This is a genomic window from Micromonospora sp. WMMD734, from assembly GCF_049178975.1.
GTDB lineage: Bacteria > Actinomycetota > Actinomycetes > Mycobacteriales > Micromonosporaceae > Micromonospora > Micromonospora wenchangensis.
In genome coordinates, this window is the sequence record NZ_JBMHMK010000001.1 from 4892716 (window position 1) to 5005916 (window position 113201).

Annotated in this window: 112 protein-coding genes and 1 tRNA gene (1 of these 113 running past the window's edge); 48 read left to right on the forward strand and 65 right to left on the reverse strand. The window is 70.9% G+C overall.

Features of this window, described 5'->3' with window-relative positions:
* Nucleotides 1–197: 197 nt before the first annotated feature.
* From ACN267_RS20875 to ACN267_RS20920, 10 genes are all read right to left on the reverse strand, one after another.
* Nucleotides 198–746, reverse strand: coding sequence for a phage tail protein (locus ACN267_RS20875; RefSeq protein WP_421489412.1), 549 nt, complete (start codon nucleotides 744–746; stop codon nucleotides 198–200).
* Nucleotides 746–2686, reverse strand: a complete 1941-nt coding sequence (locus ACN267_RS20880) for a putative baseplate assembly protein (RefSeq protein WP_421489413.1) — start codon at nucleotides 2684–2686, stop codon at nucleotides 746–748. The genes ACN267_RS20875 and ACN267_RS20880 overlap by 1 nt, the downstream gene beginning before the upstream one ends.
* The gene (locus ACN267_RS20885) at nucleotides 2686–3114 is read right to left on the reverse strand and encodes a GPW/gp25 family protein (protein ID WP_204962066.1); all 429 of its coding nucleotides are present in this window, start codon (nucleotides 3112–3114) and stop codon (nucleotides 2686–2688) included. The genes ACN267_RS20880 and ACN267_RS20885 overlap by 1 nt, the downstream gene beginning before the upstream one ends.
* 8 nt (nucleotides 3115–3122) lie before the next feature.
* Nucleotides 3123–5048: a phage baseplate assembly protein V gene (locus ACN267_RS20890; protein WP_421489414.1), complete on the reverse strand. Its 1926-nt coding sequence runs from the start codon at nucleotides 5046–5048 to the stop codon at nucleotides 3123–3125.
* A 13-nt stretch (nucleotides 5049–5061) separates the two neighbouring features.
* Nucleotides 5062–6192 carry a phage tail protein gene (locus ACN267_RS20895; protein WP_421489415.1) on the reverse strand — a complete coding sequence of 377 codons (1131 nt, stop codon included), beginning with the start codon at nucleotides 6190–6192 and terminating at the stop codon, nucleotides 5062–5064.
* Complete coding sequence (locus ACN267_RS20900; RefSeq protein WP_088643770.1) at nucleotides 6192–6677, reverse strand: phage tail protein; 486 nt, start codon at nucleotides 6675–6677, stop codon at nucleotides 6192–6194. The genes ACN267_RS20895 and ACN267_RS20900 overlap by 1 nt, the downstream gene beginning before the upstream one ends.
* Before the next feature lie 101 nt (nucleotides 6678–6778).
* On the reverse strand, nucleotides 6779–9310 hold the full coding sequence (locus tag ACN267_RS20905) for an eCIS core domain-containing protein (protein ID WP_421489416.1): 2532 nt from the start codon (nucleotides 9308–9310) through the stop codon (nucleotides 6779–6781).
* 1020 nt (nucleotides 9311–10330) lie between these two features.
* Nucleotides 10331–10747, reverse strand: a complete 417-nt coding sequence (locus ACN267_RS20910) for a hypothetical protein (RefSeq protein WP_281900789.1) — start codon at nucleotides 10745–10747, stop codon at nucleotides 10331–10333.
* Nucleotides 10734–11216 (reverse strand): phage tail protein, encoded by a 483-nt coding sequence (locus ACN267_RS20915; RefSeq protein ID WP_088643766.1) that lies wholly within the window; start codon nucleotides 11214–11216, stop codon nucleotides 10734–10736. The genes ACN267_RS20910 and ACN267_RS20915 overlap by 14 nt, the downstream gene beginning before the upstream one ends.
* A 56-nt stretch (nucleotides 11217–11272) precedes the next feature.
* A complete protein-coding gene (locus ACN267_RS20920) occupies nucleotides 11273–12838 on the reverse strand; it encodes a phage tail sheath family protein (protein WP_421489417.1) in 1566 nt (521 codons plus the stop codon).
* A 179-nt stretch (nucleotides 12839–13017) separates the two neighbouring features.
* Here ACN267_RS20920 and ACN267_RS20925 point away from each other — a divergent pair, with 179 nt between their 5' ends.
* The 4 genes from ACN267_RS20925 (at nucleotide 13018) to ACN267_RS20940 (ending at nucleotide 16296) form a co-directional block, all read left to right on the forward strand.
* Nucleotides 13018–13638, forward strand: a complete 621-nt coding sequence (locus ACN267_RS20925) for a Pvc16 family protein (protein ID WP_204962072.1) — start codon at nucleotides 13018–13020, stop codon at nucleotides 13636–13638.
* Between the two features lie 112 nt (nucleotides 13639–13750).
* Nucleotides 13751–15103: a hypothetical protein gene (locus ACN267_RS20930; protein ID WP_204962073.1), complete on the forward strand. Its 1353-nt coding sequence runs from the start codon at nucleotides 13751–13753 to the stop codon at nucleotides 15101–15103.
* Nucleotides 15100–15870 (forward strand): helix-turn-helix transcriptional regulator, encoded by a 771-nt coding sequence (locus tag ACN267_RS20935; protein ID WP_421489418.1) that lies wholly within the window; start codon nucleotides 15100–15102, stop codon nucleotides 15868–15870. Before ACN267_RS20930 ends, ACN267_RS20935 begins: the two co-directional genes overlap by 4 nt.
* Nucleotides 15871–15903: 33 nt before the next feature.
* Nucleotides 15904–16296 (forward strand): PAAR domain-containing protein, encoded by a 393-nt coding sequence (locus ACN267_RS20940; RefSeq protein WP_204962075.1) that lies wholly within the window; start codon nucleotides 15904–15906, stop codon nucleotides 16294–16296.
* 122 nt (nucleotides 16297–16418) lie between these two features.
* Here ACN267_RS20940 and ACN267_RS20945 read toward each other — a convergent pair whose 3' ends face one another.
* The 3 genes from ACN267_RS20945 to ACN267_RS20955 form a co-directional block, all read right to left on the reverse strand.
* Nucleotides 16419–18110, reverse strand: coding sequence for a choice-of-anchor D domain-containing protein (locus ACN267_RS20945; protein ID WP_421489419.1), 1692 nt, complete (start codon nucleotides 18108–18110; stop codon nucleotides 16419–16421).
* 112 nt (nucleotides 18111–18222) lie between these two features.
* Nucleotides 18223–19458, reverse strand: a complete 1236-nt coding sequence (locus tag ACN267_RS20950) for a hypothetical protein (RefSeq protein WP_204962077.1) — start codon at nucleotides 19456–19458, stop codon at nucleotides 18223–18225.
* A 154-nt stretch (nucleotides 19459–19612) separates the two neighbouring features.
* On the reverse strand, nucleotides 19613–20911 hold the full coding sequence (locus ACN267_RS20955) for a hypothetical protein (RefSeq protein ID WP_421489420.1): 1299 nt from the start codon (nucleotides 20909–20911) through the stop codon (nucleotides 19613–19615).
* 179 nt (nucleotides 20912–21090) lie between these two features.
* Between ACN267_RS20955 and ACN267_RS20960 the strand changes: the two genes are divergently transcribed.
* From ACN267_RS20960 to ACN267_RS20970, 3 genes are all read left to right on the forward strand, one after another.
* The gene (locus tag ACN267_RS20960; RefSeq protein WP_421489421.1) at nucleotides 21091–21624 is read left to right on the forward strand and encodes a hypothetical protein; all 534 of its coding nucleotides are present in this window, start codon (nucleotides 21091–21093) and stop codon (nucleotides 21622–21624) included.
* A 912-nt stretch (nucleotides 21625–22536) separates the two neighbouring features.
* A complete protein-coding gene (locus tag ACN267_RS20965) occupies nucleotides 22537–23679 on the forward strand; it encodes an ImmA/IrrE family metallo-endopeptidase (protein ID WP_421489422.1) in 1143 nt (380 codons plus the stop codon).
* Nucleotides 23679–24179, forward strand: coding sequence for a hypothetical protein (locus ACN267_RS20970; protein WP_421489423.1), 501 nt, complete (start codon nucleotides 23679–23681; stop codon nucleotides 24177–24179). Before ACN267_RS20965 ends, ACN267_RS20970 begins: the two co-directional genes overlap by 1 nt.
* Here ACN267_RS20970 and ACN267_RS20975 read toward each other — a convergent pair.
* The 12 genes from ACN267_RS20975 to ACN267_RS21030 form a co-directional block, all read right to left on the reverse strand.
* A complete protein-coding gene (locus ACN267_RS20975) occupies nucleotides 24171–25043 on the reverse strand; it encodes a DUF6602 domain-containing protein (protein WP_421489424.1) in 873 nt (290 codons plus the stop codon). The two genes, ACN267_RS20970 and ACN267_RS20975, sit on opposite strands and share 9 nt — an antisense overlap.
* 716 nt (nucleotides 25044–25759) lie before the next feature.
* On the reverse strand, nucleotides 25760–27199 hold the full coding sequence (locus tag ACN267_RS20980) for a pentapeptide repeat-containing protein (RefSeq protein ID WP_421489425.1): 1440 nt from the start codon (nucleotides 27197–27199) through the stop codon (nucleotides 25760–25762).
* Between the two features lie 412 nt (nucleotides 27200–27611).
* On the reverse strand, nucleotides 27612–27980 hold the full coding sequence (locus ACN267_RS20985) for a hypothetical protein (protein WP_421489426.1): 369 nt from the start codon (nucleotides 27978–27980) through the stop codon (nucleotides 27612–27614).
* 52 nt (nucleotides 27981–28032) lie between these two features.
* On the reverse strand, nucleotides 28033–28578 hold the full coding sequence (locus ACN267_RS20990; protein ID WP_421489427.1) for a GNAT family N-acetyltransferase: 546 nt from the start codon (nucleotides 28576–28578) through the stop codon (nucleotides 28033–28035).
* 14 nt (nucleotides 28579–28592) lie between these two features.
* Nucleotides 28593–29018 carry a hypothetical protein gene (locus ACN267_RS20995; RefSeq protein WP_421489428.1) on the reverse strand — a complete coding sequence of 142 codons (426 nt, stop codon included), beginning with the start codon at nucleotides 29016–29018 and terminating at the stop codon, nucleotides 28593–28595.
* Nucleotides 29019–29082: 64 nt separating this feature from the next.
* A tRNA-Arg gene (locus ACN267_RS21000) sits at nucleotides 29083–29155 on the reverse strand.
* 240 nt (nucleotides 29156–29395) lie between these two features.
* The gene (locus tag ACN267_RS21005; protein ID WP_421489429.1) at nucleotides 29396–30130 is read right to left on the reverse strand and encodes a serine/threonine protein kinase; all 735 of its coding nucleotides are present in this window, start codon (nucleotides 30128–30130) and stop codon (nucleotides 29396–29398) included.
* Between the two features lie 23 nt (nucleotides 30131–30153).
* Nucleotides 30154–30678, reverse strand: a complete 525-nt coding sequence (locus ACN267_RS21010) for a hypothetical protein (RefSeq protein ID WP_421489430.1) — start codon at nucleotides 30676–30678, stop codon at nucleotides 30154–30156.
* A 421-nt stretch (nucleotides 30679–31099) separates the two neighbouring features.
* Entirely contained in the window at nucleotides 31100–31432 is a 333-nt protein-coding gene (locus ACN267_RS21015) for a hypothetical protein (protein ID WP_152748165.1), read from the reverse strand.
* 162 nt (nucleotides 31433–31594) lie between these two features.
* Nucleotides 31595–32044 carry a SitI3 family protein gene (locus ACN267_RS21020; RefSeq protein WP_421489431.1) on the reverse strand — a complete coding sequence of 150 codons (450 nt, stop codon included), beginning with the start codon at nucleotides 32042–32044 and terminating at the stop codon, nucleotides 31595–31597.
* Between the two features lie 13 nt (nucleotides 32045–32057).
* The gene (locus tag ACN267_RS21025; protein ID WP_421490464.1) at nucleotides 32058–32444 is read right to left on the reverse strand and encodes a hypothetical protein; all 387 of its coding nucleotides are present in this window, start codon (nucleotides 32442–32444) and stop codon (nucleotides 32058–32060) included.
* A 209-nt stretch (nucleotides 32445–32653) separates the two neighbouring features.
* Entirely contained in the window at nucleotides 32654–33181 is a 528-nt protein-coding gene (locus tag ACN267_RS21030) for a DUF6244 family protein (RefSeq protein ID WP_421489432.1), read from the reverse strand.
* 383 nt (nucleotides 33182–33564) lie between these two features.
* On the opposite strand from ACN267_RS21030, the gene ACN267_RS21035 reads away from it, so the two are divergent.
* Nucleotides 33565–33948 carry a GNAT family N-acetyltransferase gene (locus tag ACN267_RS21035; RefSeq protein ID WP_421489433.1) on the forward strand — a complete coding sequence of 128 codons (384 nt, stop codon included), beginning with the start codon at nucleotides 33565–33567 and terminating at the stop codon, nucleotides 33946–33948.
* Between the two features lie 52 nt (nucleotides 33949–34000).
* Here ACN267_RS21035 and ACN267_RS21040 read toward each other — a convergent pair whose 3' ends face one another.
* Nucleotides 34001–34471 (reverse strand): NUDIX hydrolase, encoded by a 471-nt coding sequence (locus ACN267_RS21040; RefSeq protein WP_387257115.1) that lies wholly within the window; start codon nucleotides 34469–34471, stop codon nucleotides 34001–34003.
* 94 nt (nucleotides 34472–34565) lie between these two features.
* Between ACN267_RS21040 and cutA the strand changes: the two genes are divergently transcribed.
* On the forward strand, nucleotides 34566–34898 hold the full coding sequence (gene cutA / locus ACN267_RS21045) for a divalent-cation tolerance protein CutA (RefSeq protein WP_421489434.1): 333 nt from the start codon (nucleotides 34566–34568) through the stop codon (nucleotides 34896–34898).
* 88 nt (nucleotides 34899–34986) lie between these two features.
* On the opposite strand, the gene ACN267_RS21050 is transcribed toward cutA, so the two are convergent.
* From ACN267_RS21050 to ACN267_RS21075, 6 genes are all read right to left on the reverse strand, one after another.
* Nucleotides 34987–35889 (reverse strand): PfkB family carbohydrate kinase, encoded by a 903-nt coding sequence (locus ACN267_RS21050; RefSeq protein WP_421489435.1) that lies wholly within the window; start codon nucleotides 35887–35889, stop codon nucleotides 34987–34989.
* Entirely contained in the window at nucleotides 35886–37265 is a 1380-nt protein-coding gene (locus ACN267_RS21055) for a helix-turn-helix domain-containing protein (protein ID WP_421489436.1), read from the reverse strand. The genes ACN267_RS21050 and ACN267_RS21055 overlap by 4 nt, the downstream gene beginning before the upstream one ends.
* A gap of 272 nt (nucleotides 37266–37537) precedes the next feature.
* Nucleotides 37538–37897 carry a hypothetical protein gene (locus ACN267_RS21060; RefSeq protein WP_421489437.1) on the reverse strand — a complete coding sequence of 120 codons (360 nt, stop codon included), beginning with the start codon at nucleotides 37895–37897 and terminating at the stop codon, nucleotides 37538–37540.
* Nucleotides 37898–37994: 97 nt separating this feature from the next.
* Nucleotides 37995–38612, reverse strand: coding sequence for an AAA family ATPase (locus ACN267_RS21065; protein WP_421489438.1), 618 nt, complete (start codon nucleotides 38610–38612; stop codon nucleotides 37995–37997).
* 11 nt (nucleotides 38613–38623) lie between these two features.
* Nucleotides 38624–40597, reverse strand: coding sequence for an ABC transporter ATP-binding protein (locus ACN267_RS21070; protein ID WP_421489439.1), 1974 nt, complete (start codon nucleotides 40595–40597; stop codon nucleotides 38624–38626).
* 140 nt (nucleotides 40598–40737) lie between these two features.
* A complete protein-coding gene (locus tag ACN267_RS21075; RefSeq protein ID WP_421489440.1) occupies nucleotides 40738–41220 on the reverse strand; it encodes an NUDIX domain-containing protein in 483 nt (160 codons plus the stop codon).
* Between the two features lie 254 nt (nucleotides 41221–41474).
* On the opposite strand from ACN267_RS21075, the gene ACN267_RS21080 reads away from it, so the two are divergent.
* From ACN267_RS21080 to ACN267_RS21090, 3 genes are read left to right on the forward strand one after another with little or no spacing between them, the layout of a single operon-like run.
* On the forward strand, nucleotides 41475–42785 hold the full coding sequence (locus tag ACN267_RS21080; protein ID WP_421489441.1) for a helix-turn-helix domain-containing protein: 1311 nt from the start codon (nucleotides 41475–41477) through the stop codon (nucleotides 42783–42785).
* Nucleotides 42782–43492: a 2'-5' RNA ligase family protein gene (locus ACN267_RS21085; RefSeq protein WP_421489442.1), complete on the forward strand. Its 711-nt coding sequence runs from the start codon at nucleotides 42782–42784 to the stop codon at nucleotides 43490–43492. The genes ACN267_RS21080 and ACN267_RS21085 overlap by 4 nt, the downstream gene beginning before the upstream one ends.
* Nucleotides 43458–44030 carry an NUDIX hydrolase gene (locus tag ACN267_RS21090; RefSeq protein ID WP_421489443.1) on the forward strand — a complete coding sequence of 191 codons (573 nt, stop codon included), beginning with the start codon at nucleotides 43458–43460 and terminating at the stop codon, nucleotides 44028–44030. The genes ACN267_RS21085 and ACN267_RS21090 overlap by 35 nt, the downstream gene beginning before the upstream one ends.
* A 131-nt stretch (nucleotides 44031–44161) precedes the next feature.
* Here ACN267_RS21090 and ACN267_RS21095 read toward each other — a convergent pair whose 3' ends face one another.
* From ACN267_RS21095 to ACN267_RS21115, 5 genes are all read right to left on the reverse strand, one after another.
* Nucleotides 44162–45553, reverse strand: a complete 1392-nt coding sequence (locus ACN267_RS21095) for a UDP-glucose dehydrogenase family protein (protein ID WP_421490465.1) — start codon at nucleotides 45551–45553, stop codon at nucleotides 44162–44164.
* A 202-nt stretch (nucleotides 45554–45755) separates the two neighbouring features.
* Nucleotides 45756–46370: a GTP cyclohydrolase II gene (locus ACN267_RS21100; protein ID WP_421489444.1), complete on the reverse strand. Its 615-nt coding sequence runs from the start codon at nucleotides 46368–46370 to the stop codon at nucleotides 45756–45758.
* Nucleotides 46367–47224, reverse strand: coding sequence for a class I SAM-dependent methyltransferase (locus tag ACN267_RS21105; RefSeq protein ID WP_421489445.1), 858 nt, complete (start codon nucleotides 47222–47224; stop codon nucleotides 46367–46369). Before ACN267_RS21105 ends, ACN267_RS21100 begins: the two co-directional genes overlap by 4 nt.
* A gap of 17 nt (nucleotides 47225–47241) precedes the next feature.
* A complete protein-coding gene (locus ACN267_RS21110) occupies nucleotides 47242–48531 on the reverse strand; it encodes a hypothetical protein (protein WP_421489446.1) in 1290 nt (429 codons plus the stop codon).
* Entirely contained in the window at nucleotides 48528–49976 is a 1449-nt protein-coding gene (locus ACN267_RS21115; protein WP_421489447.1) for an FAD-dependent oxidoreductase, read from the reverse strand. Before ACN267_RS21115 ends, ACN267_RS21110 begins: the two co-directional genes overlap by 4 nt.
* Nucleotides 49977–50345: 369 nt before the next feature.
* On the opposite strand from ACN267_RS21115, the gene ACN267_RS21120 reads away from it, so the two are divergent.
* The gene (locus tag ACN267_RS21120) at nucleotides 50346–51080 is read left to right on the forward strand and encodes an HAD family hydrolase (RefSeq protein WP_421489448.1); all 735 of its coding nucleotides are present in this window, start codon (nucleotides 50346–50348) and stop codon (nucleotides 51078–51080) included.
* Here the strand turns inward: ACN267_RS21120 and ACN267_RS21125 are convergent.
* On the reverse strand, nucleotides 51077–52345 hold the full coding sequence (locus tag ACN267_RS21125; protein ID WP_421489449.1) for a helix-turn-helix domain-containing protein: 1269 nt from the start codon (nucleotides 52343–52345) through the stop codon (nucleotides 51077–51079). The two genes, ACN267_RS21120 and ACN267_RS21125, sit on opposite strands and share 4 nt — an antisense overlap.
* Nucleotides 52346–52533: 188 nt before the next feature.
* Here ACN267_RS21125 and ACN267_RS21130 point away from each other — a divergent pair, with 188 nt between their 5' ends.
* Nucleotides 52534–53163: a class IV adenylate cyclase gene (locus tag ACN267_RS21130; protein WP_421489450.1), complete on the forward strand. Its 630-nt coding sequence runs from the start codon at nucleotides 52534–52536 to the stop codon at nucleotides 53161–53163.
* A 35-nt stretch (nucleotides 53164–53198) separates the two neighbouring features.
* Here ACN267_RS21130 and ACN267_RS21135 read toward each other — a convergent pair whose 3' ends face one another.
* The 7 genes from ACN267_RS21135 to ACN267_RS21165 form a co-directional block, all read right to left on the reverse strand.
* A complete protein-coding gene (locus ACN267_RS21135; protein ID WP_421489451.1) occupies nucleotides 53199–53657 on the reverse strand; it encodes a PPC domain-containing DNA-binding protein in 459 nt (152 codons plus the stop codon).
* Nucleotides 53658–53740: 83 nt separating this feature from the next.
* Nucleotides 53741–54448 carry a creatininase family protein gene (locus ACN267_RS21140; RefSeq protein ID WP_327023067.1) on the reverse strand — a complete coding sequence of 236 codons (708 nt, stop codon included), beginning with the start codon at nucleotides 54446–54448 and terminating at the stop codon, nucleotides 53741–53743.
* 4 nt (nucleotides 54449–54452) lie between these two features.
* Nucleotides 54453–55277: an endonuclease/exonuclease/phosphatase family protein gene (locus ACN267_RS21145; protein ID WP_421489452.1), complete on the reverse strand. Its 825-nt coding sequence runs from the start codon at nucleotides 55275–55277 to the stop codon at nucleotides 54453–54455.
* A 15-nt stretch (nucleotides 55278–55292) separates the two neighbouring features.
* A complete protein-coding gene (gene tmk / locus ACN267_RS21150; protein ID WP_421489453.1) occupies nucleotides 55293–55892 on the reverse strand; it encodes a dTMP kinase in 600 nt (199 codons plus the stop codon).
* The gene (locus tag ACN267_RS21155; RefSeq protein ID WP_421489454.1) at nucleotides 55889–56992 is read right to left on the reverse strand and encodes a radical SAM protein; all 1104 of its coding nucleotides are present in this window, start codon (nucleotides 56990–56992) and stop codon (nucleotides 55889–55891) included. The genes tmk and ACN267_RS21155 overlap by 4 nt, the downstream gene beginning before the upstream one ends.
* Nucleotides 56989–57960 (reverse strand): aminoglycoside phosphotransferase, encoded by a 972-nt coding sequence (locus ACN267_RS21160; protein WP_421489455.1) that lies wholly within the window; start codon nucleotides 57958–57960, stop codon nucleotides 56989–56991. The genes ACN267_RS21155 and ACN267_RS21160 overlap by 4 nt, the downstream gene beginning before the upstream one ends.
* Nucleotides 57957–58466: a metal-dependent phosphohydrolase gene (locus ACN267_RS21165; protein WP_421489456.1), complete on the reverse strand. Its 510-nt coding sequence runs from the start codon at nucleotides 58464–58466 to the stop codon at nucleotides 57957–57959. Before ACN267_RS21165 ends, ACN267_RS21160 begins: the two co-directional genes overlap by 4 nt.
* A 114-nt stretch (nucleotides 58467–58580) precedes the next feature.
* On the opposite strand from ACN267_RS21165, the gene ACN267_RS21170 reads away from it, so the two are divergent.
* Entirely contained in the window at nucleotides 58581–59027 is a 447-nt protein-coding gene (locus ACN267_RS21170; protein ID WP_421489457.1) for a hypothetical protein, read from the forward strand.
* Here ACN267_RS21170 and ACN267_RS21175 read toward each other — a convergent pair.
* Nucleotides 59017–59628, reverse strand: coding sequence for a hypothetical protein (locus tag ACN267_RS21175; RefSeq protein WP_421489458.1), 612 nt, complete (start codon nucleotides 59626–59628; stop codon nucleotides 59017–59019). The genes ACN267_RS21170 and ACN267_RS21175 overlap by 11 nt on opposite strands.
* 468 nt (nucleotides 59629–60096) lie before the next feature.
* On the opposite strand from ACN267_RS21175, the gene ACN267_RS21180 reads away from it, so the two are divergent.
* The 5 genes from ACN267_RS21180 (at nucleotide 60097) to ACN267_RS21200 (ending at nucleotide 65329) form a co-directional block, all read left to right on the forward strand.
* On the forward strand, nucleotides 60097–61503 hold the full coding sequence (locus ACN267_RS21180; RefSeq protein WP_421489459.1) for an APC family permease: 1407 nt from the start codon (nucleotides 60097–60099) through the stop codon (nucleotides 61501–61503).
* Nucleotides 61500–62513, forward strand: coding sequence for an acetamidase/formamidase family protein (locus ACN267_RS21185; RefSeq protein WP_421489460.1), 1014 nt, complete (start codon nucleotides 61500–61502; stop codon nucleotides 62511–62513). The genes ACN267_RS21180 and ACN267_RS21185 overlap by 4 nt, the downstream gene beginning before the upstream one ends.
* Before the next feature lie 14 nt (nucleotides 62514–62527).
* On the forward strand, nucleotides 62528–63211 hold the full coding sequence (locus tag ACN267_RS21190) for a GOLPH3/VPS74 family protein (RefSeq protein WP_421489461.1): 684 nt from the start codon (nucleotides 62528–62530) through the stop codon (nucleotides 63209–63211).
* 46 nt (nucleotides 63212–63257) lie between these two features.
* Nucleotides 63258–63926: a GNAT family N-acetyltransferase gene (locus ACN267_RS21195; protein ID WP_421489462.1), complete on the forward strand. Its 669-nt coding sequence runs from the start codon at nucleotides 63258–63260 to the stop codon at nucleotides 63924–63926.
* Between the two features lie 287 nt (nucleotides 63927–64213).
* A complete protein-coding gene (locus tag ACN267_RS21200; RefSeq protein WP_421489463.1) occupies nucleotides 64214–65329 on the forward strand; it encodes a tetratricopeptide repeat protein in 1116 nt (371 codons plus the stop codon).
* 257 nt (nucleotides 65330–65586) lie between these two features.
* Here the strand turns inward: ACN267_RS21200 and ACN267_RS21205 are convergent, their stop codons facing one another.
* Together ACN267_RS21205 and ACN267_RS21210 are read right to left on the reverse strand one after the other, a co-directional pair.
* Nucleotides 65587–66411, reverse strand: a complete 825-nt coding sequence (locus tag ACN267_RS21205; protein ID WP_387257067.1) for a class I SAM-dependent methyltransferase — start codon at nucleotides 66409–66411, stop codon at nucleotides 65587–65589.
* Between the two features lie 81 nt (nucleotides 66412–66492).
* The gene (locus ACN267_RS21210) at nucleotides 66493–67953 is read right to left on the reverse strand and encodes a site-specific integrase (RefSeq protein ID WP_421490466.1); all 1461 of its coding nucleotides are present in this window, start codon (nucleotides 67951–67953) and stop codon (nucleotides 66493–66495) included.
* Between the two features lie 274 nt (nucleotides 67954–68227).
* Here ACN267_RS21210 and ACN267_RS21215 point away from each other — a divergent pair, with 274 nt between their 5' ends.
* Nucleotides 68228–69556, forward strand: coding sequence for a hypothetical protein (locus ACN267_RS21215; protein WP_421489464.1), 1329 nt, complete (start codon nucleotides 68228–68230; stop codon nucleotides 69554–69556).
* 106 nt (nucleotides 69557–69662) lie between these two features.
* Here the strand turns inward: ACN267_RS21215 and ACN267_RS21220 are convergent, their stop codons facing one another.
* The 5 genes from ACN267_RS21220 to ACN267_RS21240 form a co-directional block, all read right to left on the reverse strand.
* Nucleotides 69663–69986, reverse strand: coding sequence for a DNA-binding protein (locus ACN267_RS21220; RefSeq protein ID WP_421489465.1), 324 nt, complete (start codon nucleotides 69984–69986; stop codon nucleotides 69663–69665).
* Between the two features lie 237 nt (nucleotides 69987–70223).
* On the reverse strand, nucleotides 70224–70616 hold the full coding sequence (locus ACN267_RS21225; protein WP_421489466.1) for a hypothetical protein: 393 nt from the start codon (nucleotides 70614–70616) through the stop codon (nucleotides 70224–70226).
* Nucleotides 70617–70932: 316 nt separating this feature from the next.
* On the reverse strand, nucleotides 70933–71514 hold the full coding sequence (locus ACN267_RS21230; RefSeq protein WP_421490467.1) for a DNA cytosine methyltransferase: 582 nt from the start codon (nucleotides 71512–71514) through the stop codon (nucleotides 70933–70935).
* Nucleotides 71515–71589: 75 nt separating this feature from the next.
* On the reverse strand, nucleotides 71590–72594 hold the full coding sequence (locus ACN267_RS21235; protein WP_018792206.1) for a DNA methyltransferase: 1005 nt from the start codon (nucleotides 72592–72594) through the stop codon (nucleotides 71590–71592).
* A complete protein-coding gene (locus ACN267_RS21240; RefSeq protein WP_421489467.1) occupies nucleotides 72578–73498 on the reverse strand; it encodes a hypothetical protein in 921 nt (306 codons plus the stop codon). The genes ACN267_RS21235 and ACN267_RS21240 overlap by 17 nt, the downstream gene beginning before the upstream one ends.
* A gap of 859 nt (nucleotides 73499–74357) precedes the next feature.
* On the opposite strand from ACN267_RS21240, the gene ACN267_RS21245 reads away from it, so the two are divergent.
* From ACN267_RS21245 to ACN267_RS21375, 27 genes are all read left to right on the forward strand, one after another.
* Nucleotides 74358–75242, forward strand: a complete 885-nt coding sequence (locus tag ACN267_RS21245; RefSeq protein ID WP_421489468.1) for a hypothetical protein — start codon at nucleotides 74358–74360, stop codon at nucleotides 75240–75242.
* Nucleotides 75243–75948: 706 nt separating this feature from the next.
* Nucleotides 75949–76305 carry a pilin gene (locus tag ACN267_RS21250; RefSeq protein ID WP_377522555.1) on the forward strand — a complete coding sequence of 119 codons (357 nt, stop codon included), beginning with the start codon at nucleotides 75949–75951 and terminating at the stop codon, nucleotides 76303–76305.
* A gap of 2 nt (nucleotides 76306–76307) precedes the next feature.
* Nucleotides 76308–77222 carry a conjugal transfer protein TrbL family protein gene (locus ACN267_RS21255; RefSeq protein WP_421489469.1) on the forward strand — a complete coding sequence of 305 codons (915 nt, stop codon included), beginning with the start codon at nucleotides 76308–76310 and terminating at the stop codon, nucleotides 77220–77222.
* The gene (locus ACN267_RS21260; protein WP_421489470.1) at nucleotides 77219–78184 is read left to right on the forward strand and encodes a PrgI family protein; all 966 of its coding nucleotides are present in this window, start codon (nucleotides 77219–77221) and stop codon (nucleotides 78182–78184) included. The genes ACN267_RS21255 and ACN267_RS21260 overlap by 4 nt, the downstream gene beginning before the upstream one ends.
* An 8-nt stretch (nucleotides 78185–78192) precedes the next feature.
* Nucleotides 78193–80022: a VirB4 family type IV secretion system protein gene (locus ACN267_RS21265; RefSeq protein WP_421490468.1), complete on the forward strand. Its 1830-nt coding sequence runs from the start codon at nucleotides 78193–78195 to the stop codon at nucleotides 80020–80022.
* Entirely contained in the window at nucleotides 80019–82529 is a 2511-nt protein-coding gene (locus tag ACN267_RS21270; RefSeq protein ID WP_421489471.1) for a type IV secretory system conjugative DNA transfer family protein, read from the forward strand. The genes ACN267_RS21265 and ACN267_RS21270 overlap by 4 nt, the downstream gene beginning before the upstream one ends.
* Nucleotides 82530–82850: 321 nt before the next feature.
* Nucleotides 82851–83735: a replication-relaxation family protein gene (locus ACN267_RS21275; RefSeq protein WP_421490469.1), complete on the forward strand. Its 885-nt coding sequence runs from the start codon at nucleotides 82851–82853 to the stop codon at nucleotides 83733–83735.
* 496 nt (nucleotides 83736–84231) lie between these two features.
* Complete coding sequence (locus ACN267_RS21280; protein ID WP_421489472.1) at nucleotides 84232–85044, forward strand: hypothetical protein; 813 nt, start codon at nucleotides 84232–84234, stop codon at nucleotides 85042–85044.
* Nucleotides 85045–85464: 420 nt separating this feature from the next.
* Entirely contained in the window at nucleotides 85465–86310 is an 846-nt protein-coding gene (locus ACN267_RS21285; protein ID WP_421489473.1) for a hypothetical protein, read from the forward strand.
* The gene (locus ACN267_RS21290) at nucleotides 86307–86624 is read left to right on the forward strand and encodes a hypothetical protein (RefSeq protein ID WP_421489474.1); all 318 of its coding nucleotides are present in this window, start codon (nucleotides 86307–86309) and stop codon (nucleotides 86622–86624) included. The genes ACN267_RS21285 and ACN267_RS21290 overlap by 4 nt, the downstream gene beginning before the upstream one ends.
* A gap of 262 nt (nucleotides 86625–86886) precedes the next feature.
* On the forward strand, nucleotides 86887–88011 hold the full coding sequence (locus ACN267_RS21295; protein ID WP_421489475.1) for an FAD-dependent monooxygenase: 1125 nt from the start codon (nucleotides 86887–86889) through the stop codon (nucleotides 88009–88011).
* Between the two features lie 43 nt (nucleotides 88012–88054).
* On the forward strand, nucleotides 88055–88405 hold the full coding sequence (locus ACN267_RS21300; RefSeq protein WP_421489476.1) for a histone-like nucleoid-structuring protein Lsr2: 351 nt from the start codon (nucleotides 88055–88057) through the stop codon (nucleotides 88403–88405).
* An 84-nt stretch (nucleotides 88406–88489) separates the two neighbouring features.
* Nucleotides 88490–89581, forward strand: a complete 1092-nt coding sequence (locus ACN267_RS21305; RefSeq protein WP_421489477.1) for a MarR family transcriptional regulator — start codon at nucleotides 88490–88492, stop codon at nucleotides 89579–89581.
* 95 nt (nucleotides 89582–89676) lie between these two features.
* Nucleotides 89677–90324 (forward strand): diguanylate cyclase domain-containing protein, encoded by a 648-nt coding sequence (locus ACN267_RS21310; RefSeq protein WP_421489478.1) that lies wholly within the window; start codon nucleotides 89677–89679, stop codon nucleotides 90322–90324.
* A gap of 139 nt (nucleotides 90325–90463) precedes the next feature.
* Nucleotides 90464–90910, forward strand: coding sequence for a hypothetical protein (locus tag ACN267_RS21315; RefSeq protein WP_421489479.1), 447 nt, complete (start codon nucleotides 90464–90466; stop codon nucleotides 90908–90910).
* A gap of 195 nt (nucleotides 90911–91105) precedes the next feature.
* Nucleotides 91106–91558, forward strand: a complete 453-nt coding sequence (locus ACN267_RS21320) for a hypothetical protein (RefSeq protein ID WP_421489480.1) — start codon at nucleotides 91106–91108, stop codon at nucleotides 91556–91558.
* A 22-nt stretch (nucleotides 91559–91580) separates the two neighbouring features.
* Nucleotides 91581–92618, forward strand: a complete 1038-nt coding sequence (locus tag ACN267_RS21325) for a hypothetical protein (protein WP_421489481.1) — start codon at nucleotides 91581–91583, stop codon at nucleotides 92616–92618.
* Between the two features lie 103 nt (nucleotides 92619–92721).
* A complete protein-coding gene (locus ACN267_RS21330; RefSeq protein WP_421489482.1) occupies nucleotides 92722–93831 on the forward strand; it encodes a peptidoglycan DD-metalloendopeptidase family protein in 1110 nt (369 codons plus the stop codon).
* Between the two features lie 81 nt (nucleotides 93832–93912).
* Entirely contained in the window at nucleotides 93913–94584 is a 672-nt protein-coding gene (locus ACN267_RS21335; RefSeq protein ID WP_421489483.1) for a hypothetical protein, read from the forward strand.
* A 74-nt stretch (nucleotides 94585–94658) separates the two neighbouring features.
* Nucleotides 94659–95750 (forward strand): DUF4314 domain-containing protein, encoded by a 1092-nt coding sequence (locus ACN267_RS21340; RefSeq protein ID WP_421489484.1) that lies wholly within the window; start codon nucleotides 94659–94661, stop codon nucleotides 95748–95750.
* A 101-nt stretch (nucleotides 95751–95851) separates the two neighbouring features.
* Nucleotides 95852–96325: a hypothetical protein gene (locus ACN267_RS21345; protein WP_421489485.1), complete on the forward strand. Its 474-nt coding sequence runs from the start codon at nucleotides 95852–95854 to the stop codon at nucleotides 96323–96325.
* Between the two features lie 348 nt (nucleotides 96326–96673).
* Nucleotides 96674–97834 (forward strand): AAA family ATPase, encoded by a 1161-nt coding sequence (locus tag ACN267_RS21350; RefSeq protein ID WP_421489486.1) that lies wholly within the window; start codon nucleotides 96674–96676, stop codon nucleotides 97832–97834.
* A 37-nt stretch (nucleotides 97835–97871) separates the two neighbouring features.
* A complete protein-coding gene (locus ACN267_RS21355; RefSeq protein ID WP_421489487.1) occupies nucleotides 97872–99509 on the forward strand; it encodes a VWA domain-containing protein in 1638 nt (545 codons plus the stop codon).
* Between the two features lie 290 nt (nucleotides 99510–99799).
* Nucleotides 99800–100411 carry a hypothetical protein gene (locus ACN267_RS21360; RefSeq protein WP_421489488.1) on the forward strand — a complete coding sequence of 204 codons (612 nt, stop codon included), beginning with the start codon at nucleotides 99800–99802 and terminating at the stop codon, nucleotides 100409–100411.
* Nucleotides 100408–100950, forward strand: coding sequence for a hypothetical protein (locus ACN267_RS21365; protein ID WP_421489489.1), 543 nt, complete (start codon nucleotides 100408–100410; stop codon nucleotides 100948–100950). Before ACN267_RS21360 ends, ACN267_RS21365 begins: the two co-directional genes overlap by 4 nt.
* 106 nt (nucleotides 100951–101056) lie before the next feature.
* The gene (locus ACN267_RS21370) at nucleotides 101057–101449 is read left to right on the forward strand and encodes a hypothetical protein (RefSeq protein WP_421489490.1); all 393 of its coding nucleotides are present in this window, start codon (nucleotides 101057–101059) and stop codon (nucleotides 101447–101449) included.
* A complete protein-coding gene (locus tag ACN267_RS21375) occupies nucleotides 101442–101903 on the forward strand; it encodes a DUF4262 domain-containing protein (RefSeq protein WP_421489491.1) in 462 nt (153 codons plus the stop codon). The genes ACN267_RS21370 and ACN267_RS21375 overlap by 8 nt, the downstream gene beginning before the upstream one ends.
* 372 nt (nucleotides 101904–102275) lie before the next feature.
* Here the strand turns inward: ACN267_RS21375 and ACN267_RS21380 are convergent, their stop codons facing one another.
* From ACN267_RS21380 to ACN267_RS21435, 12 genes are all read right to left on the reverse strand, one after another.
* A complete protein-coding gene (locus ACN267_RS21380; protein WP_421489492.1) occupies nucleotides 102276–102845 on the reverse strand; it encodes a hypothetical protein in 570 nt (189 codons plus the stop codon).
* Between the two features lie 283 nt (nucleotides 102846–103128).
* The gene (locus ACN267_RS21385) at nucleotides 103129–104325 is read right to left on the reverse strand and encodes a DUF2637 domain-containing protein (protein ID WP_421489493.1); all 1197 of its coding nucleotides are present in this window, start codon (nucleotides 104323–104325) and stop codon (nucleotides 103129–103131) included.
* Entirely contained in the window at nucleotides 104322–107681 is a 3360-nt protein-coding gene (locus ACN267_RS21390) for a BTAD domain-containing putative transcriptional regulator (protein ID WP_421489494.1), read from the reverse strand. The genes ACN267_RS21385 and ACN267_RS21390 overlap by 4 nt, the downstream gene beginning before the upstream one ends.
* Before the next feature lie 33 nt (nucleotides 107682–107714).
* Entirely contained in the window at nucleotides 107715–108161 is a 447-nt protein-coding gene (locus ACN267_RS21395) for a pilus assembly protein TadG-related protein (protein ID WP_421489495.1), read from the reverse strand.
* Nucleotides 108158–108541 (reverse strand): TadE family protein, encoded by a 384-nt coding sequence (locus ACN267_RS21400; RefSeq protein WP_421490470.1) that lies wholly within the window; start codon nucleotides 108539–108541, stop codon nucleotides 108158–108160. The genes ACN267_RS21395 and ACN267_RS21400 overlap by 4 nt, the downstream gene beginning before the upstream one ends.
* Nucleotides 108542–108621: 80 nt before the next feature.
* Entirely contained in the window at nucleotides 108622–109074 is a 453-nt protein-coding gene (locus ACN267_RS21405; RefSeq protein ID WP_421489496.1) for a TadE/TadG family type IV pilus assembly protein, read from the reverse strand.
* Between the two features lie 2 nt (nucleotides 109075–109076).
* Nucleotides 109077–109265, reverse strand: a complete 189-nt coding sequence (locus ACN267_RS21410) for a hypothetical protein (protein ID WP_421490471.1) — start codon at nucleotides 109263–109265, stop codon at nucleotides 109077–109079.
* Nucleotides 109266–109310: 45 nt separating this feature from the next.
* Nucleotides 109311–110183: a type II secretion system F family protein gene (locus tag ACN267_RS21415; RefSeq protein ID WP_421489497.1), complete on the reverse strand. Its 873-nt coding sequence runs from the start codon at nucleotides 110181–110183 to the stop codon at nucleotides 109311–109313.
* The gene (locus ACN267_RS21420) at nucleotides 110183–111031 is read right to left on the reverse strand and encodes a type II secretion system F family protein (protein ID WP_421490472.1); all 849 of its coding nucleotides are present in this window, start codon (nucleotides 111029–111031) and stop codon (nucleotides 110183–110185) included. Before ACN267_RS21420 ends, ACN267_RS21415 begins: the two co-directional genes overlap by 1 nt.
* A gap of 2 nt (nucleotides 111032–111033) precedes the next feature.
* Nucleotides 111034–112344: a CpaF family protein gene (locus ACN267_RS21425; protein ID WP_421489498.1), complete on the reverse strand. Its 1311-nt coding sequence runs from the start codon at nucleotides 112342–112344 to the stop codon at nucleotides 111034–111036.
* Nucleotides 112341–113075, reverse strand: coding sequence for a MinD/ParA family ATP-binding protein (locus ACN267_RS21430; protein ID WP_421490473.1), 735 nt, complete (start codon nucleotides 113073–113075; stop codon nucleotides 112341–112343). The genes ACN267_RS21425 and ACN267_RS21430 overlap by 4 nt, the downstream gene beginning before the upstream one ends.
* Nucleotides 113076–113095: 20 nt before the next feature.
* A protein-coding gene (locus ACN267_RS21435; protein ID WP_421490474.1) for an SAF domain-containing protein crosses the window boundary here: on the reverse strand, nucleotides 113096–113201 show its 3' end. 470 nt of this gene lie beyond the right edge of the window; only the last 106 of its 576 coding nucleotides appear in the window; its start codon lies off the right edge, out of view; it ends in the stop codon at nucleotides 113096–113098.

The window sequence follows — 113201 nt, forward strand, 5'->3', positions numbered from 1 at the left end:
CGACAGGCGAGCCGCCAGGCGCGGGCGCGATCACCCCGGCGATACGTTGCAGCAGCGTGGGCTTCTGCCGGAGCTCCTGCTCCGCCTCCTGGACCGTCTCGACCGGGATCTTCGGCACGGTCTTCTCGCCGGTCCACTCCAGGAAGCTGCCGCAGGACCCGCAGAAGGTGTCCGCGTCACCGTTGTGGTTGCCGCACTCACGACAGATGATCACGGTCGAGCACCTCCAGGGTCGTCGTCACGTGCGCCGGTACGACCGCGCGGCACAGCTCGTCGAGGGCGTGCCGGGCCACCGTCGCCGGCTCGTCCACCCGCACCCGCACGTGCACCCGGGGCGGTGGCAGGACGGCCGGCAGCGGCTCCGGCCGGGTCGACCAGGACACCCCGGTCGAGTCGAGGACCTCCACCTCGCCCCCGGTGGCCAGCTCCAGGGCCATCCGCAGCCCGGCGACCGTCCCGCGCAGCCGGTGCGCGGCGACCGCGCCGGCCACCATCGCGCGCTGCCGCTCGACCGGCCAGTTCTCGTCGAGCTGCGCACCGACCCAGTGGCCCAGCCAGAGCAGGAAGTCCGGCGGGGTCAGTGCCGGGTCCAGGTACGCGTCGAGACAGTCGAGGGTTGACACCACCGGCGCGAGCACCTCGTCCAGCCCCTCGGTCCAGCGCACCAGCAGGTCGTCCTCCTGCAACAGGGCGGGCAGGAAACCGGCGATCGGGTACGGCATCGCCACGTCGACCAGGCCCCGCATCAGTGCTCCTCCACCCGGAGCTGGTGGTCGAAGGAGAAGACCAGGCTGTCCGGTTCCAGGTCGATCCGGCCGGCCTCGGTGCCCCGCTCGCCGGTCACCGGGTTGGCGGTGAACAGCCGCAGGTCCTCCACCAGCTCCACCCCGCGTACCCGCTGCAATACGGCGAAGAGTTCCCCGGCCTGCACCGGACGCCCGAACGGCCAGCCCCGACCGTCCGGGCCACCGCCGGTCAGCGGGCTGAGGAAGCCGTACAGGGCGGCCAGGCCCTCCTCGCAGACCCGCTCGACGACGACCCGGGGCCGGGCGACGACCCGGGCCACCACGGTCACCCCCCGGTAGCGGGGCGGCTCGACGATCACCCGGGTGCCGATCAGCCGGGTGGCGTCCAGCCGGGCGGCTACCCGGGCGAGGCTCGACTCGGCCGGGATCAGGTCCTCCAGCCGCAGCCGGCCGTCCTCGGCGGGGGCCGCCGGCACCACCAGCAGCCGCGCCACCGGCGGACCGTCGCCGTTGCTCGGCACGCAGCGGACCCGGGCCAGTTCCGGGGCGGCCTCCCGGGCCAGCACCTCGTGGTCCTCGGCGGTCACCGCGCGACTGCGGCTGCGCAGGGTCAGCGGGCCCCGGCGGCGGGCCTCGTCAAGCGTCTCGCCGTCCACCCCGCCGCTGGCCGGGTGCCGGTTCTCCACCCCGGCGACGTACGGGATCGAGGTCCGCAGCGCGGTGACCGCGCCGACGCCGACGTTGCCCCGGCTGCCGCCGCCGACCGCGTACCGGCGTAGCCGCAACCGACCGCCCCGGGGCGGCACCGCGCCGTAGCGGCGCAACGTACCGTCGGGTTGCCGGACCGCCGGGCCGAGGACCACCTCGCCGGCCACCCCGTCGAGCAGGAAGTGCCGGTCCTCGGGGCCGCTGCCGGCGAAGTGCTCGACCGGCGACCACCGCTGCCAGCCGTCGTCGGAACTGACCTCCAGCACCGGGTCACCGAAGCCGGCCAGCACCGGCCGGCGGGTCAGCGTGAACCGCTGACCGGGCACCCCCTCGGAGTCGCCGAGTTCCTCGTCGTCCACCAGGTCGGCGTGCACCGCGTCGGTGGTGCCGCCGACGGTGTTGGCGGCCAGCCCGAGGACCACCGGCGAGGCGCTGTAGCCGGGCTGCCCCTCCTGCGGGGTCACCACCCGGGCCCGCAGCCAGCCGGCCAGCACCCCGTCGACCAGGCTGGCCTGGTGCCCGGCGGGCACGTGCAGCAGGATCGCGCCGGGACGGTTCAACGCGCCGGTCTCGTCCAGCCCGACCTCGCAGTCGAGCCAGCCGTCGGCACCGCGCGCCTCCCAGCGCAGCGGCGGGTGCAGCGGGTTGACCCCGACGCCGTCGACGCGTCCCTCGAACTCCAGCCGCACCGCGCAGCCGCCGACCGCCCGGTCCAGCCCGATCAGCAGCTCGTCGCCGGGCTGCGGCACCGGGGAGAACGCGGCCACCGGGCCGCCCAGTTCCAGGGCGCCGGTCTGGTCGGTGATCCCGTCGGCGGTCCGGACCCGGAGCTGGGTCAACGCGCAGGGCGGCACGGCGAGGTCGGCGAGGGTGGCGAAGACCAGCGGGTCCCCGCCGTCGCCGACGGTCACCGCCCGCGTCCCCGCCGGCACGACCTGGGTGGCGCGGGCCGGGGTGGACAGCCAGAAGGTCAGCGTGGTCCGGGCGGCCGTCGGCGGCACCAGGCGTACCCCGATCAGTTCCAGGAACTTCACGTAGAGCCGGTCGGGCACCCGGTTGAGCCGGTAGATGAGCTGGTCGGTCAGGGAGGCGAACGTCTCGATCAGGGTGATTCCCGGGTCGGCCGGGTGCAGGTCCGTCCACTCCGGGCAGCGGTCGGCGATCAACCGGCGGGCGTCACCGACCAGGTCGTCGAAGCCCCGGTCGTCGAGGTCGGGGGCGGGCAGCGCCATCAGCCGAGCACCCCCGTACCGGTCAGTTCCCGGTCGCCGGGCAGGGTCCGCAGGTTGAGCCCGAGGGTGCCGGGCTCGTCGGTGTCGCGTACCCGGTAACGGATCTCGATGTGCAGCAGCCCGTCGCCGCCGGCCGGGTCCTCGGTGACGGCGACGTCGTCGATCTCGGCCCGGGTCTCCCAGCGTTCCAGCGCGGCGCGCACCTCCACCGCCACCGCCCGCCGGGTCTGCCCGGTGACCGGCTCGAAGACGAAGTCCCGCAGCCGGGAGCCGAACTCCGGCCGCATCGGGCGCTCGCCCGGGTAGGTCGCCAGGATCACGCACATCGCCTGCTCCAGCAGGGCGGTGCCGCTGATCGTGGCGAGCCGGCCGTTGGGCTGGACCCGCAGCGGAAAGGCACACCCGGTGCCGATGACGTCGGCCTGCATGGCACTCCTCAGTTGAGCTGGATGGGTTTGCCCTTGATGGCGGTCGACGCGGTGCCGCTGATGTTGACCTGCGTACCGCTGATGTCGACCGTCTTGCCCTTGAGCTTCAGGCTGGTGCCGCCGTCGAGGGTGAGGCTGCCGCTCGGCCCCGCCTTGATCTCGACGGCGGTCTGTCCGGTGCACTCGATCAGCAACTTGCCGGGTTTGTCGGGGGCGCAGCGCAGGGTCACCGTGCCGGCCACCTGGTCCATCGCCAGCGACAACTTGTCGCCCCTGGTACCGAGGACCACGTCGGCGGCGGTCGGCTGCCCCTTGCCACCGGGCGGCACCTCGTCGTGGAAGACCAACCGGCTGCCCGACGGCGACAGCAGGCCGCGCCGGATCACCGAACTGGTCTGCCCCACCGACTTCACCCCGCTCGCCCCCGGCTTCGTCGACGACGACTGGCCGCCGTCCAGGCCGTAGCCGGTGTGCCGGCTGGGCAGGCTGCCGAGCACGTACGGGCGGCGGACGTCGCCGAACTCGAACGCGACGAGCACCTGGTCACCCGGCTCCGGCACGAAGAACGCGCCACCGGTCGGGCCGGCGAAGAGCTGCCCGACCGGTGCCCAGTCGGTTTCGTGGTCGGGCGACAGCCAGGGCAGCGCCAGGGTGACCCGGCCCAGGTTCTGCGGGTCCTTGACGTTGCTGACCACCCCGCAGACCACCCCGTCGATCCGGGCCGGACCGCCCGGGTCACCGCCGCCGGTGTTCGCCAGTCCGAGTAGCGACCGGTCCTGCGTCCCGCCGATGGTGAACTCGGTGCGGTAGCCCTCCTCGGCCTCGTCGAAGACGTGCCGGGCGGCGCTGAGCGTCCAGGTGCCGGCGAACGGTGCCGGCACCCCGTCGACCTTGACCGCCTTCCCGGCGACCAGCCGGGCGTCGCCCAGCGCCTCCCCCTCCGCCTCGGCGAACCCGCCACCGACGCTGGCGGCGAGCCCCTTCGCGGCCTGGGTGACCGCGCCGTCGGCCCGACCGGGCACGGGCAGCCCCCGGCCGACCAGGACGTGCGCGCGGGGTCCGGGGGCCGGGCCGACGTCACCGACCGCGCTGTTGCCGGCCCGGGGTGGTGCCGGCGCACCCCGGGGGACGAAGGTGTCGGCGGCGGCGGTCGGCGTCCGGCCGGCCAGGCTCACCCCGTCGGCGGTGGTCGCGGTACGGCTCGCCACGACCGTCGCGGCGACCGGGTCCCAGGCGCGCACCTCGACCTCGGGGGCGAGGTTGCCGGCGCTGACCCGGGGCAGGAAGCGGCGCAGGTTGCCCCGGAAGGTCAACGGCACCGGGCTGCCGGCCCGCCGGGCGGTGGCCGCCCGCCGGAAGTGGAACCGGTCCCCGTCGGCGCCGATCTCGTAGCCGATCTCCCGGGCGCGGGCGCTGAGGAACTCCCAGTCGGTCTGGGCGACCTGGGACAGGTGGGCCAGCCGGCCGGTGGTGGCGTCGATCGTGCCGACAGTCAGTTTCGCGGCGGTCGCCACCTGCCGGGCGACGTCGGCGTCCGACTGGTTGAGGAAGGTACGGGTCCGCCGTACCCGGTGCAGCCGGTGGTCGTGGGTGTAGCCGCGCACCACCACGTGCGCGCTGACGTCCACGAAGTGCCCCTCCACGGCGGTCACCTCGCCGCTGATCAGCCGGTGCTCGGCCGAGCCGTCCCCGGTCGGCCCGAAGACCTGCACGGCGGTGCCCAGCTCCAGCCCGGCCGTACGTAGCACGCTGCCGTCCAGGTCGGCGAAGGTCAGCTCGAACATGTCCGGCAGGGCGGCCTGGGTGTCCACCACCACCCGTACCAGTTGGTCGGCGGCGGCGGCCGGCAGCGCCCGGCCGGCGGTGCCGACGGTGACCCGGGGGCGCAGGGTCGCCGTACCCCAGAGCAGGCCGTGCCGGTCGATCGCGGTCATCGTCGCGCCCCCACTACCGCCGCGCCCCGACGGACGCGCCCCTGGCCTGCGCCCGCATCGGGTCGTCCAGGCCGCTGGCCAGCGCCCGCTGCCGCCACTGCGCCGGGTCGGTCCGCACCGACCGGGTCGGCACCGGGCCGCCGCGCTTGGGGAAGATCTCCCCCTCGATGACGATCAGGTCCAGGGTGGCCTGGGCCCGCACCGGCTGCCCCTCCCCGTCGAACCGGGTCAGGTTGACGTTCAGCGTGCTCAGGTTGACCGCCATCGACAGCTTTCCCCAGGTGAACGTCAACCGGGGCAGCTCGATGCTGGCCGCGCTGCGGCTCTGTTCGTCGACGCTCGGCGGGCCGGAGAACGCGATCAGCTTCTGCACGTCCTGGGCCACCCCGGCACCGACCAGCAGCACCTCGCCGGCCATCACCCGCAGGGCGGTGTCCGAGGTGAGTTCCACGCCCCGGCCCCGGCCGACGAGCTGGGAGGCCCGGGAGGAACGGGTGATGCCCATCTTGGCCGGGTTGTAGGAGAACGCGACCCGGCCGAGCGTCGGCGACGACAGGGTGGCCGTCTCCGCCTTGGCCTGTAGGTCGGGGAAGAACCCCTCGTGCACCAGCTCCAGCCGCTCCACCGCGACCTGGTTGCTGTCCGAGGAGAGGTCCGGGCCCGTCCACGACGACGGCCGTACGCCGTAGAGCAGCCAACTGGTGACCGGTTCGCCGTCGGCGTCGAGCAGGGTGATCCGGGCGGTGGTCCGGGTGTCGTCGCCGGTGCCGTCCTGCCACGAGCGCAGCACCCCGACCAGCCACTGTTGCAGTTGCGCCGAACTCTCCCGGTGCACCGCCCGTTCCAGCACGACCGGGGCGTAACTGACCTCGCCGGGCAGGTGGTACTGGCCGACGTAGTCGCCGGTCACCCGGACCACCTCGGGCCGGAAGTCGGCCCGCAGGCCCCGGCAGGAACGCCACAGCCCGATCTGGACGTCACCGATGGTCACCTGGAACCGCATCGCCAGGCCGAGCTTGAGGGTCCGCTTGACCCCCGGTCCGTCGCGGAACATCTGGAGCAGGCCGCCTGCGGCGAGCCCCTGCGCGGTCTGGCTCGGGTCGCCCAGCATCCCGCCGAGCTGACCTGCGGAGATCGCGGCCATCAGAGCGAGAACTTCACGTCGTCGTGCAGGAAGCCGGTGTGCGCCAGTTCCAGGGTCTCGACCGCCACCCCGCTGTGGCTCGGGTCGAGTTCCGACACCGACCAGCCGACCGGGAAGAAGTGCTTCAGGTCCCAGCCGACGATCTTCAGGCCGACGCTGTCGACGAGTTGGATCGTTCCGCTGAGCGGGCGGTACCGGTTGGCCTGCTGGCAGAGCCACTCCTGGACGACCTGCGAGTCGAAGCACACCGCCCGGCTGAGCCGGATCCGGCTGTAGGTCGGCTCCCCCACGTACGTGAAGACGTCGTTGCTGTCCCCGGCCCGGTACTCGCAGACCTGCCAGGTCACCCCCAGCCCGGAGACCCGGGACCAGGAGCCGAGGTTGTACCGCTCGTCGTCGATGACCACGAGGTACCTGTGGTTGACGCCGGTGACCTCGAAGAAGCCGCCCATCAAGCGGGCCGCGGTGGAAAGACCGCCTGCCATCGTTTCGCCCTCCTCGTCGCCTCGTCCTGGCCCGCATCCGTGCGGTCGTGCCACCTGCCGTGCGTCGTGCCGCCTGCCGTGCGTCGTGCCGCCTGCCGTGCTCAGCGGAACTGGGTCAGCCGTCCGCTGCGTTCCCGGTCGACCAGCAGTTCCTGCCGCAGCCGTCCGCGTAACCGTCCGTAGAGCCGGCCGGCCAGTTCTTCCAGGTCGTCGGGGTTCTCCAGGTCGACCGGCCGGCCCGGTGACCGGTCCGGCACCCGGTCGGCGTCCCGGTCCAGCCGGGCCGCCGTGGCCCGCCCCCGGTCGGCCACCGTGCGCAGCTCCGCCCGTAGCCGCTCCACCGCGTCGCGTACCTCGGCGATCCGGCCCGCGCTACGGTCGATCGCGGGTGCCGCCGTCGCGGCTGCCACCTCGGCCCGCAGGGCGTCCGGCGGTGGCCCGGCCGGCGGGTCGGCGGCCTGGTCCTGCTGCTGGTCGAGTTCGCCACGTACCAGCGCCCGCAGGTCGTCGAGGGTGGCCGCCGGGGTGTCCATCGACGCCCGCTGGAGCGGGTGGGCGGCGGCCGGCGGACCGGTCGGCGGGGCCGGGGGTACGCCGCCCGCACCGGGGTTCGCCTGCCAGGTCAGCCCGCCGCCGGGGGTGGTCCCCCAGGTGCCGACGGTGCCCGGGGGTGTCGGTGCGGCACCCCCGCCGGCCGGTGGCGCGACGGGTGGCAGCGGACCGCCCACGCCCGGCCCGCCGCCGAAGGCGTGCTCGGCGGCGAGCGCCCGCGCCTCCAGGTCCCGGCCCGCACCTGTCGACTCGGCCGGCGGAGCCGCCCCGAACGCCCGCTGCTGCACCACGTGGGCCAACTCGTGGGCGAGCAGCGCGCGGGCCGGCGGCGCGTCCAGTGGCCCCGCCGAGGCCGGCAGCAGCACCTCACCGCCCCGGGTCGCCGCCCGCGCACCGGCCTGCTGCACCACCTCGGTGGCCGCCGCGCCCCGCCACACCGGCACCGCCGCGACATCCACGCCGTACTGTTGCCGGAAGCCGTCCACCAGCGCGGCCGGCACCTGCTCCGGCAGCTCGCCGACGCCCACCGGCGCGGTCGGCGGGGCCGCCCGGTGCGCCGCCGGCACGGTCCCCTCCACCGTGGCCGGTGTCGGGCCGGGCCGTCCGTCCGCCACCACCGGCGCGGCGGTCACACCCCCCACCGGGTACGCCGGGACGTGCGCGTCGGTGGGCACGGCCGTCGTCCGCGGCTGCGGCCGGTCGACCCACCCGGTCTGCTCCGCCGACGGTACGGGCGGGTGCGGGGCCACTTCCGCGTGTCCCCGGCCCGGCGGTCCCTGACCGGCCCGGCCGTGCTCCCGGTCCACTCCCGACGGCGGCCCGGCCGGCGGCGGCTGCTCCGGACGACGGGTGAGGAAGAAGGACGACGGCGGGGGCACCGGCCCGGGGCGGTACGTGTCGCGCCCCGCCGCCGGACCCGGCAGGTCGTCCCCGGTGTCGCGGCTCCCCGCCGAACCCGGCAGATCGTCCACCCACGCCGCCGAACCCGGCAGGTCGTCCACCCACGCCGCCGAACCCGGCAGGTCGTCTCCGCTGTCGCCCCGCGCCGCCGAACCCGGCAGGTCGTCCGTGCTGCCGGGTCCCGCCGGGCCTGGTCGGCTCTCCGGGGTCGGTCGGTCGACGCGGTCCGTGACCGGCCGACTCTCCGGGGTCGGCTGCCCGACGAGGTCCGCGACCAGGGTCGGTGCCGTGGCATCCGTGACCGGCGAGGACACGCCGCCCGGGGTCGACCCGGCCGGCTGCGTCAGATGTCCGGGGGCCGATCCGGCCACGGCCCCGTCGGGCCGGTGGTCCGTCGGCCCGGTCGCCTGCGGGCGGTCGTCCACCGGCCGGGACGGCCCGACGGGCGTCGGGCCGTCCCGCCGACTGTCGGCGGGGACACCCCGGTCGCCGCCGGTGGCATCCTGCGGGCCGACCCGGCTACCCGGGCCGACCTGGTCCTGGGCGGCGGACCCGGCTTCCGGGCCGGCGGCCCCGGTGAGCTGTCCCATGGCAGCGGCGGTGGTGCCATCCGGTCCCTGGTCGGCCGGGGACGTCGGCTCCGGGCCCGGTCGGGCGGTCGCCGGCCGGGTGGCGCGACCCCGGCGTCCGGCGAAGGCCACCTCGACGGGACGCACCTCGACGGCCGACGGCGGGGTCCCCTCCGGGTCGTTCCGACCGTCGTGACCCGCCGCCATGGCGACCGCGCCCCGACCGGTGCCGGTGTCCGGCTGCGCCGACCGGGTACGCCCGCCGCCGCCCGACGCCCGGGCCTCCTCGGCGGCCCGGGTGGCCTCCGCCGCCAGGTAGGCGACCTCGAATCCCGGTGGTGGCCAGACCTGTGCGGTGGGCAGGCCGGCGGCGGCGAACTGCGCTGCGGTCCGGGCCGTTGCGGCATCCGCCCCGGCACCGTCGGGTCGCCCGGTGGACGTTCGTCCCTGTGGCTCCCACGGTCCACCCGTCGGAGCCGCGCCCTCTCCCCGGGGCCCGCCCGCCGCCCCGATCGGGCCACGCTCCACGGTCGGGCCCTGGTCGGGAGCACCGGCGACGTTCGGAGCCGCGCCCAGCGCCGGGCCGCCGTCCCCGGCCGACCCCGGAAGCACCCCCCGCACCAGCGCCGGCCCGTGGCCGGAAGTCGGGCCGTGGCCGGAAGTCGGGCCGTGGCCGGAAGTCGGGCCGTGGCCGGAAGTCGGGCCGTGGCCGGAAGTCGGGCCGTGGCCGGAAGTCGGGCCGTGGCCGGGGGCAGGGCCCGGCCCGGGAGCCAGGTGGAGGCCGGGGGGCGAACCGTGGCCGGGGGTCAGGCCATGATCGATGGCCGGGCCCGGGCCGGGAGTAGGACCGTGGTCGGACGTCAGCCCGTGGTTCGGTGCCGGACCCTGCACCCCGGTCGGGCCGTAGGTGTCGGTCGGGGCCGGGAACGCGGTCGGCTCCGGTGCCCGGGGCCCGACGTGCGCTGGGGTGAGCTCGACCGCCCCCGGCGGCGGGCCACCCCACCAGGTCGGATCGTTTGGCGACGACGTCCCGGTCGCCGACTGCGGGACGCCCGGAAGGTGGCCGCCCGCCCGGGGAAACCGCGACACGTCGTCCCCGCTCGGCGGTACCCGGTACGCCACCGGACCGACCGGCCACGGGTCATCCGACCCGGTCACCACCGGCAGGACCGAACCGGTGGGCGTCCATCCGGCGGGAGCGGTAGGCGTCCATCCGGGCGGAGCGGTCGGCGGGCGGTGGGGCGGGTCGGTGTCGTACCGGACCGGGGTCGGGTCGGTGACCGCGACCGGCCCGACGGACGGCGCGAAGGCTCCCGGGGCCGGGCCGACGAACGCCGGCGCAGCGGCGGTCGGGGGCAGCGCCGGGCCGTCCGTGGCCGTCCCCGGCGGCGGGATGGTCACCATCGCCGAGGCGGGCGTCACGGTCAGCAACGGCAGACCCCGGAGGACCGGGTACCCGTCGGTGGGCACCGGCGCGGCGACCGGAACGGATGGCGCGACCGGAACCGGCGGCGGTGCCCCGACCGGCCGGCGACGACGCGGCCAGAACGGCTGTCCGGGGCGTAACGACCAGGACATGCCCACCTCCTTCGGGTTCCGGTACGGGTGTGCGGCGTCGAGCTGCCGGGTGGGTCAGGCGTCGCCCGGTCGACCGCCGGCCAGGTCCACCGCGAAGCGCCCCCCGCAACCGGGGCAGGCGACCTCGGCCCCGGTGTGCCCCTGCTGGTTGATCCGCCGGTAGAGGTCCTGGAGGAAGGCCAGGTCGGAGGCGAAGAGGTGCTCGATCACGTCGACGTCCACGGCCTGCACCCCACCGATGCGGGTGACCGTCCGGGCCAGCAGCAGCACGGTGAGGAACGCCGGATTCTGGCGTACCCGGGGATCGCCCTGGGGGGTGATCTCGTCGCGGGCGGTGGCCAGCCGCATGGTGCCCTCGCGGTGCACCCCGCCCCGGTCGTCGACCAGCCCGCGCGGCAGCACGAACGGGTACTCGGTCCGCAGGCCCGCCGCCGGTCCGGCGGCGGGCTCGGCGAGGCTAGATCCGCGCATTGAAGTCGAACAGGTCGTCGCACATCAGGGTGACCGTCTGGTAGACGATGTCGGTGGCCCCGGCCTTGACCCCGCTGACCTCCACCCGCGACGGCCAGGCGTTGGTCATCATGTACGTCAACCGGGCGTCACCGTTGAGGTCGTCACCGGGGCCGTAGAGCTTCAACGCGCAGTCCCGGTAGGCGTCGTACATCATGTTGCGCACCTTCTGGTGCCAGAGCCACAGGTCGCCGTTGAGGTCGAGGCCCCGCTTGAGGGTGACCGTCGGCGGCTTGGTCCGACCGAAGTGCCGGGAGAAGATCGGCCCGGTGGTGCCGGCGGCCATGTACTCCGCGTTCTCCACCTCGCTGCTGATGCCGACCAGTTCGGCGAAGTTGATCGCCGACATGCCCGGCACCTCCAGCCGGAAGACGGCGGCACTGATGATCTGGGTGTTCTGCTTCGGGTCCTGGGTACCCTGACCGGCCATGCTCGTTTCTCCTGGTCTCGTCGTCGCTCAGGTCGGGTGCTCGCCGCCGGGGCCGGTCAGTCGCCGGAGCCCTGGGAGAGCTGGGAGAGTCGGAACACCACGAACTCGGCCGGCTTGACCGGGGCGATGCCGATGTCGACGGTGAGGATGCCGGCGTCGAGGTTCTCCGGCGGGTTGTTCTCGGCGTCGCACTTGACGAAGAACGCCTCGGACCAGGTGTCGCCCATCAGCGCGCCGCTGCGCCAGACCCGGCGCAGGAACATCGTGATGACCCGGCGCACCGCGTCCCAGAGGCGGGGGTCGTTGGGCTCGAAGACCACCCAGTTGGTGCCGAGCAGGATCGACTTCTCGATCCAGTTGAACAGCCGCCGGACGTTGAGGTAACGCCACTCGGCGTCGCTGGACAGGGTGCGCGCCCCCCAGATCCGGATGCCCTGCCCGGGGAAGGCCCGGATGCAGTTGACCCCGATCGGGTTGAGCTGGTCGTGTTCGCCCTTGGTGAGCCCGCTCTCCAGGGCGAGCGCACCCCGGATGATCTCGTTGGCGGGTGCCTTGTGGACGCCCCGGGTGTCGTCGTTGCGGGCCCACACCCCGGCGACGTGCCCGCTGGGCGGCATGAAGACCGCCCGGCCCTGCGCCGGGTCCATCACCTTGACCCACGGCCAGTAGAGGGTCGCGTACTTGGAGTCGTAGCCGGCGACGTCCATCCGCCACTCCTTGAGGCGCTGCGGGTGCAGGCCGGGCGGCGGGTCGAGGATGGCCACCCGGTCACCCATCAGCTCGCAGTGCGCGATCATCGCCAACTGGACGGCCTTGAACGCCTCGTCGTCGATGGCACCCTGCTGGTGGGCGGCGGCCAGGTCGGGGACGCAGAGCATGGTGATGTCCTCGATCGCCTCCAGTCCGGCGAAGCCGGTCCGGTCGCTGACGTCACCGACGTAGTCCTCAGCGCGTACCCGCAGGTCACCGGTGCCGGTCGTGGTGGCCGGCAGCGCGGGCGTGGCGAGGGTGATCTCGGCGCCGCGTCGGGGCGGGGCGAGGGTCGCGCCCTTCGCCTCCTCGATCTGGATCAGCTTGGACTGCTGGCGGACGGCGGTGACCACGTTGCCCGCGCCCCGCTTGGTGGTCAGGTTGTCCAGCGTCTCGACCGGCTTGCCGGCCTGCTTGACGACGAGCTTGAACGCGTCGTCGCCCCCCTCGGAGGCGTCGGCGACCTCGACCGAGAGGTCCTGGCCGGCCGGGCCGGGCAGGGCCGCCCGGACGGTGAAGGAGAGCCGGCCGTTGTCACCGGCCGCCGGTACGGCCGCAGCCGCGTACGACTCACCGGCGGCTTCGTCGGCGGCGGAGTCCGCTCCGGCACCACCGCCCACCCGGACCACGTACGCGGAGCCGCCCCCGTTGAGGAAGTAGCCGTAGACCGACAGCGGCAGGAAACTACCCGCCACGAAACCACCGAAGGTGCGGGTGTACTGCGTCCAGTTCGTGATCAGCGTGGGCTCGTCGACCGGCCCCTTCTCGGCGAAGCCGACGAACGCGGCGACGGCCGTCCCGACCGCCTCGATCGGCCTCGACCCGGAGGAAACCTCCTCCACGTAGACGCCCGGCGACAGATACGTCGGCATCGAACCTCCTGTACGACGGTGTGATGTGACCGAGCCTGCCAACGCCGACCGGCCGTCAGGGCTGCCCGCCGGGACGCCGCCGGGGTAGCCACCACTGCCCCCAAGGGCAACCGATCCGCCCCGACGGCCTGCCCGGTCGCCGGCCGCGCTCCCGTCCGGGCAGCCGGCAGGGTGGACGGATGATCTGGGATGTCGACCTGTCGGTCCGGGCCTGGTTGGGCCACTACCTGCCGGCGGACGTGCCTGTCGTCTTCGACCCGCCGGACCGGTGCGCGCAGCGCGCCGACGGTGACCTGGTCTCGGCGTTCCTGCTGGACGTCGAGGAGGACTCGGCGGGCGTCTCGGCGACCTGGGACGAGCTGCGCGACGCCGACGGCCAGCTCGTCGGGCGTCGACCGCCGGGCCGCCGGTACCGGTTCAACTACCTGTTGACCGCCTGGGCGGCCGACACCGAGCGGGAGCACCGGCTGCTGGGTGACCTGCTGGTGGGCTGCGCGAGCTGCACCGCCCTGCCGTCCGGGTTCCTGACCGGCGCGGTGGCCCGCGCCGGTCAGCCGGTGGTGGTGCGCAGCGCGCCCCGGCGCGAGGGGGACGCCGGTTCCGCCTGGGTGGGGTACGGCGGGACCGCCCGGACCGGGTTGCACCTGCAACTGCTCGTGCCGTTCGTGCCGGAGACGCAGACCGACCTGGCGCCGCCCCCGCGCGAGGTCAGCGTCAACAGCGGCGGTGGCCGGCCCGCCGGCCCCGGGCTCGGGCAGCCAGGCCGCCGGCCCCGGGGCGGGATCAGCGAGCCCCGGTGACGTCCCGCTGCCCGATCAGGCGTTCCGCTGCCCGTTCAGGTAGCCACGGCTGCCCCTTGGTGTTCCTCGTTCGTGGTTCTGCCGGCCCCGCCCGCGCGGCGAGACTGCCGGCATGAGTGTCGCTGTGGGACTTGTCGAGACCGACCTCACCGTCGCCGCCGGTGGCACGGTCGGCTGCACCGTCCGGGTGCGTAACACCGCCGCCGTCGTCGACCAGTTCACCCTGGACGTGGTCGGCGACGCCGCACCGTGGGCCGAGGTCGAGCCGGCGACGATGAACCTGCTGCCCGGCACCGAGCAGGAGGCGCGGGTGACGTTCACGCCGCCGCGTGCGGCGACCGTGCCGGCCGGCAGCGTCGACTTCGGGGTACGGGTGCGGGGGCGGGAGGACCCCGAGGGTTCGGTGGTCGAGGAGGGCACGGTCACCGTGCAGCCCTTCGTGGAGCTGGCGACGGAGCTGGTGCCGCGTACCTCGCAGGCACGACGCGCCGCCCGGCACCAGCTGGTGATCGACAACACCGGCAACGTGGAGACCACGGTCGAGGTGCTGCCCGCCGACCCGGACCGGTTGCTGACGTTCCGGGTGCTGCCGGCCGCGCCGGTGCTGCGGCCGGGCACGGCCACGTTCGTGAAGCTGCGGGTACGTCCCCGCAAGCGGTTCCTGCTCGGCCCGGACCGCAACCTGCCGTTCCAGGTGGCGGTGACCCGTCCCGACGCCGAGCCGATCACCAGCGACGGCCTGCTGGTGCAGCGGTCCGTCCTGCCGGCCTGGTCGCCCCGGGTGGTGCTGGTGGCCGCGGCGGTGGCGGTGGCCCTGGTGGGGCTGTGGTTCGCGGTGCTCAAGCCCACCGTGCAGTCCACCGCCAAGGAGGCCGCCCAGGTGGAGACCAAGGAGTTGTCCCAGGAGGTGGCCGAGGTGAAGACCCAGGCCAGCGAGGCGGCGGAGACCGCCGAGCAGGCCGAGAAGGTGGCCATCGTCGCGGCCGGCGTCAGCCCCAAGCCGAGCGCGGCCCCGAGCCCGACGACCGAAACCGGAAAGGGCAACGGCAACGGGCCGGGTGCCCAGGGCGGGACGCTTGACAACGCCGACCCGGAGACCGCCGCCGACTTCCGGGTGGCGACCAGCGCGTCGCCGACCACCACCAACGAGTTCACGCTTTCCACCTACCGGCCGGCCGAGAAGAAGGTGCTCTGGGTGACCGACATCGTGTTGCAGAACCCGCACGGCGACGCCGGCCTGCTCCAGGTGCGGCGGGGCGACACGGTGCTGCTGGAGACCGGCCTGAACAACTTCCGGGATCTGGACTACCACTTCGTCCAGCCGCTGCGGTTCTCCGCCGGTCAGCCGGTGACCGTCGCGGTGAAGTGCGCGAACCCGGGCACCACGGCGTGCACCCCGGCCGCCTACTTCGCCGGTCAGCTCGTCCCGGTCGCGCCCACCCCGAGCCCCTCCCCCAGCCGATGAGCGACCCGCAGGCCCCCGGCCCCCGCCCCGCCGGCCGGGTCGACACCGCCCACCCGGCGGGCACCGACGACCCGGCCGACGTCGACCATCCTGCCGACGGCGACCACCCGGCGGGCAGGGCCCACCCCACGCCGGTCCGCGCGGCGGTCCGCTCCCGCGACCCGATCTCCCAGGCCGGGGTGACCGCCCAGCTCGGTACCGTCGGGGCGGAGGAACCCGCAGGGGCGCGGCCGGTCGTGGTGGCCGGCCCCGACGACGACCCGGACATCCTGGTGATCGTCGCCGACACGGTGGACGGATGGCTGCTGGCCCAGCTCGACGCTCTGACCGGCCGGCCGGCCCCCCGGCCGGTGCTGGTGGTGGGGCAGCTCGACGACACCGCCGGCCTCCAGGCGATCGAGGCGGGCGGCCTCAACCTGGTACGCCGTTCGGAGAGCACCGCCACCCTGCTGCGCGAGGTGGTCCGGGCCGCCGCCCGGGGCGAGGCGCGACTCCCCACCGACCTGCTCAGCTCGCTGCTGACCCGGGTCGGTCGGGCGCAGCGGCAGGTGTTGGCGCCCCGGGGGTTGACCATCCTGCCGCTGTCCCCACGTCAGCTCGCCGTGCTCCGGATGATCGCCGCCGGGGCGGACATCGCGACGATCGCCCGGGAACTGTCCTACTCGGAACGCAGCATCAAGAACATCGTGCACGAGATCACCACCCAGCTCGGTGTCCGCAACCGCACCCAGGCGGTCGCGCACGCCATCCGCGAGGGGCTGATCTGATCCGGTCCCGTCGATTCAGGGGAGGTTGTCATCGTGGGCGTGCCTGCGGCGAAGCTCGGTGACAAGGTGGTCGGCACCGACACGCACATCATCATGGTGCCCTCACCGACCGGGCCGGTGCCGACACCCACCCCGATGCCCTTCGCCGGGACGATCGCCAACGGGTGCAGCACCGACGTGCTGATCGAGGGCAAGCCGGCCGCCGTCGTCGGTAGCGTCGCGGTGAACGCCCCGCCGCACGTGCCGACCGGTGGGCCGTTCCAGACGCCACCGAACAACCAGGGCACGATCATCGCCGGCAGCCCGCTGGTGCTGATCAACGGCAAGCCGGCGGCCCGGCACGGCGACAAGGTCAACACCTGCAACGATCCCGCGCCGCTGCCGGCCGGCAGCATCATCGCCACCGGTCAGGTGCTGGTCGGCTGAGCCGGGCCGCATGCCCCGGGCGACCCCCACCGGGGGGTCGCCCGGGTCCCGGTGCGCCCACCCATGGACCCGGTGCGTTCCGGCCATGGCCCGGGTCCGGGCCGGTCAGGCAGACGGGCCGGTCAGCGGCGGCGGGTGAAGGGCCCCGGCTGGGCGGTCGCCGACTGCACCAGGAACGTGCCGCTGGTCACCTGGCCGACCGCCGGCACCGAGGCGAGCGCAGCCCGGGGGCCGGCGAGCCCCTCCCCGAAGACCACCATCGGCACCGCGAACCGGCCGGACGCGTCGGCGACCGCCGGCACCGTGCCGGTGCCGTCGACCCAGCCGACCAGCACCTCGGCACCCGCCGGGAAGCCCTGGCCGAGCGCGGTGACCACCTGGCCGGGACGGCCGACGCCCGGGTTGAACTGCAACGTCGGGCTGCGACCCGACACGCTCAGGGCCAGCGACTGGGCGGCGACCCCACCGGTGTCGGTGGCGCTGGCGAGGCTGAGCACCGACGTGGCCGCGCCGATCGCCCGGGGGGTGGCGGTGAGGGCCATCGTGCAGGACCGGGCGACGGCCAGCACCCCGGCGCAGGTGGAGCCGGTGACCGCGAAGACCGCCGGGAGGGGTTGTTCGGCGAGGGCGGCGGCCACGGTCAGCGGGTAGTCGCCGGTGTTGGTGAGGGTCACCGTCCGGGCCGCCGAGGGCACCCCGAGCGGGGCCTCGCCGAGGTCGAGCGTGGCGGCGTCGGAGTGCAGCACGGGTACGTCAGGTGCCGCGCCGCTGACGGTCACGGTCAGCCGTTCCGGCTCGCCCTGCACGATGCCGTCGACGGAGACGTCGAGCCGGCAGGCGTACTCCCCGTTGCGGGCCGCGGGGTCGACCGCGACGGAGACGGTGAGGTCGACGGCGCCGCCGCTGTCGACGGTCTGCTCGGCCGGGGTGACCGACGCCGTGAGTTGCGGGTCGCAGTCGGTGACGTGGGCGGCGACGGTGCTCTGGATGGCGCGGACGCCGGCCAGGATGGCGTTGGAGACCTCGGACGGGCCGGCGGCGTTGAGCAGCACGCCCCCGGTCCGCCTGGTGATCTCGGTGAACTGCCCGGTCTGGTCGAGGGAGTAGCTGCCCGGGTTGCCGACGTCCACGGCCACCACCCGGACACCCCGGTCGGTCAACGCCCCGATGGTGCCGGCGAGGTCGTGGCCGACGCTCGGGTCGTGCGACGGCGCGTCCCCGAAGATCACCACGATCGGGCTGCTCTCGGCCCGCAGGCTCACCGCTCCGGTGGCCACGGAGTACAGGGCGTTCAGCCCGGCCTCCGGGTCGTCGCCACCGCCGTCGGCGGTCCAGACGTTCACCGCATCCTGCACCTCGGACGGCACGGCGGTCAGATCCCGGTTGAGCCGGAAGACGAACTCGTCGCCCTCGTCCCGGAACTCGGCGACCGCGAACCGGGCGTCGGGCTGGACGCCGCTGATGTCGTCGACGATCCGCTTCGCGTTGACCCGGACGTCGTTCAGCGCCGCCTGCATGCTGCCTGTCGTGTCGGCGAGCAGCACCACGTCGGGCCGGGGCGGGATGGTCGCGGTGGTCACCGTACGGGTGACCACCGCCGAGCCACCCGGGGTCAGCCCGAGGGTCGTCCCGGCCGGTTCGCCGACCAGGGGGGCGACGCCGTCGCCCACGCTGATCCGCAACGCCGGCCCACCGGCCGGTCGCGGTGCCGTGAAGAACTCGGCGTACGCGGCCGGCGGTGCGCCGGCCACCAGGAGTGCCACCACAGCGAACGCCGACGCGGCGCGCAGGGAACGGGACGCTGACGCTGCCATGGTGGACAGTGAACGCGGCCCGACCGGGTCGACCGCGACCGCGCGGGAAGTCCTGCGGGCAGTCCCGGCTGCCCGTTCGGGCACCGACCCGGTGCCCCGGCCGGCTGTCACCCTACTGCGGGCGGGCCGTCAGCACCCGGACGTCCAGCCCGCCGGAACAACGCCGGACGACCGCCGCCACGCTCTGCTCGTGGCTGGTGCGCACCGGGTCGACGGTGAAGTACGCCTTGCGGCCCCGGCCGTGGCGAACCACGTAGCTCTCGGCCGTGCCACCGGCCCACGGGTCCCCGAACGTCTTGAGCACGTTGTAGATCGGGGTGTCCATGTCGCTCTCGTCGGTGTAGAACATCACCAGGTCCTTGAACTGCACGTAGTGCGCGTACGCCCCGTCGTCGGTGAGGGTGGCGATGATCCCGGTGTTGTGCGCGTTGAGGGCCGAGTCGATGGTCACCGTGATGAAGATGTGCTGCGGGAAGACGTGGATGGTCAGCCGGTCGTCCCGGTACATGCGGGGCATCCGGTTCATCGCCGTACCGATCATGGTGGCGAGTTCGTCCACGTCCACCCCCCACGGGCTGACCAGGGCCTGGGTCTGCGCCCAGGAGTAGTGGCCGGGCAGGTTCGAGTTGGCCTCCGGGTTCAGGGTGAAGGCCACCCCGATCTTGAACTCGTTGTGCTGCCACTCCGGCGCGTCCTCCCCCTCCACCAGCGGTTCCGCGAACCGGACCGACTTCGCCGGGGCGGGGGGCGCCACCAGGTCGTCGTCGGACGCGATGTGACCGAACGCCCGGTCGTAGCCGGAGTAGTCGTAGCTCTCCTCGCTCTCCTCGTCGCTCTCCTCCTCCTTGCCCCTGCCCTGGTACCGGAGCGCCTCCTCGGCGAGGGCCTGGCAGGAGGCGACGAAGGCGGGCATCACCTCGGGCACGGACAGCGCCTGGACGGCGGCCTGCTGCACCTCCTCCCGCCAGAACGCGAACAGTTGCTCGTCGTCGAGCAGCAACGCGGCCAGCGCGGTGAAGTCGTCATCGTTGCGGAGTTCGACAGGCACGTCCGGGAACCGTTGGGCGGTCTCCGTCAGCGCCGTGGTCATCGCCCAGTCGTCCCACGGCCGGGGCAGTTGACGCTCGAACGTGTCGAGCGTCGCCCGCGCGTCGTCGCCGTGCCGGTAGGTGACCAGCAGGTACTCCAGGCTGCGGATCAGGTCGTGGCGGTCCGGGTGCATCTGCTCGATCCACCTGCCGAACATCCGGGTGCCGTAGTCGGCGTCGAGGACGGTGGCGAACTCGACAAGCTGGAAGTAGTCCGGGCTCTGCGTGGCATCTTCCCAGTAGTTGTCTTCCCAGGTCATGACCGCTCTTTTCGGATCGGCGACAGTCGACCCGGCCACCCTGCCCCGAACCCGGCCGGCACGGTACGCGGCCACCGACCGTCTTAGGGGCAGTCCACCCTGCCCCGGCGGGCAAGCCCGGTGGTGGGTCGGTGCCGCGCGTGCGGTGGCCCGCTCACGCCGGCCGGCACCGGCGCAACACCCCGTCGGTGACCGCCGCGAGTTCCCCGGTGCCCCGGTGCCGGCAGGTCGGCACGAAGCCGGGCACCGTCGCGGTACGGTGCCCGGTCAGCGGGTCCCAGACGTGCAGGCCGTCGGGGTGCGCCGAGTAGAGCCGCCGGCCGTCGGAGAACCAGGCCCCGGCGGGCCCGGCGAAGGTGGTCAGCTCGCGGCCCGAGGCCACGTCGAACAGGCGTACGCCGGGCAGCATCGTCTCGTCGGCGTCGCCGAGCCCTCCGACGGCCAGCAGCGTGTCACCGACGAAACAGAGCGGCCCGTTCCAGAAGTAGTCGCGCTGGCACAGCGCCCGACGGGTCGGCCCGTCCTCGGACTCCCACACGTTGCCGTCCAACCACGGGCGTAACGCCCACACCGAGGGCACCCCGACCGGATGCCAGACCCAGCCGTCGTCGGCGAGGACCCGACCGCCCGGGGAGCAGAGCAACCGGCCGTGGAAGTAGTCGAGATGGTGCGCCGGCCGCTCCCCCTCCGATGTCGTCTCCGGCTCACGTGCGGTCAGCAGTTCGCCGGTGGCCGGGTCGCTGACGTCGAGCCGGTTCCACCGGGTGCGGTGCACCACCACCGGTCGGCCGTCGACCCGGGCGAAGGCCAGCGCGAACGGCACCGTGTTCGCGTGGTAGTCCCCGCCGTCGAGGGCGAGCGTCACCACACCGCCCCGGCCGAGATCCACCACCCGTCCGTACCGGCCGAAGTCGTTGACCACGGCGGCGAAGCGGCCACAGCCGGAGACGTGCAGCCGGCGTCGTAGCCGACGGTCCAGCCACGGCTGCTGCCCCGGCTCGTCGACCAACTCGACGGTGGCCAGCACGGTGGCCCGGTCGTCGTCCGGGTCGAGCGCGACGATCGTGCCGTCGGCGGTGAGCACCAGCCAGCGGGAGCCGTCGGCGTCGTCGACCGGGGCGAGATCGATCACCTGCCCCAGTGACACCGGCAGCGGCCAGTCCGACACCGTCGCATCGAGCGGTTCCGGCCGTTGCAGGATCTCCGGCTCGCCGCGCCAGCCGAGCAGTTCCCCGTCCTCGACGAGCCGGTCGACGCACCCCTCGCACACCACGACCAGCGCGGGCGACCCACCGGCCTCGCCGCACTCCCGGCAGACCAGGTCGAACGCCAGCCCGCGCCCGGTCAGCAGGCGGAAGCACGCCACCTCCCGGTCCTCCGGCACGCCGACCAGGTGGGAGCAGACCCGGCTGGTGGCCGCATCCGCCGGATGCCCGCACGGCAGTGTCAGCACGACAGCACCCTATCCGGCACCGCCAGACGACGTCCGACCTCGTCGCCCCCCGCCTGTCGGGCCTGACTGCCGTAGCCGAGTCTGCACCCCGGACAACGGGGAACGTCGCGACAGGCCAACATTCGTCCATGCGACCCGGTATCCGGCACAACCTTCACGGCCGTCTCCGCTCACCGTGGTTGAAGCGGTCCATCGCGGCGCTCGGCGTGCTGCTGCTGGCCGACAGCTTCCTCCCCTGGTACCGGTTGAGCTGGACGGTCAGCCGGTACGGCAGCGGACAGCAGACCCTCCACGTCAACACAGCCACGGCGTGGCACAGCTCATCGGCCTGGTCGCTGGCCGTGCTCCTCGGCGTCGTCGCGGCGGTCGGTTACGTGACCTGTGGCGTCTACGCCAACAGGTGGCCGACGCTGTCGGTACGGCTGCGCTGGCTGTTTCTGCTCACCGGGACGACGGGTCTGCTCGTGGCAACCGTCTCCTGGTTGGCGATCCCGTCAGTGGACGCGCCGGGCGGGTACGGCTTCGTCCCGGCGGACGAGATCGCGGGTGGGGTCCGGCTCGGCGACATCGTGCGTGACCATCTCTCCGCCAGGGAGGTGAACGTGGCCTGGGGCTTCTACCTCGCGGTGTTCATCATGATGGCTCTGGTGCTGCTCATGCTCCTGGACATCGTCCGGCGGGCCGACCGCCATGCTGTCCCCAGCCCCGGATAGAGCAGCGACTGCGCCGCAGGGCTGGGCCACAGGGTGACCGAAGGATGTCGGCGTGCTGATCTTGGAGGTGCCCCCGGCAGGATTCGAACCTGCGACACACGGTTTAGGAAGGCGACAGCGGCAGCGTGACCAGTGTGGCCGCGACTTGGGCAGCCGGGCTACTCACCTGCTCCGTGCGGCAAGATCGTTGCACGCACTCTGCACAGGGCGCTGCGGACGCCCGAGGACGGCCGGAGGCCGCCCGCAGGGCAGGCCGCAAGCGCGATGGCAATCCCCATCCTGCAAGATCGAGAATCGCGTCGGCTGGCGTCGGCCCGCCCTTGGCTTGCTCAACTTGTCGACTGGGTCGCTCTCCCACTGCGCCCGTCGGTTGGCTTGGCTGTATAGCCATGTTCTGATCCGTAGCTCCGGGCGATGAAACCTCGCGGGGTCGCCCCAACACCGGACTGCCCCTAATCGCCTCGTTCAAGCTGTTGCGCCTGGCTCGGTTGCTGCACTCCGCTGCTGCATTGCCGCCCGGCCCAGTCGTCGACATGGCATCCCACTGCCACTAGGCCAGGGACGATCCCCACCTTCGCGCCAACCCCCGCTTGAACGGGGAGGCACTTTGAGCCGTATGACCTAGCGCGGACCAGCCCGAACGAGGATCAAGGTCAAATTCTCGATCACACATCTGAACGAGAGTGTCGTACGCATGTTCGATACTTGATGGTGCCCCGCAAGGCGGACCAAGATAGGTAAATAGTGAACAAAAAGGACACTATGACGCGCATTGTTCTCACCGTAACGAGCCGAGCTGCACGGTAGTCCACCATGGACTCCTGCACTCACCATTTGTCAAGCAGACGACAGGACCCAAAGATCCATCTCTCCACAGGTGACGCAACGCGTCACTCTGGGTAGACTCTAGATATGCCGGCGGTGAAGATGTCTATCAATCCCACCATGCTGGCTTGGGCGATGGAACAGGCCGGAGTCAGCCAAGAGCAGCTAGCAGGTGACCTACACGTAAAATCGGACCTGGTTGCCGAGTGGCTGAGTGGGGCCGCTCAGCCAGGGACCGGGCAACTGAGAGCGATAGCCAAAGAGCTACACAGGCCGACATCCCTATTCTTTCTGCCTCGGCCACCCACTGTTACTGTTGCCCCGACAGCCTTCCGTTCACCCATAGGGAATTCAGGAAAACGCACGCTTTCCCGAGACGAACTCGACGAGATCCGCAAAGCTCTGCGGCGCCAGAAGGTCGTATCCTGGGCGCAGCAGCAGCTAGAAATTGGCGATGGAATCACGCTCCCCGCCTACTCTCCTGATGTGGAGTCGGTAGCGAGGGCAGCGCGCAAGTGGCTGGGCTGGCGCCTAGACGAGCAAGTAAAAGCGACGAGCAAGACGGCAGTAACGAAGATGCTTCGCGCCACCCTTGAAGACCGCGGTTTCATCGTTCTTCAGCTGTCGATGGGCGACAACCATTGTCGCGGGTTTTCGATTGCGCATCAAACCGTTCCGGTAATCGCATACAACACCAAAGGTCAGGTAGCAGCAGCCCGTTCTTTCACAATTCTGCACGAGCTTGGCCATCTCATCAAGAATGAGCAAGCAGTCTGCGAGAAGCCCAATGATGCTACGGAGAAATGGTGCGATGAATTCGCGGGGGCGTTCCTCATGCCGCCTCGACAACTCGAAACCTACGTTCGGCTGAGAATTGGCCGGGGCCGAACGCGGATTGAGCCCGACGACCTGGACGCCATCCGGCGCATCTCTAACCGATTCAAGGCTAGCTATCAATGCGTCGCTCTTCGTGTCATTAAGCTTGGCTGGGCGGACTGGAAGCTGTATGAATTGGTCCGGAACCCCAACACAGAAGTAGACCTGGGGTTCTCCAGGGAGGCGCAGACTACCCCAGTCGTCAGGCTCAGAGAATACGGTTCCACCTACGCTCGTGCCGTGCTCGCGGCACGTCAACGCGGATTACTTTCCGAGACTGACACTCGCAAATACCTGGACGTCAACGGGGAACAACTCCGAACCCTTGAGCGCCGGCTGGAGAACGTCGGCTGATGGATGGCGAGGCCCTATACGTCATCGATGATCACGCGGTGCTAGAAATCCCTACGCTTTGCGCGTCGGATTCACTCCCGCTCGTTCTGGACGAGCTTACCGAGTTGGTCAAAACGGGCCACCTCTGCTTTCCTGACCAAATCATGCATGACTGCGCCAGGTGGGCCAAGGGCGAGACGATCCACACATGGATCAAGGCCGTCAGCGGCCATCGCCAGCTCAAGAAGCTCCCAAGCGAGTGGCAGGAAGAAGTTCTAGGCCTCTGTGAAGACCTATGTGACTATGACGACGAGAACGAGCAATCGCCGGTGCTAGTGGCCGCCATGGCGGTGATGATTTCGCGTGAATACTCTCTATCCACAGTTAACGTAGTCACCGAGGACCGGAATAACCTCCCGACTCGCATGTGCCTTAACGATGCTTGCCCGAATCTGGGCCTCACTTCGATTACGGCTCGTGATTTCCTTTCCGCCACAAAGGCTTCTCGCTATCTAATTTGAATCTGGGATGGCAGCCAACTCCTTGGCCTCATCTTGCAGGTAATGGCGAAGAGAGGGCTCCGGGATAGCGCCCTTGGCAGCAAGCATGGTGAGGATCATGGAGCAGAAGTTGAGTAGCGCACGCCCTGGCTCTGCGACGAGCCGCTCTTGATTCCTTCTTCCTTTACGGGTAACGGGATGACGAATCCCGTCTCTCAGAACGAAAGACCCACTCTCGCCCGACGCCGGTACATCCCAGTCATTAGACAGTCTTCTTCCGCCTGCATCCCGTCGATGCAGGGCTGCAATGCCAGCAGGGTATTCGCCATCGCCGGCGCCCGTCAGAAACTCTGACCTACCGGCTAGGAGCGCGCCTGATATGACGCAGAGAAGATCCGGTCGCCGCTCTTCCTCGATAGCCCGAAGAAGCTTCACGGTGATGGGCGCTGTTGCCGCTTGGGCGTGATATGCGACCACGCAAAAGTCGGGGAGACGAGCCCCTCGGGGCTGAAGCTTGTTCAGTGCCCTCTTTTTCTCTGCACAGTCGGTTACCTCATCGTCATTCAAAGTAGTTTTTACCTCTATCACCATAAAGGTGTTTTCGACCGGGAACAGCATCTGATTCGTCTGAGCCATGATTGTCGGCTGATTGTTCAAGTCGAAGATAATGATGTCAGACTGCTTGGACCGATTCCCGTCGGCATCGATGACAATTCCTGTGCCGACGCCGAGGCTTCGGGGAAGCAGACGCTCCATCAGTGCAATAAGTGACTGCTCGTTCTCACGACCCTGTTCGGCCGCGTGGCCGATAAGTCGGTTGAATGTATCCACCTCTTCCTGCAGCCGTCGAGAAACCCCAGACCAGTAGGTCTCAACAATGCTCATCCTTAGCCGCTCCCCATTGCGACGACCAGGCGGAAGCTCCCCCGCCCCTCAGCAGAGACGATGTTTCCATCTATGTGGTCCTGCGCAAAGGCCCGTCGTCGCCTTCCTAGGCCAGCCAAGTTCGTTGCCATCCCGTCTGCCGCCGACCCACACACCGTGGGGCAGATCAGGGCCAGGGTGACAAGGTGGAGCGCCCTACCAGACGAACGACCTTGTCGCCCTGGCCCTGATCTGCTCGGCTCTGCCTGGGTCGGTGGCAGACGGGATGGCATCCCACCCCCACCACCCACCCACCGCAACGTTCGGCAACTCCATCCCGGAGTCGTCTGGCCCCCGCCGGAGGCACAGCCCTAACCCCAACCCGCCACACACCCCGCCGCCCCTTCCCCACCTCCACCCCTTCCCTGCCTCGGACCCGTGAGCGGCCTGACGGATTTCGTTCGGCCACTTCGCCCCGGCCGACCGTCGACCGGTCCGCGGTGAGACATCACGTGGTGGAAGACCGTCCGGAGGATCGGGGTCGTCGTCCTGGTCCTGGTAATCTCCGGGACTCGTCACCGGTTCCCTTCAAAAGCCAGGGGGTGACGCGCGGGGCGGGCGTGGCTTCGGGCCCGCCGCCGAAGGCAAGCGGGGCGGCGGCTCCGCAGGAGCCGTTACCGCGCCCGGCCCGCGCCGCGCGGAGCGCGCTTGATCCCGTAGAGGTCAATTCGGCAATGCTATTCGGCAACTGGCCCCGGTCCGTCGTACCTCACCCCGTCGAGGGTGGCCCCATCGAAGCTCGTGGTACCGCTGAACCTCGCCCTGTCGAACTCGGCGTCGCCGCTGAACGTCGCCTCGCTGAACCTGGCGTCGCCGCTGAACGTCGCCCTGTCGAACGCGGCGACGCCATCGAATGTCGCCTCGCTGAACCAGGCGTCGCCGCTGAACGTCGCCTCGCTGAACCTGGCGTCGCCGCTGAACGTCGCCTCGCCGAACCCGGCGACGCCATCGAATGTCGCCTCGCTGAACCAGGCGTCGCCGCTGAACGTCGCCCTGTCGAACCAGGCGACGCCGCTGAACGTCACCCCGCTGAACCAGGCGTCGCCGCTGAACGTCGCCTCGCCGAACCAGGCGACGCCATCGAATGTCGCCTCGCTGAACCAGGCGTCGCCGCTGAACGTCGCCTCGCCGAACCTGGCGTCGCCGCTGAACGTCACCCCGCTGAACCCGGCGTCGCCGCTGAACGTCGCCTCGCCGAACCCGGCGACGCCATCGAATGTCGCCTCGCCGAACCAGGCGTCGCCGCTGAACGTCGCCTCGCCGAACCCGGCGACGCCATCGAATGTCACCCCGCCGAACCCGGCGACGCCGCTGAACGTCACCCCGCCGAACCTGGCGTCGCCGCTGAACGTCGCCTCGCTGAACCAGGCGTCGCCGCTGAAGCGGGTTTTGATGAAGGTGGCGTTGTGGAGGTGGCAGCCGGTGAGTTCGAGGTCGATGAGGACAGCCTCAGTGAGGTCGAGGGTCACCTTCGGCCCCCAGTACAAGGGGTGGGGTCCTCCTTCTGGGGTTGTAGGCCGTAGGTGGCGGGCGAGGATGCGTTGGGCCGCGAGGCGGACCTGTCGTTCTTCTCGGGGGTCCACGCCTGGCTTGTCGCTGTCACCAGGGGTGGCCGTCGGAGTGGCAGTTGGATCGGGGGCGTCCATAGGTTGAGTTGTGGGTGTGGGGGTGGGTTGGTCGTCGGGTGGGGTGTAGGGCATGCGTAGGTAAGCGCAGATCACTTCGACGATGCTCTGCCGGTGGATGGGGTTGTCCTGAGCGAGGCGTTCCAGGGCGTACAGGCCGGCGAGGCGGACCGGGGCCTTGTCGGAGCCGAGCTGGTCGGCGGCCTTGACGTACAGCTCGGTGACGCGTTTCTCTCCGGCGTCGTACTCGGTGGCCTGCTGGGTGCGCTCGGCCAACTGCTGCCGGCGGAAGGCCAGCAGCAGCGCGAACGCGCCGGTGACCGCCGCGCCGATGGTCAATGCGGTGCGGATGGACTCGATGCGCACCTTCGCCCGTTCCACCTGATCGCCCACGGCCGGCACCGAACCCTGCAACCAGGTGACCGCGGCCCAGGTGACCACTCCGACCAGGACCACCCCGACCGGGATCACCCACGACCGCAGAGGCCGCACCTGCCGATCCGGCGGCGTCGGCGCAGCAGACACCTCATGCTTTGCGCTGTCCCGCCGCCACAACAGGCCTCCCACGACCAGCGCCGCCACGCCTACCGCCACCGGCACCAGCACTGGCCAACCGGAAGCCAGGACCTTCCACCACGGCCGGGGAACCAGCATCAGAGCGCCCGACAGCAAAACCACTCCGCCGGCCGCCATCAAGGCGGCACTTAACCGTCTCGTCACAGTGAGCCATCGTGCCCGTACAAGGCAACCCGTGTCGTGGCCATCAACGGGCCCCCGGGCGCGGCCAGTGTGGAGCACACGGAGCGACTGGTCGCGCGCTCTGTCAACCGGTACAACCGGCCCGCCGGGGGCCACGTTGAACCAGTTGTCCCGGCAGTGGAGTGTCCTTCAATGACATCGGCTCTTACGTGCTGGCGTCGATCGTCCGCCGGAGGCGTTCCACTGCTGCATAGATCGACTGCTCCGGACCTGGCCGGCTGGGGCGCCACTCCACGACGACCGGGCGGACGGCATCCGCCAGGCTGGCTACGGCTTCCTCGGTTTCCGGCTCAGGTAGCTCGCTGAGGACACCGATCGCGCCAACGGTTGTCTCGTAGCGGTGGCTGTTGCCTGGGGTGTTGCGCCAGTTCGGGTTGTCGCGCCACGCCTGCACGCGCTCGCGTACCTCGGCGGCGGCTGCGCGGATCAGGTCGGCGCGCTGCTGGGGTGTGAGTGCTGCGGGGTGCGATCGGTCGTCGGCGGGGTCTTGCGGCGGCGTGTCGGCGTCGCGCATGGCGGCGATCGTACCGGCGCGCTGTCGGGCGGCTCCGCGCCCGGACGTCACGTCAGCCGGCGGCGGGGGCCCACTCCTGGGTGAGGATGGAGTAGAGCAGGGAGTCCCGCCATCCGCCGTTGGTGAAGACGTGGTCGCGTAGCCGGCCCTCGTACTGCATCCCGAGTCTTTCGGCAACGGTGATGGAGGCGGCGTTGTCGGGGCCGATGGCTGCGGCGATGCGGTGGAGCTTCAGCGTCTGGAAGCCGTAGTCCACCATCGTACGGGCGGCGTCGGTGGCGTAGCCGTTGCCCCAGTGGTCGGCGCTGATGGCGTATCCGAGCTTGGCGGCTTGGTGGCCGGTGAGGCCGAGTCGCGCGAAACCGACCATACGATCGTCCGCGTCGGCGACGGCTAGGTAGTACTCGGTGCGGGGGGTGTGCCGGGCGCGTTCGATCGTGCCTTCGACCATGGCGACGGCGGCGGCCTGGTCCCGGCTGTCGAAGGAGAGCCATTGGGTGACGCGGTCGTCGCCGACGATTGCCCACGCGTCGGCCGCGTCATCGGAGCGCATGTCGCGCAGGGTGATGACGCGGCCGGGGATGGTGATCGGGTCCATGACCAGATGGTGCCTCATCGAGGCAGGGCGTTGGCCGGGGTGTGGGTGAAGTGCTCGATGCCGTCGATGAGGTCACGGGCGTCGCCTGCGTGGCCGGCGCGGGTGATGGCCTGGTGGACGCGACGCACCGAGTGGATGATGCCGTTGATGCGCTGGTCGGCGGGCAGGTCGAGCACGGGGGCCAGTGCCTCGGCGGCAGCGTCCAGGTCACCGCTGGCCACACGGGCAATGGCCAGGTTGGCGTGTGAGCCGGCCTGGTCGCCGAACGCCCATGCGGGATCGTTGGGGTCGGCGTACGCCTGGGCGGCGCGCAGGGCGTATCGCTCGGTGTTGCGATTGCCGCCGGCCTCCGGTCGGGTGTGCGTGATCCGCTGCCCGTACTGCTGCCGGTGGGTGAAGCCGCGTCGGTTCGACCTGCGCCGCATGTCCTGCGGCTGCATAGGTCGAGCGATCGATGCGGGAACGTATCCGCTGCTCAAGTGGCGTTTCTGCTGATCTTCGAGGTGCCCCCGGCAGGATTCGAACCTGCGACACACGGTTTAGGAAACCGATGCTCTATCCCCTGAGCTACGGGGGCGCGAGGGCCTAGTCTAGCGACCTGGGGGTTCACCTGGGGTGGCAGGGAGTGGCCCACGTTCACCCACGTTCCCCGGACCCCCGTTCTCCCAGCCCAGGACCACACCCGGAGCACACGAACCCCGGTTTGCGACCGGCGGTCGGCCGCGGTGACCCGCGTTGGCACCGGTTGACCCCGGTTGGCATCCGCTGGAGAGCACACACCGCGCACATCATCGAAGATCGCGATGCGCGCTCCGGGCTACGGGCTCGGCAGGGTGGTGCGCCAAGCGGCAGTGAGTGCTGCCACGTCGGGGAATCGGTCGGCAGGTGTCGTGGCGGTGGCGTTTACAGCTACCTGCATTTGGTGGTGGGAGCCGCGCCAGCCGGGTGGGGAGTCGAGGAGGTGGTGGATGGTGCGGCCGAGGGTGTAGACGGTGGTGCGCTGGTCGATGACGGCGCCGCGGACGAATTCTTCGGGGGCCATGTAGCGGCGGGACCCAGGGAGGCGGTCGGTGTCTAGGGTGAACGGCCCGGGCCGGTACTCGTCGAGGTCGATCAGGCGTAGTCGGCGGGCGTGGAAGTCGTAGAGAAAGCAGCCGTCGTAGAGGTCGACCGCGACGTAGCCGGCGGCGGTGACGGCCAGGTGCGCGTCGAGGATCGTGGCGATGGCCGTTTCAACGTCGGGCAGGGGTAGTTGCTGGAACCGGTGCAGTGCGCTGCGGTCCGAGCCGTGGACGGTGGCGTGGTTCAGCACGCTGCCGTCATGCCACGGGTACACCAGCGTCGGCCCGTCGAGGACGTGCTCGGGGCGCACGATCGCCGGGTGCCGGACCGCGGCGTGGAACCGGGCGGCCCGCAGCAAGGAACAGCGACTGGGCGCGGTGGTGGCTGTCTTGACGAACCAGCGGCGTCCGGACGCCTCGACGCCGTAGGAGACGCACCCGGAGTCCTGGGCGTCGAAGACCGCGAACGCAGAGTCCAGGGATAGTTCCACGCAAGGAGAGTAAGGCGTCCCCTTCACCGAGCGCGGATGCTACCCGCAGCGGACATGGCGGGCCACATGCTTGTGGCGTCGTATCCCCGGCTGAAAAGTTTGACGCAGGTGGATGTGTCGTCGGCGCCGACGAGGTACGCCGAAGTGTTGCTGTTGGCCGCTAACGTGGTCGATGCGACCACCCGCTCTGCAGGCGTGACCGCGAGGGATTGCTGCGCGATCCCTACGTGCGGGAGATGCTGCGACATCAGAGTGACTGGTCGTGGCGCAACAGCCGGCAGGATGTCGACCTGGCCGCCAGCGGGCCGCTGCGCGCCACCGTCGAGCACGTCGGCCGTCGTCACGCTACGGTTCTGCCCGACCACACCGGTCGCGCCTGCGAACACTGACCTAACGTCGACGCCTGCCTTGCCCGGCTGGCCTCGGCGCTGCGCTTCGCCGCCGGAAATCAGCCGGGCAGGCCCGGCCGCACCGGCGTAGGCAGGTCCCGGCTCCTGGGTGCACCAGCGTCTCGCCGCGCTGCTGACCGCGACCGACCAGGCGACCACCCATAGCCGATGAGAGCGCGACGAATTGCAACATCAAGTGGCGCTGGTTGTCTCAGTCTATGTTCAAGCCGTCAGTATTCAAGGCGCCAAGGTTGTTCCTCAGGAACCTTCTCGTTTGGTCCTCGTCAGCTATGAACTCGTTGTCATAACGACTGTCCGCCCATGAAGTCTTACCTGTTTCGCGGACACGTAACTCTCCACTCACAATCTGATAGTGCCTATCATTGGTGTTGTTTCTGTCGCTATAGTGAGTCGATGCCTTGAATCCTTCATTCTGATCCAACAGTTGTTGAATCACCTGCTTCGTCAGGCGCAAGGTGCACATCCTTGGGTAATCAGATCAACGCTTGCCGGCGGGGCGTGTCGGAATATTAGTCCAGCGATCGAGAGCCCACCTGGGCAGCTCTGCAGGCTTACGATTTTAGGAGGCCGCTTCGTAACAGCGCTCGCGTTCCTGCTCCCACAACTCGTCGTCACCCAGCGAGGCATACTCGGGCCGCATCTTTCGAGCCAGGCCGTAGAAGCCCGAACTCGGTCGGTTGGTGCTACGGGAGACGACCAACGCGCTCCACAGCGGCTCACCCTTGTCGAACGCTCGACGGGAGACCTTGTCGAGCGGCTGGCTCAGGAAGTCCGGCCTTGTGTCCACCCGCTTCGCGAGGGGGCCATAGCCGATCAGTCCCTTCGCTGTCGCCACACCGAAAAGGATGTCCGCGATTCGGTCGACTCGGTCGACCTCGAACGTCTCAGGCATCTGGTCACGGTAGAACAGGTTCAACCCGCGACGGTTCAGCTGATCCGCCACACTTCTGGCCATCCAGGCCCTTCGGAGCGTCCCCATCTTCGGCTATCACGAGGCCTTGCGAGCCGCCGGTCGCCCTCCGGGCAGTCGCCATGTCGCTGACAGACATACCTGTCAGGGGTGAAGAATCCTGTCGTAGTCTTTGTCGTACCAGCCGTCAGTGTTGTGCTTTTGAAGGGTGCCCGCGACGCGCGTCAGCATCAGGACATCGCCGTTGATGGTCAGGGCGGCGTCCTCGGCCCTGCCGGTGAGGATTTTGGCCACGGCCGCCAGCATGTGGGGCTTGCCCTTGTCGACCAGGGTGTCCTTGCGCATGTAGAAGCTGACGTCGACGTAGGTCTCCGGCTCCCATTCCCACAGACCGCCACCGTCGTCCTCGGCGCTGTAGTAGCCGTGCCGGCCGCCGGTGATGTCCACGACGTACCCGTGCTCGTCGTTCAGGTCGGCGCTGAGCATCCTGCCGCCGGACGCCGTGGACGTCTCGACCGCTCCGGGAGCAGCCAGCTCCGCTACCTGTTCGAGTGGGATGTTGCCCGCCAGCGTCAGCCGGTACTCGACAGCCATCTGCATCCCTTCATCAGTCTCGCCGGATGATCTGAATGATCGCACCGTCGCGCGTTACCGCTGCCAGTTCCTTCAGCCCTTTGATGGGCCAGTCGTGGAACTGCTGGTGCAGGGCGGCGAGGTCTCCTCGCCAGTCGTGGAGGTTCAACATCACGCGTTGGGTCTGCTCCGTGTCAACCTTCCTGGACACGGCGCTCCAGACGGCGCGGGCCGGCACAGGAGCAGTGGGCGCGTAGCAGTCGAACACATGCCCCTCGATGAGGAAATCGGGCGCTTTCTCCGGCCTCCCAGAATCCCCGGTCTCGCGTCGAGCGTCCGCGACCTCCTGCCTCGTGGGGTTCTGGTGAACCCGGTACCCCTTGCTGGCGACCCTGTCGGCACACTCGTTCTCCAACTCCAGGGCACGCCGCTCCCGAGGCTTCTCGTTCGGCGAGATGCGAGTTCGACGTCCGGTAGGTGGCCCGCCGGCGACGCCGGTGGGACGCCTGGCCCACGGGGTTACTGCGTCAGCGTCGGTGGAGACGGTGCCGCCCAGGGTGGGGGCCGTCGGGGATGGGCCGCCGGTGGTAGCAGGGGTAGGGCTGGCCGGTGGATGACCGCCAGCCCCCGTCAGTTTCCCGACGACCCCAACTGCCGGGCCTGCGCGATCGCCGCTTCGACGGCCTGCCGGGCCCCGCCGGTGCGCTGCACGACCAGCACCAAGACCTGCTTGATGGCCTCCAAAGCCTGCAACAGCGGCCCGGGCTGCCCGCCCTGCAGAACCACGGCGACGAGTTGCTGCGCCTCACCGACTCCGGTGATGGCACCAGTCGCCGCGTCACGAGCGGCGTCCACGGCGCTCTGCACCGGTGCCAGCCCGGCGATCGTCTCCTGCGGGGTGGCTTCGTTCGGCACCGCCGCGGTGGCCTTCGTCGCCTCACCGATCGAACCGGCGAGACTTCCCAGGCCGCCCTGGATGCCCGTGATCGCGTTGCGCACCCGCGCCATACCCGCCGCCACCGCGAGGAAGCCCGCGCTGGCGGCCCGCAACGCCACCTCCTGCGCCTGACTGTCGGCGGCGGCTGCCAACCCCTGCGCGCGTTCGACCCCAGCCATCAACGCGCGGAGTTCACCGGCGATCTTCTCGATCTGCGACACGTAGCCGGCATCTCCAATCGAGGGTAATGAAAGTTCTTGATGCCTGAACCTACCGGGCTACTCGCGAGGCAACCAGACCCGTAGAGCGGTCGTTGCCCCAGGCAGCCGCCGCCAGTGAGCACTCGCACAGACGATCGAAGGAACGGCGATGCAGGTGTTCGCGTCGGGAGGATCGGTAGGAAACCCCAAGGCGCAGTGGCCGCCGGCTGCGGCGGGAGACGATCTGCTGGCTGATCCCGCTCACCCCGCGTGCATAGTGCCGCGTCAGGCAAGGTTTGCCTCGCTCCTGTCAGACTGCTCGGGTGATCGTCAGACTCGCGGGGGAGCAAGACTTCCATGGTTTCCTTAGCCTAGCGGCTGAGGTCGAGTGTTGGTTCGGCCCGATGACCGAGGATCTCGGCTTCCATGACGCTGTCCGCAAGCACGTTCGCCGGTCCACGGCGATCGTCGCTGTTGATTCGGGGCCGGACCTCCTGGGTGGGCTGTTGTTCGCGGCGAAGGCCCCGACCTACCACGTCCACTGGCTTGTCGTATCTGAGCAGGCACGGGGAAAGGGCGTCGGCCGTACGCTGATGGCGGAAGCGATGCGCCGGTTTGTGAGGGGCCCCGGCACCGTTGAGGTGGTCACCTTCGGGGCCGATCACCCTGGTGCCTCCGTCAGCGGTGCACGTGTCTTCTACGAACGCCTTGGATTCACCCCTGCCGAAGCCGTCGATCCCGGTCCGGAAGGCGGTTCCCGGCAGGTCTTTCGCCTGGCCGTCACCTGATCAATCGACATTGGCCCGGGACGTCCCCCAGCGGTGCAACGCCCCTCCTTGTTCAACCGATGTAAGGCGTCGCTCGTTCCTTAAGGGCGTGGCCGATACGCAGCCGCATCGAGGGGTGGATGTCCAACTGGTTGAGCTGGGCGGGGGTCACCCAGCGGACCTGACGCGACTCGCTGGAGGTCGTCAGTTTCCCGCCGACGGGTCGGGCTGTGAAGCAGATCGAGAACTGCTGGCGTACTTCACCGTCGTCGTAGGCCATCACGTGGTGGGGGTTGCTGTAGATCCCGACCAGGCCGGTGACCTCCACCTCGATGCCGGTCTCCTCGCGCACCTCCCGCACCACCGTATCGGAGATCGACTCGCCGATGTCGTGGCCACCGCCAGGTAGCGCCCATAGGTTGTTGTCGGTGCGGTGGATCATCAGCAGCTCACCGCGCTGGTTACGCACTGCCGCCACAACCGACGGCACCACGCTGTTGGCAGCTGGCGCATTGGGGTCGTTGAAGTAGTCACGGCGCGCCATCCGTCATCTCCCGTCGAATGCAGCTACCAGCGCATCGATATCGCAGTGAGCTCCGCCCAGCTCAGCTGCATCCTGAGTAGGGTCAGCTTCATGAATGAGGTCCCTGTATGTCTACACCGCTGCGGGCAGTCTGGAGGTCGCGCGGCGGTTGGTGCAGGGCGCAGTGCAGGAGCGGTTCGCGGCTGGTGGCCAGGTCGTGGGGCCGGCCGAGTCAGCCTTCTGGCATGAGGGGTCCTTCGGCACCGGCCAGGAGTGGCAGGTGGTGCTCAGATCCGGTGCCGGAGCGTATCCCGAGTTGGAGAGCTACCTGAGGAAGCATCACGAGTGGTCCAACCCGGAGATCGTCGCGCTGCCAGTGGTCGCTGGCTCACGGCCGTACCTGCAGTGGGTGCGCGGTGTCACCGAAACCGCCGGTGAGGGTGGATGACGCGGCTGCCCTACAACGTAACGCCCGCCGGTAGACCTTGTCTCGACGCTCGATTGGAGGTGAATGGCAGCGGCTGAGCAGCCGCTCTTCAGCAAGGGTCTCCGCAAGGGGAGTTGGTGTGTCGGATGTGAGCCCCGCTGTGCCCGACGGTGTGGGAGCCGGCGTGCACAGCGGTGGTGATGGCGTCGGGTAGCGGGGTGTGGCGGGCGAGGTCCAAGGCAAGAGAGCCGAGGAAGGCGTCGCCGGCTCCGGTGGTGTCGACGACCGGGACGGCAGGTGCCGGCACGGTGCCGGATCCGTGGGGATGGGTGAAGGCTGCGCCGTTGGGGCCTGCGGTGACGACGACGGTACGGGGGCCGAGGCGTTGCAGCGCGGCGGCGGCGTCGAGCGGGTTGCCAGCGGTGGTGCGCAGGATCGCGGCGGCTTCGTGCTGGTTGACCACGAGGACGTCGAGTTCCGCGAGCAGCCGGGGGTCGAGGTCGGGGTTAGGGACGAGATTGCCAACGACGATCGGTGCGCGGCGGTGGCTCAGCAGTGTGGTCACGGGTTCGGGTGGTAGGTCGAGCTGCACGATCACGGCTTCTGCGGCGAGGCCGGCGGTGGCGCGGTGGATATCGTCGGTGGTGAGTTCAGTGGCGGGTGAGAGTGCGAGGGTGATGTAGCTTTCGCCGTCTGGGGTCACCTCGATGATGGCCGCTCCGGTGGTGGCGTCGGGGACGAGCCGGACGCGGCGCGTGTCGACCCTGGCGTCGGTCAGTGCTGTGGTGATCTGGTGGCCCCAGGTGTCTGCGCCGACATTGGCGATCAGGGCGGCGCGCCCGCCACGGCGGGCGGCAGCGATGGCCTGGTTGAGGCTTTTGCCGCCAGCATTGACGGGCAAAGCCGAGCCGATGGCGGTGCGGCCGGGTCGGGCACGGTGGGGTACATGGATGGTCAGGTCGATGTTGGCCCGGCCGACGAAGGCGGCATCGACCCCGCTGCTGTCGGTCACGAGGTCGCTGCGGAAGCGACCAGGGCGGCACGCAACTGCTGCACTGCGGGCTCGGTGGGAAACGCCGCGAGCTGACGGCCTGCGATCGCGACCTCGCGTTGGATTCGTACCGAGCGGGTGAGGTTGGCCAGGTTGAGCGCGGCGAGGGCGGCGGCAGCGGCCAGCCCGGGTTCATCGGCGGCAGCATGGGCGAGGGCGGTGCGCGCCAGATAGCGGCCCCGTTCACGTCGGTACGTTTCCGGCCACGCGTCGAGAGCCTGGCCGAAACACCGGACGGCGGCGCCGGGGCGGCCCAGCCGAAGCCAGCCCTCGCCCTCCTGCGCACTGATGTACGCCGTGGTGCAGAACGCACCGAGCCCACCGCCGTCTGTTCCGGCGGCGACAGCGAGGTGGTGGGCCTCGTCGATGGCGGCCCGGAACGAGCCAGTGTCACCTTCGACCGTGTGCCCGTGGGCGCGCTGCACCGCCGCGAACGCGCGCACCTGCTCCCGGATGCTGCCAGCGCGCTCGGCGGCACGGGCCAGCCCGAGTACGCGGTCCTGGTCGGCGGCGTCGATGGCCCGCTGCGCCATGCGAGCGAAGACGTAAGCGGTGAACTCCATGTCGCCAGCTTCTTGAGACATGGTCAACGCTTGGGCGAGCCACCATTCGCCGGCGTCCCGATCGCCCATATCGTCGCTGAGCCAGCCGGCGAATTCTGCCCACCGGGCCTCGGTACTCAACAGCGCGTCGCGCAGGCTGCCCTGTGCGGCCCGGCGGTAGCCAGCGATGTGACCGAGCTGCTGTCGGGCCGTTGGGAGGATCGCCGCGGCGCCGACCCGGTTGTCAGATTCCACAAGCACCGACCGCAGTGCCGCAAAGTGCTCCACGACGGCCGGATCAACTTGCGCCGCCCGTGTCGCTGCGGGCAGCGGTTCCGCACTCGCCAGGGACGCCACCACACTGCCGGGGACCGCCTGCAGAAGAGCCCGGCGGCTGACCTGAACGTGCCGTCCTCGCCCGTCTGCCACAGTCACCAAGATATCTGCCTCCCCTGCGGGCTGCCCGTTCGTGTCGGTCACCAGGGTGGTGCCGGCTGCAGTCAGAGCAGTGGCGAATGCTGCTGCTCCCCTGGCCCGGCGGTACTTCTGTTCAATGGCCGCGACCCGGTCGTACCCGGCGGTGAGGGCGCCGTCGGTGTCGAGGACCTCGTCGCAGCGTCTCCAGAAGGCCCGGTCCGGGTGCTGGCGTCCCACTTCGGTATTCGCGATCGTGCTGCGGCCGGTAAGGATCCTGGGTGCCAGTGAGTGCTGGGTGTGACCGGCCGCCTTGCGGTACGCGGCCAACTGCTGGCCAAGCGCGCGCCACGCTTCGCTCACGTCGTGCGGATCTGCCACCGTCGCCTCCCCGCGGCGATCGCACCTCGGCTGGCTGAGTGAGATGATCGGGTGCCAGTCAGAGGCGGCCTTCGATGTGAATCGCTACCCTACCGTGCGGTCGCGCCTGCGTAGGTCCGTCAACCCGCCGTTGCTGGCAGCGGCTTTCGTCGCGAGCGGTGGCCCACCACGGCCGGGCGGGGCGTCAGCGGTGTGTCGATCCGCGCCAGAGTGCGCAGGCCGCCACTGCGCCTGAGGCCTTCGACCGTCACGGCGGTCGGTGGGCCAGGCGGTCACGGTCGTTCTACCGGCTGAGTGTGATTGAGACGCAGGTGTTGGGCGAGGTAATCGCCCAACGATGTCGCGTGCGGAAGGTCTGGGTCGCTGGTGGGGCCGGCGGGGACATAGCGGGTGTGGCGTAGCTCGTCGACGAATACGGCTGTGGGTGTTCCGCAGCGCAGACCGGTAGTGATCGCCATGGACAGGGCGTCGGTTAGTCCGGCCAGGGTGGAGCCGTGCTTGCCCATCCTCAGGTCGACGTGGGTGAGGGCGCCGCTGGCTGCTGCGGCTGTCATCAGGCGTCCGGGGACGCCGTCGATCATGAACTGGCGGGTGACGCCGGCTGCGCGTTGAGGCATGAACGTTTCGCTCATCGTGGTCGTGGTCCTCTCTTGTGAAGTCCGCCTTAACGCGCCGTCGGGCGGCTCGTCCGTGTCGGGGTTTCGGGGCGACGTGTGCGGGCGCGCTTGGTCAGCTGGTCGTCGCAGCGGCCGGAGAAGTGTCGGCCTTGCGGGCGCAGTGCCGGCAGCGTCGTGGGCAGGGCGTTTGTGGTGTGGCGCTGGTGAGGCCGCTGGCATGCAGGATCGTGGTGACCGTCTGCTCGAGGGTGTGGGGTTCGGGGATGATGGTTTCGCCGGGAACGTTGAGTAGGTCTCGGTGCGTGTACCAGCGGCGCATCTCGTCTGCGGTGACGGGGATCGGTTCGTCTCGCTTGAGGTGGCGGCGGATGGTCTCATCGATGGACACGTCCAGGTAGAACACCGCGGCCGGACCCGGGTGGTTGTCGATGAGCTGGTGCAGCACGGCGGCGTAGCGTTCGGTGTGCAGGATGCCTTCCAGGATGACGTGGTAACCCAGGTCGAGGGCTGTGCGGGCGGTCGCGGTGATGAACGTCGGGGCTACCGGGTCGATGTGGGCGATGTCGTGTTCGCGGAGCAGGGTTCGGCGGAGGTAGTCCTGCTCCAGCAGCGCGGCCCCGCGTCCGTAGCGGCGCCGGACCTCGCGGGCAGCCGTGGTTTTCCCGCTGCCGGAGTTGCCCCGAATAATCACCAACGTGGGCGCGGGATCGGTGGTGTGCGGTTTGTCCATCTGGTGGTCCTTCAGGCGGAGGCGGGTTGGCGGGGCAACGTCGTAGCGTGCGCGGTGGTGGTGTCGTAGCCGGCGGCTTGGAGAGTGAACAGTTCGGCGTACCGGCCGTCGGCGTCCATCAACTGGTCGTGGGTGCCGGTCTCGACGAGGCGGCCGTGGTGCAGGACGTAGATGTGGTCGGCGTGGCGGACGTTGGCGAGCCGGTGGGTGATCAGGATGGTGATGCCGGTGCCCTGCCGGTCGCGGATGGCCTGGAAGAGGGCGTCTTCGGCGCGGGGGTCGAGGGCGGAGGACGGCTCGTCCATGATGAGCACGTCGGCGTCGCGCAGGAACCCACGGGCGGCGGTGATGCGTTGCCACTGGCCGCCGGAGAGGTCCTGGCCGCCGGCGAAGGTCCGGTCGAGCAGTGTCTCGTACCCGTGGGGCAGGTCGGTGATCATGTCGTGGGCGACGGCGCGGGTGGCGGCGGCCTCGATCCGGTCCTGCTCGGTCGTGGTGGTGATGTCGCCGATGGCGATGTTGGTGGCGGCGGTGAAGGGCCACTTGTGGTATTCCTGCGTGACGACGCCGATCCGGGCTCGTAGCGCGTCGGTGCTCCAGTCGTCGCCGGGCCGTCCGTTGTAGTGGATGGTGCCGCCGGTTGGGGTGCGGAGGGTGGCGATCATGGTGGCCAGGGTGGACTTGCCGGAGCCGTTCTCCCCGACGAACGCCACGGTCTGCCCGGCGGAGACGGTCAGGGTCACCCGGTCCACGGCCGGGTTGTCGCGGTCGGGGTAACGCAGGCTCACCGCGTCGACGGCGATCTCCCGCAGCCGCTCCGCGACCGGCGCACCGGCGGCCCGGTCGGTGGGCGGTGGCAGGTAGTCGGCGGCGCGGGTCATGAAGCCGGTGTAGTCGCGGAAGTGCTGCCCCTCGGTGTAGACGCGGTCGACCTGGAAGGTGACCACGGCCAGCGAGCGTTGGGCGGACTGGACGGCGATCACGCAGGTCGCGGCGGCGGCGAGTGGGATCTGACCGTCGACGAGCAGGAGGCCGAGCAGGACGTAGACCACGGCGGTGGCGATCCCGCCGATCATCGCGCCGACGGTGGTGGTCGTGGTGACCCGGCGGGCCAGCCCGAGTTGAATCCGGGTCTCGACGTGCATGACCCGGTCGTACTGGTCGAGCAGGAAGTCGCGCAGCCCGTAGGAGCGCAGTTCGGGGGCGGAGTCGCGTTCGGCCATCAGCCGGTGCAGCAGCCACAAGCGGCGGCGGCGTACGGACCCGGCGGCGTAGGTCTGGTAGCGCAGGTGCCCGGCCCGCAGTGCCGCCCACCCGTTCGGCACGGTCGCCACGAGCAGGGCGAGCAGCAGCAGCGGGTGGACCACCACCACGGCGACCGCGACGGCGATCACGCCGGCCAGGCCCGCGAGGAGGTTCATCGACGCCTGGACCAGGGCGGTGGTGGAGTTCGCGCCGCGGGAGGCGCGTTCCATGTCGTCGGCGAACGCGTCGGCGTCGAACGCCTCCAGCCGTACGGCGGTGGTGACCTCGAACAGGCCTCGTTCGACCTCCCGGTCGACCTTCGGGGTGAGGCCGTTCTGCGCGTACCCCATGGCGGTGGCCATGCCGGCGCGCAGCGCGGTGGCCGCCGCGAGCGCGGCCAGGGCGGGTAGCGCGGCCACCACCTTGTCGGCGGTCGGTCCGCCGGCGAACAGCTCCACCAGTACCCGCTGTGCGGCGAGGAGCCCGAACGCGGACATCACGCCCGCGACCACCGTCGTCGCCGCTACCACCGACGTGCGTGCCCGGTCGGCACGCCAGCTCACCGTTAGCGCGGCCCAGACCAGTCGGGGCAGTTCGGAGAAGACGGCGAACAGGCCGGCTTGCGCTCGCGCCCGCACACCGGTCTCCCACCACACCTCCCGCAGCTCCGGCAGCACCGAATCCCGCTGCGTTGGTGCGGTACGGGTGGGTGTGCGGTCGGGGTGGTCGGTTTTCGGCATGGCGGTACCTCCCGAAGGTGAGCACGGTGGGCAGTGGTGGTGTCTCGACGCAATCGGCGGCAGCGGAGGTGTCCCGTCGGCGTTCCCGGCTGGCGCAGCCGACGCTTCACCCTCCCTGGAGGCGCCCGGTAGGTCTTCGGTCAGGTGACCCGGACGCCGTCTTCGAGGTAGTAGCTGCGCCCGTCAGCACGGGCGTTCAGCGCCTCGGTGATCCGGCGGGTCAGCAAGGGCGGTAGCCGCTGGGCGGCCTCTGGCGGGTCGGAGAAGGCCCAGCTCTTCAACTCGCTGGGCGGCACCACGATCCGTTCGTGTACGCGGGGTTCGAGGGTGCCGCCGTCGTAGACGGCCATGATGCCCTCGGTGCGCCCGGCGCGGGCCGGCACCCAGTCCATGACGAGTAACCGACCGGGTGCCAGGTCAAGGCCGAGTTCCTCCCGGCACTCCCGGATCGCGGCCTGGTAGGGCGACTCGTCAGCCTCGACACAACCGCCGGGAATCTCCCAGCCGGCCTTGTAGGCCGGCTCGACCAGCAGAACCCGGTCGTCTGGGTCGGTGATCAGCAGCCCGGCGGCCATCCGCTTGCGGGGCAGGCCAGCGGTGATGTCGCGGCGTTCGGAGGGCATGCAGGGACCGTAGGACGCTGGCCGGTCGACACGCCCGCAGCGCCGTGCGCCGACATTGTCGGCAGATGCCGACACAACTCCGACACCATGCCGACCATGTCCTCGTCGCAGCCCTGCCTCGTTGATGCCAGCACCGTGACCTGGGTTTTCATGACCCGGCGGCACCGCAGCGGGGAGTTCGCAGGGGCCAGGAAGTGTCACCGGGAGCAGCTACGGTGTCGGCTCATCGTGACTACGGCGACTGGGGTGGAGCGATGGTCGACCTCGACGAGATCACCGCAGCTCGCCGTGCGCTCGGCCGCCATCTGGCCCGCCTGCGTAAGGATGCCGGCCACACCCAGTATGGGTTGGCCCGGCTCGTGCAGTACGGACGCAGTTCGGTGGCGAACACCGAAACCGGCCGCCAGCATCCCGAACGATCCTTCTGGTCCCGCTGCGACACGGTGCTGCGCACTGGTGGCGTGCTGACCGCGGAATTCGACCGCATCGCCGATCTGGACCACCAACACCGCCACCGTCCGGCGCCCCCACCCGCTGACCCCGGCCCTGCTGTCGACGCGGCGGCCGTGTGGTGGGAGCACGAGCGGCGCATCACCGCCCGCCGATCCGCGCTGACCGTGACGTCCGATGACGACGCACGGCTGGCGCACCTGGAGCACGAAGTGCAGCAGGCGATCGGTGACAACGAACGGCTCCCGCCGGCCACGCTCGTGGCCCGGTTGCGTCCCCTGCGGGTCAGCGTCGACCAGCTGATGGCCGCCCGGCAGCACCCACCGCAACGCGCCCGGCTCTACACCGCAGCCGCCCACCTGTCCGGGCTCCTCGCCGCCCTCGCCCTGGACCTGCGCGCCTTCCCGGTCGCCCACGCCTATGCCGCCGAAGCCTTCGACCTCGCCCATGCTGCTGGGCAACCCGACATGCAGGCCTGGGCCCGCGCCACCCAAAGCCTGGTCGCCTACTACACCGGCAAGCACCGCGACGCACTCGCCTACGCCGAAGACGGCCTGCGCCACGCTGGCACCGGCCCGCACCGCATTCGCCTCACGATCAACGGGCAGGCACGAGCGCTCGCCCACCTCGGCGACCGCCGGGGTGTCCACCAAGCCGTGGAACGTGCGTTCGCACTGCTACCCGAACACGCAACGGGCGAGCAGGTCAGCACCAGCCTCACCCTCGGCCCGTACTGCCCGACCCGGGCCGCCGCCAACGCGGCGACGGCCTACCTGGTTCTCGGCGACCCCACCGCCGTCGTCGACCAGCTCACCGCCGCTGTCGCGGCGTTCGACGCGGCGCAGCTGCGCGGTCCGCAGGCGCTCAGCCGCCTCGATCTGGCCACGGCCCACGCGCGGACGGGCGACCTCGACCACGCCGCTGGGCTGGCGCTGGAAGCACTCAGCCTCACCGCCGAGTACCGCTTCGAATCGGTCTACCAACGCGCTCGTCAATTCCTCGCCGCCGCCCGCCCCTTCGGCCGTCACTCGCGACTACAGGACGTCGCGGACCTGTTCACCGAATTGACGCATCCCGGCAGCCCGCCACCACCGGGCCTACGATCACCGACATGAGCAGCCAGGAATTGGCCAGCTTGCGGCAGCGGTGGACCGCCTACCGGGACCTGGCCGTACTCACCGAGCACTGGTACTGGCGTCCCGGCTGGCGCGCCCGCCGCCACTTCTACACCTGGCACCTCACCTTCCAGGAACAGCCCGACCTCCACCGCCTCGTCACCGACCTTCAACACCAGCTCCAGTTCCCCGGACTGGACCTGGTGCCGATCGACGGCCTGCACCTGACCATGCAGGGCCTCGGCTTCACCGACGAGGTGCCCGACGGCGACATCGAAGCGATCGTCACCGAAGCCCGGCAACGGTGCGCCGGCCTGCCGCCGCTGGACCTGTCCCTCGGCCCAGTCGACCCCGACGCCGAAGGAATCGGCCTGCTCGTCCGACCCTGGAGCCCCGTCGAACGGGTCCGCGCCGCGATCCGGGCCGCGATCGCCGCCGTGTGGCCGACCGTCCCCGAACCATCTGACGGGTGCCGGCCCCACGTCACGATCGCCTACAGCGGTGCGCCCGCACCCACCGCCCCCATCCGCGACCGGCTGGCCGAGCTGCGTGACCTGCCGGCAGTGACAGCGACGATCAGCGAGGTGTCACTGATCGCCGTGCAGCGGGAACACCGCACCTACCGATGGTCGACGCAGGCAACAGCACCCCTGAGCGGACGAGGCCCCCGACATGCTGAAGCGCAGGCAGCTCGTGGCGATCAGTGACTTGGACATCTCAAGGGAGCTTTTGGCCTACCTCGAGTGCTATCCGGACGACGCCGTGTCGCTGTCCGAGCCGGTAAAGCTGCTGGCTGAGGGAGAGGGTTTCGCTTCCCGGCGAAACTTCTCGATGCATGTAACTGTCGGTGCCCTCCTGGTCCGCAGCGGCACCGAAGTGCTGCTTATCGATCACCTGGCCTACGGGATTCTCTTGCAGCCCGGAGGACACCTTGAGCCGACCGACTCCACGTTGATCAGTGCGGCGGTGCGTGAGCTGGTAGAGGAAACCGGTGTTGATCCCAGCGGACTCGTCACAGCATCGCCGATGCCGGTCTACGTCGAGTACGGCAGAGTTCCGGCGCGGCCGGCGAAGGACGAGCCGGAACACCTCCATCTCGACTTCGGCTACTCGTTCTTGACGACGCAGGCGGATGTGGGGCGTATCCAAGAATCGGAGGTGGGAGGTGCGGCGTGGTATTCCCTCTCCGTGGCTGAGCGGCTTGTCGGCCCTCGCATCGCGCGGGCGATGACCGCATTGACATGAGGCGGATGACGGCCCAGCAGCCGTCACGTTTACTCATCGCCGCTCATGCTGAGGCCGGCGGTTGCCCGACCGCGACAGGCAGACCGCCGGCAGAGTCGTACTCCGTCAACTTTGCCAATAGGCGAGGACAATCAGGTCTGGGAGCGTGGGGGGATGGCGGGTGCGGTCATGGTCAGGTATCGGTAGCCGATTTCGGTGAGCCTGTCGGCGTCGAGGCAGTGTCGCCCGTCGAGGACGAGCGGTGAGCGCATGGTGGGGGCGAACTTGGCCCAGTCAAGGTCGCGGTAGTGCGACCACTCGGTGGCGACCACGATCGCGTCGGCGTCGTCGAACACGTCTTCGACGCGGTCGGCGAGGTGCTCGGCCAGGATGGGCTGTTCGCGACGGAAGCGATCGGCGGCGACGGGGTCGTGCAGGGTGATCCGGGCACCGCGTTCGAGGAGCAGGTTCGCGATGTCGATGGCTGGTGAGTCGCGCAGGTCGTCGGTGTCGGGTTTGAACGCGAGGCCGAGGATGCCGATCTTGCGGCCCTTGATGATGTGGAGTTCGTCGAGGAGCCGGTCGACGACCTTGGTGCGCTGGCGGTGGTTGACGTCGCGGGCGGCGGTGACGATCGGCATGGCGAGGTGGTACTCGCTGGCGGTGGCGATGAGCGCTGCGGTGTCCTTGCCGAAGCAGGATCCGCCCCAGCCGATGCCGGGGTTCAGGAAGCGGGGGCCGATGCGGGCGTCGAGGCCGGTGCCGCGGGCGACTTCGCGGACGTCGGCGCCGACCTTGCCGGCGATCGCGGCGATCTCGTTGATGTAGCTGATCTTGAGGGCGAGGAAGGCGTTGGCCGCGTACTTGATCAGCTCGGCCGAGGCCAGGTCGGTGGAGACCAGCGGCACGGCGCTCATGCCGGCAGGGCGGGGCAGCACGGTGGGCGGGGTGAAGGACTGGTTGAGAATGGGTCGGTAGAGCTGGTTGAGGAGATCCAGGCTCTTCTGATTGTCGGAGCCGATGACGATGCGGTCCGGGTAGAGGGTGTCGGCGAGCGCGGTGCCCTCGCGGAGGAACTCGGGGTTCGAGGCGACGGCGAATCGACCGTCGGGGCGGTGGCCGTGGTGGCGTTCGTACGCTTCGCGCAGGATCGCGTCGACCCAGTTGCCGGAGCCGATCGGGACGGTGCTCTTGTTGACCACGACGGTGAAGTCGCCACGCAGGTGTTGGGCGACGCTCTCGGCGGCGGATCGCAGGTACTGCAGGTCGGGGTTGCCGTTGTCGAGTTGCGGGGTCTGCACGGCGATGAACACGACGTCGGCGTCGGGTACGCCGACGGCGTATTCGGTGGTGAAGTTCAGGTGGGAGGACGCCTGCTCGAGGAGCGCTTCCAGATGTGGCTCGTAGATCGGGCAGTGGCCCCCGCGAAGGGTGTCGATCTTCTGCTTGTCGAGGTCTATGCAGGTGGTGTCGTGGCCCAGGAAGGCCAGGCTGACGCTGGTGGTGAGACCGACGTATCCGGTGCCGACAACACAGACCTTCATTGAGCGTTTCCTCTCGCCATGAACGATACCCACGCGTGGTGACCCGGACTGGGACGTCAGCAGTGCCACTGACCAGCGACTTCGGCGCGCCACCATTCTGCTGCGGTGGTCGGCCGGCCTGAAGGCCGCAGCCCGCCTGCTGCCCGCCGGAATGATACCGACCGAAGGCGGGCGGCGGGTCGTGTCGGACTGGACATTCGGGTCAAGAAGCGGAAGCGGCTCCGCTGCTGTTCATATGTCCGAGCAGGGCGTCCTTCTGCCCGAGATAGTCCCGGTTATCGGGGGTGACGAAACCGGAGAGTGGGACACGGTCGACGGTGATTCCTGCGGTATGGAGGGCGTCGATCTTGTGAGGATTGTTGGTGGCGAGTCTGGCTGAAGTGACGCCGAGCCAGGCCAGGACGCTTGCGGCGGGTCGGTAGTCGCGGGCGTCGGCGGGTGCGCCAACGGCGGCGTTTGCGGCAACGGTGTCGTAGCCCTCGTCCATGAAGGCGTAAGCGCGGATCTTGGCAGCAAGCCCGATGCCGCGGCCTTCGTGGCCCAGCATGTAGAGCAGGATGCCGTAGTCGGATGCCCCGATCATGCGCAGGGATGTGGCCAGCTGGGGGCCGCAGTCGCATTTGAGGGATCCGAGCAGGTCACCCGTGGCGCAGGCGCTGTGAATCCGTACCAGCGGATGCTGTTGGGCAGCGGGCTGAGGGCGGTGGACGGCGGCGAGGACCTCCTCACGGCCGGTCTCAGGGCCGAAGACATGCAGTTGGAAGTGTCCGTACGCGGTAGGGAGGTCACAGCTGGCGAGCCGAACGGTAGTGGTCATCTCGTCTCCTTCGCAGCGGTGCTGTCGGGTGTGGGCTTGTGGGCGATGAGCAGGACGTGTTCGGACATGCCGAGGAGTGAGGGTTCTGCCTCGACCCGGCGGATCGCCCGCAGCAGGAGGTCGCGGCGGTGTGGGTCGCGGAGGCGATCGGCGAGGTCGGGCAGCAGTTTGGCGGCGCCTTCGACCGCGAGCAGGACGTGCGGGCGCAGGCCCGCGGTGGTGGCTTCTGCCGCGAGGTCATTTGGGTTGTGGAAGTAGCCCGTGGTGAACAGCCGTCGATCACCGGTCGGGTTGCGGTGTTGGCCGTCGCGAAGATGCCGGGCCAGGATCGCCTCCACCGCCGGGTCGTCGTAGAGGTTCTTGGCGAGGTACTCCCAGGTGGTGTAGTAGCGGGACGTCGCTGAGGCGGCGACCACGCCGCCTGGGACGAGTACGCGGTACGCCTCGTCCCAGGCGCGGGCGCGGTCAGCGGCGTTGGTGAGGTGATACAGCGGACCGAGCAGAAGAACGGCGTCGCAGCTGGCGGAGCCGAGCGGCACCTGGCGCGCGTCCCCGGGCGAGATCGAGGCCAGCGGCGACTCGGCGCGGGCGGACGTGGTGGCGGCTTGCTCCAGGTGCAGCGGGACAGGGTCCACGAGGTGGACGCGGTAGCCGTCCGCGGCCAGCTGAAACGCGTACGCGCCGGGTCCTCCGCCGACGTCGGCAACCGTTCCGGCTGGGGGAAGGTGGCGGGCGAGGATGTCGCGGGTGCGCAGGTACTCGATGTGGCGGCGCGGGTCGCTCAGGCGTCCCTGCTCGGCCCCGTGGGCGTAGAAGGCGAGGACCTCCGGAGTGATGCTGGGCGCTACGGTCACGTCGGGAGGGTGGAGATTCATGCTGCTGCCTCCGGCGCGCCATGCTCCAGGTCCGCGAGGAAGCCATCCTGGAACTGTCGACGCAGGCGGGTCTGCTGTGCCGACATGATCGGGCCGCGGAAGCGGTCGAGGATCGAGGCGACGCCGCCGCCGATCGCCGGGCTGCTGCCGATGGCGCTGAGCAGCTTGAACTGCATCACGAGGTAGACCGGCGGACATTCACCCGATCTACCGAGTCGCGCTGGGGACCAGAATCCGAGGTGGTAGTCCAAGCCGGCCAAGGTCAGGCACCGGTTCGCGAGATCCATGTTCGTTCGCAACAGGGCCATCTCGTGGGCGGTGATGTCCCGGAGTAACGCCCTCAGCATGACGAGACCTTGCCGGCCGGCTTCGGATAGCCAGGTGAGGTTGTTCAGGTTCGCCGCGACCTGGCCGGGCGGCAGCAGCCCCGGCCGAGTCCACGGAAGCGACGCCGCCGGGCTGCCGGTGAAGCACTCCCGCAGCTGCGCGTACGCGCCGGCGGCCACCTCATGAAGTTGGACGAGAAGGCGCGCGCAGGCGGTATCGAGGAGGAAGTCCCAGTCCGGAAGAGCGATCTTGAATCCGAGTGGGCCACCAGCAGCGGACAGATCTGCATCACCCGCCAGATGGCAGCCGGCGGGCAGCGGCTGCGTACGGGATGCGTCACGCATGACCTGGGCCGCCAGGTGCGCGATGGGGTCCACCAGCGCTCGTCGTCGGTTGAGGTCGTCTACCTCGCCCAGCGGCACGATCGAGGCGTCGCGGTAGGCGCCGGCGGGCCAGCAGTTGAGGTGCCAGTGCATCCGCTTGTCCCACCACTGCCCGTTGTCGCGGTCGACCGTGTGCGGGTCGTGGTTCGTGCCGATCATGAGCTGCGCCCCGTCAAGGTCGAACCGGCGCCGAGTCGAGGAGGCGTCGACGTAGCCGACGAACTGCCTACAGAACTTGAGCAGCGCCGTCAGCATGGGCTCGGGGACATCGCTGACCGACGACGCGATCACTCTGTCGTCGCCGACTGTGGCAAGCAGCATCATGTCGTAGACGCTGTGCGGGAACGCCTTGTCGATGAACGCGAGCCGGTCCCCGGATCGTCCGGCGGGATACTCGCGCAGGATGTGGGCGCCGTAATGGTCGCGGTAGTGCGGGCTGAGGTTGCGCACGTCCGGTGGCGGCGCGGCGAATCTCGGCATCGGAAGGCTGGGAATGACCGGCAACGTCATCGCCGACGCCGGGTAGAGCGGCCCGAACCGGTCCGCGACCGGGCGACGAGTCGTGACGGCGGTCATGCCGGCATTCCGGACGCGATGGCGTCGCCGGCGGCAACGCCCATCATGGCGGCCTGCACGATGCCCTGGGCGATCCCTGCGGCGTCTCCGACCACGTAGATCGGCAGGCCCCGCACCTTGCAGTCCTCGTCGACCGGGACCCGGTCCCACAAGAACTCGACCTCAGGCCCGATCACGAGAACATCGTCGACAAGGTCATCCACGGACAAGCCTGCGTCGGCGTGGTCCAGGATCGAGCCCATGACCCGGCGGAGGCTTTCGATAAGGCTGACGTGCTCGGCGTCGGTGAACAAGCTGTCAAGCCGGGCGGTAGTCAAGTCCTTGACGGACGGCTCGAACGTCACTGCCGCAGCCAACTCCGGCCAACTACGCGGCTCGGCCGTCTTGTTCATGAACGCGCGCAGACTCTGCGCCACCGGCCGGCCTCCGCTGAGCTGCCAGTAATCGGACAGGATCTCGCCCCGGACTTCGGTGCTGGTGCCGGGTCTGGAGAGCTGGCACAACAGCCCGAAGTTGGCTGCCAGCGAACGTCCCCCGGGACGGCGTTCACTCGTTTCGTGCCCGTCGAGAGTGATCACCTCCCGCCCGAAGGAGCGCTGGTAGTTGGTGAACTTGATCCGACCACCGTTCGGGCCGCCGCAGAAACAGAACGTCTTCGTCTTACGGTCCACCCGCTCTAACTGGGTGATCTTCAGATCGGGGTGCTCAACGCCGATCGCGGCCAGCACCTCGGCCCTCGTCTCGAGACGTACGCCGAGCGACATGTCCGGGGCGATCGTCTGCACCCCGAACGCCGTTAGGAGGTTGTGAGTGGTGGTCACCCCGTGCCGGCCCGTGGCCAGCACCAGACGTGCCGTCTCGACGGTGACGAGGCCACCGTGGGTCGCTACCGCCAGCGTCAGGCGGTCCCCCTCCAGGGCGGCGGTGACAAGTTCCGACTTCTCCCAGACGGCCAGAGCGTCGTTGCGGAAGCCGTGCAGCGCCGTGAGCATGTCCCGGACCTGCGTCTCCCCCAAGACCGCGACCGGGTACTCCCGGATGGCCAGGCCGTTCCCGGCAAACGCTTTGATGACTGGCGCGCCAAGCCTCGTGCCACTCAGAGTGGGTGGCTCTGGCAGTGGAGCGGTCAGGAACTGGAACGCGCGCTCGCACAGTTCGTCCGCGCGGTCCTCACCGAAGTGATCGACCAGGCGGCGGCCGGACGGCAGCAAGCTCAACTTCACCCCGTCTCCGTAGTGCACACAGCCACCAAAGCCACTGATCACGTTGCAGATCCCGGCGCACCCCGTGCAACGCAGCCCTCGGTCGACCGGGCACGGCCGATTCCGCATCCCCCGCCCGGCCTCCAACAGCAGCACCCGCAGGCCCTGGGCCTGGCGCACGACCTCGTGGGCACAAGCCAGACCACCTGGGCCAGCGCCGACGACGACGACATCGAAGAACATTGCGGACATTCCTTCCAACACTCGCAGGCGATCGGGAGCCAACAGCCATCCCCGCCGCCGGACGCGCTGCATGTCCGTGGCTGGATCAGCAAATCGGCAGCAGCCGCGGCCAGCGCGATAATCACCACGTAGGGCAGCGAAGGTGCCGTCCGGACAGCTATGCGCGGACGATCCGTCCGGGGGCCTTTCGGGGAAGGCTCACTCACAGTCGCCGACGTCGGGTGTTGTCGGACAGGCATGTCATCGGACTATGACAATCCACCGACACCCGCTGCCGCGACCGCATCCGCCGCTTGGCCCTTTCGGTCCGACCGCGAGCCCGAAGCGCTCGGCAGGGTTAGCTGCTCGTGCCCGTGCGACGATGGATCTATGAACCACAGCAGCGCCGGCTTGGTCATCTGGGACGTTGACGGGACGCTCATCCCCGCGGACTTGCGCTGGCTGACGCGCGCGATCGCTCGTGCGTACGGCATCGCGCAGTCCGAGGTTGTCTTCCCTGACAAGAAGGTGCATGGGTATACGGACGAGTCGATCGCCGTGGACACCGCGATCGCTTCGGGCGTGGACCCATCATCCGCGGAGGCGGGCATACCCGCCTTCCGTCAGGCCATCGCCACGGTCATGCAGGAGGGTCGGCAGGAGTTGGCTGAGGTCCAGCCGCCGTATCCAGGTGCTGCGGCGAGCATCGCGAAGCTGCACGAACGTGGCTTCGTCCAGACCGTGCTGACCGGCAACCTGCGTTCGGCCGCCGAGGTGAAGCTGGAGGTGGCGGGCTTGGACGATTTTCTTGATCTTCGCATCGGCGGGTTCGGGTCGGACGCGCGAGATCGCTTCCAGCTTCCGGCAGTCGTAGCTCAGCGCTACTCCGCGATCTACGGTGATCCGCTCGATTCCGCTCGAGCGATCGTTATCGGGGATGCGCCCAACGATATCGCTTGCGCACGTCACGCCGACTTTCGCGTCGCTGTCGTCGCTCACCGGCTTGGGCGTCGAGAGCTGGCATCCTACGAACCTGACGTGGTACTCGACAGTCTCGACCCGACGACTGTGGTGGCAGCCGTCAGTTCGCTGTTGAGTGCGGGCGGGACGCCGGCTGCTCGTTAGGCGGCCATCTGCTCCTCGAGTTCGAGGACAAGCGGCTCGTCGCGCCATCGGTCCAACCGTTGTCGAGCTCGTTGGGCTCGAGCGATGCCTCGATGGTTGCCACCCGCTTTCAGCTGGTCGTAGGTGGCGCCAAGCAGGGTGCAGGATCGTTCGAGTTCGCCGGCGTCGGCGTAGGCGCTGGCGAGGTCTACGGCTGCCGCCAACGCGACGTTGGCGTTGGCGTGGTCGTGTTGCAGCATCTGTACCGCACTTTCCAGCACGGTCACCGCCTGGTGGGCCTGACCGAGCAGGAGATGGCACGTGCCCGCGTAGACGTGGAGGCGGGCGCTGCTCCAGTCGCTGTAGAGGCCGACACAGTCAGCGGGCGACAAGTCGTTGACCGCTTCTTCTGCCCGCTTCAGGGCCGCCGTGGCCTCGCGAGGAAGTCGCAGGGCCGCGAAGGCTTGGGCCTGCTCGGCAGCTACTCGCGCCCGTGCGGGTGGACTGAGATCGGTGGACGCGCGGGCGGCCTCATCGAGTAGCCGCAGGCCAATCATGATGTCACCGTCTGCGTCGATCAGTGTGGCGGCTTCGGAGTGGAGGTTGCTCTCGAAGATGCGTGCCGTTGCGCTGATCCTGCGGCTGCCAAGCCTGTCGCCGAGCTGACGGGCGTAGGCACAGTGAGCGAGCGCGAGGGCACGGTTGCCCTGCGCGCTCCACAGCCTGCTGGCGACGATCGAGGCTTCGGCGAGCATCGCTCCGATATCAGCGCGGACGGGAGCACGACCCGCTTTGCGATACAGCGTCGACAGGCAGTCACGGTGGGCCTCGATCAGACCCAGTAGCGCCTCGGGTGACACGGCCTGGCGCTGCTGGGCCAGCATGCTGGTGAGTGTGGAAAAGCTGTTCCACTCGCCCATCAGGTAGTCCGTTCCCGGCGTGCGGGCGAGCGCCTCCGCAGCGGTGGAGGACGAGGGCTCAGCAGCCACCTGGCACGCCGTAGGGGCGGCCGTGCCGCTCAGCAAGTGCCGGTTGCTGGCGAGCCGGATGCGATCGTATTCCCGGACCAGTCTGCCGCCGGTGCCCAACACCTCGTCGCTTCGGGCCCAGAAATCGCGGCCCACGCGCTGCCGGCCGGTCTCCACGTTCGCGATCGTGCTCCGTCCATAGCTCACCCGCGGGGCGTACGCCTCCTGCGTGTAACCAGCGGCTTTGCGGCTGCGAGCCAGCATCTGACCAAGAGCGATCCATGCCTTGGCCACGTCTTGTGGTGGCACGCTCGACATCAGCAGCTCCCGATGGGTACGAACGCTCGCGCGAGGCGAGGCAGGTTGGCGTGGGAGCACTGTAGTGCAGTTCTGTGATGCGTCAGCTACTCAGCGGCTTCATCCAACACTCTTCCGACAAAGTTCCGACATTGGCCTCACGGTCGTCCGAACTCGCGTGACCTCCGATGCTCGTATGCTTCCTGCTCGTGACCCACGAGCCGGCCAACAATGATCATGAAGTTGAAGCCAAGTACCGCGTCGATGACCTGCAGAGGTTGATCACGGCGCTCGCCCGGCGGCAGGTCGTGTTGACGGAGCCGTCGGTCCAGGACGACCAGGCGTACGCACCAGCCGGCTGGTCGTACGGAATGTCGAAGGTCGGTGTGCCGTTCGCGCGCCTTCGCACGCAGGAGGGGCGTCATCTGTTCACGGTGAAGAAGCCGATCGACAACGAGATGGCGTGCCTGGAGCACGAATGCGTGATTCTCGACCGCGACGCGATGCATGCTGCTCTCGCCACGATGGGCTGGGTGCCAACGGTGCGGATCGTTAAGCAGCGCCGAGTCGGCGATTGGGACGGCGCGACGGTATGCGTGGACGTCGTTGACGGGCTCGGCGCGTTCGTCGAGGTGGAGCGGGTGGTCAGCTCCCAGCACTCAGGTGAACAGGTGCAGCACGGACTCGACGCGATGATTCGCTCACTCGGTGTGCCAGTACGGCGGGTTGTGGACACCTACGACACGTTGATCTGGAATCTGACGAGCGCGGCCGTGAGGACGTCGGCCCCGTTCCGAGGTGGGGGGTCGAGTCCACGGATGTTGCCGCCCCGGCTGTGACGGCTGGAGACCTGGGCCGCCGCGCTCGACTGGCTTCAGGGGAACTGCAGGAGTGGCACGTCGTAGAGGTCGGCTTGGCGAACACGCGTCATCGTTGGCTCGAGGATCTCCACGATGATCATCTCGGTGAGGAACTGGACGGTCGCGGCGAGCAGGTGGCTGGTGTGGGCGGTGGCGCTGTGCGCTTTCAAGCCCACGGTGAGGTGGATGTGCGGCTGGATGGTCTCGGTGTCGGGGTCGTAGGCGAGGGTGCCGCCACCGAGGGCTTCGATGTTGGTCAGATGGACCTTGGACCAGACCGGGGCGTCGGGGTTGTCGAGGCGTTCGCAGGTGCCGACGATGTCCGCGGTGGCGAGGCCGGCGATGAAGGTGGGGATGTAGCCCTGGCGGATGTCGTGGGCGCGGCAGGTGCGGTCGAGGGCTTCGTAGAAGTCTTCCCCGTGGTCGAATACCGCGACGATGGTGCGGCCGGTGACGACTTCGCGGCTGCGCAATAGGGGCTCCTTCGAGTTCGGTCGGCGTGCGGTGAGAGCTGGGTGCCACCGGGAGGATCGTGTCGCGTGGCGCCGGTGCCGGCCTATTGGCGAGTGAGGATGGTAAGGGTGTCCTCGAAAGTGCGGGCAAGGCTGGCGAGCACGGCCTGTCCCTTGGCTTCGGTGGCCAGTGATGGTTGCCCGACTACTCCGGTGCTCGTGTAGGCGGTCATGCCGAGCGTCAGGAGGTGTGGCCGTTCCGTGAGGTGGTCGGCGGTTCCGAAGCCCGGACCGACGGTGTGCGGTGCGGCGTGGAGCAGGATAGACGTTTCGATCTCTCCGGCGTGCATGTCGTCGTGGGTGGTGCTGTGCAAACCGGCGTCGTGGCGTGCTTGGTCCCAGTCCTGGCGACCTGGGAACAGTGCGAGGCGTGGCCGGTCGGTGTTGGCCTCTTGGACGATGTTGGACAACACGTAGTTGCCGCCGTGCCCGTTGACGAGCACGAGACGATCGATGCCTTGCTCGTGGAGGGACGCCACGACGTCGTTGATGATGGCGGTGAGGGTGGTCGAGCTGAGACTGACAGTTCCTCGCCACGCGGCGTGCTCGTGAGAGCAGGACAGAGTGATTGGCGGAAGTAGGAACAGGTCGTAACGTTCCGCGAGCGCGGTGGCGATGGCGCTGGCCACGATGGTGTCGGTGGCGAGCGGTAGATGCGAGCCGTGTTGTTCGAAGCTGCCGATGGGGAGGACGGCGACCGACGCTTGGCGGCGCGCTTCGTCGGCTGCCGTGGCGATCGTCCAGAGGGTCACGCGCCTATTCTGCCGCTCGTCTAGGGGTGCGTGAGATCCAGCAAGCCACGATGTTGCCAGTACCGGAACCCCGACCACCGGCGGCCGGTGCGTCGATGTCGGCGCTATGCGCCAAGTGGTCAGTGAGACCCTCAAGGCGAGGCTGGTTCAGGTAGGCGGCGGCTGCCAGGTGAGGCAGTAGCCCAGGGCCGACATGGAGGTAGTCGAAGCGATATCCGTTTCCGGCACGACCCATCCAGCTGTGTGCCTGCACGTCGGGGTGCAGAGTTCGGTGGACGTCGCAGAGCCCGAGTGTGGCGAGGCCGTCGAGGAAGTCGTACTCGAAGGGTCGGAAGCCGGGGTAGCGGGGTTGGTGGTCGCGGCTGATGACGTTGTAGTCCCCGCCGACCACCAGATGCGTGCTGTCAGGCGTGGGTAGTCGGGCCAGGGTGTCGGTGACGGTGGTGAGGAAGGTCCGCTTCTTGGCGAGCTTGGCTGGTGCCCGGTCGCTGGAGGGGACGTAGAGGCCGAGGATCGTAACGGCAGGGTCGGTGTCGAGGGTGACGGCGGGTGCCCGGCCGGGCAGGCTGATGCCCGCGGTGAGGTACGGGGCAGGGCGGGTCGGGATGCGGCTGGCGATGGCGCAGCCGCGGTCGCCGTCAGTCGAGGGCTGGTGGGCGATGGACATCCCGGCTGCCCGCAGGCCGGTGAGCAGGTGCCGGGTGCCGGGTCCGTTGCTGGTTTCGGTCAGGATGATCACGTGGTCATCGCGTTGCAGCAGCCAGGTGAGGAGCTTCTGCGCGCGGGCGAGCGCGGCGGCCTGCACGTTGATCGTCAGAATGGACAGCACGGTGAGCCTCGCTGGTCAGGGGCCGTCGGCAGGTAGCAGGGCGAGAATAGTGTCCACGACCTGTTCGGGGTTGAGGCCGTGGCAGGCGACGACGTGTTGGCGCCACTGCTGCCGGTGCAGGTGGGTGGCGGCGTCGCGGTAGAGGGCGAGTTCTTTCTCGGGCGAGCCGGCCAGTTCCAGCCTGGTCAAGTGTGGTCTAGCTGCCAGGCGGGTGCGGATGACCTCTGGGTGGTCTTCGAGGTAGATGACGGTGGCGGGCAGGACGTAGCGGTTGTAGGACCAGATCTCGCCGAGGTCGAGGCCGTCGATGCGTTGCAGCACCAGCGAGGAGGCGACGTACCGGTCGGTGACGACGTGCAGTCCGTCGTCGAGCCGGGGGATGATCTCCGTTTCGATGTGCGCGGCGCGGTCGGCGGCCAGAGCGAGGGCCAGTGCCTTGCCATGCAGGAAGGATTCCTGGCGGCGCAGGAGCTGGCCCAGGGGCGTGCGGGTGGGCTCGCCGGTCAGGTGAACCCCTGCCGGTCCGAGTTCGGCGAGGCGGTCGGCCAGGCGACGGGCGACGGTGCTCTTGCCGACTCCGTTGGGGCCCTCCACGGCGATGAACAGGCTGCTCACCCCTTGGCCAGGGACAGCGGGAGCAGTCGACGGCCGGATGGGTCGGTGACGGGGCACTGCTCGGTATCGACATCGCCGATGCGGCCACCGGTGGCGATGACCGCGGCAGGGCAGCCCTTGCCGCACTGTCCGGCCAGTGCGCAGGAGCCGCAGGTCGGGTTGGCGCCGAGCCGGTAGCGGCCGTGGAAGTCGTAGGCGTCGAGGCCGGTGACAACCTCACTATCGAGGATGTTGCCGGTGAGGAACTCGGCATCGCGGTGCGCGGAGGCGGACGTGCGAGCGGCGAAGACCAGGTAGGGGCACACGGCGACCTGCCCGTCGACGAAGACGTAGATCAGTTTTCCCGCGTCGCATCCGCCCAGCGGCAGGTTCTCGTTGGGGAACCGGATGCGCACGAGGTCGACCTGGCCGGCGAAGCGGTCGGTCACGGCCGTGATGGCGTCCATCGCGGCCGTGGTGGCGGCGAGCTTACTGCGGCTCTTCACCCCCCGTCCGAAGGAGGACAGCGGGTTCATCAGCACGTACTCGGCGCCGACGTCGACGGCGAAGGCGCACAGGTCAGCGAACTCCTGCGGCACGGTCAGCGCGTTGGGCGTGGACAGCAGGCCCTTGAGGAGGCCGGCCTCGGCGAACTTGCGGGTGGTGGCGACGGTGGTGGCGAACGACGACCGGTCGCCGCGGAACTTGCCGTGGCTGTCGGGCCGGAAACCGTCAAAGGACACGTTGACGTGAACGTTGCCCAAGGCGGCCAAGGCGGCTATATCGGCGTCGCGGGTCAGCGTCGCGTTGGTGCAGATGCCCACCGGCAGTCCCTGATCGGCCACCGCCTGGCACATGGCGATCAGGTCGGGGTGGACGAAGGGCTCGCCCCCGGTGAGCGTGAGGCGTTCGACTCGGGCGTCGAGCAGCCGGGGCAACACTCGGGTGGTGAAGTCGCCCAGGAACAGGTCAGACCCGACTGCGGTCGAGGAGACGAAGCAGTGGGCGCAGTGCAGGTTGCACCGTTCGGTGATCTGCACCAACGCCTTGCGTCCATCCCCGCCGACGGAGGTGCGGAAGTAGCAGGACGAGGCGTGGGTGTCCACGATGAGGCGCTTCATAAGGATCTTCCCGCGGTAGTGAGATGAACTCCGGACGCGCCAAACGGGGCGGCGTCGAGCAGTTGCGCGGCAGCGTGCAGTTGGCGGTGCACGACCTGGGCGTGAGAGCCATCGGTATGGGGCCGGTGGTGGCCTGCGGCGGCCGTGGTCAGAAACCACCAGGCTGCCCACACGCGGTGCCATCCCAGCGCCCACTGAGCCGCCGGCAGGCCACCGCGGTCTGAGTGAGCGTCGGTGCTGCCGCCAGCCTCGACGTAGGCGCGGATCAGGCGGGTGAGTTGGGCGGGGTCTGCGGCGTCGCGGGTGCCGAACCAGGTGGCGAGGTCGAGCAGGCCTGGTCCGGTGAATGCTTTCGCCCAGTCGACGAGACGGCATCCCGCGCGGCTGACGTGCAGCGAGCTGCGGTGGAACTCGCCGTGGCACAGCCCGAAGGGTTCTCGCTCGGCGCCGTCGGCGCGTCTGCCCGCCACGGCTACCAGCCGCCGTAGCAGTTCCTCGGCCGCGCCGGAGTCGACGAAGCGGCCCTGGCGGTGCAGCTCGTCGAGTGCGGCGAGCGCCTGCTCGGGCAGGCGCGCCAGGGTCCGCTGGTCGAACAAGGGCAGCGTCGGCATCGGCGGGATGGCGTGGATTGCGCTGGCGGCGGCTGCGGCCTCGGCGATAGTTGCGGGACGGAGGGGGTCGCCGAGGTCGTCCATCAGCATGCCCAGTGCGTGCGGCCGTAGCGTGTAGCCGTGCAGATGGGGCACGGCGGCGCCGTGTTCGTTGAGGTGCCGTAGCACGGCGGCTTCGCCGGTGAACGGCGAGGTAGCGAGCTTGCAGATCACACTGCTGCCGTCGCCCAGGTGTAGCCGCTGCACTGTCGACAGCTCCCACTCCTGGATGACCTGCCATCCGGCCTGTTCGTGGCCGGCGGCGGTGAGCAGGTCACGGCGCAGTTGGTCCGCGAATGCGGCACCAATGGGGTTCATGGTTTGCTCGCTGCCTGAATGCCGGCGGCGGCTCTCTCGAGCAGGGCCAGCGCGGTGTCGAGGCGTGCCGACATCCCCGCCGGCACCCGGGGGTGGGCTGCCTGTTGAAAGGCCCGGAAGTGCGGCAGCAGCGTGAGCAGCGCTGGGCGCGGGCGGAGGAAGTTGGTGACGTCGCCGCTGGCATGCGCCCGTCGCAGCAGCGACGTCAGCGCGACGATCTTGTCGGCGGTCGAGGCGAGCAGTACCGGCAGGTCGTCGACGCGGATGGGCGGGTCCGGCGTGTCGAGGGCCCGGTGCTCGGCGTGTAGGGCGGCGATGATGCGCGGTACCTGCGCACCGTAGGCGACGGCGAGGACCTGGTAGATGTCCGGCGTGCGGGGCGCGAAGTCGGGGATGTCGTGCAGCAGCGCCGCCGCTATCAGATCCGGCGCCGGATGCGGTACATGATCGCCGATGGTCACCGCGACCCGGACCGCGTGGGCTAGTGCAGGGCGGTCGTCGATCACATGTCCGGCGCACCACCGCTGGGCGTCGCGTAGGGCGCGGTCGACGGTGGCGGCCCGGGGAGGGGATAAGACGGTCATGGCCTGATACCTCCTGGTTGCCGTAGCATCGGCGCCATGTCCGGGCCGCTACCGCAGTGGTGTGAGCAGACGTGCGTGGTGTGTCCCGCCCAGCAACTCGGGCCGGGCCAGTTCGACGTGGTCGACCGGCCCGGACCCGAGTTCGCCTACAACCCGGACATCGGATGGCGGGTCACCACCGAAGGCGTCGCGGTGTGTGTGCACCCGTACCGGGTCGGACTGCCGCCGGGCCGATACGCCTCACGCGGTGAGCCTGTCCCCGACCAGACCTCACGACCGGCGCCGACGCCTGCTTCCCTGGTGCTGCCTGCCGACCTGGTGGATCTGGAAGGCTGGCTCGTCGCCGTGCTGCGCGACGCCCCGGCGGAGCAGATCTTCGGTGCCGTTGCCCGCGCCGAGCGCCTCGCCGGCGAGAGGTTCGATCCGAGGCAGGTGGTGGCGGCCATGCGGCGGGTGTTGTCGGTGGAGCTGGCTAACCGCTGACCCCGACGGGCGCGGTCGCCGGGTCCGGTCGGCCGAAGTCGAAGTCGTGGCTGCGTCCGTCGCGTCCCAGGCCCGCGGCCTGGTAGTGGGCGTTGAGCTGGTTCAGGCGGCGGGTCACCTCGGCGGAGTCCAGCCAGTACCGCAGCGGCTGCGGCCCCCAGCCCGCGGCGGCGTAGTACGCGTCGGTCAGGCAGCCGCGGGTGTAGGTGAACTCCTCCAGCTCCGTGGCGTGCGGGAACGTGACTCCCAGGTCGCGCTGCATCCGGGACATCAGGGTGAACTGGGCCAGCACGGCGTGGATCATCTCGTCGACCGGCGCCGGCACCAGCAGCTCCGCGGCCTCCTCGTCGCCGCCGGACAGCTCGAACACCGCGGCCTTGAGCGCGAGAACGCGCATCGCCTCGGTCAGCAGCGGGCCCGCGTCCCGTTCCAGGGACCACCGGCTGATCGCCGGGTACCCAGTGAACGTCGCCCAGCAGCTGGAGTACTTCATCGACGAACTGCGGAGCCGCTTGGACGACGAGTGGCGTGTGATCAGGTCAAGGATCTCGGCGGCTCGGCGACCGACCTCAGCCGGTTCGGGCATGGATCGTGGGGCCATGGCACATCCCTCCTACGGGAGCGTTGGGCACAGGCAGGCGAACCAGCCGGCGGTCGGCTCGCCCGACACCGATGTCCGCGCCGCTGGCGCTCACGGTGATGCCCCATTAACGGCCGCGTGCGCGGATGTCGATAACCCGATGCCTTGACCTCTGACAAAGCTCCGACATTGACCTGCCCAGACCGTGAATTGCCCGGCGGCCGAAAGCCATGATGCAGCGTGTCAGTACGCGATATGCGTCGCCTGCGGCAGGGTGTGATAGCCGCCATCCAAGAAGGCTGATGTCGGCGGATTGTCAGACGTCGACGGGAAGGCTTACCGACATCGACCGACTTCGCCTTTAGTCACTCTCGTCGCCGGTGGCGCGTGGCGCGTCCCGGACTGAACACGTCGCGGCCCAAATGCCGGCATCCGGTGCCTCGATGAAGCACGTGCCGACGACCTATTGATCAACTGAAAGGATCCCGGATGTTGGATCAGCACGATCTAGAGCGTTACGGCTACCGGCAGGAGCTGGCGCGCCAACTGCGGTTCCGGGACCTGCTGGCCTATGGGCTGGTGTACATGGTGCCGATCGCGCCGATGGCGATCTTCGGCAGCGTGTACGCCGGCTCCGGCGGGATGGTGGCCCTGGCGTACGCGGTCGGTGTGGTCGCGCTGGTGTTCACCGCGTTCTCGTACGCGCAGATGGTGAAGGCGTTCCCGATGTCAGGCAGCGTCTACAACTACGCCGGTCGGGGCATCAGCGCGCCGGTCGGGTTCCTGGCCGGCTGGGTGATCCTGCTCGACTACGTGCTCGTACCGGGCCTGCTGTATCTCGTGGCGTCGGTGGCGATGCACTCCACCGTGCCGGCCGTGCCGGTGTGGCTGTGGTTGCTCGGGTTCGTCGCGGTCAACACGGTCGTCAACTCGGTGGGGATCCGGATGACCGCGATGGTGACCCGGGTGATGCTCGTCGGCGAGCTGATCGTCCTGGCGATCTTCCTCGCCGTCGCCGGCTGGGCCCTCGCAACGGGCAGGGGCCAGTTCAGCTGGGATGCGTTCTACAACGCCGACACCTTCACCTGGTCCCTGGTAGCGGGAGCGGTGTCGATCGCGGTGCTGTCCTTCCTCGGCTTCGACGGCATCTCCATGCTGGCTGAGGAGACCAAGGGTGGCTCCCGGCAGATCGGCCGGGCGATGGCCGCCGTGCTCGTCCTGGCCGGCGTGCTGTTCATCGCGCAGACGTGGCTGGCCGCGATGCTCGTCCCCGAGCCGGCCTCGCTGCTCAGTGACGGGGATCCGAACGGCACCGCCTTCTACGACGCCGCGCAGGTGGCTGGCGGAGGCTGGCTGGCGACGTTGTGCGCGGTCGCGACCGCGATCGCGTGGGGCCTGCCGAACTCGATGGTCGCGCAGGTCGCCACGTCCCGGCTGCTGTACGCGATGGCCCGGGACCGGCAACTGCCCGGCTTCCTGGCGAAGGTGTCGATCCGCCGCAACGTGCCGATCAACGCGACCCTGCTCACCGGCGCCGTGTCCCTCGCGCTGGGCCTGTACATGGCCACCCGCGTCGACGGGATCACGCTGCTGTCGTCGCTGATCAACTTCGGGGCGATGGTCGCGTTCCTGGTCCTGCACGTCTCCGTCGTCGTGCACCACCTCATCCGCCAGCGCAGCCGTAACTGGTGGGCGCACCTGGTCATGCCCGGTATCGGCTTCGTGATCCTCGCCTACGTGGTGGTCAACGCGAACATCGCCGCGCAGCGTCTCGGTCTGGCCTGGCTCGCCCTCGGCATGGTCGTACTCGCCGGCCTGTACCTGACCGGCCGCCGGCCCGCCCTGTCGGGTCTGGCGCCCACGCAGCCGCAGGCCCGCCACGTCGAGCGGGTGTGACGACCATGGAGACGATCACCTACCGTCCCGCCCGCGACGAGCTGGCCTACACCTTCGGCGGGCGGATGCCGGTGGCCCACGTCCGCTCCGGCGACGTGCTGCAGGTGCACACCGAGGACTGCTTCGGCGGGCTCGTCCGCGGCCCGGCGGACTTGCCGTCGCAGGTGTGCCGCATGCCCTACCTGAACCCGGTGTCCGGGCCGTTCTTCGTCGAGGACGCCGAGCCAGGCGACACCCTCGCCGTCCACCTCGCCTCGATCGTTCCGGCCCGCGACTGGGGAGTCTCCTCGACGTTCCCGCACTTCGGGGCACTGACCTCCACCTCACATACGGCGACCCTGCAGCCGCCTCTCGATGAGCGGGTGTGGGTGTACGACATCGACCAGCAGGCCGGCACGGTCCGCTTCCACGCCACCGACAGCGACCACACCGTCGACCTGCCGCTGGACCCGATGATCGGCACCATCGGCGTGGCGCCGGGCGGTTTCGAGGCGCGTTCGACCATCGTGCCCGACAGCCATGGCGGGAACCTCGACACACCGGAGCTGCGCGCCGGCACCACCCTGTACCTGGGGGTGAATGTGCACGGGGCGATGCTCGCCCTGGGCGACGGCCACGCCCGCCAGGGGGAGGGTGAGGTCTGCGGCGTCGGGGTGGAGATCGCCACGACCACCACCCTGATCATCGAGGTCATCAAAGGCGTTCCGACGGTGTGGCCCCGCCTGGAGACTGACACGTCGATCATGTCAGTCGGCTGCGCCCGCCCCCTGGAAGACGCGTACCGGGTCGCGCACCGCGACATGGTCTGCTGGGTGGGTGACCTCACCGGCCTGGAGCAACTCGACGCCTACCAGTTGGTGTCGCAGGCGGGACGGGCGCCGATCGGCAACGTCTGCGACCCGAACTACACGGTCCTCGCCGCCGTCGACAAGCTGCTTCTTCCGCAGCCGCAGGCCGTCTACGGCGGGGTGCACGCCCGCCTGCGGCAGCACGCCGGCGGGCCACGGTAGGGGACGGGATCCAGATGACCTCGTCCATACCGCAGTTGCCGTTGCGAGACGAGTTGTTCCTGTTGGGCCACGACGACGACACCGGCCACCCGCACATCCACCGCCAGGCCCTCGCCCTCGGCCTGGCTGGTGCGGTGCTGATCGACCTGTTCCTGGCCGGGCGGATCGCCCTTGACACCACCGACGACACCGGGCCGGGCGGGGAGCAGCGGCTGTGGCTGCACCTGGACCGGCCGGTCGGTGATCTGATCGCCGACACCGCCCTGGCCTCCATCCGCTACGCCCACCCGACCCCGCCGCTGCGGGGGTGGCTGCGCGGGTTTGCCGACGACTTGTACGACCGCACCCGCGCAGGACTGCACGCCGGCGGGATCCTGCGCCACGACGTGCGTCGCCGCCTCGGTGGGCTCGCCCGCACCGACCGCTACCTGCCCGCCGACCTCAAGTGGCCGGTCGTCGCCCGCGCCCGGCTGCACTACATCGCCGCCGGCCGTGACCAGCCCGACAACCACACCGCCGCCCTCGGCGGCCTCGTTGCGACCCTCGGCCTAACCAACCACCTGTACCTCGCCGACGACATCGCCGCCCTCACCGTGCAGCTACGCACCATCGCCGCGCAGCACCACCAGCAGGTACGCGACATCACCGCCGCGGTCGACGCCGCTGTCGGTGACCTCGCCACCGCCACCTACCGGTGAGTCCTCACTACCCCACTCGCTTCCGCTGCCCTTGGAGAGACACCTCATGCACGTTGTTCCGCGTATCCGTGCCGCCCGGTGGGCGGACAAGGACCTGGTCGCCGCGCTGATCGCCGACGCCCTGCATGCCGGGCCGCTCGCCCAGTGGCTGGTGCCCGATCCGGCCTGCCGGCGGCGGATCCTGGCCGACGTGGCGGTCATCTGGGTGGAACACGCCATGTTCTTCGGCGACATCCAGATCACCGACGACCTGAGCGCCGCCGCGATGGGGTTTCACCGCTACCGCAGCATCCCGCCCCCGCCGAACTACCACAGCCGACTGGCCGACGCCGCCGGCCCGCACGCGCGGCAGTTCGAACTCCTCGACCAGATACTCACTCAGGTCCGACCCACCGAACCCCACTACCACCTGGCATTTCTCGCCATCCCTCCCGCCGCCCAACGGCGTGGTGTCGGCACGGCGATGCTCACCCACCACGAGAGCCGCCTCAACCGCATCGACATGCCCTCCTGGACCGAAACCACGCCCGACAGCCAGGACGTGTACCGCCGGTACGGCTACCTCCCGAGACCCGCACTCACCCTGCCCGACGGGCCGGTCCTCGCCCCGATGCGCCGCAACCCTCACCCGATCCGCGGCGCCTGGCCCGTGAACACCGCCAAGCCGGCGACCGTCACCGCCCCGGCACGCGCGCAGTCCGACGCCCAACGCTAGGCCCTGGGTTTCGGCGGCCAAGTCGCAGCTCGCACCACATCTCTCTGTCGCCGCCCCGCGTCGCCGCCCACCATCTGCGCTGGGCCCACATCGGGGCGTTCAAGCCGGTCGCCCGCCCGTAGAGGGAGGGCAGCGGCGACCGACGTGGCCGGCGACGACAGCCCCCCACTGTCGTCGCCGGCCACACCCTCCGCTCACATGCGCCGTCTGCGGGTCGTACGAACTGCACAAACCCGGCGCTGCTCCCGCCACCTGAACGCATACATGATCCCTAGGAAGGAGTGCCGATGCCGACGCGGACGACAGTCCTCCCCGCGTGGACACCCGCCTTCGTCGCCGAGGTCGTCGCCGCGACCATCGAACACGCCGCCGTCCACGGCCTGCACCAAGCGCCCCGGGGCGTTGCCCGCAGCCACCACCTGTCGCCGGCGACGGTTGAGGAATGGGTCTCGCGGGCCCGCGCCGTGCAGGCCGCGCCCGTGCCACCCGGCCTCCTGGCCTGCCACACCTGCGCGCGATCCATGATCCTCATCCATCTGCCCGGCAGCGGCAGGGTCTACCTGTGCGCGCCGTCCTGCGGGCGCACACCGGTGTCGGCCGAGGAGATCCGCGACGCCGTCGCCGCAGTGATCCTGCACCGTACCCCCCACCTCGTCCCAACCGGCAAGACGACTCAGGCCGCCTCCTACGCGCTCGGCCCCATCCAACGCGTCACCGTCGGCGCGACCGGCACAGACCTGCACATCACCTGGAGAGCCGTCTCCCTACAAGTCACCGGCCCGATGATGGCCATGGCCCAGCGTCTACACCTAGCCCAGCGCCACGCCGCCGACAACAAGCCCGAGCGTGCCATCGACGTCCTGCACAGCGGGCTCCTGCACATCGACCCCACCAGCGGCAGGCTCGCCCTGGACACCGCGACCGCCCGCGCCGCCGCGCTCCTGGCCACCCTCACCCTTACCAGCGGCGACCCAGCCGCCGCGCTCCCCTGGGCCCAGTGGGGACACCGCAGCCTGCGCCACCTCCTCCGAGACCCCACCAACCCGGAAGTCCGCGCCGCCCTGCGCGTCCTGGCCGCCGCGCACCGCGCCGCCGGGAACCTCACCGCCGCCGCCGACTGCTACAGCGACCTCATCCGCCACCACACCCAAGCCGACGGACCCTACGCACTACCAACCCTCGCCACCCAAGCCACCCTCGCCGTCGTCCTGTACGAACACGGCCGCCAGGAACCGGCGCAGCAACTCCTCGCCCGCACCATCGCCGACCACCGCCGTGTCCATCCCCACCACCCCGCCATCGCGCGCATGGCAGCCGCCCTGTACCGCATGCACACCACAGCTACCGGCCCGCCGGGTCATCCCACGCGCATCGCATCGCCCGCCACGCCCGGCGCCAGCTAGACCGCCCGCACCTGACCACCCACCACCGGGACAACTTGCCTGGGCGCACTCGCGCCGAGCAGCAACACCACCCGGACGCGGGATGACCGCTGTTCGGTCCGCAGCCAGCCCAGAACGGTCCGTGCCAGCGAGAACGCTTCGGCTCAGCTCCTCGAACGGCTCGGGGAGGTTTCCCGCTTCGGCAGAGCCCCGGCTAGCTCAGGCCCTGTCGAAGGGGCATAGATCGCTGGCGCCCGTCGGGCGCCCGCTGCCCGATTTCACGGACTGGCTGGAAGGGCATCGTGGTTTCGGCGCGGCGCCGTGTACAGCGCGGTGACGTAATTGTCGATCGCCGTCGCGCCGGGCTGGCGGGCGACCACCTCGGCGACGCCGTCGAGGAACGCCTCCCGCTGGTCAGTGCTCAACTCGCGTACGTTCGGGAAGGTCCCCCACAGCCCCCGCGCGTCGTGCGGGGTCAGTCGGTGCTCCCAGCGGATCATCTCGACCTGGACGGGGTCGAACCAGTCACCTGCCCGCAGTTCCGCCGTGCGCTCGGCGACCCGCAGCGGCGCTGGCACACCGGCAGGGCCGCGCCCTTGCCCCGGTAGCCATCGTCGGTACACCGCGTCCAGCTCCGCGCGCCAGGGCGGGCTACGGTCGGGATCACCGAAGACCGTCCACCACACCGCCAGCCCTCCGCCCGGCCGCACCAGGCGGGCCAGCCGTCGCACCGCCGCGCCCGCGTTCAGCCAGTGGAAGGCGGTGGCGCAGACGGCCAGGTCGAAGGTGTCGTCGGGCAGCGGCACGGTGGTGAAGTCGCCCTCGACGACGGTCACGTCGCGGCCGGTCAGGTTCGTTCGCAGCCGGGCCGCCAGCCGGCCACCGAGTTCCACCGCCAGCACCGACGCACCGGCGTCCACGAGGGGGCGGGTCACCTGCCCGGTTCCAGGTCCGATCTCCAGGACGCGCGCACCCGGTCGCAGCCCGCGCTCGGCAAGCACCTCGTACACCCGCGGCGGGTATCCCGGCCGAGCCGCCTGGTAGTTGTCCGGGTCCTCGTCGAAGCTGCCCCGCCGGCTCAGCAACTGGTCGTCACCGCTCACGTCGCGAGCGTATTCCCTCGGGCGACCGGGGCCAGCCCGGCCGCACGCGGTCGTCCGCTGCCGCTTCGCCGAGAGTGGGTTTCACCCTGCCTTGCGGCGTTTCTGGTTGATCTTCTTCGCGACGGCATCGGCGGCGTCCTGGTGCATCCGTTTGGTGACGCTTTGGTAGGTGTCGCGGGTCAGGGTTGTGGTGGAGTGGCCGAGTTGCTCGGAGAGGACCTTGATGTCGATGCCGGCGTCGAGGGCGATGGTGGCGGCGCTGTGGCGCAGGTCGTGCAGCCGGATCGGGGGCATCCCGGCCTTGCGGACGAGCTTGCGGAACCGTTGGGTGACGGCGTTGGGGTGCCACGGCTTTCCGTCGGGGCGGACGAAGAACAGGCCGGTGTCGGGCCATGTGTCGCCGGCGGCGAGTTGCCAGGCGGCGCGGCGGGCCTTGTAGGCGGTGAGGACTTTGGTCGTGTCGGTGTCGAGGGCGACGTCGCGGTTTCCGGCTCTGCTCTTCGGTGGTTTCTGCACGGCGGTGTAGCCGTGGGTGGCGATCTGGTTGTTGATGGTGGTCTCGCGGCGGTGCAGCCGCACCTCGCTGTCCCGCAGGCCGCACGCCTCGCCACGGCGGGGTCCGCGGTAGGCCATGTAGTGCCACATGGGGTGCAGGTCGGGGGCATGAACGGCGGCGTAGTCGAGGAACTCCACGACCTGGGAGTCGGTCCAGACCAGCACCGGTCCGGGGACCTCGCCGGTGGCCTTCCACCGTTGCACGCGTTCGTCCTCCCACACGATTGGTAGGGGCCGGTCGGCGGGGACCTTGACCAGGGCGGCGGGGTTGGCGCCGACGATGAGTTCGTCGGCGAGGGCATCGTTGATCGCTTTGCGCAGACAGGCGCGGATGCGCTGGCGTGTGCTGGCACCGGTGGGTCGCACGCCGGTGACCGAAGCGCGGATGACTGGGTCGATGCTCGCCTTCGCGGCGCTGATCTCGTCGTTGCGGCGCTCGATGGCGGCGAACATGGCGCGGATGTGGGTGGTGCGCAGCTTGTCCAGTGGGATGTCGCCCAGGTGTGGGATCAGGTGGACCCGCGTGATCGATTCGTAGCCGCGCTGTGTGTTCGCGTCGATTGTGAGGTGGGTCAGCCATCCGGTGAGGTACTCAGCGACGGTGGGCATGTCGGCGAGCGTGCCGTCGCCGCGCAGCCGCTGGCGGATGCGGTCGACCTCGGGCAGGGGGCGTTTGGCGCGTACGGCGGTTTGCAGCAGGTCGGCGATCTCGGTACGGCGGCGCCGGTCACCGTTGGCGAGGGCGAGCAGGTCGCGGGCGTGGTCGAGTTCGTCGGCGGCGGCACGGCGGGTGGGAAAGCTGGAGCGGCGTAGCTGTCGGCGCCCGCCGTCGGTGGTGGGTGGTAGTTCGAGCTGGTAGGCCCAGTGGCCGTGGTCGGAGCTCCAGGCGCGGTTCGCGCGGCGTAGTTTCGGGCAGTCGTTTCCCAGTGGCTTGCCGGTGTCGGGGTGGCGGCAGCCGCAGCGCTTGAAAATGCTTCCGTCTGGCATCGGTGGTGGTGCTCCCGTTCGTCTGGGTGGTGGGGCATCGGTTTGGTCGATCGACATCCACGCGTGACCGGCGGGCAGGATCAAGTCGCTGCGGTTCCAGGTCCGGTGGGTGGTCCATGCGCTGGGGCCGGTAAGGGGCGCAAGTCAGATGCGCCCTGCTGGGGAGTCTGGGATCCTGTCCGGTTCGCGTCAGATCGGGCATGGAGGACGGCCAATGGTGGCGGCAGATGACGTGGCGAGGGGCCGAGTGCGGCGTCCACAGCTGCACGCGGCAGTGGGCCAGTTGATGGCGGCGGTGCTCGGCGACTTGGCCGCTCGCGACGGCGTGCCGGTGTTCGCGACCGTTCCCGACTTCGGCGAGTGGCACCGCCTCGGGCAGGAGTCGTTCGTCGCGATCCGCCGCGGTGTCTGGCAGATGCCGGCTCGGGTCACCGATTACCGGTTCTTGGACACCTTCGCCGAGATCGGGGCGGTGCGGGCCGTCGTGGCCGCCGATGAGGTGCTGCGTGAGCGGGTGGATTGCCTGGTCGGGGTGGAGTTCGCCCTCACGCTCCGGCAATTGGGGTGGACGCTGGTGCAGCATGTCCTGGAACCCATGGTTGCCGCCGTCGGGGGTTACCGGTTCGACCAAGAGGCATTCGACGCCGCGTACAGCAGGCTGGAGGACGGTTTGCTGGCCACGCGGGCGCGGCTGGTCGAGGTGGTTCCGCTCAACGCCTTCACCCCCACCGCGGGTATCGAGGCGGTCACGTTGCCGGACGGCCTGGTGCTGCAAGCGATGAGCGACCGGCAGGTGAGCGCCGCGATCGGCTGCCTCGCGGTGCCGGTCGCCTTCGCGGGCGGCCCGAATTCGGTGACCGTGTCGCGGTTCCACCAGTGGGCCCTGACCCGCTGCACCTCGTACCCGGTGTGCTCGGCCATGGACGTACCCGCCCAACCGGCGGCGCTGAATTCTGGCGCGCTGGTCGAGCCAGCCAGCCGCCTGGTGACGGCGCTTCGGCTGGTGTGCGGTGGGTCCGTCACCGCGACTCGGGCGATCCGCTGCCCAGCGGACGACGACTTTCCCCAGGGCCTGGGGCCGACGGCGTCACTGTCGGCGCTACCCGCCTTCGACGAGGAGCGACCGACGATCCTTGGGCGAGAGCAGGTGGAGGCGGTGCGCGAGGTGTACGGCCTCCTCGCGCATCCCGCGGTTCGGGAGAACCGGGGTTTGCAGACCGCGCTGCGCCGGCTGGTCATGGCGGGGGCCGACCGGGTGCCGACCGACCGGCTTATCGACCTGATGGTCTGCGCCGAAGTGCTGTTCATCAAACTGCCGGGCCTGCCAGCGGATCCCCGTAAGCAGGACAAGATCGTTGACGGAGCGAACGCGCTCCTGGCGGACGACCCTGTCCTGCAGGCACCGCCCGAGCGGCTCGAGGCCCTCCTGCGTCTGGGATACCGGCTCCGCAACGACGAGATGCACGGTGACGACCCGAGCAGGCGGGAATTGCGCACCCTCACCGGCCAGCCGACAGATGACCTGTCAGCGGTCGTGGATGACCTCGAGCGGGTGTTGCATCGCGCCCTGGTCCGGCTCCTCTCCGGCGTCGTCGAGCAGTAGTGGGCGGCTGCACCGGCACGGCATACGGAGCCGCGCATTGGGCGTCCTACCCGCTGCGGGGTCACGGCGGAGGGCTGCAGCCCGTGGTGTCCCTGTCCCCGCCCGACTACCCGCCGTCCTGGTCGGCACCCGCCCCGCCGGTGTCACCAGCTGTCGGTACCGGCGGGGACTCGAGGTGCAGTTTCCGCAGGATCGGGGCGGTCGGGACGCGGTAGTACGCGCCGGCTCGGAACAGTGGCACCGGGAAGGCGTCTCGGGCGGCCAGCTTGTAGGCCGCCGAGCGGGAGATGCCGAGGATGGCGGCGGCGGTGGCGAGGTCCGTGGTCGCCCCGAGCGCCAGGATGCGCTCGGTGGTCCAGGTACAAGTTGCGTCGTCGCTGTCGGGGTTGGCGGCGGGGGTGAGGTTGCGGGTTCGTCGTGCTGATCGCATGGGCTTGACTCCTAGTCTCGGACCGCCAGCCGCAGGGGCGGTGGGGTCCTGGGTTTCAGATAAGGGCTGGCTCTCCCGCAGGCGGCATCGCCGTCACGTCGGACTGGCGGTGCCGCCTGCGGAGCGAGGCCGTGGAGGCACGGAGCACGCCGATGCTGGTTAGCGGGATCTCACTGGCACCCTGGCCTCAACCGGCGCCATCACTGGCCACATCAATAGGCCAAGGACCTTCTGCCGTTACCACCTGTGTGGGCACAGCAGCAGCCGCAGGGCGGCGGCGGCCTGTTGGGGAACGACGCCGTTGCCGAGGACCCGCAGCGCGCGCGTGCGCGGCAGCCCCAGGTCGGGGCCGGTGACATGGCCTGGGTTGAGGCCCATGAGCCACTCCACAAACGGCGGCGCGAGGACGGGCTTGCCGTGCCGGCCGATCTGCGTGGGTGCCGGTGCGGGCCGGCCGAGCAACAGCTCCCAGCGGGCGACTGCGTCGGCGTAGGCGCCCCACCGCTGCTCGTCGGGCTGCCCGAGCCCAGCAACGGTGGTGCGCAGGTCCGCGCCACCGTCGCCATGCCGCCCGGGACCGCACCCGTCGGACACGCGCGGGGTGGGCAGGAGCCGGGTCGGGACACGCACCGCCGCGGAAGGGAGAGTCAGGTCGCCGTGTGAGCCGCGCTGCCCAGGGCAACCTTTCTCGCCGTCGGTGGCCCGTGGGGTGGGCAGGAGCACCTGGGATAGCGGGGGCCGAAACCCAGCCCCCGCACGTCGTCCGGGCGTCCCGGTGTCACTCGCCCTGGGGGTGGGCAGCAGACGCGCGCCGTCGGCCCGCGCATGCCGGTGCTCAACGTCGCGTGCGCTGCGCCCTGCGGTGGAGGTGGGTAGGAGGCCGTGGGTCGAGCCTGACGGTTCGATGAGGTCGGGCAGCCCGTACGGAAGGCCGGGTCCTTTGCCGTCACGGGCGCACGGTGTCGGCAGCGTCCGCACCTCCTCCCACTCGTCCGGCGGGTGCGGCCAGCAGGAACAGCCGGTCGCGGCGGTGGGCGGCGCCGATGTCGGACGCCCGTAGGCACGTCCACCTCGTGTCGTACCCGATCTCGGCCAGGTCGGCTTCGACAACGTCGAAACCTCGCCGCAGGAGCGCGGCGACGTTCTCCACGAACACGAGCGGCGGTCGAAGCACGCGAACGGCGTCAGCGACGGCACTCCACAGGCTGGAGTGCTCTCCGGTGATGCCAGCGCGCTTGCCGGCGTTGGAGATGTCCTGACACGGGAACCCGGCCGTGAGAACGTCGACCGGTCCAACGCGGGTCCAGTCGACGACGCGGATGTCACCGAGGTTGGGCACGCCGGGCCAGTGGTGGGCACAGACGGTGCGGGCGTGCCGATCGGTTTCGGCGTACCAGGTGAGGTGGCCGCCGAGCACCAGCTCGACGGCCATGTCGAGACCGCCGTAGCCGGTGCACAGCGATCCGATGCGCGGTGCGGGTCGATGGTCAATCACGCACCTCCCCGGCGTCGAGCGTCGGAGTCTCACCGCGCGCGGCCAACCGCAGAAGGCAGCAGCTGCGCACTCCCGCCGCGCGGCTCGGGTGGCGGTGGGCAGGCGCACTCACGCGACCACCCCTCCCCCGAGGGTGTCCCCCAGGCTTCCTGAACCCGAGTCGGTCTGGCTCTTGATGAACACGAGGACGTCCTCGTGGGCGATCAGGTGCATGGGAGTGCCGGCGGCCCGCGCCTTACGGACCGCCTGCAATTGGAAGAACGACGGCCGGGCGACGAGACCGCCGTCGCGGACGGCGGCGAGCAGCGCCACGCACCGGTCGACGGGGGTGAGGCCCGCCCGGATGCCGGCGCCGATGACGGCCGACGGCAGGTCGACCAGTTCGCCGTGCTTGCGCCACGGTCGGGCGGTCACGACGACGACCCCACCTGGCTTGAGGAGGGTGTGGCAGCCGGCGAGGATCTGGGCGAACCCGTCGGCGAGGCCGGTGAGGTCGCGGTAGGCGAGGTTCCCGCGGTCGGTGCCGTCGTTGTAGGCGTTGTCGAACTTCGCCACCCCGTCGGCGCCGGGCCGGACCAAGCCGTGCACGGTCGGCCCGTACGGCGGCGACGTCACCACCAGCGCCACCTGCCCGGCCAAGGCCGCCGGCACCAGCGACAGGATGCGGGTGGCGTCGCCGCGGATGACGCCGGCGCGGCCGGTCGCACCCTGGGTGTGGGCGTGCTTGATGTTGGCGTCGGCGATGTCGGACCAGCGTGACTCGTACTCGACCCCGATCGCGTCCCGGCCGGCGTGGATCGCCTCGACCAGGGTGGTGCCGATCCCACACATCGGGTCCAGCACCAGGTCCCCGGGCTTGGTGTAGGCGGCGACGGCGTGCGCGGCGATCGCCGGGAGCATCCGCGCCGGGTGCTGCACCGACTCACGGACGTACCGGCCGCGGCGCTGGACTGGTCCGGTGGCCTGCGCGGTCGCCCACACCGACAGGCCCTCCGGGCCGGGAGCAGCCCGATGCCGTCCGACGGAGTGGGTGCTCGTGGCGGCAGTCGTCGTGTTCTGCTCGTCGGGCTCGTTGGCGGTGGTGTGCGCGCGGTGCTTAGCCACGGCGACCACCGCTCTCACGCCCATCGGCCCGGCGCGGGGCCGGGCGCTGGGTCTGGCTGAACACCATCAGGTCCGCGTGGACCCGCAGGTGCGCCACCCGCCACCGGTCGCTCACGGCGGTGGTGAGGGCGAGCAGTTCCTCGTCGGTGACGTGGTAGACGAACGCGTCCCCGTCGGTGTCGGCGGTGACCGCGACAAGGTGCTGCAGGTAGCCCAGCCCGACGCCAGCGGCGGCCTGGACCACGCCGGAGAAGTCCTCCGGGCCGGCGGTGGTGCCGGCCGGGACGGTGACGACGAGGATCAGGCAGCCGCCCGGCTGCAGCAGCTGGGCGCAGGCGGCCAGCAGCCACGCCAACCGGACCCGGTTGGTAGCGGCGTTGAGGTCGAGGGGCCAGCAGGCGACCACGAGACTGGTTGCCTGCTGCAGGGAGCCGCCGGACGGCAGGCCGGCGCCCGTGTCGGCCGGTGGGTGCAGGTCCGGGTCGGTGAGGTCGTCCCCGAACCAGGCGCCCATCTCCGGCAGGTCCTCCTCCTCGTCCGCGTCGCCGGTGATCCCGCTGGCGAGCGGGACGGGAGTGGCCGGGCCGATGATCAGGCTGGACGCGTCGGTGAACCACGCCGGGTGGTGCCGGCGGGCCCCGGCCGCACAGGCGGAGGTGAGGGCGTGGTCGGTGGTGAGGTCGACGACCGCCTCACCCGGGCGGCTGTAGGCGGCGATGAGGCGGTCGGCCAGCCGGGTGCCGATGCTGCGTCCGGCGTCGCCCGGGGTCCGGGCGGTGCGCCAGACGGTGAGCGGTACCGGCGGGTCGCCGGCGACCAGGTCGGTCGGGGTCGGGTCAACATCGGCGTCAGGGCCGGTGTCGACGGTGGGATCGGGATGCGGGTTGTGGTGCTGCGGCGTGTGCTCGCTCATGTGGTGTCGGCTCCGCGCCGCGCCGTGCTGCGCTGACACCCTCAAACCGGTGTTTGTGAGCTGTGGCGAACACCTGCCGATCTCACGGGAATCTCACGAATGTCTGACAGCCGCTTCCTGTCCGCTCGGCTGGCCTCGGGAACGCGGGATGATCCGGCGGTCGCCGGCTCGACCGGGCCGGGGTCGGCGTCGTGAGATCGTCAGAGCGATCGGCCACCCGGCTGTCAGACACGCACGGTCACGACCACCTCGACCATGACAGCGACCTGCATCGATGACACAGGGGCGCTGGCCGGTCTTGTCAGATCGCCGTCCGATGTCCCGGACGGCGGCGGCGTCTGTCCTGACGGCGGCGGCGTCACGGAGGACACCGGTGGTGGATTGTCATCGGAGGCGGTGGCCGTGTCAGACCGTCCCCACGCCGGGCGAACGCTGTCAGACGGCGCGCCACCGCGGCGCGCGGGGTTGACGATGACATTCGGCTGCAGTGTCAGCCTGTCGCGATCTGACACCGTGCCGCCCGCGGCGCGCTGTTAGACGCTGTGAGATCGGCTGGGTCCCCGTTGTCAGACCCCTCGGCCGGTGTCGTGTCCCTCGCGGCCTTGTCCCGCGCCCTTCGCCTCCTGTCGTGTCAACGCGCAGGTCAACGCGGTGTTGTCAGAACGGTGTCGCGCGCCGGCGTCGGTCGTCAGTCAGCGGGTGGTCGGTGGCGGCTGGTGCTGTCGAGCCGAGGATTCATGCCTGCTGGCCTGCGTTGTCAGGGGCCGGTGAGACCGAGGTGGCGCAATGGCGGTCAGGCGCGCCGGCCGCATACCTCCGGCCGTCATCGACATTCGTCTCTGACATGGGAGTTCGTGACATGACCGCGTCCGCCAAGGACTGGCCCGACTCGCCGCTGGACGCCGTGGACACCGCGTTCGCCGGCCTGACCTGTGACCCCGATCCGTTGTCACTGGACCTCGACCCGCTGGCCGATCAGCTCGGCGATGACAGTGGTCTGCCCGGCGGTGTCATCGCTCTGCCGGCGTTGCGGCAGTGGCTGCTGGAGCACCCCCGCGCCTACACGGCCCGTGACGTCGTGTGGCGGGAGCTGGTCCGTCGCGCCCGTCTCGACGGTCCCGCCTGGGTCATCGCCGCGGTCGCCCTGGCGATGCCGGCGCTGCGCCGCTACGCCGGACGGCTGCACACGGGCTGGGCCGGTGACGCTCACGACCTGGACGCTGAGATCCTCACCGGCTTCCTGGGCGCCCTACGTGACCGGGTCGACCTGGCCAAGCCTGCGCCGTACGCGGCGCTGTGCATGGCCGCGTGGCGGGCCGGCCACGAGCTGCGGCAGCGGGACGGCGCCGAGGCCGTTCCGGTGGACAACCTCGAACACGTCACCGGCCCCCGCACCCCGAAGCGTCCTTACGGCCATCCGGACCTCCTCGTACGCCGGGCCGTCGAGTTGGGCATCGTCGACGCCTGCGACGAACAGCCCTACATTGACGTGCGGCTGGGCCACCGGGCCATCGAACCCATCGCCGCCTGCCTCGGCTTGGAGGTCGACACGCTGCGGCGGCGCGTCGAGCGCATCGACGTCCGCATCGCCGACGCGCTGGCCGCCGGGATGCTCACCGAGGCGACCTCACCCCGGGCGCGGAAAGACCTCAGCGCGGCGGCCGAGCGACGGCAGCACATCCGGGCCGCCCGCGGCGGCAGCGCACGGCATCCTGTGGCGCGGGTGACGCTGGCAGCCGCCTGACCGCCGACCATCCCGCAGGCTCTCCCGACGCGGGCCCGACCATCTGGCCGGGCCCGCGAGCGCGTACGGCGAACCCCTCGCGCCGCACCACTTCGACCGGCTCCCACCCTGGTGCGGGAAGGGCCGTCGTACTCACTTTCGGGCGGCCCGTCGGATCTCTCACGGATCTCACAGCGGCGCCCACGAGGAGTTGAGGCGGCGGCTGTGAGACCCCGGCGCCGACGCCGACGGCGAGGTCCGCCACCAGCGGCATGATCGTCGGACAGCCGCTAACCAGGGCTGTCAGAGGTTCGTGAGGTCGTGTCGGAGCGCTGTGGGATCGGCAGGTGTTCGCCACAGCTCACAAACGCCGGTTTGAGGGTGCGGAACTCCTCCGACGCCACCACGGCGTCACGCAGGGGGTTGATTCCGCCCGCCGCCGGGCCGGGAGGCCGGGTCGGCACGGGACCGGGTGCCTCGGGTGCCGCGCCACGTTGATGCGCTGACACCTCATCGATCATCGCCAACCCGAACGGGAGGACGAGCTCCTCCCGAGGCTCACCACGGTTCCCGGCCGACGTGCGTCTTCCGAGCCCGGCGGCGGCTCTCCGCCCACCGCTTCGACGAATCGCCCCGGCTGCAAGCCGGGGCGGGAGGTGCAGCCATCATGTTCCGCCCGCTGTTGGCACGTTCACGTGCCCTGACCACCGCCCTCTCCCACGCACCGATGACGACCCGCGCGCTTCGCCTCGTCGCCCGGGTCGCCGCGCCCGCTGCGGCGGCGGCTGTGGTGACGCTGGCCGTGCCGGCCGTCGCTTACGCCGACCCGGGCGGCCCGGTCGTCTTGGCCGCCAACGACCTGCCCACCGTCATCGCCAACCTGCAGACCTGGGTGATGGGCATCCTGGCCGCCGTCGCCACCCTGTTCCTGGTCCTGGCCGGCGTGTACTGGGCCACCGCCGGCGGCGACCCGGCCCAGGTCGACAAGGCCAAGGGCGCACTGAAGAACGCCCTGATCGGCTACGGCCTGGCCGTACTCGCGCCCATCCTGCTGGAGGTCGTCCAGGGAATCGTCGGAGGCTGACGATGGCCTGGGCGCTCAACCAGATCCTCGACTGGTTCGCCGGCCTGCTGCTGGACTGTCTGAACGGGCTCATCACCGCGATCACCCACGCGCTGCTGATCACCCCGGACGTCACCAGCCTGCCGCAGGTGCAGGCGCTGACCGGGCGGTCGATCTGGGTCGTCGACACAGTATTCGTCCTGGTGTTCGTCGCCGCCGGTGTCCTGACCATGGTCGCCGGCGGCGACGAACGCGCCCGTTACACCGCCAAGGATCTGCTGCCGCGGTGCGTCGTCGGGTTCGTCACCGCCCACTTCTCCCAACTGATCGCCGGCACGCTCATCGAGTACGCCAACGCGTTCACCGCCGCACTGACCGCGCAGGACTTCAACGGCGACGGGGCGTTGAACGCCGTCAGGACCCACCTGATGGCCGCGCGTGACCAGACCGCCGGTCTGCTGTTCGTCGTCTGCCTGGCGATCATCGTTTTCCTGCTCGCCGCCACCGCCTGCAGTGTGATCGTCCGCTTCGCGGTCGCGTTGGTGCTCACCGCGGTCGCGCCGATCGCGCTGGCGTGTCACGCCCTGCCGCAGACCGACGGGGTGGCCCGCATGTGGTGGCGGTCGTACGTCGCCATGCTGGCGACCCCGGTGGTGCAGGCATTCGTACTGTTCGCCGGACAGTGGATGCTGCTGGACACCAGCACCATGCTGCCGCTGCTCGGCCTGCCGGTCGAACCGGGTGGCGCGCTCAACCTGTTCGTCGTGATGGTCCTGCTGTGGACCACGCTCAAGGTGCCGGGGTTGATGCGCCGCTACGCCACCAGCGGCGCAGGCGGGCGTGGCGGCAACGTGCTCGGCGCGGTCGTGCGGGTCGTCGTGGTGCAGCAGCTCACCCGCGGGCTGCGCATCCCCGGCCTGAGGGCGGTGCGACGATGAGCCGCGACCGCCGTGACGAACAGGCCGTCACCGCCCGCATGCCCGCCGACGTGGACGCGCCGGACAAGGTGCTCTACGGGCTGACGTTCCGGCAGCTGGCGATCTTGGCGGTGGCCGCCGTCATCTTTTACGGCGCTTGGCGCGCCCTCCACGCGATCGTGCCCGCACCGGTGCTACTCGGCGCCGCTGTCGTCCTCGGCGGCCTCGTGTTCGGGATCGCCGTCGGCCGCCGCGACGGACTGCCCATGGACGTGTGGCTGACCTCCGCAGTCCGCCACTCGCGGGCGCCACGCGCTCTGTCCACCACCGACACCACCGCGAAAACACCAGACTGGGTGCAGGCCCCGGCGTCGAAGGTGATGCTGCCGGCGCCGCTGAAACTGCCCGCCGACGCCATCGACGACCACGGGGAGATCAGCCTCGGCGGTGTGAAGGCGGCGATGGTCGCGGCGACCAGCGTGAACCTCGCTTTGCGCACCGCCGACGAGCAGGCCGCCCTCATCGACACCTTCGGCCGGTGGCTCAACAGCCTGTCCACGCCGACGCAGATCGTGGTGTCGGCGCAGCCGGTCGACCTGCACTCCGCCGCCCGCACCCTCGCCCGGGCGGCGGACTCCATGCCGCACCCAGCTCTCGCCGACGCGGCAGGCGACCACGCCCGGTTCCTCGACGACCTCGCCGAACGGCGCGACCCGCTACGCCGGCAGGTCCTCATCGTCACCCGCACCAACTCCGGTGAGCGCGGTGAGCATGCCGCTCGACGTCGCGCCGACCAGACGGTCCGGTCGCTGTCCGGGCTGGGCGTCACCACCCGCGCCCTGGACGGCCACGCGACGACCACTGCCCTGGCCGCTGCGGCCGACCCATACCGGCCGCCCCGCCCCGGCGGCCTCGCCGCCCCCGACACCACCATCACCGGACCTCCGGTCAGGAGGTCGACACCTGGAAGGACCTCGTCATGACGATCCGCATGCGTCGCCCGACGGCCCGTACCCGCCCGGACGCTGCGGCGCTGCCCCCCGCCGGAGGCGTCGCGGCGACGGTGGCGCCGGCCTCGGTGGAGGTGACGCCGCGGTTCCTGCGGGTCGGGGACGGCTACGCCGCCACCCTGGTGGTGACCGGCTACCCGGCCGAGGTCGGTCCGGCGTGGCTGGAGCCGCTGCTGTCCTGGCCGGGCCGCCTCGATCTGGCCCTGCACATCGACCCGATCCCCGCGCCGGTCGCGGCGTCGCGGCTGCGGAACCAGCGGGCCCGGTTCGAGTCGTCCCGGCGGGCGGACGAGCAGAAGGGCAAGCTGGCCGACCCGTACGTGGAGGCCGCCGCCGACGACGCCGCCGACCTCGCCGAACGCCTCGCCCGGGGTGCGGCGAAGCTGTTCCGCGTCGGCCTGTACCTGACCGTGCACGCCCGCACCGAGACCGAACTCCTCGATGCGTGTGCGCAGGTGAAAGCCGCCGCCGCGTCCACCCTGATCGAGGTGCAGCCCGCGACGTGGCGGCACCTGCCCGGCTGGACCACCACCCTGCCGCTTGCCACCGACAGCCTGCAGATGCGCAGGACCATGGACACCCAGGCCCTGGCCGCCGCGTTTCCCCTCGCCAGCGCAGATTTGCCCGCGCCGCTGCCCGGCGACCCGGCCACCACCGGCGGGGTGCTGTACGGGGTCAACCCGGACTCCCAGGGCATCGTCTGGTGGGACCGGTGGGCGCAGGAGAACCACAACAGCGTGATCCTCGCCCGCTCCGGCGCCGGCAAGTCCTACTTCGTCAAACTCGACGTGCTCCGCAACCTGTACCAGGGGGTCCACGTCGCCGTCGTCGACCCCGAGGACGAATACCTCCGGTTGGCCGACGCGGTCGGCGGCACCATCGTGCGGCTCGGCGCACCCGGCGTAAAGATCAACCCCCTGGACCTGCCGGCCGGGGACACCCGCCCGGACGTGCTCACCCGCCGCGGGCTGTTCCTGCACACCCTCCTCGCGGTGCTGCTGGGGCATGTGCCGCCGCCCGCAGAGCGCGCCGCCCTGGACCGGGCGATCCTCGCCGTCTATCGGCAGGCGGGCATCACCGCCGACCCGGCCACCCACCACCGGCCCGCGCCGCTGCTGAAGGATCTGGCCGCGACACTGCGGGCCGACGACAACGCCGCCGCCCACGAGTTGGCCGCCCGGCTGGCACCGTGGGTGGCCGGCTCGTTCTCCGACCTGTTCGACTCACCGACCACGACCCGCCCGGACGGGCATCTGGTCGTCTGGAGCCTGCGGCACCTGCCGGACGAACTGCGCACCGTCGGCACGCTCCTCGCCCTGGATGAAATCTGGCGACAGGTCGACCTCCCGCGGCAGTACCGCTCCACCTCCTCGCCGCAGGCGCGGCGGCTGGTCGTGGTGGACGAGGCATGGCTGCTGATGCGCGACGGTGAAGGCGCCCGGTTCCTGTTCAAGATGAGCAAGGCCGGCCGGAAACGCAACGCAGGCCTGTCGGTCGTCACTCAGGACGTCGCCGACGTGCTCGGCACCGACCTCGGCCAGGCCGTCGTGTCCAACGCGGCCACGCAGGTGCTGCTGAAGCAGGCTCCGCAGGCCATCGACCAGGTGGCCGACGCGTTCGGGCTGACCGCCGGGGAACGCCGGATGCTGCTGTCCGCCCGAGTCGGGCACGGCCTGCTGATATCCGGCACGAACCGGACCGCGTTCGAGTCGATCTCCTCCCAGGCCGAACACCTTCTCGCGACCACGAAGCCGGCCGACCTAGCCGACCTAGCCGACCTCGACCCCGACGATGGGGAGGAGGACCTGTGACGCCACTGCATGCCCTGTCGCCGACGCCCAGTCCTTCCGGGCCGGACGCCGGGGTCATTGCCCCGCCGAGCGCGCCCACTCGGTGGGTTCTGTACGTCGCGGATTGGGCGGTGGACCGGCCGTGGCTGCTCGGCGTCGCCGCTGCCTTGCTGGTCGCCTATGTCGCCGGGCGGAACCTGGTCGACGGGTGGCGGCACCGCCGCCACGCCGACGGCGCCCGCCTCGTCACGGTCGCCCCACCGCCGGAGGTCGACCCGCACAGCGCCGCGGCGCTGTGGGCGAACCTGCACGGCACGCTCACCCCGTCGCGCCGACGCCGACTGCTGTACGGCAGCCCGCACGTGGTGTGGCAGTACACCTGGACCGGCCGCCAGCTCCTGATCTCGATCTGGGTACCCGGCACAGTGCCGCACGGGGCGGTCGAGGCCGCCGTGCGGGCCGCGTGGCCCGGCGCCGCCTGCACCACCGACGACCAGGCGCCACCGCCGATTCCGGCCGACGTGCCGGCCGCCGTCGGCGGGCACCTGCTGCCGACCGCAGCCGAGTGGCTGCCTTTCGAAACCGACCACGACAACGACCCGCTCCGAGCACTCATGTCGGCCGGGTCGCAGCTCAAACCGGACGAGTACGCCTGCGTGCAGGTCCTCGCCCGCCCCGCCACCCCCCGCCGCGCCGCACGGGCCCGCCGCGCCGCCGGCCGGCTACGCGACGGTAAGACGGCTGTCCCGGCCATCAACCCCGCCGCGCCGCTGCTGTGGGTCCTCGATGGGTTCCTGTCCGGCCGCACCACAACCACCCGCAGCGGCGGCGGCCAGCCGGCCGGCCGCCGGGACCCCGGCGTGGAGCGCGACGTGCGGGCGATCCTCGACAAGACCACCCACCCGCTGTGGACCATCGGCATCCGCTACGCCATCGCGAAGAACAACCACCGCAACGGCTCCCGGCCGGAGGCCAGGCTGCGCGGTGTCGCGGACGCGGTCGCCTCGTCGTTCGCCGTCTACGCCGGCCGTAACCGGCTCGCCCACCGGGCCCGGATGGCGCAACCGGTGGCCGTGCTGGCCACACGGCGGCTCGGAGCGGGGTTCCTGGCCTCCACCCCCGAACTGGCCGTCCTCGCCGCCCTGCCGCGGGATCTGGCCGTACCGGGCTTGGATCGGGCGCGGGCGAAGTCCATGCCCGCCCCAGTAGCGGTGCCGACCGGCGGCCGCGGGATGAAGGTCCTCGGCGACGCCGAAGTGGGTGGCCACGCGGTGGCCCTGTCCGTCGCCGATGCGAGGTATCACATGCATGTGGTCGGATCGACGGGCTCCGGGAAGACGACCCTGCTGGTCAACATGGCCGTCGAGGACATCAAAGCCGGCCGGGGCACCGTGGTCATCGACCCGCACGGCGACATGGTCCTCGACATCCTCGACCGGCTCCCCGCGCGCGTCGCCGGCCGAGTCGTGCTGTTCGACCCCGACCAGCCCAACCCGCCCACCCTCAACCCGCTGTCCGGCGACGACCCCGACCTGGTCGTCGACAACCTCGTCAGCATCTTCGGGAACATCTTCGCGAAGGCGTGGGGGCCGCGGATGGACGACGTCATGCGGGTGGCCTGCCTGACCCTGCTGCGGCACGCCAACGTCACCCTCCAACACATCCCACCCCTGCTCAACAGCGCCCAGTTCCGGTCGGCGATGACCGTCGGCCTGGACGACCCGGCCGGCCTGTCCGGGTTCTGGCAGTGGTACGACGACCTCAACCCCGCCCTGCGCTCCCAGGTCATCGGCCCTGTCCTCGCGAGGCTGCGGGCGTTCCTGCTGCGGGACTTCGTCAAGCGCACCATGCGCTACCCGCGCTCCAGCTTCGACATGGGCAAGGTCCTCGACGGCGGCGCCCTCCTCGTCAGAATCCCGAAGGGCCAGCTCGGCGAGGACACCAGCAAGCTCCTCGGCTCCCTCGTGCTGGCGCAGGTGTGGCAGGCGGCCACCGCCCGCGCCGCCGTGCCGGCCGACAGACGCCGGGACGCCACGCTGATCATCGACGAGTGTCAGAACTTCCTGACCCTGGCCAACAGCCTCGACTCGATGCTGGCGGAGGCGCGGAAGTACCGGCTGTCGATGGTCCTCGCCCACCAGGACCTGGCCCAGTTCCCGAAGGACCTTCTCGCGGCGGCGTCGGCGAACGCCCGTAACAAGCTGTACTTCTCCGTCGCACCGGAGGACGCCCGCGTCCTCGCGAGGCACACCTTGCCCGAACTCGACGAGCACGACCTGACCCACCTGGACGCCTACACCGCCGCCGGGCGCCTCGTCGTCGGTGGGCGGCAGACACCGGCGTTCACCCTCAAGACCCGACCGCCGAAGCCGGTCGTGGGCGAGGCGACGGCAATCCGGCAGGCCGCCGCGGAGGCGGTGCCGGCGCAGGACACCAGCGCGATCGACGACCTCGTCGACCGGTTCTCGACCCGCCCCGACGACAACCGCCGGTCCCGGGGCAAGAGCGGTCCGAAGGCGAACGCCTGAACGCCGCAGGGCGGTTGACGTGAGATCGACAGACCGGGTCGGCCGGGGGCGACCGGGTCTACTGCGTCCCGGTCAGCCCTTCCGTGAGGGCTTCACCAGCCCTTCACCACCGATCACCACACCGCACCGACAGATTCCGGCTCTCCGGGTCTGTCAGTGCCGCTCACCGGCGGTCACCAGCCTCTGGTGACCACCTCACCGAACCCAGACACCCTCCCCTCGGAGGGAACTCCTCTTCCGCTTGGAGCATCCACCGTGCCCACCAACAACTCCGTCTCCCGGTCGTCGTCCGGTTCCCGTTCGTCCTCTCGTCTCGCTCGTCTGGACCGGCTCCGTCGACTCACCACCCGCGATCATCAACTTCTGCGGCTGCTCGCCGAGCACTACGTGCTCTCCACCGACCAGATCACGGCGGCGCTGTTCCCGTCCCGTCGCTCTGCCCGGCTCCGCCTCGCCCAGCTGCACCAGATGGAGGCGGTCAGCCGGTTCGTGGACGTCACCACCGGCACCGGCCAGCACCTCTACACCCTCGGCCCACTCGGTGCTGTGGTCCACCCGACCCAGTTCAACGACCCGAACCAGGCCGGTGCCCGAGCGCCTCGGACCAGCATCGAACGGACTGAACGCATCATCGGCAGCCGCCGCTTGGCCCACCTGCTCGGCACCAACCAGCTGTTCATCGACCTGATCGGCTACGGCCGCACCGACGAGCACGCCCGGCTGGCGCGGTGGTGGTCCGAACAGCACACCACCGCCGCCTTCGCCGCCGCCTCGTACGCCGCCGGCAGCGGCACCGGGGTCCAGCCCGACGGGCACGGCATCTGGCACGCAGGCGGGCGCACCGTCGGGTTCTTCCTCGAACACGACAACGGCACCGAACCCCTCGGCACCGTGCTGCGCAAGCTGCGCGCGTACGAGCAGCTCGCCCGCTACGGGCCCCGCTACCCGGTGCTGCTGCGCGTCCCCGGCCGCCGACGCGAGCAGCACCTCCTCGACGCCCTCGCCGGAGTGCCCACCGCCATGCCCGTCGCCACCGGCATCCACAGCGAACACCCCGCCGGACCCGCCTGGACCCTCACCACCGACCCAGGCCCACGCCGCTGGCTGCACGAACTGCCCTCCGACCACGGCCCGGACAACCCGACCACCAACCCGCACCGCTTCACCGACACCGACCTCAGCGGCCCCGCCGACCCGGAGCCCTGACGCCCACCTTCACCACACGCGGAAGGAGGTCGTCCACCGTCGTGGGCGACTGTGAGACCGCCAGATCTCACAGCCTCCCCGTTCCTCACCCGCGGAATCGAGCGGTCGTCTGACAGTACAGGTCAACCGCACTGCTGACGATCATGACGGCGGCCGGCGCTGACAGATCCGGCCGCTACCTTCATCGGCACCACCTTCACCCATATATCGCTCCACCCGGTCCGGTCCCACCTCGGGAACCACCGCCGCACCCAACGGTGCGCTCCGCCCACCCGCCTCCGGGCCGGTCGGCGCCCGCGCCGCGCGGCGACGCCCAGGTCGCACCGCACCACCCGCACCACCAGCACCAACCCGCACCGCCAGCACCAGCTCGCTCCACCAGCAGCGACTCTGCTGCACCCATTCCCTGTTCGTCCCGTGAGTCGACCCATGTACCCGGTGGGCCGACCACTTCCGCGCGCCCAACAACGCGCCCAAACCGAAGGAGGAACCCCTCATGACCGCAACCAACGATGCCGCGACTCCGCTGAGCCGCTACGGCACCCGCGTGCCGACGGTGACGCCCCGCCCGGGCCGCAAGCCCGCCCCCGCGACCACCACCGCCAGCACCACGGCGCCCACCAGCCCGGTGGTCACGCCGACCGCGACCATCAACACCATGATCGTCTGCCTGCCCGACGGCCTGCCGTCGCAGGCCCTGACCGCCACCCAGCTCGACCGGCACTTCGGCGTGTCCGGCACCCTGCAGTCCCGTTTCTGGGCCATCCCGGACATGTGGCTGTGGCAGCGGCGCGACCTGGTCGCACCGCGTAAGGGTCGTCCGGTGTACTGCGCCGGCGGACCGGTCAAGCTGCTCGACCTGAACGCTATGCGTCACGCCGCCGGCGTCGGCGCCGGCATCCGCCACCAACTGTGGCAGCAGGTCGTGCACGGCACCCGGCCGGCCACCCCGTGGCCGACCCTGCTGGCCCGCCACCTGGCGGAACCCGCCAAATACCCGCGCGAGCGGGCCGAGGCGGACTTCAACAACCAGCCCCGCGTCAACGCGATGCGGATGCACAACGCGGCCAGCTACGGCGCCGCCCACCTCAGCCCTGGTGAGCTGGAGATGTTCCAGGCAGGCCCGATGGCCTACCAGCACTACAGCGCCACCACCGCCGTGTGCGGCGACGCCCTGCTCACCCCGGACGGGCACAAGTTCGCACCCGCGAGCGACGCCCTCACTCACCGGGTGACCTACCTCGAGCAGGCGAACCGGTACCTCGACACCATCGAGGCCGACCAGCGGCTGCTCGCCGTCGCCCTGTAAGGCATCACCGGATCCGGAACCGGTCGGGCACCGCCACCCATCCCTTCTTCCCCGGGGATCGGCGGCGGCCCGACCGGCTCCACCCCGTTGCACCCGCGCCGGCCACCAGCAGCAGACGCGAGCTCTACAGCCGTGTCCCTTGAGCGTCCCGGCCCCTGCGACGCACACACCCGCCGCGACGAGTGCGGCCACACCCCCCACACGACATTGACCACCACCTGAACCACGCCCGCCTGGGACTACATCCGACCCGCTCCAGCGGGCGATCCGCCGTACCCACGGGGGGGGCCAAGCGGCGTGGCGTGGACCCATTGCCGGCCCCGTACGGCACCGCCCGGCGCCCCGGGCTGGGGCTCCCCGCAAGCCCGGCCGGCGAACGGCCGACCTTTCCCTCTTCCCCTATCAGGAGGTTTCTTCGCCATGTCCCACCGACTGTGGTTCCGCGTCGACGACGTCCTTCCCCTCGCCGAACACGCCGCCGCCACCTATGCGCACCTGCGCACCCGGCAGCAGTACCGGGCCGGCGTCCCGGACCAGGCCGCGCTCATCTGGTCCCACGACACCGACGGTGACTGGTTGTCCTCCAACGGGATCCCCCGCTGGTACGACGCCGACGGCGCCGACCACCGGACCCTCGCCGAAACCTGGACCCACACCGCCACCGGCGCCACCGGCAACCCGGTCCCCACCGACGACGGACACGGATTCCTACCCCTACACACCGAACACCGTGACGGCCGGCGGGACCTGCTCGACCTGCTCCGCTACGCCCGCCACCACGGGCTGCACTGGTTCGGACTGCACCCCGACCCGGCGAGCGACGACACCAACGACCGCTACCGCATCTCCCGCCACCGCGGCGACATCGCCCCGCCGCTGTCCACCTGGACCCCGGCGACCGTGACCTGCGACGTGGTCGGCGGCGGCGCCTACCGCGCCATGGTCGCCCCGGGCTACACCACCCTCTCCCGCGCCGGGGTGCTTTGCCGCTTCCCTCTGTTCGCGGTGCAACGTATGGCCACCCACCTCGACGGCCTCTACCCCGGTGACATGCCGGGCGAGCACCCCCGGCTGCGGTTCGACGGCGACGAGGTCGCCGTCGAGTGGGAACACGACGACGGCCTGGACGGCCGCTGGATCGAGGACGACCGGGTCACCGCCGACGCCAACGGCTGCTACGCCATCGGCGCCTACCAGTGGCCGTGGACCCTCGTCGCGTCCGAGACGACCTTCCGCGCCGCCGACCCGAAGGACCGGTCGCGGTGATCGTCGACGAGGCGTTCCAGCCGGGCGGCCCCGGCTGCTACGAGCTGACCCGCGTGCACCACACCGACGGGTACGTCCTGCGGGTACGGGTCTACCGGGACAGCTACGCCAAGCAGAGCACCGCGGTCGCCGAGGTCCTCACCCCGCTGTTCACCTGGACCATCATCGCCAGCAGCCCCGGTCACATCTGGCACCGCACCACCCCGACCACCGCGCCGAACGCGACGCCGTTGATCCCGGTCGCCGACGAGGTGCTGCAGCGGGCGCGGCGAATTCTTCCCGTGCCGCCGCCGGCCGCCATACCCGGCCGGTAACCCCGCCAAGGGCCGCACCCTTTCGCGCTGCCCTGCCCGCCTGGTCGCCCTTCGCGCACCAGCCGGCGCAGCCCGGCCCCCGGGTCCTCGAAACGTCCATCCGACCGCCTCACCACGGCGGCTGACCTGCGCGTCCACGGCCCACCGCCGTTGACGCGCTTTCTCACTGGCACGACCTGGCCGATGCCCGGCCACCCGCGCACTCGCGCACACCCGGGCACGGCCGTGCCCGGGTTCCCACCCCTGTCAGAAGGGAACCCTCATGACATCCACCAGCAGGCCCCGCATCGCCGTCGTCGGTGGCAGCATCACCGGCCCCGTCGCCGCGCTGCTGTTGCTGCACGCCGGATTCGACGACGTCACCGTCTACGAGGCGGCGCCGGCGTCCGCGCCCCTGGGCGGCGGCCTCATCGGCCTGGAACACCCCGCCCTCGACGTCCTCGACCGCCTCGACATCAGCCAGCACGAGTTCGTCGCCCACGACTCCGAGGCCATCGTCCAGATGACCATCCGCGACCGCCACCCCGCCGAGACGATCAGGCGCACCTACCCGGGCCGCAACACCACCTGGACGCTGCTGCACCAGGCACTGACGCGCCGCCTACCCGCCGGTGTCCTGCACACCGGCATGAAGGTCACCGCCCTGGCCGAACAGACCGGCCAGCCGGAACTGCGGTTCCGCGACGGCCACACCGAGGCCGCCGACCTGGTCGTATTCGCCGACGGCCGATCCTCCACCGGACGCCGGCTCCTCGACCCCGACCGGACCCTGCGGTACGCCGGCTACGTCGCCCACCGCGGCATCGCCGACATCACCCCCCAGCCCGGCCTGCGGGACTTCCTGCGGCTGCAGCCCTGCCCCGGCGTCCAGTTCAACCTCGCCCCGGTACCCGGCGGCTGCGACTGGACCTTCTACCTCAACTGCACCAGCACCGAGTACGCACAGCGGTTCGGCGCCGATCCCACCCGCCGGGTCTTCGCCCTACCCGGGCACGTCAGCCCCGCCGCCCGCACCCACGTCGACACCCACGCCGACCTGCTCCTCCCGGCAGACCACGCCGCCGTCGTGCACGCCACCACCACCCGCATGGCGGTGCCAGTCCTCGACATCACCGCACCGGAGCGCATGGTCTGGCCCGTCGGCGGCGGCCACGCCGTCCTGCTTGGCGACGCCCTCGCCCCCGTCCGCCCGCACACCGCACGCGGCGCTAACAACGGCATCGAACAGGCTGCCGGCCTCGCCGCCGCCCTCACCCAGCACCGCAAGTACGCCGCAGACCTCGCCGCCGCCCTGCACGGCTGGCAACGCCGACACCTGCCCGCCGCCGTCGCCGCCGTGCACCGCGGGCCCGCCATCGGCCGCCAGCTCGGCCTCGGCACCCACTAACCCGCCCAGTAACCCACCTCGAGCGAAAGGAGGTGGCCCCCTCGTGGCCACCAAGACCACCGCGATCCTCGTCGACGACCTCGACGGCTCCACCGACGACGTCGCCACCTACCAGTTCGCCTTCAACGGCGTCACCTACGAGATCGACCTGTCCGCCGGCAACTTCGACCGGATGGCCGCGGCGTTCGGCCCGTTCATCACCGCCGGACGGCGCCTGCCGAAACAGCCCCGGGCACCACGGCGGCAGCACGGCACCACGACCGGCCGCACCCAGAGCCAGGAGATCCGCACCTGGTGGTGGACCACGAGCTGGCAGGAGCTGAACCTGCCCCGACCACGAACCGGGGGCGTCATCCCCGCCGCGGTGCGCGACGCCTACCACGCCGCGCACTGACCCCGATCCCCGATGCCGCCCGGCGAGCTATCGCCGGGCGGCACACCTGTGCGTCGCCGGAGTCCCGCACTCCGGGCAGACGACTTGATCAATGCCCGATCCGAAGCGTGCATCAGTGCACGCGCCTCACTCACCGACCCCTGCCGACGGCAGGAGAAAGGGGGCCACGCGCCCATGACCAGCACCCCAGCCAACACGACCACCGACACGGCCGTAACAGCGCCACTGGCACCCAGCGTCGCGAAGGTCCTCGCCGCGCTGCACCGCCTCGGCGAGGCCACCGCCGCCGCCATCGCCACCGAAGCCGGCCTCGGCTACTCCACCACCACCCCGAAACTGCGCACCCTGGAAACCGCGGGACTGGCCGAGCCCACCCGAAGCAACACCGGACGCAGCCTGTGGCGGCTGACCGACACCGGCCGCTCTCACGCCGAACAGTGCGGCGGTAACGGCCAGCCCGCACCGGAGCCCGCCGCCCGCGACACCGACACACCCGACAACGCCGCAGAACACGGGCCGCACGGCGACGACCCGCAGGAAACCGGAGAGACCGCCGGGCAGGACCACGGCCAGCGGCCAGCGGCCGAGGTTCCCGCCGACGGGCAACTGGACGCCGCCCAGGAGCAGGCATCGCCGGCTGCTGGTGACGTCGAGGCGGCACCCGACGGGGCCGCTGAAGCCGAGGACACCGAAACCGACCACGGCGACGATGACGCCCGCTCGACTGCCGAACCTGAGGTGCCGGTCATGGCCGACGACACCGACCCGGCCACCGGAACGCCGAGCGCAGCGATCGATGCGGACGCCGGACCGGCCGCGCCGGACATTCCCCCTGCCGGCGGGGCCACCGACAGCACCACGGGCGACCCCGCTACGGAAGCACCCGCCGCACCGCCAGCCACGGAGGCGCCGGGCGAGGAGGCACAGCCCTCTACCCGGCGGGCGTCGGGCACCCTGCGCGGCGCCATCCTCGACATCCTCGAGGCCAACCCCGGCCAGCAGTACAAGGTCAGCGAACTGTGCAAGCTCGTCGACCGGGCTAACGAGGGATCCGGCGCGAAGAAGGCCAGCGCGGGCGCGGTCCACAACGCCGCCGTGAAACTCGTCGGGACCGGGCGGGCGGTCCTGGCCGCCGAGAAGCCCGCCACCTTCGCCCTCGCCGACACCACCGCCTGAACGACCCCACCCTGCCGGTAGCCCGGAGGCGGGCGTCGGACTTCCCGGAACCACGCCCGCCCCCGGTGCTCCTTACCACAGAAGGAGCTCTCGAAGTGTCTCCCATCCTGACCTCGTTCGTCACCGCCGCCGGTGGAGTCCTCGCCGGTCTCGCCCTAGCTGGAGCGCTGCTGTGGCGCCAACAGCAGGCACTGAGCCGCGCCCGCCACGCCGCTGACCACGACGACACCACCGGCCTGCCCAACCGGCGAGCACTGCTCGCGGCCCTCACCAGCGCCACCCGCGCAGATGCCCCGTTCGGGCTCGTCCTGCTCGACCTTGACGGCTTCAAAGCCGTCAACGACACCCTCGGCCACGAAGCCGGCAACGACGTCCTCACCGAGGTCGGCCGACGGCTGACCGCCCTCCGCGGGCCGGTACGGCTCGCCGCGCGGCTGTCCGGCGACGAGTTCGCCCTGCTGGTGGGCGGCGGCCCCGACGACGTCGTCGCCGCCGCCCGCGCCGCCTGGCGGGCGGTCGGCCGCCGCCCCGTCGATCTCGGCGAGCACGCGCTGGCCGTGCGCGCCAGCGTCGGGTACACCAGCGCCGCCCTCGGCGTCGGCCCGCGCACCCTGCTGCATCAGGCCGACACCGCCATGTACCAGGCCAAACAAACCGGAGCCGGGGTCCACGGCGCCACCGCCACCGCCGGCCACACCGGACCGCCGCCGGGTACCCGCCTGCGGGACCTGCGCCGCCGCTGACCGCTCACGGACACACCAAGAGGACCTCGCGCCCGCCGACGTGCGTGAGGGCCTCACCGTGCCCGCTTCCATCCGCCCAGCCCTGCTTTCCCCGTCCTCGGCGACGGTCGCCGAGACCCAGATAAGGAGTGCATCCGCCATGAGAAGCCCTCACACGTACTTCATTGGCGACCGGGTGACCATCGACCCGGCGCAGGCCCGCGCCAGCACTCGGGGCGTCACCTACCGCGTCACCCGGCTGCTGCCGGTCAACGTCGTCGTCGAACCCGTCGACGGCGGCCGACCGGTGAAGGTCAACCCCACCTACCTGCGGCCCGCCTCCCCGGCGGACACCACCACCGGCCGTGAGCTGACCATGATCCACGAGGCGCCGCTGCATCCGGGAACCCTCGTCACCGTCGCCGGCGCGGGCTGGAAGCAGCCTCCCGGCGAGCTGTACGTGGTGCTGCGCGACACCGGGACCGGCCGCGTCTCCCTCGTCCCGCTCGGCGGCAACAACGGCCGCTACTGGCGCGGCGTCTCCCGCCATCTGCTCACCACCGTCGACCCCACCCGCGTACGCCTCGACCCCGAACAGACCACATGAACCACGACTTCACGCTGCCGTGCCGGGCGGGCAAGGTTCTGCCCGCCCGACACGACTTGACCTTCGTCGAGAGATGAGCGTCGATCAGCGCTGGTCGTCGGCCATCGTGCGGACATCAGCACTCCCAAGGGCTCCGACGCGAGTCGGGCGGCGACCGCGCATGCCCGCGATCCGCCGACCGAAGGGCCACCCGCCATGGCACACCCCGCACAGCCCAAGGGCCGCAACCGGCGTCCCAGCGACCGCACCGCCGTACCGGACGACGTCACCGACAGGCTCCTGTGGGCCCTCGCGGTCGACGTCGCCGCCGCCCACCAACCCGGACCCGACGGCGCCTGCACGAACCTGCAGTGCCGCGGGCAGCAGGGCCCCTGCTGGGCGCTGCGCACCGCCCGCCGCGCCGAACAACACGCCCGCCGCGCCCCTGCCACCCTCGCCCCGGCGCTCCCGCCGCCGTCGCCGTCGCCGCGCCCGGTCGGGGTCGTACGGGGACGCGCCGCCGTGCCCGCCCCGCCGCGCCGCTTCACCGGCTGGTTCACCCCGGCCCACCCGCCGGCACCCCTGACGCGGCCCGCGCCCGTACCGGACGCGGTGCCGCCGGAATCCCCCGTCTACCGGCGTCCACCCGTGGCGGCGCTGGCCGCCTGAGCACACACCCTGGAGGCAACCAGTGAACTTCCTACCGAACGACACCCTCGCCGGCTACGCCCGCACCGCCGTCGATCTGCGCACCCGCATGGTCGACTACCACCGCAGCCCGCTGGCGGAGCAGTACCTGCAGGCGTTCTTCGGCAGCCGCCTCGCCGACCACCCCAGTCCCAGCCCAGCGGGCATGGCGAAGGTCCTCACCGCGGTGCGCGCCATCACCGCCAACCCGTGGCGATTCGGCGAGCCGTACGTCATCGCCCCCGCGATGACCGCGATCATCGCCGCCGCCGCGGCGGCCCTCGATCTGACCGGCGAGGTGCTCCCCGCCGACATCGCTCCCGACGACGGCGGGGTGCTGTTCCTCCCCGAACCGATCTACCATCGCAGCCTCAGCGGCGAGGTGTCCTCCATCGGGGCGATCACCTGGGCCCGCACCACCAACACCGGCAGCGGCAGGTCGTTCTGGGCCATCGCCGGCTGGGCCGACCACCGCGACCCGCACGACCCGGCGGCCGTGCGCCGCCGGCAGCAGCTCGCTGACCGGTCCGACCTTGCCCGCCAGTTCGGCCCCTACGTGCTGACTGACTTCACCGAGATCCCCATCGGCCAGCCCGTCGACCCCCGCCCCGACCTGCCGGTCCTCGACGGGGACGACCGCGACTGGGAACCGGCACCCGACGGCCGGTTCTGCATCGACGAGGCCACCACCCCGATGCGCGCCTGCGCCGCCGTCGCCTACGCCTTCTGGCGCATCCAGGCCCAACCCCTCGCGACCGTCGCCGCCGCCCCCCTGGACCGCGCGGCGCGCCGCCGCGCCGTACGGGCCAACATCCGCCACGACACCCGCGTGGTCATGCTGCGCCGCACCAGCCCTCTCGCCGAACCCACCGCCGGCGAGCCCAAGTGGCACTACCGGGTGCGGTTCGTTGTCCGCGGCCACTGGCGACGCCTGATCGACCGCGAAGGCCACCCCTACCGCATCTGGATCAACGCCCACATCAAAGGCCCCGACGGGGCACCCCTGCTGCACGGCGAGAAGGTGGCCGTCCTCGCCCGCTGACCTCGCACCCACCCCGAAGGCCGCGCGACGCCTCCCACTGGCTCGCGCGGCCTTCGCCGTCCCCGCCCACCACCCGGCCGCCGCCTTGAAGGAGTGACCAGTCATGACCACCCGCGTGCTGTCCGGGATCGCCATCGCGGTCGTCGGCGTCCTGCTGCTGTGCTCCGGACTGGCCGCCACCCTGATCTTCGGCGGCGGCGGCGGCGCCGGCGTCTGCGGTACGGCAACCAGCGTCACACCCACCACCTCGTCGGCGACGCGCAGCCCTGCCCCGGGCGGGATCGGTCCGATCGGTGACTGGAACGCCGAGCAGGTCGGCAACGCCGCCACCATCACCGCCGTCGGCATGCGCCTCGGCGTCCCGCCCCGCGGCTGGGTTATCGCCGTGGCCACCGCGATGCAGGAATCCTCACTGATCAACACCCCGGGTGGGGACCGGGACTCGGTCGGCCTGTTCCAACAGCGCCCCTCCCAGGGCTGGGGCACCCCCGAGCAGCTACAGGACCCGCAGTACGCGGCGACGAAGTTCTATCAGAAGCTGTTGGCCGTCGACGGCTGGCAGGCGATGCCGCTGACCGTCGCCGCCCAACGGGTGCAGCGGTCGGCCTTCCCGGACGCCTACGCCAAGTGGGAACCCGACGCCTCCCGCATCGTCGCCGCCCTGACCGGCGTCACCACCGGCATGGCCGCCTGCGGCGTGACGGTCAGCGCGCAGGGCTGGACCCAGCCGGTGCACGCAGACGTCGGCTCCGGTTTCCGCACCCCGGACCGGCCCAGCCATGACGGCGTCGACCTGATCGTGGGCAAGGGCACCCCGATCCACGCCGCGTCCGCCGGCACCGTCACCGTCGTGCGCTGCAACGCCATCGATGTAAGCACCCGCCGGGACTGGGGCTGCGACCGCGACGGCGACCCCGCCCTCACCCGCGGCTGCGGCTGGTACGTCGACATCACCCACCCCGGCGGCGTAGTCACCCGCTACTGCCACATGCTCAGCCACCCCGCCGTCACCGAAGGCCAACAGGTCGCCGCCGGCGACGTCATCGGCAGTTCCGGCAGCTCCGGCCACTCATACGGACCACACCTGCACTTCGAGGTGCACCTCGGTGATCACGGCTCCGGCACGGCCGTCGACCCGGTCGCCTTCATGGCCTCCGTCGGCGCGCCCCTCAACCAGTATTCGCCGTCGCGAACGCCGGCGGCGGTTGCGTGATCCACCCCCAGCTCGGAGGTCGTCCCGCTCCGGGGCGACCGCCGCAACCCCCATCCACACAACCCTGAGAAGGAGAAGCCCGTGAGTACACCCACGCTCATCGGTGTCGCCGCGCTCGGCGGCAGGTATACCGCCCGCTGGATCCAGTTCGGCGAGGATCCGCAGGTTCTGGTGCCGCTGCTGCGCCGGATCTGGACCGACACGTTCGGCCGCGACACCGACGCCATGGCCACGGCGCTGTTGGCCCGCAACTGGTGGTCCCTCGCCGTCAACCCCAAGCCCCGCCGCTGGGACCAGCAGCCGCCCGTACCGGGCCTGGGCTACCCCGCCGACAACGACACCATCCGGCAAGGCGCGATGCGCGAGGACGTCGACGGGGCCCTCGAATGGCTGTACCTGCTGCACCTCGACCAGCGGCGACTGGTGGCCTACGAGGCGACGGTCCACGGCCGCTGGCTGCGGCACAGCGCCCACCACCTCGACCCCATCGAGGAACTGTTCATCACCGAACCCGCCGACGACGACGGCGGCGGCGGCCCGGAGATGACTGTGTGCACCGTCTGCGGCGCGGTCGACGAGATCGACCACATCGAGGTGCCGTCCATGGCCGGCTACGGCTACGACACCGCCACCAGCTGCACCCGCTGCGGCTCCTCGGTCGCCACCGACCCGATGTTCGGCGACCACGTCACCCGCAAGCCCTGGCCGCCGCACAACCCCACGACGGGTGACGCGACAGGCAGCGCCCGATGAACACACCCGACCCCACGCCGTCGCCGCCCACCAGCGGCAGCGATGGCCCGTCCACTCACCGATCGGAGACCACCATGAGCTACCAGCCTGGCCAGCGCGTCGCGCTGGTCCACACCAGCGACCCACATACCCGGCTGCGTGCCGGCGACACCGGCACCGTCCGCCGCCACGACCAGCGGCAGAACATCGTCGAGGTCGCCTGGGACAGCGGCTCGACGCTGTCGATGTGCCTCGACGACGGCGACCGCATCGCACCAGCCACCACCCCGCCGCCCACCGGCGATCCGGTCGGCGAGGCCACCGAATGGGCCGCCACGCTGCGGCGGATGCGGGCCGCCGGCACCGAGGCCGGCCAAACCGCAGCCGAGTGGTGGGCGCAGGACACCATCGGCGCCCGGGTCAGCGGCGACACCCGCCTGGCCGCGCGCCGGATCCTGGCCGGCATCAACGACGCCGATCCCGCCGTCCTCGACACGTTGCCCCACTTCCCCCCGGCTGGAGAGTCGGTCGATACCGCCGGGTGGGAGCTGTTCGCCGACGCCACCGGCGATGTCTCCGGCTGGTTCGGGCTGCGCCTCCAGCAGCGCGACGAGGCGATGACCGTCTACCGCGACGCCTTCGACACCGCCGCCGAAGAGCGTGTCGCCGCACTGTGTCACCTCGCGGCCAGCCCCACCGGCCGCGACGTGTCCCACCTGCACCCCGACCGGGTACACCTCGGCGACGTCGGCGTGTTCTCCGGCGAGTGGGCGATGACCGTCGGCCCGGACGGCGATGACCGCTTCGAGATCGGCTTCGTCGGCACCCTGATCGACCACTGGAACGGGTGGGCGGTGTTCTCCTGCACCCGCCCGGTGGCGGAGGCGATCGTCGCCGACCAGCACCGGCTCCGCGACCAGCACCGCCACAGCCTGCGCGAGCAGGGCGTACCGGAGGACGACCTGGATCGCCGGGTCGACGCGGATCTGGCCGACCTGTCCTTCGACGGAGACGTCCTCGTGGTCGACCAGCGCGCCCTATCAGACGATCCGGAAGCCATCGAACGCGTCGCCCCGGACAGTGACGGCCGGTACGTGGTGATGGGCCGCAGCTGGTGCTGGGAGGCCGTCGACCCGTACGCCTGCGACCGGATCGTCGGTGACCTGCCCGACCCGAACCAGGAATAGGCCGGGCCCCCGACCAAGGTCGCGCCACGTCACCCGAAGCCGAGCCGTCTCCGGCAGCGGCACACAACCACGACAGGTAAGACCAACAGGAAGGAAAACACGTGACCATCCGTACCCAAGAGGAGATCGTCACCCGGGTCTGGGCTCTCCGGGCCAACCGACAGGACATCCTCGGCTTCCGGGAGGACGTGCTCGTGGAGGCACTCGACCTCGACCACGCCCGCCAGGTCATCACCCCCCGCCACCCGGTTGAGTGGACCCAGCGGGTCGACCACGAGACCTACGCCCGGGACTACCTCGAGTTCGCCATCGGGAAAATCCTCGACCACCGGGGCAACTCGGCGAGCCGGTCGGTGGACAAGCTCAGCGAACTCGCCTGGCTCCTCGGCCGCGACGACATCGTGGCCGGGATGGACCACGCCGGCTACCCAATGTACGGGGCGCCCAAGGTCAAGGCGTTCGCCGACGGGTTCGACTGGCCGTTCCTCGACGGCGACGACGGGCTGGCCCTGGCCCGGATGGCTGACGGTCAGCAGTGCGACCCGCAGGGCTGCGAACGGGGCTGCGCCGACTGACCACGACCTGGCCACCGGCCCAGCTCCCGACCCTCGACGTGCCCGCGTAGACAGCCGGCACGTCAGCTACCCCGCGCCCCACACCAATTCGACTTGATCGATTGGACTGTGGGGCGTTCCATCGTCGGCGCAGACACCGCCCGCGCGGCGTCGACACCGACCAGCACGCACCGGCGGCGACCCGACGTGTCGCCGTAACCCTTTAGCACCACCGGGGTGTGGTCGCCCACCCGCCCGGCCCGACAGGCCGGCACGGGGTTGGCCCCACCCGTCTCCGCTGTGCGGTACCCACCGCCCGCGCACCCGGAGACGGGTGCGCGGGCTCGACCTTGGAATCGAGGCATCAACATGACCACACCAACCCCACCGGCCCCCCAGGCCGGCGTACCGCAGAACAACCCGTCCGCGACCGACACGCCCACCGCTGAGGCCGCCTCCGGCCGGTCCGGCTACCTGTATCGGAAGGTGGCCCTGCACCTAGCCGACCACCCCGACGACATCTTCAAAACCGGCGAGATCACCCGGGCGATCAGCGCGCCGTCCTCCGGCGCGGTGTTCGAGGTGCTGAAGAAGATGGCCGCCGCCGGGCACGCCACCCACCATCGCGACCCGCACCACCGTTTCCAGATCACCCAGGCCGGCATCGACGCCGCCGGCACCCTCCCCGCCACCGCACCCCGCGCCCGCGCCAGCAGTGGTGGTGGCCGGCAGGCGCGGCCCGCGCCGGTGGCGCGGCCGAACGGCACGCTGTACCACCCGCGGCGGCTTGGCCGGGGCTGGGACGTCGAGGAACTGCGGCGGCTGCGCACCCGGCAGGTGCCCGTGCTGCTGTACGGGCCGCCCGGGACCGGCAAGACGGCCATGGTCGAGGCGGCGTTTCCCGACCTGCTGACCGTCGCCGGTACCGGCGACACCGTCGTCGATGACTTCCTCGGTTCCTACAACCCGATCCCCGGCGGCGGCTACGAGTTCGTCCACGGCCCCCTGGTGATCGCGATGCGGGAGGGGCGGGTGCTGCTGGTCGACGACGCCACCCTCATCCCACCCCGCGTCCTGGCAGTCCTGTACCCGGCCATGGACGGCCGCGGAGTGATCACCATCCCCGCAAACGGCAACGAGACCGTGCAGGCCGTCGACGGGTTCTACATCGTCGCCGGCCACAACCCGGGCGTGCACGGCGCGGTCCTCACCGAGGCCCTGGCCTCCCGGTTCACCGTCCACCTGCACGTCACCACCGACTGGGACCTCGCCCGCCAACTCGGCGTCCCCAAGCAGGTCGTGGCCGCGGCGATCGACCTCAACGCCGACCTCGCCGCCGGCAAGACCGTGTGGGCGCCGCAGCTGCGCGAACTACTCGGCTTCGTCAAGGTCCGCGATCACCTGGGCATGACCGCCGCTCTAGCCAACCTGGCCGGCATCGCCCCGGAGGACGCCCGCGACGACGTCACCGCCGCTCTGTCCCGACACACCGGCACGCCCATCACCGCGCTCGCCCTCGGCAAGCGCTAACCGCCGCCCGCCTCAGAATTCTGGAAGGAGCCAATCCGTGTCACACCCCAGCACCCACCTCCAGCAGGGCGTACCGCCGACGCCGGCCGGCGCCAGTGACTGGCATGACTGGTCCGCGGCGTGGACCCGGCACGTCCCGCTGCTGACCGGCCGTACCGACCTCACCGTCCTCGTCGCCCCTGGCGCCGCCGGGGACGCGCCCGAGTGCTTCTACCCCGCCCTGAACCGGATCGAGGTCGACGCCACCTACATCGCCGAGCGCCCCGACGTGACCGACCCGACGAAGGCCCGGCACAAGCGGATCGTGCCCACCGGCTACGGGCTGCTCGTGCACGGCGCCGCGCACGCCGCGCACAGCCGCTGGAACACCCCGCCTGGCACCCCGCCGATCCTCGCCGCTGTCGCCGACATGCTGGAGGAATCCCGGGCCGAAGGACGCCAACGCGCCCGCCGCCGGGCCGATCGCCGCTGGCTGCGCCACGTCGTAAGAACCCTCCTCGACCCCGACGACGCAGCCGTCGACGACGCGTGGCACGCCGGGCAACTCGCCGCCCTGCTCCTGGCCCGCGTCGACGCCCGCATCGTCACCAGCAAAGACGTCCGCCCGGTCCGGGCCGCCGTTACCGGCGTCCTCGGACGCAAGCGCCTGCGGCAACTGCGGGATATCTGGCGCGAGGCCCACACCTGCGACGACACCGACGCCCACACCATGATCTGCCTGGCCCGCCGGTGGTGCCAGGTCCTCGGCATCGACCCCGACCAGCAGTACGAGACCCCCGTGCCGGACGCCGGGCAATTCGCCGGCCGCCTCGCTGCGGCCCTCGTCGACTACCTCGCCGTCGCCGCCGGCGTCACCCCGGCCGAGTACGCCGCGGCGCTGCTGGCCCACCGGCACAGCCCACCGTCGGAGTGGGACCGCCGGGACCCGACCGAGCAGGAACACCGCGCGGCCCGCGACCTCGCCCACCGGCTGCGGCAAGCCCGCACCCCACACCCCGAACCCGGCCGGCGCCCCTCGGTAATCCCACCCGGCCGGCTGCGAACCCGGCAGGCCATCACCGCCGAAGCCCAAATCGCCGCCGGGCAACTCCCGACCGCCGCTCCGTGGCAGCAACGCGCCCAGCTGCCACCCGAGAAACCCCGTTTGCACCTGGCCGTCCTGGTCGACCTGTCCGGCTCGATGGACCGCTACACCGAGGCGATGTCCTCCGCCGCGTGGATCTTCGCCAACGCCGCCCGCCGCGCCGACGCGACGACCACCACCATCGGTTTCGGCGACCGCACCACCGTCCTGGTACCCCCACGCACCCGCCCCACGCAGGTGCTGACCATGCGCACCGGCCTCGCCACCGCCACCTTCCCGGAAGCGGTCAAGGTCGCCGACCAACTCCTCGACCTACGCCACGGCCGCACCCTGCGGATGCTCGCCGTCGTCTCCGACGGCTACCTCGACGACATCCCCGCCGGGCAACAACTCGTCACCACCCTGCACCAGGCCGGCTGTGCCGTGCTGTGGCTCCACCCCTCCGACCCACCCACCGACGGCGAGCCGACCGACCCCGACCAGATCTGGGGGCACACCTTCACCCACGCCACCACCCTGACCGTCACCGACCCGACCGAGGCCATCGCGGCGATCGCCGACGCCGCCGTCACCGCACTCACTCGGGCCTAATCCCGGCCGAGCGGGCCCCGAGCCAGCGGCCAACCAATCCCCACTCCGCGCCGCGGCGCTGCGCCGGCTGCGGCCCGCGCAGCGCCGCATGCCGGGATCCACGACATACCAGGGCCTGGAATGCGGGGCTGCCACAGGCGGCCCAACCGCATCTCGGAGGGCCGATGCCTAACGGCTTCGCTGCTGCCCCGCGACTTGACCATCGCGCGCCATCGAAGCGTGCATGCATCGCGCCCCGACCGCCCCCCGCGTCCGGACGCGGTACGACGCTGCCCATCAAGGAGTTCCTCATGCGTTACGGCACCGACGACGAACACCCCTTCGACACCGACAACCGTGCCTGGCGGCGCCTGCGCGACGTCACCAGCGAACACTTCGACGCCATCACCTGGAACCGAGACCCGGACGGACGACCGGTCCTGCTCACCCTGCGCGACATGCGTACCGGAGACACGGTCACCCTCGCCGTCCTCGACTCCCTGGAGATTCGCGACCCGCACGCGCTACTCGCGGTCCACACCAGCGGAGGCCTCCACGCCCACGGCCCCACCAGCGGCGCCGAAGCAGCCCACTCCCACGCGGCCACGCTCGCGCTCAACAGCACCACCCTCGCCGTGACCAGGCCCGTACCGCTGCACGACCCCGCCGTCACGGATCTGCCCGCCACCAGTTGGGTCGACCTACCACCCGACCTCGCCCACGTCCTGCGCCCGGCCCTCGACGACGCCCGCACTGCCGTCCTCGTGCTGCTCGACCGCACCGAAGGCTGGCTCGCCGCCATCGGCCCGTTCCCCAACCACGCCGCCGCCGACACGTGGCAACCCGCCGACGGACCCGGCCGCACCGCCGACCGGCTCACCGTGCCCCTGCACCCGATCACCATCGAGCAGGACCAGCCATGACCAGCACCCGATCGCTGGCACACCCCGCCTCCTCACCCATCGTGGCCATCGACGTCGACGGCGTCCTCAACCCCGCCAACCCCGCCCACGCCGAGACACTCGGCTACCGGCCACACCGCTACGACGGGCCCGGCCCGGACGGTCAGCACGTCACCGGCACCGTCTGGCTGAACCCCGACCACGGGCCGTGGCTGCGGGAACTGGCCGAGCGCGCCCAGCCTGTGTGGTGCACCAGCTGGAACCAGCTGGCCGCCGCATGGATCGCGCCACGACTGGGCCTACCGACCACCTGGCCGCATGTTCCCGTCCATGCCGGCGGGGTCCGCTTCGGCCACCAGAGCAAACTCAGCCCCCTCTACGCCTGGGCCGCGCGACGGCCACTCGCCGTCCTCGACGACGAGTTCGGCGGCAAGGACCCCACCACCGCCGACCAGCGCACCACCGACGGCGCACCCACCCTGCTCCACCCGGTCGACCCGTACGACGGGCTGCGCCGCGCCGACGTCGACACGGTGCTGACCTGGCTGGGTCAGCTCTGACCAGGCCACCGGTGCCTCCCGGCGGCCGAGGCCTTCGCCTCACCCGGATCCGCGGGGCCCGCACCCACCGATGCGGGCCCCGCGCCGCAGTTACAAGGAGTTGACTATGGACAGCATGTTCGATCCCGCCGACGAACCGGGCACCGACCGGTCACCCCGACTCAGCGTCGGCGACCCGGAGCTACACAAGACCCGACGACTCGCCCGCGAGTGCGCCACCTGCATCTTCAAGCCCGGCAACCCGATGCACCTCGACCCCGGCCGGCTCAAGCAGATGGTGACCGAGGCGCGCGGCGACGCCGGCTACATCATCTGCCACTCGACGCTGCCCTACGCCGGCAGCCCGGTCCCACCCGCACTCTGCCGGGGTTTCGCCGACCGCTACCGCACCTGGCAACTACAGGTCATGGAACGACTCTGGGGCTTCGTCGACGTCGAGCCACCCGACCCGGACCCCACCCGCACCCCCGAATGCCCAGGAGACACACACCATGCGTGACATCAACGGCTTCCTCCGACGCCAAGACCAAATCATCGAGACCACCGGCTGGGCCGTCACCCACGTCCTGCCCACCGACGACGACCCCGGCACCACCGCCCCGTTCGCCTACACCGTCGGACTCACCGCCCACGACTACCCCGAACTGATCGCCGCCGGGCTGCCACCTGAGATCGCCCACAGCCTCCTCAACGACCTGGCTCGCCGGGTCTACGACAAGGCCGAACGGTTCGCCCACGGCCAGCGCATCAGCGATCTCATCGCCGGCTACGACGCGATCATCATCGACGGGCCACCCACCGACGAACTGCTACCCGCGATGGCGATCAACCGCTACGGCCGCGACCAGATCCGCCTCCAGCAGATGGTGTGGCCCGACCAGCAGGGCCGGTTCCCCTGGGACGACGGGTACAACTTCGGCCCCCAGGCACAGCCGCTGATCGCCCAACTGTAACGGGACACCCCTGCCGCATCCTGTCTGGGATTCGTGCGTCTCCGCGGGCGCACGAATCCCAGATAGGAGAGGAGCCGCAGGGCAATATCAACGGGCACGGTGTCGTCGCCGGTGCCATCGCTGAGATCTACAAACCATCACCCAGTCATTCGGTGCCGGTGAATGGCGGTTCGCCGGGGAGGAGTGCGAAGGCGGTCTTTTCGTCGTTCGGCGGAGCAGGGCGGCCGAGTAAGCACTGACTCGGGCGCTGCTGGTCCGTGAGCCAACTTCGGCCGCCTGGGACCAGCCGCAGTGCACGTACTCAAACATCGGCAGACTTGGGCCGGGCCAACAACCGTGATGTCATGGTCGTTGGCCCGGCCCCTTGCCCGCTCAGTCTGAGATTTTTTTCGGGCTGTTCGCTGACCGATAGTCATACGACAACGCTTCCCGCGCGGCCACCATCTCCCGCACTAGCGAAGTGGCGCGGTAGTTGTGCAGCCCGCCGGTCATCCCTGCCACGGTGATCAGCGTGTGGTGCAGTTGTGCCGCCTGCTCGTCTGACAGTCCCCGAGTCTCCAAAACAATTCGATGGACGCCGCGGCGCGGCCGGACCGCTTGAGCAACGGCGCCGCTCGGAGGCTCCTCGCCTACGTCATCGGTATCGAGGTACATGACCGGATTGCTCTGGCCCTGCTTCCACTTCACGGGACTCTCCCCTCCCACCAGCCAGGAATACTCATCGGACTCACGCAAGTCGAATCGGATCCGGCCGTGATCGACCGGCTCCCAGCCCAGGATGTCGAACGCGCCACGGACGCGGCCATTGCGCACAGCGAGCAGGACGTCGCCATACACGTCGAGTGTCCGGCTACTCAATACCCAGTCGCCAGCCGCCGCCTCGCGTACCTGCTCGGGCGTCGACGCGTCGTCGCCTGATCGTCGAATGTTCACTGCAATCACTGGCGCCCCTCCTCGCAAGACGTTGGTATCTTATCTAAGACTTTCAGAAGAAGCTAGCGTCTGTTGTAAGACGTTAAGCATGGCGGCCTCGGCGCCGCTAGGTCATGTCTCGAAGCGCGCATGGTGGACGGCGGGCTTGTTGAACCGGCCGGCGACGCCAGAATCAGGGCACCCTTCTCGACAGATTCCGAAGCTGAGAGGGCTTGCCTCACCTAGCGCATCCGTGCTCTGTACTCGCGCCTGCACGCCGGCGGGCTGCCTGATCGCCGCCGGACGGCGGCGGTCAGGAGGCGCCAATCTGCTCGGTGACACGCCTGGTGTCGTGTCCGTTCGCGGTTCGCGGCACGGGCGGCCAGTACCGGCGGACGGTGCGCTCGGACCGGCCGATTCTGGTGGCGATGTCGGCTGGGTGCAGGGACGGGTCCTGGCGGTACCAGTAGGCCACGGCCCCGGCGGTGTCGGGCGGCACCTCTGCGCTGCTTGTACCGTCGTCCGGTTCGGGGTCATGTTCCTGGCTCTCGAGGGGGTCCGGTTCAAATTCTTGGGCAGCCCCCGGAGTATTGACTCTGTCCTGCTCGTCGGAGTTCTCGACCGGCGCGACTGAAGAGCCGGTGGGGCGCGACCTGCTGCTTCCGGACCGGTCCGTGTCGGGGTGAGAAAGGTCAGTGCCCCGCAACGGCGCCGTGTGCGGGGACGACGCCGAGGCGTCGTCACCGGTCCGGACGAGGTGAGCGTCCTCGTGGTTCCGTGCATCGTCCCGCGAGGGCTCAGGTGCAATTTCCTCGGTGTCGCGCCCATCGGTCGGCGACTGCCCGGTGGCGTCCGCATTCGAAGGCTCGCCCTCGTCGCCGCGGATCGCAGCCTCCGGCTTGTCCGTCGGCGATACGTCGAAGCCTCGGACCTGCTGCGCTGCATGGGGCGGCCCTGATGCGAGGGCCGGTGCCTTCAAGCTCGGGGGTTCGGCCGTCGGGAACGGCGTCTCCGTTGGCGTAGTGGCGGGTTGCTGGCCGTCGGCCCGGCTGACGGAGGGGGTGCGGATCCGTCCCGCGATCTCGACCAGGCTGATGCTAGCCACGACGACCAGCCCGTCAACGGAGATGGGCAGCAGGTAGGAGGCGGCGGCACCGGTTTCGCCGTACCGGGCGGCGACGCCGACCATGTGCCAGTAACTCACCCAGGCGGCGATGCCGGCGATGACGGCGGCGGCGATCAGCCGGGCGGCGGCCAGGCCGCGGCGGTCCGCGGGTACGCGGGAGATGAGTTCGACGGTCAGCAGCAGCGCCAGCGGCGGCCACGCGGCGATGACCTGGCTGATGAGGTTCGGCCGGGCGTGTAGGACGTTCGCCGCGATCGACGCGGCGACGCCGAGGGCGAGCACCGCCCGCACGGCCCACCGCAGGCGGGTCAGGTGCCGGAGGTCGGCCTCTGCTATCTCCGGGGTACGGGCGGAGTTGTGCCGGGGTAGCGGTGTGGCGGTCATGCGGCGGCTCCGTCACCGGGCCGGGGCGCCGGCCGCAGGTCGGGTCGGCGGGCGGGGCGCTGCACCTGGGCGACCAACTCGTCGGCCAGGGCAATGGTGTCGTCGCTGGGTTCGGCGTCGATCTCGCCGAGGACGCGGGTGAGAGAGCGGCGCAGGCTGCGGATGGCGTCGAGGTGCCCGAGCGCGGCGCGGGCCCGCATTGCCTGCTGGTACAGCTCTGCGGCGTACGGATTGTGGCCGATCGCGGCGTCGAGGACGGTGAGCTGCTCGGCGGGGTTGTCGGCGAGGGCATCGGCGAGGGCGAGGTAGGCGTCGAGTGCCTGCTGCCGGACGGCTTCGCGGTAGGGCTCGATCCATTCGTAGTCGGCGCCGTCGGCCAAGTGCCCGCGGTAGGTATCGACCGCGCGGCGCAGCGCGGCGAGGCGCTCGGCCGGGTCGGTGGCCTGGTTGGCGTCGCGGATCGCGGCGCGCATGCGCCACAGGTCCACGTCGACGGCGTCGCGGTTGAGGACGTAGCGCTGGTGGGGGTGGGTGAGGTAGGTGCCGCGTCCTGCGGTGCGGCGCATGATGGTGCGCAGGTCGGACACGTAGGTGTAGAGCCGGCCGGGTGCTTTGTTGGCGGGGGCGTCGGGGAGCAGGTCGTCGAGGATCGCCTCGGCGGAGGCGTCGCCGTCGTGCACGGCCAGGTAGACGAGCACTTCGAGGGATTTCTTGCGCAGTGTCGGCCCGGGCGGCACGTCGACGATCGCGGCGGTGCCCAGGACAGTGACCTGCACCCTCCCGTGGCTGGTCTCCTGGCTCTTCTCGACCGCGCCGCCGGTGTCCGGTTCCTCCACGGCGGGCGGGGGCGCACCGTCGCGGGCAGTGTCCGCGCCGCCGGCATGGGCGTCGGTGGGCGGAGTTGCCTGGGTGACCGGGGTGGTCTCGCTGCTGGCGCTGCCTGCTGTTGCTGTTGGGGCGGCGGGAACAGGCTCCGGGCCGGATGCCGGCAGGTGGTCACCCTCGCGGGCGGGGACGCCGGGTGGCGCCGGCTCGGTGTCGGGAGAAGGTTGCGCATCGGGTGCGGTGGTCGTGGCCTGGGCGGTGGTGACGGGTTCGGTCGGGGCGGGAGCCTGCGGCTGGCCGGTGTGGGACTCGGCGAGGGTGACGAGCAGGTCGCTGGTCTCGGACGGGGTGAGGACGGCCAGTCGGCCGATGTCGGCCGGGTGGCCACCGTGGCGGGAGCCTTCCCCCTGGGCGCGGCTGGTGGTGCCGTCTGCGGCGACGACGACGGTGTCGCCGTCGGGCCATGCGCCCAGCAGCACGCCGTGGATGTCCAGGCGCTGGCCCTGGGCGAGGAGCGCGGCGATGCGGGTGCGCTGGTGGCGGGTGTCGGCGTCGGCCAGCAACAGGACGGGCGGCATCGGCTCCCCTGTTGGGTCCACCGCGCGGGCCTCGGCGGCGGTGTCGACCTCGTGCGCGTAGGCGATGCGGCTGCGGTGCAGGGTCTGCGCCTCGAGTAGGTCGAGTGCCTCGTCCAGGCCACCGGTGACGGTCAGCCGCGGGGTGCGGGGCAGCGCGACGGCACCGGCGCCGAGCAGCGTCGCCGCGGTCGCCGACGGCATGACCAGCCAGGTGCGGTCCTCTGGTGCGTCGAGGCCTCCGGCGGCCAGGGCGGCGGCCATGAACCCGCGGGCGGCGGCCTCCGCGCCGGGACCGGTGAGCCCCAGGCCGGCGGGCGGCCAGACCGCGGCGAGCGGGTGCGCCAGCGACGGCACCACTGGGCGGAGCGCAGTGTCGTCTCCTGCGCTCGGGTCCGCGACAGGCGCCGGCGTTACGTGGTCGTCCTCGTCGTCGAGACCGGCGTCGTCGAGGGCGTCGTTCTGGTCGTGCCGCCCGGCGATCTCCGGGCGGTCGTCGTCGAGCAGGTCGACGTCCTGATCGGAGGTGTCAGGGCCGTCCAGTACGGAGGTGTTGTCGTCTGCTTCGGTGCCGTCGGGATCGGTGAACAGCCCGAGGTCGTCGTCCGGACCTTCGTAGCTGGCCGGGTCGGTGGAGGTCGTGGTGGCATGGCGCAGGCGGCGGCGGATCTGGTTCACCACGGGCGGCATGGGCGCCACGTCGGGGTCGTCCACGCGCAGGTCGGCCGACACGGGCCGGCGGGTGTAGCGGCGGCGACGGTGGGCCCAGACGAGGGCGACGGCCGCGAGGATCGCGGCGACGAGCCCGGCGTCGAGCCAGCTGCCGGTGCCGAGTAAGACGCCGGGCGACGTCTCGGTTCGCGGCCCGGGTGTCTGCTGCCCGTCGACCGCAGGGCTGCGCGTCGCCGAGGCTCCGGAGGCCGACGGCTGCTCAGCGGGCGTGGTGGTGACAGACAGCGAAGGGACGTGGACTACGCCGTCGTCACCGTCATGCGGTGCCGGGGTGGTGGGGCCTGTCGACGGTCTCGCGGACGGCGCGTCGGGTGGCGGCTGGGTGGGTTGGCTCGGTGGTGTCGGCGGAGGCGCGGCGGTGCCGGGTGTCGGCTGTTCGGGGCCTGCCGCCGGCGGGCTCGCGGGTGGCGGGGTCCGGGGTGTGCCGGCGGGTGGTGTGGCGTCGTCGGGCAGTTCCAGGGTCCAGCCGGGGTAGATCAGGTTCGGGTTGGTGAGCGTGCCGCCGATGTCGCGGAAGTGGGTGCCCCGGTTGAGGGCGAAGATCTCCGGCCACCGGTTGGCGTCGCCGAGCCACTGCTGGGCGATCTCCGACAGGGTGTCCCCGCGCCGCACCTCGCAGGTGTAGGTCTGCCCGGACGACACGAGCGTCACGTGGCCAGCTACCAGCCGCGCCGGCACCTGATCCCCCATGTCCGGCAGGGCGGACGCCGACGCGGCCGCCTGCCAGGGCTGCGTGTGGTGCCCATCCGTGCTCACCAGCCGCACGGCGCCGCTGGGCACGGCCGTAGCCGTAGCCGAAGCGGTGGCGCTGGTGCGGGCGGTTATCGCCTGGGCTGGCTGGGTGAGGGCCGGTGCGGCCTGGGCCGCGGTGGCTAGGACGCCGCCGCTGATGGCGGCCACCAGGATGGCGGCAAGCCCGCGGGCCGGCGCGATCGCGCGGGGTTGCGGCAGGCGGATGCCCGTGACGGTTTCGGCGACCTCGGCGATCAGCGACCAGATGAACGCCGCCCACACCGCCCAGAGCAGGCACACGACGGCGTTGCCGAGCATGGCGTCGGTCAGCGGTGAGGTGAGGGCGGTGCCGACGTCCTGCCAGGTGGGGACCTCGCGGGGTAGCGGCCAGCCGACGTATCGGATGAGCGCGTACGGCACGCCGGCGGTGAGCAGCACCAGGATCCCGAGTCCGGCCAGCCGGCGGGCGGTGGCGGCGAGGAATGCGAACACTGGGGCTCCCGGTCGTTGGGGTGGCGGTCCTGGTCAGTTCGGTGCGGTGACGCCGGTCAGAGGGCTGGCGGTCGCGGTCGCGGACACCGGCAGGGCGCTGATTCCGACGAGGTGCAGCAGCTGCGTGGGCCGGGTGCCGCTGATGGTGACGGTGACGGCGGTGGGGGTGGCGGACGCGGTGACCTGCCCGTCGACACCGGCCTGTTGGGCGAAGCTCCGCGCGGCTGCGGCGGCCTGGGCGGGCTGGAGCTGGACAGTGCCGGTGGCCCTATAGGTGGCGAGGTCGATCTCGCGGGCGCCGGCCCGGGCGGCGCCCTGCGCGACGTCGAGCAGCCGCACCTTGTCCGACATGCCCAGGCCCAGGTCGAGGACCAGGCCGGCGAGGATGAGGACGAGGACGACGCCGAAGATCGTCCACGGAGTGATCTGGCCGCGGTCGTCGTGGCGGGCCTGCTGCAGGCGCGTACGCAGCCGGTTCATGGCGCCGTTGTCCCGCGGTAGGTGTCGAGGGGCTGGTGTGAGGTGCCGCGGATGGTGATCGTGCCGGGCAGGCCGAGGCCGTAGAGGTCTTCGAGGCGGACGGTGCACGCCACGGTGGCGCTGACCTGCCCGCCGGCGACGAACGCGCCGGGGTCGACGGTGACGGTGGACGGCTGGCAGGTGAAGGCCCGCCCGGCCAGGGTGGCGGAGGCGCCGTCGGCGCCTGCGGCGCGGGCCTCGCCGGGGGTGCGGGCGAGGGACGCCTGGCGGGCCGCCGCGGCGGCAGCGGAGTTGACATCGATGGCGGCCGAGGCCAGGCGCAGGCACGCCACCACCGCGAGGGCGGCCAGGACCATCAGCGGTACGTAGCTCAGCGCCATCTCGACGCTGACCGAACCCCGGTCTCCGCGCAGCCGCGGCACCCGGCGGCGTGGATGTCCGCTGCGGCGCTGCTCGCGGGTCACGTCGAGTCTCCTTCCACTCCAGGCGGCGAGAGGGCCAGCGACAGGGTCGAGGGGCGGAAACGCTCGACCGGGGCGCTGGCCTGGGTGCTGACCTGCAGGCGCAGGAACGGCACGACGGCGGGCACCCGGCCGGACACGGCCACCGTGGCGGTGTCGGCGGTGCGGGTGACCGACACGCGCGGGTCGACGACGACCTGCCCGGCGACCTGGTCGAGGACGGTTGCGGCGTCGGCGCGCCCGGCGGCGGCGGTGCCGCCGGACACCCTGGTGGTCTGCAGGGCGTGGTTCGCGGCGTGCTGGACGCCGAGTTGGGCCAGGGCCCACAGGGCGAACTGCACGCCGACGAGGACGAGCAGGAACAGCAGAGGCGCGTAGAGGACCACCTCGGTGGTGACCGACCCGCGGTCACCACCGAGCCGGCGTCGCCTGCCTCGTCGCGTTCGGTGCATGGCTAGAGGTTGATTCCGGTGATCTTGGTGATGATCTTGCCTTGGAAGATGGCGTAGACGGCCAGGACGAGGGTGACGAGCAGGGCGATCCACATGACCTTCTCGGTGGTCTCGCTGCCCCGGTCGCCGGAGTCGCGCAGCCGGCGGACCCGGTCGACGAGGGTGAGGTGTGCCAGGGTCAGCAGGGCCATCAGCTTGCTGGGGTGCACGGCGTTTCTCCTTCTGGTGTTTCGGGGTCAGAAGCTGTCGACGGCGGTGACAGCCGGGTAAAGGAGGAACAGCATGTAGGCGGCGGCCAGGAGCATGACCGGCATGGACATGCGTTCGGTGGCAGAGTTGGCCCGGGCCTCCAGGGCGGCGGCCTGGTGGGCGCGCAGGGTGGCAGCGCGGATGGTGAGGGAGTCGCGGATGCGGGCGCCTTCGGTGCCGGCGAGGCTCATCGTCGCGGCGAGTTCCTGCAGTTCGACGACGCCGGTGTCCTCGCCGAGCTGGCCGAGGGCCTGCCAGGGCGGGATGCGCAGCAGCCGGGCGGTGGCCACGGCACGGTTCAGGCGTCCGGCGGCCCAGCCGTGGGTGTCGGCGCAGGCGTCGTCGAGGGCTTGTTCGAGTCCGGCGCCGCCGGCGAGGGAGATGACGACGAGGTCGAGCACGGCGGACAGGGCGTAGCGCAGCTCGTCGCGGCGCCGCTGCGCCTCGGCGTGCACGGTGGTCTCGGCCAGCCACCAGCCGCCGGCCGCGCCAGCCAGCGACGCCCACAGCGGCATACCGGCGGCGAAGCTGACCCCGCCGGAGGCGAGGACGGCCATCGCGACCGGGGGCAGCAGCAGGCCGGCGAGGACCGCGAGGGCCTGGTCGGCCAAGTGGGTGGCGGTCGGCCGTCCGAGTACGGCGAGGTCGGCGCGCATCCGCTGCCGGGGCAGGCCGAGGGCACGCAGAGGCACGGCGAGCAGCCGGGTCCTGGCCCCCACCGGTTCTTCCGGGGCAGCCGGGGTGCGGCGCAGGGCGTCGAGGGCCTGGGCGAGGCTGGGCCGAGCGGGACGCAGGCCGGTGCCGGCCAGGACCAAGCCGAGGCCGGCCACGACGCCGCACGCCACCACGAAAGCGGCCATCACGCCACCTGCCCGAGCTGGTCGGCCGAGAGCACCCGTGGTGGTTGCGGGACGCGGGAGGCGCGGGCCAGCCACCAGAACCCGCCAGCGAACACCGCCCCGACGACAAGGAGCACGAGCTGCCCGGTGACGCTGCGGTACGGGGCGAGGAACCCGCGGTTGAGCAGGATCAGCCCGGCGACCATCGCCACCGACGTGCCGGTGATGACCCGGGCGGCCGTGCGGGTCGCCGCCCGTTTGGTGGCCACCCGCATCCGGATGCCGGCCAGCTCCCGGGCGGTGGCGGCGAGGCTGGTCAGGCACTGGGACAGTTGCCCGCCGTGGTAGCCGGCGGCCTGCGTCAGGGCGCGCACGACGAGGTCGGCAGTGGGGTCGGCGAGGTCGGCGGCGAACGCGCGCAGCGCGTCGGGCAGCCGTGCTCCGCCGCGCACCGCCCCCGCGAGGGCCTGCACCTGGGGGCGGATGGGCAGGGGGGTGACAGGGGCGGTGGCGGTGATGGCCTGCTCCAGGCCGGCGGCCGAGGACAGGGTGTCACGCAGCAGCTCGGCCCAGGTGGCGATCGCCTCGATCCGGGCGATCGCGCGGGTGTGCTCCCGGTCAGGGCCGAGGACGCGGGGCAGCGCCCACACCGCGGCGGCGGTCAGCAGCGCCGCGACCGGCCAACGGGTCGCCGCCGCGGCGGCGAATCCAGCGACGATGGCCGCGAGGAGCCGGGTACGGTCGGCCGCCGTCCACCGTTGCCGTGTCCGGGTGGTCGGGGTGCCAGGTGGGCGGCGGCGCAGCCCGTCGGCGACGAGGATCAGGCCGGCGGCGCAGCCCAGACCGAGCAGGATCGGCAGCAGGTTCATGCTCACCACCGGTCCCGGACGAGGAGGTTCGGGTTGAGGCCGGCGGCGGTGAGCTCATCGAGGGTGTCGGCGCGAATCGGCGCGGCGGGGATGGCGCGCCGGTCGGGGCCGGGGCGGTAGATCTCGTTGGAGGGGACCTGGGTGCCGTCGGTTTCCAGGACCTGGCGGATGGAGGACACCACGCGGGTGCCGTCGGTGGCGACGTCCAGGTGGACGACGAAGTCGACGGCCTGGCCGATGAGCACGTTCGCCGCGTCGAAGGTCAGCTTCTCTGGCGCCTGCATGACGTACATGGCCAGCCGGGTCAGGGCCTGCTTACTGGAGGAGGCGTGCAGGGTGCACATCGACCCGTCGTTGCCCTGTGACATTGCCAGGAGCATGGGTACGGCCTCGGCGCCGCGGGTCTCGCCGACGATGACTCGGTCCGGGCGCATGCGCAGGCCCCAGCGCACCATCGTGGACATGTCGATGCCGCCGACGCCTTCGAGGTTCGGTTCCCGCTGCTGCAGGGCGGTGGTGTTCGGGTGGGCGTCGCTGTCCTCGTCGAGGCCGAGTTCGTAGGCGTCCTCGACGGTGACGATCCGCTCGTGCGGGCTGATCGCGCCGGCGGCGGCGCGCAGCATGGTGGTCTTGCCGACGCCAACGCCTCCGCAGATCACGATGTTCTTGCGCGCCCGCACCAGCGCCCGGATGAGTTCCCGCAACCCCACCGTGATCTCCCCCCGGTGCAGCAGGTCGTCCAGGGTCACCCGGTGCAGGGTGTTGCGGCGGATCGACAGCGAGGGCCGTTTCGCTACCGCCATCACGGCGAACAGGCGTTGCCCGCCGGGCAGCCGCAGCGACAGGCCGGGCGAACCGCGGTCGAAGCGGCGCTCCTCCTGCCCGCTGCGCGCCGCCGCGACCCGCACCAGGTCGACCAAGTCGTCGTCGGAGGCGGCGACCGGCGGCACTCTCTGCACCTGCCCGTCGGTGGTGCGGATCCACACGTTGTCGCAGCCGTTGGCGAAGATGTCCTCCACCCGCGGGTCGTCGATCAACCTCTGCAAGCCGCCCAGGCCGGTGAAGCTGTCCCGCAACGCCCGCGCCAGGGCCGCCTCGGCCTGCGGAGTGAGCGGGACACGGCCGGCGGAGATGTCCTCGCGGGCGTGGACGACGAGTTCCTCGGCGATGTATCCCGCGATCACCGCGTGGCGCTCGCCGTCGGGAAGCTGCGCGCCGTGCGCGGAAAGGCGGTCGCTGACCCGGGCCCGCAGCCGCGCCACCACCTCCGGCGGCGCCGCGGTCGCGCCGCCGTTCAGCGTCGGGGCGGTCACCGCACGACCTTCAGCGCCGCACCGGCGGGCTGACCGCCGGCCGCGACGGACGCGGCGAGGGCGCGCAAAGCTTGGGCGAGGCGGGTACGTGTCCACGCCCGCCCCGTCATCCGCCCGGCGAGGACGCCCGCGCCCCACCGGTCGGCAGGCAGCTGCGCCCACACCGGAACACCGAGGCGCCCGCTGATCTCCGCCGGGGTGAAGGCGGACCTGCCGCAGACCGCCAGCCCGACACCACCCGGCCGCGCCGCGGCACGCAACGCCGGCAGGCGGGTGTCCACGTGGTCCAGGTACTCCGTCGACCCCGAGGTGACCAGCACGACCGCGTCAGCGGAGCGCAACAGGCCCCACGCCGGGCTGTTGGCGTAGAGGCGGCCCGCGTCGGCGATCACTACCGGCGCCAACCGCGCGACCGCGTCGGCCTGGCCGGCGAGGACCGACACCGCCCCCGCGGCGGTCTCGGCCGCACCTGGCCCGAGGAGGACGTGCAAACCCAGCGGCACCTGCTGCACGTACGGTGCCGCCCCGCCGGTGTGCCCGCCGTGCCGGGCCGCCGCCGCCAGGGACGCCAGTCCCGGCTCCTGCGCCAGCCCGAACCGCGCCGCGACCACCCCGCCACCGGGGTCGGCCTCCACCAGCAACGCCGGACGGTTCGGCCACAACGCCGCCATCCCCAACGCGGCCGTCGACGCGCCCGGCGCGCCGGACACCGACGCCACCACCACCAACATCTCCCGCACCTCCTCACGTCTCACTGGGACGGGCCGAGCTGCACCAGCGACACGTCCCCCGGGGCCGCCGCGACCGCTTCCGCCGCATCCGCGGCGAGCAGCACCGTCACCAACTGCGTGCCCACC

Excerpts from the sequence above, each read along its gene's own strand:
- ACN267_RS20965 (WP_421489422.1), top strand. The coding sequence starts at position 22,537 with ATGCCGGCGGTGAAGATGTCTATCAATCCCACCATGCTGGCTTGGGCG.
- ACN267_RS20885 (WP_204962066.1), bottom strand. The coding sequence starts at position 3,114 with ATGCAGGCCGACGTCATCGGCACCGGGTGTGCCTTTCCGCTGCGGGTC.
- ACN267_RS21065 (WP_421489438.1), bottom strand. The coding sequence starts at position 38,612 with ATGGACAAACCGCACACCACCGATCCCGCGCCCACGTTGGTGATTATT.
- ACN267_RS21035 (WP_421489433.1), top strand. The coding sequence starts at position 33,565 with ATGACCGAGGATCTCGGCTTCCATGACGCTGTCCGCAAGCACGTTCGC.
- ACN267_RS21240 (WP_421489467.1), bottom strand. The coding sequence starts at position 73,498 with ATGAGCGAGCACACGCCGCAGCACCACAACCCGCATCCCGATCCCACC.
- ACN267_RS21110 (WP_421489446.1), bottom strand. The coding sequence starts at position 48,531 with ATGACCGCCGTCACGACTCGTCGCCCGGTCGCGGACCGGTTCGGGCCG.
- ACN267_RS21180 (WP_421489459.1), top strand. The coding sequence starts at position 60,097 with ATGTTGGATCAGCACGATCTAGAGCGTTACGGCTACCGGCAGGAGCTG.
- ACN267_RS21170 (WP_421489457.1), top strand. The coding sequence starts at position 58,581 with ATGTCCGGGCCGCTACCGCAGTGGTGTGAGCAGACGTGCGTGGTGTGT.
- ACN267_RS21015 (WP_152748165.1), bottom strand. The coding sequence starts at position 31,432 with ATGCCTGAGACGTTCGAGGTCGACCGAGTCGACCGAATCGCGGACATC.
- ACN267_RS20930 (WP_204962073.1), top strand. The coding sequence starts at position 13,751 with ATGAGTGTCGCTGTGGGACTTGTCGAGACCGACCTCACCGTCGCCGCC.
- ACN267_RS21315 (WP_421489479.1), top strand. The coding sequence starts at position 90,464 with ATGAGAAGCCCTCACACGTACTTCATTGGCGACCGGGTGACCATCGAC.
- ACN267_RS20875 (WP_421489412.1), bottom strand. The coding sequence starts at position 746 with ATGCGGGGCCTGGTCGACGTGGCGATGCCGTACCCGATCGCCGGTTTC.
- ACN267_RS21220 (WP_421489465.1), bottom strand. The coding sequence starts at position 69,986 with ATGCGATCAGCACGACGAACCCGCAACCTCACCCCCGCCGCCAACCCC.
- ACN267_RS21260 (WP_421489470.1), top strand. The coding sequence starts at position 77,219 with ATGAGCCGCGACCGCCGTGACGAACAGGCCGTCACCGCCCGCATGCCC.
- ACN267_RS21410 (WP_421490471.1), bottom strand. The coding sequence starts at position 109,265 with ATGGCCCTGCTGACCCTGGCACACCTCACCCTCGTCGACCGGGTCCGC.
- ACN267_RS21340 (WP_421489484.1), top strand. The coding sequence starts at position 94,659 with ATGAGCTACCAGCCTGGCCAGCGCGTCGCGCTGGTCCACACCAGCGAC.
- ACN267_RS21115 (WP_421489447.1), bottom strand. The coding sequence starts at position 49,976 with ATGTTCTTCGATGTCGTCGTCGTCGGCGCTGGCCCAGGTGGTCTGGCT.
- ACN267_RS21155 (WP_421489454.1), bottom strand. The coding sequence starts at position 56,992 with ATGAAGCGCCTCATCGTGGACACCCACGCCTCGTCCTGCTACTTCCGC.
- ACN267_RS21075 (WP_421489440.1), bottom strand. The coding sequence starts at position 41,220 with ATGCCCTCCGAACGCCGCGACATCACCGCTGGCCTGCCCCGCAAGCGG.
- ACN267_RS21360 (WP_421489488.1), top strand. The coding sequence starts at position 99,800 with ATGCGTTACGGCACCGACGACGAACACCCCTTCGACACCGACAACCGT.
- ACN267_RS20975 (WP_421489424.1), bottom strand. The coding sequence starts at position 25,043 with ATGAGCATTGTTGAGACCTACTGGTCTGGGGTTTCTCGACGGCTGCAG.
- ACN267_RS21430 (WP_421490473.1), bottom strand. The coding sequence starts at position 113,075 with ATGTTGGTGGTGGTGGCGTCGGTGTCCGGCGCGCCGGGCGCGTCGACG.
- ACN267_RS20900 (WP_088643770.1), bottom strand. The coding sequence starts at position 6,677 with ATGGCAGGCGGTCTTTCCACCGCGGCCCGCTTGATGGGCGGCTTCTTC.
- ACN267_RS20990 (WP_421489427.1), bottom strand. The coding sequence starts at position 28,578 with ATGGACCCGATCACCATCCCCGGCCGCGTCATCACCCTGCGCGACATG.
- cutA (WP_421489434.1), top strand. The coding sequence starts at position 34,566 with ATGAGGTCCCTGTATGTCTACACCGCTGCGGGCAGTCTGGAGGTCGCG.
- ACN267_RS21160 (WP_421489455.1), bottom strand. The coding sequence starts at position 57,960 with ATGAACCCCATTGGTGCCGCATTCGCGGACCAACTGCGCCGTGACCTG.
- ACN267_RS21265 (WP_421490468.1), top strand. The coding sequence starts at position 78,193 with ATGCGTCGCCCGACGGCCCGTACCCGCCCGGACGCTGCGGCGCTGCCC.
- ACN267_RS21365 (WP_421489489.1), top strand. The coding sequence starts at position 100,408 with ATGACCAGCACCCGATCGCTGGCACACCCCGCCTCCTCACCCATCGTG.
- ACN267_RS20925 (WP_204962072.1), top strand. The coding sequence starts at position 13,018 with ATGATCTGGGATGTCGACCTGTCGGTCCGGGCCTGGTTGGGCCACTAC.
- ACN267_RS21245 (WP_421489468.1), top strand. The coding sequence starts at position 74,358 with ATGACCGCGTCCGCCAAGGACTGGCCCGACTCGCCGCTGGACGCCGTG.
- ACN267_RS20920 (WP_421489417.1), bottom strand. The coding sequence starts at position 12,838 with ATGCCGACGTATCTGTCGCCGGGCGTCTACGTGGAGGAGGTTTCCTCC.
- ACN267_RS21415 (WP_421489497.1), bottom strand. The coding sequence starts at position 110,183 with ATGGCCGCTTTCGTGGTGGCGTGCGGCGTCGTGGCCGGCCTCGGCTTG.
- ACN267_RS20935 (WP_421489418.1), top strand. The coding sequence starts at position 15,100 with ATGAGCGACCCGCAGGCCCCCGGCCCCCGCCCCGCCGGCCGGGTCGAC.
- ACN267_RS21190 (WP_421489461.1), top strand. The coding sequence starts at position 62,528 with ATGACCTCGTCCATACCGCAGTTGCCGTTGCGAGACGAGTTGTTCCTG.
- ACN267_RS21040 (WP_387257115.1), bottom strand. The coding sequence starts at position 34,471 with ATGGCGCGCCGTGACTACTTCAACGACCCCAATGCGCCAGCTGCCAAC.
- ACN267_RS20915 (WP_088643766.1), bottom strand. The coding sequence starts at position 11,216 with ATGGCCGGTCAGGGTACCCAGGACCCGAAGCAGAACACCCAGATCATC.
- ACN267_RS20995 (WP_421489428.1), bottom strand. The coding sequence starts at position 29,018 with ATGCAGCCGCAGGACATGCGGCGCAGGTCGAACCGACGCGGCTTCACC.
- ACN267_RS21385 (WP_421489493.1), bottom strand. The coding sequence starts at position 104,325 with ATGACCGCCACACCGCTACCCCGGCACAACTCCGCCCGTACCCCGGAG.
- ACN267_RS21370 (WP_421489490.1), top strand. The coding sequence starts at position 101,057 with ATGGACAGCATGTTCGATCCCGCCGACGAACCGGGCACCGACCGGTCA.
- ACN267_RS21350 (WP_421489486.1), top strand. The coding sequence starts at position 96,674 with ATGACCACACCAACCCCACCGGCCCCCCAGGCCGGCGTACCGCAGAAC.
- ACN267_RS21295 (WP_421489475.1), top strand. The coding sequence starts at position 86,887 with ATGACATCCACCAGCAGGCCCCGCATCGCCGTCGTCGGTGGCAGCATC.
- ACN267_RS21125 (WP_421489449.1), bottom strand. The coding sequence starts at position 52,345 with ATGTCGAGCGTGCCACCACAAGACGTGGCCAAGGCATGGATCGCTCTT.
- ACN267_RS21395 (WP_421489495.1), bottom strand. The coding sequence starts at position 108,161 with ATGAACCGGCTGCGTACGCGCCTGCAGCAGGCCCGCCACGACGACCGC.
- ACN267_RS21090 (WP_421489443.1), top strand. The coding sequence starts at position 43,458 with ATGCTGAAGCGCAGGCAGCTCGTGGCGATCAGTGACTTGGACATCTCA.
- ACN267_RS21255 (WP_421489469.1), top strand. The coding sequence starts at position 76,308 with ATGGCCTGGGCGCTCAACCAGATCCTCGACTGGTTCGCCGGCCTGCTG.
- ACN267_RS21250 (WP_377522555.1), top strand. The coding sequence starts at position 75,949 with ATGACGACCCGCGCGCTTCGCCTCGTCGCCCGGGTCGCCGCGCCCGCT.
- ACN267_RS21400 (WP_421490470.1), bottom strand. The coding sequence starts at position 108,541 with ATGGCGCTGAGCTACGTACCGCTGATGGTCCTGGCCGCCCTCGCGGTG.
- ACN267_RS21375 (WP_421489491.1), top strand. The coding sequence starts at position 101,442 with ATGCGTGACATCAACGGCTTCCTCCGACGCCAAGACCAAATCATCGAG.
- ACN267_RS20970 (WP_421489423.1), top strand. The coding sequence starts at position 23,679 with ATGGATGGCGAGGCCCTATACGTCATCGATGATCACGCGGTGCTAGAA.
- ACN267_RS21210 (WP_421490466.1), bottom strand. The coding sequence starts at position 67,953 with ATGCCAGACGGAAGCATTTTCAAGCGCTGCGGCTGCCGCCACCCCGAC.
- ACN267_RS21330 (WP_421489482.1), top strand. The coding sequence starts at position 92,722 with ATGACCACCCGCGTGCTGTCCGGGATCGCCATCGCGGTCGTCGGCGTC.
- ACN267_RS21100 (WP_421489444.1), bottom strand. The coding sequence starts at position 46,370 with ATGACCACTACCGTTCGGCTCGCCAGCTGTGACCTCCCTACCGCGTAC.
- ACN267_RS21120 (WP_421489448.1), top strand. The coding sequence starts at position 50,346 with ATGAACCACAGCAGCGCCGGCTTGGTCATCTGGGACGTTGACGGGACG.
- ACN267_RS21200 (WP_421489463.1), top strand. The coding sequence starts at position 64,214 with ATGCCGACGCGGACGACAGTCCTCCCCGCGTGGACACCCGCCTTCGTC.
- ACN267_RS21080 (WP_421489441.1), top strand. The coding sequence starts at position 41,475 with ATGGTCGACCTCGACGAGATCACCGCAGCTCGCCGTGCGCTCGGCCGC.
- ACN267_RS21085 (WP_421489442.1), top strand. The coding sequence starts at position 42,782 with ATGAGCAGCCAGGAATTGGCCAGCTTGCGGCAGCGGTGGACCGCCTAC.
- ACN267_RS21195 (WP_421489462.1), top strand. The coding sequence starts at position 63,258 with ATGCACGTTGTTCCGCGTATCCGTGCCGCCCGGTGGGCGGACAAGGAC.
- ACN267_RS21420 (WP_421490472.1), bottom strand. The coding sequence starts at position 111,031 with ATGAACCTGCTGCCGATCCTGCTCGGTCTGGGCTGCGCCGCCGGCCTG.
- ACN267_RS21020 (WP_421489431.1), bottom strand. The coding sequence starts at position 32,044 with ATGGCTGTCGAGTACCGGCTGACGCTGGCGGGCAACATCCCACTCGAA.
- ACN267_RS20895 (WP_421489415.1), bottom strand. The coding sequence starts at position 6,192 with ATGGCCGCGATCTCCGCAGGTCAGCTCGGCGGGATGCTGGGCGACCCG.
- ACN267_RS20910 (WP_281900789.1), bottom strand. The coding sequence starts at position 10,747 with ATGCGCGGATCTAGCCTCGCCGAGCCCGCCGCCGGACCGGCGGCGGGC.
- ACN267_RS21320 (WP_421489480.1), top strand. The coding sequence starts at position 91,106 with ATGGCACACCCCGCACAGCCCAAGGGCCGCAACCGGCGTCCCAGCGAC.
- ACN267_RS21060 (WP_421489437.1), bottom strand. The coding sequence starts at position 37,897 with ATGAGCGAAACGTTCATGCCTCAACGCGCAGCCGGCGTCACCCGCCAG.
- ACN267_RS20945 (WP_421489419.1), bottom strand. The coding sequence starts at position 18,110 with ATGGCAGCGTCAGCGTCCCGTTCCCTGCGCGCCGCGTCGGCGTTCGCT.
- ACN267_RS21280 (WP_421489472.1), top strand. The coding sequence starts at position 84,232 with ATGACCGCAACCAACGATGCCGCGACTCCGCTGAGCCGCTACGGCACC.
- ACN267_RS21285 (WP_421489473.1), top strand. The coding sequence starts at position 85,465 with ATGTCCCACCGACTGTGGTTCCGCGTCGACGACGTCCTTCCCCTCGCC.
- ACN267_RS20950 (WP_204962077.1), bottom strand. The coding sequence starts at position 19,458 with ATGACCTGGGAAGACAACTACTGGGAAGATGCCACGCAGAGCCCGGAC.
- ACN267_RS20880 (WP_421489413.1), bottom strand. The coding sequence starts at position 2,686 with ATGGCGCTGCCCGCCCCCGACCTCGACGACCGGGGCTTCGACGACCTG.
- ACN267_RS21095 (WP_421490465.1), bottom strand. The coding sequence starts at position 45,553 with ATGAAGGTCTGTGTTGTCGGCACCGGATACGTCGGTCTCACCACCAGC.
- ACN267_RS20985 (WP_421489426.1), bottom strand. The coding sequence starts at position 27,980 with ATGCGCGACGCCGACACGCCGCCGCAAGACCCCGCCGACGACCGATCG.
- ACN267_RS21175 (WP_421489458.1), bottom strand. The coding sequence starts at position 59,628 with ATGGCCCCACGATCCATGCCCGAACCGGCTGAGGTCGGTCGCCGAGCC.
- ACN267_RS21070 (WP_421489439.1), bottom strand. The coding sequence starts at position 40,597 with ATGCCGAAAACCGACCACCCCGACCGCACACCCACCCGTACCGCACCA.
- ACN267_RS21405 (WP_421489496.1), bottom strand. The coding sequence starts at position 109,074 with ATGCACCGAACGCGACGAGGCAGGCGACGCCGGCTCGGTGGTGACCGC.
- ACN267_RS20890 (WP_421489414.1), bottom strand. The coding sequence starts at position 5,048 with ATGACCGCGATCGACCGGCACGGCCTGCTCTGGGGTACGGCGACCCTG.